Source organism: Nostoc cf. commune SO-36, assembly GCF_023734775.1.
GTDB lineage: Bacteria > Cyanobacteriota > Cyanobacteriia > Cyanobacteriales > Nostocaceae > Nostoc > Nostoc commune_A.
Genome location: NZ_AP025732.1, coordinates 1,557,131 through 1,672,473, shown reverse-complemented (window position 1 = coordinate 1,672,473; position 115,343 = coordinate 1,557,131). Strand labels below are relative to the sequence as shown.

Sequence of the window (115,343 nt, the reverse complement as noted above, 5' to 3'; positions counted from 1 at the left end):
GTTAGGCGGCATAAGCTTCCGAATTAGTGATTTTAACTGGGGCGGTGGCACTGATCCATTTTCGGAAGTTAAGCCAGTAGTGGGGGGCGTGCAACAGGATTATTAATTAGCTAATGGAATCACTCTCGCGCCAGGGAAAGTTTACCGCCTTAACTTCCGAATAAGTTGATGCACCACTAGGTATTCTCAGCTTGGCATAGTCGCCGCTGAGTTGAACACATGAGGGTGGTTGGTGTAGGGTTGTACAGCACCTTTGAACTGCGGCTTGGTACTCTCGCCATTGCTTGCGGATTGCAATACTTGTTGCATCATTACCTAAATCAGAAAATTTTAGTCCCGCTCGAATCAGCCAAGATTCTACATCAGTTGTTTCACCAAGTATTTGTGAAATGTGATTAATCTTTTCCATAAGTAATCTCTTAATACGTGTATTCACAATTGCTCATTTCACTTTAAGAGAAACTTTGAATACTAACCAATATAATTTTTTCTCAAAATCATAAATAAAAATGATTAAAAAAAGAGTTCATCTCTGAGCATGAATACTCAGAGATGACGAATGAATTACTATTACAGCTGGCAAACATCATTGCTTTAGCTTCCGATTAGAGAACTCCACAAAAAAAATGATCCAATAGCTATGTGGGTTTAGCAAAAATTTCTACAAACCATTTTCTGAGATTGGGGAGGCGGTGAATCTGTGTTTCAATTTCTGCCATAGCGGAGGTAGTAAGTTTAACTCCTGTAGAATAAACTGTTTCTACCAATGTGACCACCGGATTTTTACCCTTAAATGTGAGAGTTTGGGCGAAATTCAGTACAGTCTCAACAGTGTCAAGTAAACTACCATTCCAATGCTGTTCTAACCAGCCAAAACAACGTTCTATCGGGTTATATTTGCTATGATAAGGCGGATAATAAGCAAGTTGTAACGTCAGTTGAGATGATGTACCAAAATCTACAATCCGCTTCATAAATTGAGTGCGGCGAGAATTATTTTCAGGTCCATTATCCTGATTAATCACCAGTTTTTGAATATGAGCAAATCTGTGTTTGACAGTTTGCCACCAGCTTTCAAGCAAATCAACAATACAATCAGCGGTTAATTTGGAAGAAACAAAGAATAAAAATAACTCGTTGTATTCAGGTATAAAAATGCCGTAGGGAATCAGAGTTATCTCCGTCGGGAAGTCGTGGTCTACTGAGATGGTTGGCATTCGATTTTTACCCCCACGGTCAAATTCTCCAATCTTAACTGCTACCTTAGCATCAATGGAAATTCGCAGAGTATGAGGGTCATTGTCAGCTTCACTATTAATTTGTTCAACTTGTTCAAAAATCGCTTCTGTTTCGGGAATTTTCTTGATAGGCTTGGTTTTCAGAACTCTTTTTAAGGTATAGCCTAAATCATTCAATTTTCGTCGAATTGTTTCTGATGAAGGTAGTTCTTCCTCTGTGTAACCAAATTGTTCAATTAGTTGACGACGGACTTCGCTTGCCGTCATGCGTGTATACAAACGTATACTTTTAAAACTGGGGTCAGTTTGACTTTGTGGGTCTACTAACGATTTTATATCCCTCAACAAGTTTGATAATTTTGCTTCAGCCCGCTTGCGTCCACTACGCCTGAAACCATCAATAAAAGGCTGACCACTCTCTAACTCCTGCATCCCTTTACGGATAGTGCGCCTATTCCATCCCAACTCCCTTTCCGCCACAGTTTGTCCACCTATTCCCAAACCTTTGACTACTTCTGCCATGAATTGTCTTCGGTCACTTCCCTTGAGTTTTTTCGCTGTTTTGATGTACAGAGATTTTAGGTGCGCGGTGAGTTGAATGATAGATTTTGGATACATGAGCTAGACTGCACACTGAATTTATCTTTCTCTTATCATAGGATCAATTATTCTGTGGAGTTCTCTTAAGCCGTTTTCTAGCTTGTAATCACTAGAAGCGATAGCCTACTCCTGCTTGGAAGCTTACAGCGTCAGCATCACTATTTCTGTAGGCATCGATGCCCCATTTGGTATCGCCGTAGGCAATGACATTGTTGCTAACTTCTGATTCAATGCCAAGGGTGAGTACAGGTGCATTCTGATTGCCTAATGGAGTTTTTTGACCTTCGTCAGTTACAAAGGAATAACCACCACCGAAGTAAACATTAGTATTTCTGGCGATGGGTGCATCGTAAGTAACTATAGGCATAATTGCAGCAGCATCACCACCATAAAGCACAGAACCCCGCAGTGAAAGAGGTGTTGTCGGAACGGCGTAACGTCCTTGGATATTACCACCAAGTTGTGCTTCATCGTTTCCTTGTCCGCCACTGGTTGCACCAACCGCAATACCAGCACCGATGTAGTTACCGTTAGTACCTGCTGTTTGAGCAGATGCAATGCCGGCTGAGAAGACAATGGAAGCAACAGCAAGTGCAGAGGCAGCTAATTTTGTAAGTTTCATAGGATTCGTTCTCACTAGAGTTAAGTAAAATCAATGTTCTCTAGTACTAGAATCTCTTTTTTTACAAAATGTAACCTCGCACACTTGGCTCACCCAAGTGGCTGAATTATTTCTCACCCACCTGGGTGTACAATTTATTTCTTCAAAAAGCGCTGACGTAAACGAGAGACAAAAATATTCACCTCTGGTATTTTCAGCCATGAAGCGATCGCAGCAAACACCGCAATTCCCACGAAGCCGGATATACACAATTGTAACAGCAGAACCAGTAAACCCGTTTTACCTAAGAATTGTTGAGAAGCAACCAAAGTTCCATAGCTGGCAACCCCAGCTACCACACTACCAGCAGTCAAACCCAAAATCGGCAAACTCCACTCACGCCAAGGTAAACCATTGAGTTTGCGATCGAGTAACCATAACAGCATTAACATTGAGCTACAATTTACACCCACTGTTGCCAACACCAAACCGGGAGCGCCAAAAGGTTTCACGAAAAACCAATCTAATACGATGTTGAGCAAGATGTTAAAAATACTGATGCGAAAAGGTGTCTGTCCATCCCCTAAAGCATAGAAAACCCGCACCAAAACATCACGCCCCAAATAAACAAACATCCCAATTCCATAAGCTACTAACAATGATGAAACTAGCTGTGTGGCTTGTGGTTTGAAAGCACCGCGCTCATATACCACCTGCACAATTGGTACAGATAGTGCTACCATCAGCGCCCCTAACGGTAGCATCGTGGAGGCAGTGAGTAAAAGCCCTTGGCGAATGCGTAATTTTAAATCTGGCCAATTTTCGGGGCCGGCAAGTTTGGCAAATATCGGTAAAAGGGGCAGTAAAATAATATTAGAAATAATCCCCAAGGGAGTTTGGACTAATAAATTTGCATAGTTAAAACCTGCCGCAGCACCAGCGATTGGACTAGCAAAATAAAGGTCAGTGGCAACATTAATTGGCATCATTCCAGAGGAAATTGTTGCCGGAGTCATGATTTTAATTACTTCTTGAACGGCTGGGGATTTAAAATCAAACCGCAGACGTAATGTGCCCAATCCTAACCGCCACTGAACAATTAGCTGCACTAGCCATTGAAGAATTGCTCCTGCCAAGGTTCCCCAGGCTAATACCATACCACCGATTAAAGCGTATTCTGGCTTGATAATGTCCTTCCCCAGTTGCATAGCCAAGATCCCAAGACCGGCGACAACGGTAATGCTGGATAATAAAGGACTAATGGAGAGTAACCAATATTGATTGGCTGCATTAAGAGTACCGAAGCCAATGCCAATTAAACCGGCAAATAAAGCCATCGGTGCCATAATGCGGAGTTGTTGAATGGCGATCGCTCTGGTTGTCTCTTCCAAACCATGACCGACTAAATCAACGATCGCATCCGCAAAGAAAACCTGAGCAAATGTCACCACTAATAGCAATCCAGCTACCAGCGTTGTCACGGTTTCCACTAAGGGAGCCGCTTCTTCTCGCCGCCGCTTGGCTAAAACGCTAATGATCGCACTGTGTAATGGCCCATTTACGCCACCGAGTAAGATCAATAAAAAGCCAGGGATAACATAGGCATAACTATAGGCAGTGGCAGCAGCACCAACACCAAATGCGGCAGCGATCGCTTGCTGCCGCACTAAACCGAAGACTTTACTAATTAATGTGGCTGCGGCAACAATGCCAGCAATTCTAGCGAAAGAACGAGAAGGTTTTTGGTCTTGTTGTGTCACGAATAATATCCAACAACTCTTGCAGAGTGCATACTTTAAAACATTTAACCCGAAATTCCGCAGTCTGTCAGCTAAATCTGGAGAAGGAACAGAGTTTTTAATTAAAATTCCTACCAGTGCTTAAATACCACTCAGCAACACTAAGCACTTCTTAACGCCACAATGGGATCGAGTTTAGCAGCGCGACGTGCAGGAACAACACCAAAAAATAACCCAATACCGCCAGAGACACCAACTGCCATCGTAATTGCTACAGGAGAAAGGCTTGCTTCTAAAGGAGTCAATGCTCCCACTAACAGAATGCCACTGATACCAACCGCAGTCCCAACTAAACCACCGGCTGCGGAAACTATTACTGCCTCAATGATGAACTGTAGCAAAATATCTTGCTCAGTTGCCCCGATCGCTTTCCTTAATCCGATTTCTTGGGTGCGTTCGGTGACGGAGACAAGCATAATATTCATGATGCCTATGCCGCCGACAAACAGCGATATGGCTGCGATCGCTGCTAACATAATTGTCAATGCACCTGTAATTTGACCGACAGTTTGCAAGGCATCTTTCTGAGTGCGAATGGTAAAGTCGTCTTCACCGTTAATTTTGTGTCGTAAACGCAGCAAATTCGTAATTTGAAACTCTGCTGCATCCACACTATCTGAATCACGAGCCGCAGCAACCATATAATCTAAGGCGATGCCATAAGGAGAATTTTTTCCTACAAGTCGGTTTGCTGAAGTCGTAATCGGTATTAAAGCAGCATCATCATAATCTGCTCCCACGCTGGAACCTTTAGCGGTTAACGTGCCAATCACTTGAAAGCTGGTATTTCCAACTCGTAATTGCTGCCCTAGAGGGTTACTGTTACCAAATAGTTTTTCTGCCAAGTCGCCACCTAATACAACGACTTGGTTATTTCGCTTGATGTCTACCTCGCTAAAAAACCTGCCTTTAGCAGTTTCAAAATCCCGCACCGAGAGGAAGCTAGGAGTTGTACCAATAATGTTGACATCAGTGTTTCTGTTGCGGTATGTAACCACCTGTCTTCTATTTAACTCTGGTGCAACCCCTATTACACTTGGTACTTGAGAAGCGATCGCTTCGGCATCTTGCAACACCAAAGTTTTTGGTACTTCAAAGGAGATGCGCTGAGTTTCTTGATTACCTGGCAGTACAAATAGCACATTTGGCCCTAATGACTCCAGTTGTTTATTGACGTATTTTTGCCCCCCTTCACCAATACCAATCATAGCAATCACTGAGGCGTTGCCAATAACTATACCCAACATAGTGAGGGCGCTACGCAACTTATTTGATAGCAGGGTTTTGCCCGCCATTTGAACACTTTCTAAAAAATTCATGTCTTAATAATTACGAATTACGAATTATTTTATTCCTTAGACTTTTCAATTTTGTAGTCTTTGGGTGGGTTAATAAATATGCGATCGCCTTCTTTAACTCCCCCTAAAATCTGAGTTTGGTTTTGGATTTGTGCCCCAATTGTAATTTCACGGAACTGGGGTTTATTCTTGGCATCTGGGACGAGTACACCAGTTTTACCTTTTTCGGTGACAATTGACACCGTTGGTAATACTAAAGCATTGTTAACGCGATCGCCCAAAAAGGTCAGATCCACATTTAAGCCAGAACGTAGTTTATCTATGCCAGTATCGAGAGCAACCCGCACCTGGAAGGATGTCACACCTTGTTCTATCACTGCTTCGGGAGCAATCAGGCGTACACGACCTTTAAAAACTTGATCTGGATAGGCATCAGCGACAATTTCCACCTCCTGTCCCGGTTTAATTCTGCCAATATCGGCTTCGGGGACTTGGGCTAATATTTCTAAACCGCGTGCTACGGCAACAATAGAACTAGAAGTTGCCGATGCACTAGTAGAAGCAGAAGTTGTCGGTGTAACAAACGCGCCAGGATCGGCATACTTTTGCGTCACAATTCCCGAAAGAGGAGCGCGAATAATAGTCTCATCTAACTGCACTTGCACACCCTTCAATTGGGCTTCGGCCGCCGCAACTGCTGCTTGACGCTGCACAATTTGCTCAGAACGGGTGCCATCTTCTAACAGTACTAACGCTGCTCGTGCTTCATTTACAGCCGCTTGGCGTTGGTCGATTTCCTCAGTCCGAGTGCCACTTTGGACTAACGAGAATCGTTTTTTAGCTTCTTCTAAATTCGCTCTAGCACTTTTGTCTTCGCTGAGAGCTTGATCAAATAATTGTTTTTTCTCTGCTCCCTGTTGATATAGGTATTGGTAGCGTTTTACCTGTTCGGTGGTGTAATTCACCCTTGCTTGAGCCGCATCCACTTGAGATTGAGATTGAGCAATCTCTTGGGGACGATTACCAGCTTTGGCTGCGGCTAACTGGGCTTGAGCTTGCGCTAACCGCGCTCTCGCTTGAGCAATTTCTTGAGGACGACTACCAGCAACGGCTTCGGCAAGTTGTGCTTGACTTTGGGCTAAGTTAGCACGGTACTGGCTCCTTTGGGCTTCAATGCTAGCACTATCCATGCGGGCGAGAATTTGCCCTTGTTGAATGCGATCGCCTTGTTCCACATATAATTGCGATAGCACTCCAGGGTTTTTCGGACTAATATTTACGCTCTGAACTGGCACGACTTTACCACTAGCTGTAATCCGCAAAGTAACGTTTTGCGCTGTCACTGGTACAGTTAATTGGGCAATATCTTCTTTATTTGCCCCTTGATTTACCAAGGTGTAAGTTGTTACTGTACCCACAACCAAAGCACCACTTGCCATTACCCCCATCAGCCAGCGTAATGGATACTTAATTTTTTTGCCAATAATAGGAATTTCTATGTACGTAGCCATATCTAAAAACCTATGAATCTTGCTTTATGGGTGTAGTCTGAGTTATATAACGATGTCCCTCAAATTGCTCATAGTAAAAGTATTCCACTCCACCAAAGCAGCATTTTTGCTCCTCTCTTGGCTTACACCGAAGGTTGAGGAGGGCGGTATCCTGGGGAATTATACTTACTTGAGCGGACATAAATATTAAATACCTAGTGGACAAATACGGAGTTTTAAAATTTTTGGATTAATTTTTATTAGTAAAATAACAACTAGAGGCATAATTAGCTTCATCGTTGCTTAATCTTACTTTATAATACGTAACCTCTGAGTGTATGTCCTCACCTGAATGGGTGACTTTAGCCATTAATAGGGTTGTGCAGACTGGGGGCTAGGTACTGGCGAGCAGAGAAGATTTGAATTTTGAGTGATTACTGATAATAAAATTTATCAAACAGAATTAAAATTGGTATTAATAAATACTTCTAATAGTAGATGACTTAGTAATAGGGAAAGGGATAATGCTGAGAGACGTATTATTTTCATACCAATTACTGACTAGGAAATTATTTTATGAAAACCAGAAAACTAGGGAAACTTGGGTTAGAGGTTTCAAATATCGGACTTGGTTGCATGGGAATGTCTGAGTTTTATAGTGGGCGTGATGAAACTGAAGCGATCGCCACAATTCATCGAGCATTAGAACTTGGGGTGAATTTTCTGGATACTGCTGATATGTATGGCCCCTTTACTAATGAGCAACTAGTAGGCAGAGCAATTAAAGATCGCCGAGATCAAGTAGTTTTAGCAACCAAATTTGGCAATGTCCGCACTGAAGATGGTGGTTTTAAAGGAGTTAGCGGCAAACCAGAATATGTCCAGACAGCTTGTGATGCCTCACTAAAACGTCTGGGAGTTGAGGTGATTGATCTTTATTATCAACATCGTGTAGATCCAACCGTACCCATTGAAGATACTGTCGGGGCGATGGCAGAGTTAGTGCAGCAAGGAAAAGTGCGTTATTTAGGACTTTCTGAAGCTGCTCCGGCGACGATTAGACGGGCTGTAAAAGTTCACCCCATTAGTGCCCTGCAAACAGAATACTCGCTTTGGAGTCGAGAACCAGAGGATGAAATTTTACCAACTGTACGGGAATTAGGAATTGGGTTTGTTCCTTATAGCCCATTAGGAAGAGGATTTTTATCAGGTGCGATCGCTACCCCTGACGATCTTGCACCTGATGACTATCGCCGAAATTCTCCTCGCTTTCAAGGTGAGAATTTTTATAAAAACCTACAATTAGTAGAACAAGTCAAAGCGATCGCTAGCGAAAAAGGAGTAACTGCTAGTCAACTTGCACTAGCATGGCTTTTGGCTCAAGGAGAAGATATTGTGCCAATTCCTGGTACAAAACGCCGTACTTACTTGGAGGAGAATATTGCAGCTACCGAAATTACCCTGACTGAAAAAGATTTGAATCAACTAGAAGCAGTTGCACCCAAAAATGTGGCAGCTGGCGATCGCTACCCTGACATGAGTACTGTTAATCGTTGATGCTGTCGCATATTACATCTTAACCCCAACGTATTGGGTTATGAGTTTGATGATATAAAACAACCGTTAGCATCTCAACACAACGATAATGATTGATTTTGAACCCTGGGATAGATTGTTGCGTCAGTATGTTGATGGAGACGGTCGTGTAAACTATTTTGCTTGGAAAACGGAGCAACCTCAAGCGATCGCCAATTGGTTATCGAGTCAAAAAAATCTGGATTTTAAGTCTAATTCCAACAATTTTGAGCAATTGGCATTGTGGATTAACCTTTACAATGCTTTCACCATTTCGACAATTTTGGAGAGATACCCGCTTGAGTCAATTCGTCCGTTAATCTTAGGTATTCCCAACTGGCTGGCTTTTTTGTGGTTCTTCCAACGCCGTGCCTACTATATATTTGACAAACGCTACAGTTTAGCCGAAATAGAAAACCAGATTCTGCGGGAAAATTTACAGGAGCCACGAATTCATTTTGCAATTGTCTGCGCTTCGGTTGGTTGCCCGTTACTGCGTGCTGGAGCTTATTTTCCTGAACAAGTTACCCAGCAGTTAGATGAAGATACCCGGCGCTTTATTAACAATCCTGAAAAAGTCCGTTATGACTCAGATAAAAAAACGCTCTACTGTAGCAAAATTTTTAAATGGTATCGTCAAGACTTTCTCAAAATTAAATCTTCCATTCCAGAATATATCCGTTCCTACCTAGAAATAGACTTGCCAATAAATGCATCAACGCCAATTTCCTATTTGTACTATGACTGGAACCTGAATCAGCGAATATCTTGATAAAATTGTTTGAGATAATTTGCATCAACACCAATTCCCCACAAAAACCCAATGTAAAGGTAAATTGCATTTGCTTTAAAGCTACCCCATTTTGCTACGCGACGATCTGAAGAGTGAACAATACGATTCACCTGATGAATACGTCCTTTTTTAACCAATTTTAAACATAAATCTCCGTCCTCCATAATCGGCAATGCCTCATCAAATCCACTGCAATCCCAAAAGTCAGTGCGACGACAAAACATTACCTGATCTCCAAACAACAAACGCAATCCTCGAAAAAACAGGTGAGGTTTAAATAGTAGTGGTGCGTAATAAGTTTTTAGATAATTGTGTAGAGAGATACCCCAGCGAGTTGTTTGAGATCCACTCATCAGAGAAATGAACCCTCCACAAGCAATGGTTGGCTCTCCCAGAGTTTTGTTAATGATGGTAATTAGGTCATCTGGCACCCAAGTGTCTGCATGCAAAAAGCAAAGAATATCTCCAGTTGCAGCCGATGCACCATAATTCATTTGAATAGAACGCCCACGCCGCTCACATGAGACAACTTGTACATATAGAGACTGATTGAATGATCCAAAACCTTGCTTTGCAACAGCTAGTGTCTGATCTTCGCTGCCACTATCTACTACTATCACCTCAAAAGGAGGCGGATTAAGTAAAGTCAATTGGCGCAATGTGCGCCCCAAGCTGGCTGCTTCATTTAAAGTCGGAATGACGATCGAAACTTGAGACATGGAGCTTAAGTAGTTTTATCGTTGCTTTTATTTTACTTGCTCAACGTTGATGGGCTTTAATCCAAAGAAAAATTGGGCAATGTTTAGCTTGAAACAGCAAGAAGCCTCACACTTCTGCTTCGCGGTAAGTGTTGAGATGAATTGCGCGTGAGTTGACGACAGTTCTGTGACCAAATTCTTCCGCAGGAAGAACAGGGAGCAGAACATGGAGGAAACGAACAAATCTTCTCTACGAGACGCTGCGCGATGTGTTACAGCACTTCCCGGTGTTATGAGGTACAATAGCAACAATTAGTAAACCAGTTTTTTAAATGTTGAGGATTCATTAAGTCGAGTGCAACTGAGATTACTGTATCAACCATTTCTGTTGTAGTTGGAGCAAAACTGCGTAAAAAAGATTTGAGTTGTGACCACCATAACTCGATTGGATTAAAATCAGGAGAGTATGAGGATAAACAAATAACTTTCGCACCTACAGCTTCAATCATTGGTACAATTGATGCTAGTTTATGGGCAGGTAAGTTATCCATGACGACTACTGCTCCTGTCCATAAATTAGGCGCTAAAAACTTCTCAATGAATACATCAAATGCTTGGCTATCCATTGAGTTATTCATCGTCATTAACGCCACTACTTTTTTAATACTAATTGCTCCAATTACTGTGACTTTTGCACCTCTATAAAATGGTTTTTGGTCGTAAGCTCTTGTTCCTTGTTGCGAACGCGCATGAGTTCTTGCCAGACCTAATAAAACTCCTGTCTCATCTAGGAATACTAAGTTATCTGGATCTATATCTCTGACCTGTTCCCAATATTCTACTCTTAGTTTTTGAACTCTTTCTGTTGCTGCTTGACTACTCCGCAATGTTTTTTTTTACGATTTAATCCTAATTTTTGTAAGGCACGACACATTGCACTTCGACCTACCCAATTACCAGTTTTGTCTGCAAATAATTCACACAACTCTATCAATGTTGCATCTGGATGTGCTTCAACTAATTCTCTTAACTCTATGTCAGCATTTGTCAGATGACTAAATTGTGGTTTTCCTCGCGGCTTTGGTTGTAAATTTCCTTCAAGTTTTTGTTGTTTTACAAGCTTTTGCACTAAACTCTTTGAGACAGAAAATATGTTAGCTACTTTCCTGATTGAGATATTTTTTTGAATATGTGCTGCAACTATTTTTTCTCGAAGCTCGATAGAGTATGACTTCATTTAAAAGTATTTATATTTTAACCTAGTGTACCTTATAACAGGCGGAAGCGCTGTATACTCTTTTATAGCAAACGTAGTTTACTCTAAAATGTTAAAGGTCGTCAAAGTCAGGTTATATCCAGATGTCCAACAACAGCAGTCTCTAGCTCAGGCTTTTGGCTCTTGCCGTTGGTTGTGGAATTATTGCTTGAATTTGATGAACCAAACATATAAAGAGACTGGCAAGGGTTTATCTGGATACGCAGTAACAAAAAGATAATTCCTCAGCTAAAGAAAGAGTATGAGTGGCTATCGCTGACTTATTCGCAATGTTTGCAGCAAGTTTGCTTGAATCTCGGTGTGGCTTTCAACAACTTCTTTGAAAAAAGAGCTAAGTACCCTAGATTCAAATCAAAGCACGGCAAGCAGTCAATACAGTATCCTCAGGAATGTTAAAATTGCTGACAATTACTTAAGTCTCCCCAAGATAGGTGACGTATCAGCAATAATTCATAGACCTGTTGAGGGGAAAGTTAAGACTGTAACCATATCCAAAAACTGCTCTAATCAATACTTTGCGGCAATTCTGTTTGATGATGGCAAAGATTTGCCTAGTTCAACTACAGAAGGCAAGGCTGTAGGTATTGATTTGGGGTTAACTCACTTTGCTATTACTAGTAGTCTGTCAAGAACTAATTGACGGATAAAGTCGCTTCAATTTGATTCGGGCATCTTCAGTAGTAAATTGCCAATCAACTTTACAGCAGAGTTCATTTCTACGTTTTTCCCAGGCAGCAATTTCCTGTTTTAAAACATCTTTGTCAGCAATACGCCGGGTCTTGTGCATTGTCGGTTTAAAACGCTCAACTCAATTTCCGCCATATTTAACCAACTTCCATGTTTAGGCGTATGGTGGAACTGAATTTTGTCAAGAATACGTCTGGCTTCATTTGGTAGAAATGCCTTGTAAAGAGAGGCTCTAACGTGAGTGTTTAAGTTATCTTGAGCAAGTTGAATTTTTTGAGCGTGGGGATAGCATTCGTCAACCAAATATTTGATCTGTTGAGCGTAGTCAATTTGGGTACGTTGGTCTGTCACTTCTACGTGCCTCCACCCAACCAAAGGCTCAAACATCATAAATAGATTGCAAACCCCTTCCCTTTGATATTCATAGTCATAGCGTTCAACTTGTCCCGGTTCTGCTAGCAGAGGTTTTCTAACTTCTGAAATTAATTGCTTTGAGCTTTCATCAAAGCACACCAATGGATAATCAGGGTTATATGGTCGTGTATATAATTCCAGGATGTCTTCCATTTGGCAAACGAACTCAGCATTAGCTACTGGTGGAATAACCCAAGATTCCTTCAACCAAGGCTCAATCTCGTTTTTTTTAGAACTTGTCGGACACTTTCATGGGAAATACTCTCTACATATCCCAATGCCACTATCTGGTCTGCTAATAACCGTAATGTCCAACGACTACATCCGTAGGGTGGACTACTGCAAACTGTCGCTACCAAATAAGCTTCTGCTTCACCATCTAACTTTGGCCATTTCAACGAATGTCGCACACGAGGTACAAGAGCATTCTCTAAACTTTCTTCCACAAATCTTTGTCGCACACGCTCAATAGTTCTGGTGCTGATATTGAAAACATCACTGATAGACTGATCTTTCCATCCGCCATCAGGATGATTCACATCTGCCTTCAGCAGTATATGAGCGTGATTGATTTTGGCAGCAGCGGCTTTACCTGTTCTGGTTAATTGTTCTAGACTTTGGCGCTCTTCATTAGTCAGAGATACAATGTATCTTTTTGCAGGCATAGACCTTATAAAATATTAAAAATACATCTTCTAGTATCCGTCAAAATGTCTTTGACAGACTACTAGTGATGGCTCAAAGTTTGATAATCCTAGAATACTCAACAAGCATGAAAAGAATCTAAAGCTCAAACAGCAACAGCTATCTAGAAAACAGAAACGATCTAACAACCGTATTAAATCTAGAAATATTGTTGCTAGAGTCCACAGAAAAATAACTAACTGCCGTGAGGATTTTCTACACAAGCTATCGCGTAGGATAGTCAACGAAAACCAAGTGATTGTGGTTGAAAATCTCAATATTAAAGGCATGATGCAAAACCACTGTCTAGCTAAATCTATTCATCAGGTTGGATGGGGGATGTTTTGCACGATGCTGAAATACAAGGCAGAAGGGGAAGGAAAAATATATCAAGAAGTTGATAGATTCTTTCCTAGTTCAAAAACCTGTCATGTGTGCTTGAATCAAGTTGGTAGTTTACCTCTAGATATAAGATTTTGGACTTGTGAAAAGTGCCAAACTAAGCATGATAGGGATGTGAACGCAAGTATTAACCTCAGAGACGAGGGACTACGGATTTTGACCTCTGGGACGGGGGATAAAAGCCTGTTGTCCAGATGTAAGTCGAAGTAAGGGAGGACGCAAGAAATCCACTACTACGCTTTCTGTTGGACAGGAAGCCTACACTGCATGCGTTGGCGGAAGCCTCTCGTAGAGAAGCATCAGTGTAGGTAGTTCACGCGCTTGATCAATATTTCATACACAGCACTTCACTGAAAGTTCTTAAGTTGAAAGGAAAGATTGAAGTTCCCAATCGCCTTTGGTTATCACCAAAAAACTTGGGTCTGACGCGAAGAGTGTGTCGCAGACAAGCCCCGTGCTTCACGCAATGCTTTAAAGTAACTCGTCAAGGAGTAATGAGTAATGAGTGGATGAAAAATGGGTATTTACTTATTACTTATTACTTATACTCATTACTCCTTCTTAAGAGCGCCTTTAGGTCGGTGAGTATGTCACTCCTGAGCATGGTAAGTATGTTTTAGCAGTTTTCCCCATATTGCATTATAAGGATGTACAACCTGTGCCCGATGGTCGTTTTTAAAGATGGGTCTGCCTTCATTTGCCCACTGAAAAATCCCACCTCTTAAGTTATGAATGCACTTCATCCCAGCTTTGTCAAGCTGCTGGGCTAATTTTGCGCTCCGGTAGCCAACGGCACAGTAGACAACAATTTTTCTATCTTTTGAAATTGCTGAAAGTGATGCTAGGTCAGGTGTTAGAGGATCTATATGTACTGCTGTTTCGATATGGCTGACTGCATACTCTGTCTGACTTCGTGCATCTAGCAGTAATGGCCGGGGCTTTTCAGAATCTAACAGTAAGTTAGCTAATTCCTGGCTGGTAATTTCCTCAACAGTAGGAAACAGAAATCTGAGCAGAAGTTTAAGAAGGTTAAAAGTGAGTGATTGCACTTGTGAAGATACTCTCTTGTTGGCAATTTGTCTGATGTTGGAAGAATATCCTAAGAACGTTACTTATTTTTCCTGAAACGTCCAGACTCCTTCATCCCAATCTGATTCTGTTGGGGGTGATTGTAACCAATGCTGACAACGTAACAGATGTAACATAGCAGCTTTATCATGGCTATCTGCTGCCAAAACTTTGGCAAACTCGGCTCTAGCAAGAGAAAACTGCCGCTTGAGGTAATACTCGCGCCCTTTATGATAATGCTCAATTACTTGCAATTTTTCGCTTTCAATCGCATTGGAACGCAAACCCAGTAATTCATATATAGCTACTGGTTCGTTCCTACCCTTGACACGAATGTAATCTAGTTCCCTAGCCCAAATATTATCTTGGCATGGTTTAAAAGTATTATGGCTAATAATAATATCGCAACCATACTGTTTACTGACACCTTCTAATCGAGAGCCAAGATTAACGCCATCGCCAATGGCGGTAAATTCCATGCGCTTACTAGAGCCAATATTCCCACTAATCACGGTATCTGAGTTGATGCCAATGCCAATTTTAATTTTGGGCTTATCATCTGTATAGCGACGTTGATTAAAGTCGTGCAGACGATCGCGCATTTCTAAGGATGTCTGCACTGCCATCCAAGCGTGTTCTTGCAATGGTAGAGGAGAACCAAAGACAGCCATGATGGCATCGCCGATGTATTTGTCAAGAGTGCCTTTATGTTTAAAGACAGCCTCCACCATTGATTCAAAATATTCATTGAGCATACTCACCACTTCTTCTGCTTCCAAGTTTTCTGTCAAAGTGGTGTAGCCGCGAATATCGGAAAATAATATCGAAACTTCTTTGCGATCGCCTCCTAGTTTAGCATCATCTAATTTCAGCAATTCTTCGGCTAATTCCTGGGTCATGTAGCGGTACATCGTACTCTTGAGCCGCTTTTCATCACTGATGTCTTCCATGACTACCAGCGCCCCCCGGACTTGCTCGTTGTCGCTAGCATCAGCAATTGTGTTAATCGATAAATTAATGCTGTGCTGTTCTGTACCAGTAGTTACGAGTGTGCGATCAGGGTAATATTGCTGGCGGCCTTTTAAGTCAACTGCATGTAAAGCATCCTGATACCACTTGCTAAAGTCACCTTCTTTGATGCCAATGACATCATTAACTAATTTACCTTCTAAACGGTCATCTACTCCCAATCCTAGCAAACGTTGGGCGCTTTCATTAGCGGCAATAATTAATCCAGTTTTATCAGTGGAAACCACTCCATTGGAAAGACTACGCAGAATATCTCGTTGCATTTGTTCTTGTTGCTTGACTGTGGCAAACAACTGGGCATTATGTAATGCTACTCCCGCTTGAATATTAAAAGCTTCCATAAATTCTTCATCGTTGCGGTCAAAGCTAGCTTGGAAGCAGTCGGGAGCTTTCGGCCAAGCAGCTGGGTTATAAGCCGGAAAATCACCAGTTTTCTTTTTATTTACGAGTTGGGTAACGCCAATCAGTTGTTGATCGGCGTTAAAAACTGGCATACAAAGTAAGCTACAGGTGCGATAGCCATTTTGCTGGTCGAGTTGTTTGGCGGTATCTGAGTCAGGATCGTCGTACAAATCAAAGGCAATATTCAGTTTTTTGCCAGAAGCCGCTACTATCCCAGCAAAACCTTTACCTACAGGGACTCGCAACTCTTTGGTTGAACCATCATCCTGAGTAATTTTCGTCCACAATTCATGGCGATCGCGGTCTATTAACCATAGTGTACTGCGATCGGCATTCATCAATTCTTTGGCTTCATCCATGACCCGTTTCAGGGTGTCTTCTAAGTCGAGACTGCTTTGAGAGAGGGACTTGATCGCCTTCATCAACGCCGCCACTGCTCTTTGTTTTTGGGTGGCTACATAAAAAGAGCGCGAGGACTCTAAAATCAAGCGAATCGAAGGGGCAAATTCTTGAAATAATTGTTCGTCAGCCCAGATAAAACCTTTAGTATCAATGCGTTCTGCAAGTGGAGCATTGTGATTATTCCCAGATTTTAATTTATTCAGTAATTGTACTACTGCAACTAATTGCCCATGTTCATTTAACAACGGCAAAGCCAGCATGGTGTAGGTGCGGTAGCCAGTTCTTTTTTCTTGTTCTTGGGCAAAATGCGATCGCGGATCGTTATAAAAATCAAAGGGAATATTGATAACTTCCTTGAAGGTAGCGACTTCCCCAGCAATTCCTTTATCGGCCGGGATACGAATTTCTAAAGAGCGACCACCCTCACCCTCAGCCAGAATCGACCAGAGTTCTTGTTTTTCTTCATCCAATAAAAATATCGTTGTCCGGTCTGCCCCCAGTAATTCTCCGGTTTTTAAGGTAATCGAATGCAACATTTCTTGCAGAAGAGTTTCAAACCCCTGAGAATCCAGCATTGACAGGGTTTGATGGACAATCTGTAATTTTTGCTCGACATCCTGAACGACTTGTTTAAAAGTATCCTGAGTCAGGGGAGCAAGAAACGTAGAAAAATTTCCTTGTCTTGTGGCAAGGGCACCCACAGGAGCAGAATTTGCTGGTAATTCGCGGTTTTCTTGGTTTTGAACGCCAATAATCAAATCGGCGGTCTCCCCACAACTTGCTTGATACGCTGACATAAGTGGTATTTTATATAGCAGGATGAGATTTTAGATTTAACAATTAAATTTATGTAAGTGGTGTTAAAAGCAACATATAGATTTGACATTATCCATAGTTTAATCGCTTGTTTAGCCAGCGTCATCCTACAAATCAGGGCGGAAGTTGATTCCCAGCAAGCATGTTTTAACCAGAACCCCTTCGCACTGGCGGATACAGATGATTAATAGAGGGTCAGACCCCTCATTTAAACGATAAAACAATGTTTTCCACAGCTGGCAGGCTACTATAATCACCCCCCTTGTAAAGCTACGGTGTACACACAAGTCTGAAGTTGTTCAAGAATCTGGGTTTTACACCACCTCAATACCAATTCACAATTCGCAATTCGCAATGGGCTAACGCCCCGCTCCGCTAACGTAATGGGCTACGCTAACGTAATTAAAAAACTTAAATACAGTAATTCTTTCAAGGTTTACATTTGTATCAGATTTTTCGTGAAATGGTATAACCACTGCTTGAATTCAATAAACGACCACCCGAATTCAATAAACGACCACCCGAATTCAATAAACGACCACCCGAATTCAATAAACGACCACCCGAATTCAATAAACGACTACCCGAATTCAATAAACGACTACCCGAATTCAATAAACGACCACCCGAATTCAATAAACGACCACCCGAATTCAATAAACGACCACCCGAATTCAATATATTTATTGCATAAATTCTGTCATTGCGAGCGTTTTTTTACTTGGAGTACGCTTACTAAAAACTTTTCATTAATGATGCGATCGCTTTCACCAATTCTTCTGGATCTACGGGTTTGGAAATATGCTGTTGAAATCCGGCAGCGATCGCTTGTTGATGATCTATTTCAGCAGCATAAGCAGTTAAAGCGATCGCGGGAATTGTCCCACCTTGCTCTGGTTTGAGACTCCTAATCTGTCGCATCAGCATATAGCCATCCATTTCTGGCATCCCAATATCGCTGATAATCAGATTTGGCTGGGATTGACTCAGTGCAGTTAATGCTTCACTAGCTGAGGCGACAATGGTAACAGTTGCACCATACTGCTCTAGCATAAAGGGCAAAAACTCTCGCATATCTGCATCATCATCTACCACGAGAATCTCTAAGCCAGCTAGGGGCGAGGACTGAGCCGCCACGAGTAAGGAGTTATCTTTTGTATCCTTGATTCCTTTGCTTTCATTCTGTAAGCAGGGAAATCTAACGGTGAAAGTTGCTCCCTTACCTTCGCCCAAACTTTCTGCTTGAACAGTCCCCCCGTGAAGTTCTACGAGATGGCGGACGATCGCTAATCCTAAACCTAAACCGCCAAATTTTCGAGTTGTAGCACCATCTGCTTGACGGAAATAATCAAAGACATAAGGTAAAAACTCAGGTGCAATCCCTTTTCCTGTGTCAGTGATGCAGATTAGGATCTGTGAACCAACTTGCTCTAATTTAATTTTTACCTCTCCCCCGCTAGGAGTAAACTTAATAGCATTGGAAAGAATATTCCAAAAGACTTGTTGCAAGCGATTGGCATCGCCTAAAACTTGACCGACACCAGATTCAGACAATTTTTGAATCTGGATAGATTTAGCCTCCGCCGATAAACGCACTGTTTCAATGGCAGCTTCGATGACTGATAGCAAATAAATCCGGCCGAAGTTGAGACTAAGTTTACCCTGAAGGATGCGGGAGACATCCAGCAAATCTTCAATCAATTGAGTTTGTAACTTGGCATTGCGCTCAATGGTTTCTAGGGCGCGATCGCTTGTTGCTTGGTCAAGTTTGCGACTCCGCATCAGTTTTGCCCAACCCAGAATCGGATTGAGCGGTGTTCGCAATTCATGAGACAGCACAGCTAAAAATTCATCTTTAACGCGGTTTGCAGCTTCCGCAGCGCTTCGTGCGGTTCGTTCGGCTTCATAAAGATGGGCGCGAGCGATCGCTTGGGCGCATTGTTGAGCAACAGCCAAGATAAATGCTTGATCTTCAGCACTAAGTAGTTGAGGCTGGGCAAATCCTAAAGATATACCGCCAACTGCCCAACCTTCTACCATTAATGGAATAGAAATCCAGGCTTCAAAGTCATATTGGGCGTACATTTGGCCCAAATGGGGGTAACGAGCTATCCGATTTTCTGTTGATTCAGCCCAAACAGGTTGCCCAGTCCGCACAGCTTCTGCTAAAGGATAGGGTGAATCGATGGCAAAATGCCGCCAAGCCTCCACCAAATCTTGCTTATAACCAACCGCCCGCACAATTTCCAGTTCAGTTTTAGTTTCATTCAGCAAGGCGACGAGGGCAGAACTGGCTCCCAAGGCAGCCATGCTCTGCTCTACAATGACTTCAGATACTTGGGCTGGTGTTAGGGATTCTGAAAGGGCAGCTGTGATCGACTGGAGACGGGCAATGCGCTCTAATGCTCTTTCTGCTGTTTTTTGTGCTTGCTGCGCTTCTTGGTAAAGGCGGGCATTATCGATCGCGATCGCAGCTCGATGGGCAACATCTTCTGCTAATGACAAGTCAGCCGTGCTGTAACGACGCTCTGATTCAGCAGTAATAAACGAAATAGTACCTAAAATCCGTTCCCGTGCGATCAAGGGCAATATTATACAGGACTTTAAACCTAGTTCCCGCAGAATCCTGAGATATTCTGCATCGGGGATTGCTGCTGCTAGGGCTGCATCTGAAATTTCAGCTACCATTTCTGCAAGCCCTGTACGCAGAACTTTAGCCACACCTTCAGGTGCATCCAAATTTCTTGGATAACGCTGATGAAGTTCCCAGCCGAGTTTCACTTTCTCTGGATCTTGGTGAGCAACTGCTACGCGATGAATTGATTGGTTATTTTGCAGCAAGTCAACGGCACACCAATCGGCAAAGTAAGGCACAACTAAATTCGCCACACTTGCTAATGTGCTTTCGTAATCGAGGGAAGAAGCGAGAGTTGCACTGACTTGAGCCAAAAATGTTGCCCGTTGTTGATCGGCTTCTGCTTCCAAACGGGCGGTTTGCTCTTCAATCAGTTGGATACGTTCGGCATCAGATTGTTTACGATCTGTAATATCAAGCACAACACCAGTCATGTGTGTGGCAATACCCGCTTCGTTGAAAAAGGCTTTTCCCCGACAGGCTGCGTAGCGGATACTGCCATCATCTTGAATAATTCGATATTCTAAATCATGTTCCACGCCTTCGTTAATTGCTCGACTCAACGATTGAGCCAGCAATTCTCGATCATCTGAATGCAGGCGAGCCAAAATTGCTTCGGAAGTGCCAGCAAAGGTTTCGGATGTTAACCCAAATAGTTGATAAATCTGCTCATCCCAATCAAAGCGATCGTTGATAATATCCCAACTCCAAACACCGATTTTGGCAGATTTTAACGCCAGGTTTAGTTGCTCTTGGCTGTTTTCTAAACTTTGGTAAAGACGAGCATTCTCTAGAGAAATGGCAATTTGAACTGTCAATATTTCTAGGACGGAAAGTTTTTCTTGTGTAAAGGCACTAGAGATGAGATTGTTTTCTAAATATAAAATACCAAGTAATTGCGACTGATGGATGATCGGCAAACAAAGTACAGATTTAGGTTGCTTTTGAATTACATACTCGTCTTTGGAAAACAGATTTTGCTCAGTAGCATTCTGCAAAATCACCGTTTCTTGAGTTCGCTGAACATAATTCAGTATTGATTGCGGAATAAGCTGTGAAATTTCATACTTTAATACAGGAAGAGAAACATTAAGCTTTTCTACTTGGGGATTAACCTTAGCTTCTACTTCAATTACTAAATTTTGCTCATGTTCCAGCAACAAATAACCGATTTCTGCTCCCGCTTGCTCAATCACGATTTGCATTAATGTTTTCAGCAACCGCGAAAAAACAATTTCACTAGATATGCTTTGAGATGCTTTAACTACTGACAAAAAGTCTAATTGTTCCCCTGTGGTGAAAAACGTTCCATTAGAGACAAGCTGTTGTTGTGGTAATAGCTGAGGATAGGATTCTTCAAGGTGCTTGACTTTAGCAGATGCTTGCCAGCGTACATAAGCGTTTTTCGCTTCTTGCAAGTAGGTTTTGGCAATTAATTCAAACTCTCGCTCCAAGTAAAACTTAGCCCCTATTTCATAAGCTAAAGCTTCATATTGCACAAATCCCTGCTCACGAGATGAAGCAATTGATTGCTCATACAGACGCATTGCTTCTAAATCCTGACCTTCAATTCGAGCTATTTCAGCAGCTACTAATTGAGACTTGTGTAAAAAGTTTGCCGGGCAGTGATTAGCCCAGTATTCCAATTGCTGCTGATGGGCTTTTAGGGTTCCTAAAAAACGTTTTTGCTCTTGAGCAGATCCTGTTGAATAAAGAGCCGTGAGAGTCAGTGAATAATATAAAATATAATCTGTTTCAATTGGTAATGCCAGCGTTGTAACTGGCAAATTAGATAATATTAAGGCAGAATTAAGCGCATCTGTATACCGCGTATAAGTAAAAAAGATAATTAATTTAATAATGTGATAAAAAATAATTCCACTGACAAAACCTGCATTTGTAATTACAGATAAAGCGCATAATTCATCAAAATTATCATCACTTAAAGTCAGATTTTGGTGAGTTAGTCCGCGCAGATTCATCAGTAGCATTTGCTGTAATCTAATTGTCTGATAAACAGCCTCATATTTCGACTGGCGGGCAAATGCGGTGTATTTTTCTAGAGATTTATATGTATCTGTCAGTGGATATCCTAACTGGATAATTTGCCACGAGGCTTGATAGCCGTTATAGTTTGCCATTGTTACATCACCGGCTTCCACACAGCCGATAAATCCCCGCTCTAAAAAGGGAATATCCGTAGCAATATGGTTACGCCAAACGTTGATATGGCTTCCATGAATGTGTAAAACAACTCCTCTAAGTTTGGAATCGTTTAACTTTTCATTCAATTGAATTGTCATCTCAGAAAATGCGTAACCTGTAGGTATATCATGGAAGATAGAAACTAACAGCATAGCGTACATACTGTAAGCAAAACATGAATCTTCCGTATTACCAAACTTGAGCGAGTAGTTAACAGCTTTAAGTACGACTAACGGAAAAAGATCCGGTCTACCGAGATAAGTTTGGTGGGCCTAAAGTCGTCAACAGACTAATCAATATCTTAATATTTGGATCTTCGATCACCGGAGCATTAATTAAATCAGAGACTTGTCTATCACATAAATTTATTAATACCTGGGTTTTCTCAATTGCGATCAGCGCTTCACTGCTTCGCTTCGCGATCGCACCTTGCACTTCATCATTTATATCAGGGAATATCACCCCAAAAAGTTTTAAAGCTTCTAATCCCAATTTCAGCGCATCTTCATATCTACCTACAACTTGGTAGAGTCTGATTTGTAGTGTATAAATATTAGATTTATCTATATTAGATTTTGCTTTCAGCATTAGTAGCTCAAACAATTCTTCCGCTTGCTCTAAATTACCTGTTAAAAATTCACACTCAGCCAATTCTCTAAATAAACTAAATGTCTGCTCATATTGTTCAATCCAGGTATTTTCAGCCAAAAGATTCATGGCAACTCTAAAAAATCTTTTAGCAGGAGTGTAGGCTGTGGAAGATTTTGCTTTTTTAGCAGCAATTAAATTCAATTGCGCCAATTCATCTTTTTCTGTTTGTTCAATAATTAGATCCACTGCGAGATTGAGTTGATTCACTAAATTAAAAACTTGCTCGGTCACTTCTTCAGGACTTGCATTTCTCAGCAAAAGTTGCCCAATCTTCAGGTGAACAGCCGATTTTGATTCATCGGCAATTAGGGCATAAGCAGCTTGTTGAACTCGGTCATGGTAGAAACGATAGTTTTTATCCACACTTTCATCTGACTCAATGGGGATAATTAATCCTCTTAAAATTGCTTCAAGAAGTGCATTTGCCGTTTCTTCAAAAGATTGTTCGCCAACAAGTGCCAAAACTTCTAAATTAAAGCGATTACCGATGCAGGAGGCTAATTTAAGCACCTGTTGAGTTGCTATTGGTAATTTTTGCATCCGCCCAATCATCAGACTGACAATATTATCTGTAATACCTTGAGCTTCAATCTCAGCTAGATCCCATTGCCACCCCCCTTTTCTCAGGGGATCAAAATTCAGCAGATTCTCTTGATGTAATGTTTTGAAAAATTCATTGACAAAGAAAGGATTACCGTCAGTTTTTTGAAAAATCAATTGAGCCAGTGGTTTTACTTGTTCTACTGAACTATGTAAGGTATCAGCAATCAACTGATTTACATAGGCGAGATTCAACGGGGCAAGGATAATTTCAGTCGTTATTGCTCCATATTGGCGAACCTTCTCTATCATCAAATTGAAGGGATGCACAATATCTACTTCGTTATCTCGATATGCCAAAATGAAGCAGAGATACTGGATGTTAGAGCTAGTAATAATAGTTTGAATTAAATTCAAAGTAGCGGTGTCTGCCCACTGCATATCATCTAAAAAAACAGTGAGTGGATGCTCTTTTTGAGCAAAGACGCTGATAAAATTTTCAAACACCAAATTGAATCGGTTTTGAGATTCAGCAGGCCCTAACTCTGGTATAGGATGCTGTTCTCCAACGATTAATTCAACTTCGGGAATTACATCAACGATTAGTCTACCATTGTTGCCTAATGCTGCTTGTATTCGCTTTTTCCAAGTAGTAAGTTTATCTTCGGGCTGCGTTAAAATTTGTCGAGTCAGTGTTTGAAAAGCTTGAACAATGGTGGAATAAGGAATATCTCGTTTGTACTGATCAAATTTACCAAAGATAAAAAAGCCGCGTTCTCTAACAATGGGCTTGTGAATCTCCTTCACAAGAGTTGATTTACCAACGCCAGCATAGCCAGAAACTAACACGAGTTCTGGTTTGCCTTGATTAACAACTCGCTCAAATGCTTGTAGAAGCTTGGCAATTTCTGGTTCTCGCCCATACAACTTTTGAGGAATTTGAAAACGCTCTGAGATATCTTGCTGACCCAAAATAAAGGATTGGATTTGTCCGGTTGTTTCCAATTGCTTTAAGCATCTTTCCAAATCAAATTGCAAACCTAAAGCGCTCTGATACCTCTGTTCTGCAACCTTCGACAACAATTTGATGATAATCTCACAGAGGATTTGGGGAATATCAGAGTTCAGCTTTGCCGGGGATGGCGGAGATTTGGCGATATGGCAATGTACCCACTCTAAAGGATCTTTGCCTTGAAATGGTAGCTGGCCTGTGAGCATCTCATAAAAGGTAACTCCTAGAGAATACAAATCGCTACGATGGTCAATTCCTCGATTCATCCGCCCGGTTTGCTCAGGTGACAAATAAGGTAAACTGCCTTCAATACGACTGGAACTGCTAACTATTTGCTGCTGGTAGGGAATGAAGGCAGCAATTCCAAAATCGGCAATTTTGACCTGATTAGTTTCGAGATTAACTAAGATATTTTGCGGCTTAATATCCTTGTGGACAATTTGATGAGTGTGGATTTGCGCGAGTCTGCTGGTGATTTCAATGGCAATCTTCAGAAACGGAACAGGCTGTTGAAATTGGTCTAAGAATTGGTCGAGCGATCGCGCCTGAAAATCCTCCATAATTAAATAAGGGATTCCCTTATGCATCTCTAAGGCGTAAACTTTGACTGCGGCGGTGGTATTTAACCTTTGAGCGATCGCATACTCATGTTTAAGTTGTTCAATATTATTGGGTGTACACTGTTCTTTCCGTAGCCCTTTAATAATTACCGGACACTCATCTTTAACCTTGATTCCACGGTATATGACTGCTTTTACCCCTGCTTTTAACAAAGTGACAATTTTAAATCCGGGTAATGCAATCATCATGCCAAATACTCCAGCCGTGCTTCTTCAAGGATAATCCGAGCTTAATTGTATTTTAGATACATTTCCTTGGACAGATGAAATTTAGATAATATCAGGTTCAGATAATTAGTTCTCCTGACTCAAAAACAAAAAATAAGCTAAAATTCAACCAGAGTAAGCATTTCCCGCTCAGAGACTTCCCATGTTTGATAACCTGCAAACCCAAATTTACCAACTAGAACAATTTGCCAATAGCCTTGTTTCTAACCAACTGACACATCTTAGCGTGGTGAGTATTGGCATCATCTTTGCAGCTGGCTTGCTCACTAGTCTCACACCCTGTATGCTTTCCATGCTGCCAATTACCATTGGTTACATCGGTGGTTATGAAGCCAAAAGCCGCCTCCAAGCAGCTGCCCAATCAACTTGGTTTGCTTTAGGTTTAGCAACTACATTAGCAGGATTGGGAATCCTAGCAGGTTTCGTCGGAAAAGTCTATGGTCAAGTGGGAATTGGTTTGCCGATTATCGTCAGCATTATCGCCATTCTCATGGGGCTGAACTTATTAGAAGCACTGCCTTTACAATTTCCATCCTTGAATGAAACGAATTGGATTTCGCCAGATTTGCCAACAGGATTGCGTTCTTATTTACTGGGACTGACTTTCGGCTTAGTGGCATCCCCTTGTAGCACCCCTGTTTTAGCAAGCTTGTTAAGTTGGATTGCTAGTACACAAGACTTAATTTTAGGCGCTGTTTTGCTACTTTCTTACACAGCCGGTTATGTAGCACCGTTGATTTTGGCGGGTACTTTTACAGCTTCAATTAAAAAATTACTGGAATTGCGTCGCTGGTCTGGTTGGATTAACCCAGTTAGCGGGGCACTATTGGTAGGATTCGGTGTATTTTCCTTAATTTCTCGGATTCCCCTTGGCAGTTTTTAATATCAATACTTTTGTTAGATTTTACACCTAATGACTTTAGAAGATTCAGCGTCCAAAGAAATAAAATGGTGGGCAATACCTGGGCAGTTCTTACGCCAAGAGCTTTTGCCCGTACTGACTAACTTACGACTAGCGATCGCACTACTGCTATTAATTGCAATTTTTAGCTCTACTGGTACTGTAATTGAACAAGGTCAGTCACCCGGATTTTACCAAGCCAACTACCCAGAACATCCAGCTTTATTTGGTTTCCTAACTTGGAAGGTAATTCAAGTAGTTGGGTTAGACCATGTATATCGTACCTGGTGGTTTTTGGCATTACTCATCTTATTTGGTACTAGCTTAACTGCTTGTTCATTTACCCGACAGTTACCAGCCTTAAAAGCCGCCCAGCGCTGGAAATATTACGAAGAACCACGGCAATTTAAAAAATTAGCTTTAAGTGCAGAACTAGATACTGGTTCTCTAGATTCCTTGCACCAGATATTACAAAAACACCGCTATAAAATTTTTCAAGATCAAGAAAAAGAAAATCTCCTTTATGCCCGCAAGGGAATAGTCGGACGCATCGGCCCAATTATCGTTCATATTGGCATCGTCGCTATTTTGCTAGGGGGAATTTGGGGGGCAATGACTGGTTTTCTAGCTCAAGAAATGGTTGCCAGTGGCGATACATTTAAAGTGACAAATATTGTCGATGCTGGGCCATTAGCCGCCCAAATCCCGAAAGATTGGTCTGTGCGCGTCAATCGTTTTTGGATTGACTACACACCATCTGGCGGCATCGATCAATTTTATTCTGATATGTCTGTCTTGAATAATCAGGGAGAGGAAGTTGACCACAAAAAGATTTTTGTCAATGAGCCTCTGCGCTATCATGGCATAACTTTCTATCAAACTGATTGGGGAATTGCAGGTGTTCGCGTCCAATATAACAACAGCCCCATTTTTCAGCTACCGATGGCGCAATTGAATACCAACGGTAACGGGCGCATTTGGGGAACGTGGGTTCCTACGAAACCTGATTTGAGCGAGGGTGTTTCTCTGTTAGCTAAAGATTTGCAAGGGATGGTATTAATTTATGATGCCACTGGCAAACTTGTTGATACTGTCCGTACTGGGATGTTCACTGAAGTGAATGGCGTGAAGCTGAAAATCCTGGATGTAATTGGTAGTACTGGCTTACAAATTAAAGCCGATCCAGGTATACCAATTGTTTATTCAGGGTTTGGATTACTAATGTTGGGCGTGGTGATGAGTTATTTTTCCCACTCGCAAATATGGGCATTGCAAAAAGGCGATCGCTTGTATGTGGGTGGCAAAACTAATCGCGCCCAAGTTGCTTTTGAACAAGAGGTTTTAGAGATTTTAGATCGGCTGAGTTCACAGCCAAAAGGTGAGGAGAAAGAGGCGGCGATTGAAGTTTAAACGCAGAGGGGAGGCAGCGCGTTGCGGGGGTTCCCACGCCACTTGCTTTATGCCGGGGAACCCGTCCACCGCAGTGGCTCCCCGTTGTAGCGACTGCCGTTGCACAAAGGAAATCGCAGAGGAACGCAGAGGATTACTTTGCGTCCCTTTGGGCTTCAAAGTTATTTACCAATTAATTACGCCCACACACCTACAAATTGCGAAATTACCAGAGGTATTAATTAAACATTGGAACAAAAGATTTCTATGTCTGCTCAACTTAAATTTAAGGTACGTTCGTGACGCACTTCAACCACGGTATGTACATTACCGCGAGGCGTAAAATCTGCTTTCACCGTGACTTCTAACGGATCACAAGCAGCCACAAAATCATCCAAAATTTGATTGGCAGATTCTTCGTGAGAAATATAGCGATCGCGGTAACTGTTAATGTAAAGCTTAAGCGCCTTCAATTCCACTACCCGCTCATCAGGAATATATGTAACGTAAATTGTCGCAAAGTCAGGATACCCAGAAAACGGACATTTACAAGTAAATTCCGGCAACGTAATATTAATGTCATATCGCCTCCCCACACGCGGATTCGGAAAGGTAATTAGTTTGCCTTCCGCAATGTCGCGTTCGCCATACTTCATTTCTTGGCTTGCCTGAGATACACTATCATTTGTCATTTGTCATTTGTTATTAGTTATTTTACTGATCTTTACATCCTTTTAGTAATTTTATAACTCCTAACTCCTAACTCCCTCTCAATAATCTTCCTTTTCCCAGTCTGGACAATTCTCATCCTCACAACCGTGGGGATGCATGGCACAAACTAACAAATTACCACTATAAACTTGACCGTGGTAGTGAGTGCAACCGATACAAGCAGGATTTTTTTCGGCTGTGGGTTCAACTGAATAAGGAAAACCCGAATCTACATCTGCCACAATGTCTTCCAGTTCCCAGTAAACTTCTAACATTGGTTCAGCAAAATCCTGTAATACTGATCGACTTCAGTAACAATGTTATTGTGTACTTGCTCGGTGATTTCTTCCGTTAAGCTCAAAAAAGGTATCTACCACTTCACTCATTCCCAGGAAGAAACGCTCTACTTCATCAGCCAGTGTTTCGACAATTTCTGCTAAATCTTTTTGCCACTGTTCCCATAAACTTGACACCTTTGCAGGCTATAAACAGGACGCTTTGTGTTATCTGGCTTGAAGCACTAAAGTACACACTAGACAATGTATTTTATCAAGTTTCTACCCTAAGTGTCATGTCAAAATGCCACTTATTAATGATATTTCGATCAAAGAATACTTTTTATTGATCGCGTTGCAACCGTTTTAACTCGTCTTGCAGGTTTAGCACTTCTTGGCGTAATTTATCTACATTCTCATCATTTGATGTCTCTTTCACCGTTGGTTCTTCATCTTCCTCTAAAATTTCAATGCGGCGAGGTTCAGAAGGGGGCGTTTTTTCAGAGGTTTCAGCAGATGGTTGGGCTTGTTGGGCTTGCTTCATCATATCTTCAACGAAGCGGCGGGCTTCTTCTGTGTTCATTTCGCCCTTGGCCACCATTTCATCTGCCAGTTTTTGGACTTGCGATCGCACTTCGGCTAATTTTCCCCCTGCTTTCTCACCTGCGTAAGAAGCTAATCCAACACCGAGGTAAAAAGCTTTTTGAACAATATCTCCAAAACCAGCCATTCTCCCTGACCGCTCCTACAAATAGGGCGACCCGGAGACTACGCCTACCACAAGCCTCCCGTGTTGCTGCTACCTTCCGGTTCTGACAAGATTTGGGTGTTGCGATCGCATAGATCCAGGTCTTCTAAAAGCATAGCATTAAAATTCAGTAAGTGTGTATTATTCCATAACAATTCGCCATTCATAAAGCTGATAGTTGACGCAGCCGTTTTGCACCAAGGGGTCATCAGCTATAATCGCTTCTGCTTCTTCCTTTGAGGCAGCCTCAAATAGCAACATTCCGCCTCTTTGCTGCGCCCAATAGCCTGTTCGTGCTTTGTGTCCTTTAGCAATCAAGTCCTGAATGTAGGCTTTGTGGGCAGGTACATATTGGTCAAAGGTAGATTTATCAACTTTGCCTTCTTCAATCTTTACAAACCACGGCATAAGCTTTTTAACTCCAGTTACAAAAGACATCCTGCTTTAAGTTATGACTGTAAATATTATTGTCCGATTACTTAAGCGGTAGGTCTTTCCACTCTGTTTGATGCTATATCCTGCTTTACCTTCAAACGGACACCTCCAGGTGGGGCAAATACTATACCCCGCCGCACTGGTTTAAGTGGCACTTTATCGAGTAATTCTAACGAATATTGTGAGAGGATAGTTGCCAGCACGAGCTTCATTTCAAACAGTGCAAATGCCATACCTAAACAGCGACGATTACCGCCACCAAACGGTAAAAATTCATAAGGAGAAAACTGACGTTCTAGAAAACGTTCTGGCTGAAAACGCTGGGGTTCCGGGTAAATATCTGGACGATGATGAGTTAAATAAATGCAAGGTGATATCATCATTCCTTTTGGTAAATCGTAACCCATAAATTTCATGGGAGCTTTGAGAATGCGGGGAAAAGAGAAGAAAGTCACTGGAGTAATTCGCAATGTTTCTGAACAGACAGCATTTAAATAAGGTAATTGCGTAATTGTTGCTGGATCTGTATGAGCTATATCAAGAGAATTTAATTCCAGTAGTAGTTTTTCGCGGACTTCTGGAACGTAGTGAATCCAATATAATGCCCAAGCTAAAGAAATAGCTGTGGTTTCATGTCCAGCAAATAGCATGGTCATAAGCTCGTCGCGTAACTCGACATCGCTCATGGGTTGACCTTGTTCATCACGCGCAGACATTAACAAGCTGAGAATATCTTCACCGTATTCGGTTTGATGACGGCGTTCACGGATTTCTTGATAAATCAGTTCATCAAGCTGCTGTCTGCGTCTGATAAACTTGCCCCAAGGACTCCATGCACCTAAATCTCTTTGCAACGACTTGAAAAACAAAAAAATTACACTTAAAGGTGTATTAAAGGTATCCAACATTTCAGTTAAGACTTGCTTGATTTGTTGGTAACGTTCTCCTGACTTTAATCCGAAAACAGCCCGTAAAATTACCTGTAGAGAAATATCCTGCATACTCGCACGGGCGATAAACGGTTTGCCAATACTCCACTGGCTAGTGACCTGAAGTGTAATTTCCCGGATTAACTCACCATAAGCTCGCATCCTTTCGCCATGAAAGGTAGGCATTAATAGTTTACGCTGTTGCAAATGGCGATCGCCATCTAGCAGAATAACTGAATTAGCCCCTACTAAGGGTTGAACTATTTGATTTCCTGAGCCGGAGTCAAACAACTGAGAATCCGCCGTGAAAAGTGCTTGAATTGCTTGAGGATTACTAATAAGTATTTGTGTAGGAAAGCTAGCAAACCTAGAGGTAAATATATCACCATAGCGTTGTTGTGTTTCCTCCAGCATCTCGATTGGTTGTAAAATCACCTTTATGGTTTGCAACCAGTCATTTCTGCGGTTGCCATCTGGTAGTTTATTAACATTTTGGTCAGATAGATTTTCTTTTAAGCTAATCATTAGTTATTATCCGTGAGTTTGTTGGGTTCGTTGCCGTTCCTCTATGCTTCCAGAGTGCGATGATTTTTCCTAAATTTGATAATTCGATCAATGACGGCTTTCGGTCTGAAATGACAGAGGGGAATGTAAATATCCACTTTCATTAACTTATTCACACCGCACACAGCCAAAGGAGAATCAACACTAAACATTCCTCCAGTAATTGTGCAAGCGTCCATTGCAATTAGATAATTGAGTTCGGGCATTTGCTCGTTGATTCTAACCAAAGGCGTATATTTCATCTTAATTGTACTGCGGTAATAAATAACTGGGGGTTGACACCTTTTTTTTGAAGTTAGAGAAATGGGAAAATAACGTAGTAATAATGGTTTGGGACAAATTGGATTTTTGAATGCTGGCAGAGGTTGGATTGTTTAGGCGATTCACTGCCGTATTAAGGAAGGGGGCAATCGCATTCTCCGCCATTTTCAATTGCTCGGTATCGTCTTAAACTTCTGTGCCGACCCCAAAGAATAATCTTCTAATTTGAAATCAGCAAAAGGCTTCTTTTCTAATCTATCCCGTAGTGCCTCGTCGAGAATCACGCCTGATGATTCTCTTTTGACCCCAATTATTATAATGCTTCTCTGATATATAGTGATATCCTGAGTTTCTTTACACTCACTTCGCTGAAATTGACCCAAATTTAATAGGCGATAACCTTTAACGCTTGGTGTATTAATAAATAACTTTTTCACTAAAACTTGTATTTGCTTAGAACGTTCTAAAGCCATACGTTCTTGAACTGGTCTATCACCTTTACACGAAGCTATGCCTACAGAAATAATCTCACTAGGAGCTTCCATTATCTTCTCTATGCTTCCTTGCTCTAAGTTCAAATTTAAAAGGTCAAGACTAATAATTTCATCATTATATTTAATTTGAAAATTACTACCTAAAAGCCATTTATATTCTGGTGATAAAACCGCTATATTAAACTCAGCTACCCTTCCCTGACTATCTCTACCTACTTTATAATCAAAATAATCGACGTTACCTTTTTTTTCGGGATATTGTCTATAATTTGATATTTCTGAAAAATCAGATTTTTGCGTTGCTAAAGTAACTATACTAAGTAATCCTAAAGCTATTAACATAACTGCAAAAAATGCTAATAGGGGCACTTTTTCTGGTTGCTTATGTGTAGGTATTGAAGGAGATAAGAGGACTAAATCATCCGGGGATTCGACTTCGGATGATTTGGCAGCCCTGAACTCTTTTTCAGTGGGAGTATTAAATCCTTCCTCTCTCTGGTCGCAGGAGGCAGAAGGCAGTATTTCTCCTGTCTGCGTCGATAGATTGTTATTAATAGGTGCAGATAAATATTCAATTTGAGAATTTTTGAGTGTATTAGTATCTTTAAGATTGATTTCTGTAAATTGATTTTCGATTTCTTCTAGGGAATGCAAAATATCTTGAGTATTGGCAGGGCGTTTTTCTATATCTGATGCTGTTAGCCAATCAATTAAATTCAACAGTAAGGGTGAAATATGAATGGCATGATTTTGCCAGTGCAACAAATTGTGCTGGACATCATACATTTCCAAAGGATGGTAGCCCTGTCAGCAAAAATACAAAGGTGCGTCCCAAAGCAAAGAAATCTGATTGGAGTGCTGCTTGACCATTCATTTGTTTCTGGGGCGCTGTAAACCAGATGACATAAGTGCTGTCATCTGGTCGCCGTTGCTGAGTTGGTCTTGATAGGTTTGAGTAATTTCACTGGCAGTGCCAAAATCAAATAGTACTAGATTTCCCCAACCCTTCTCAAAGGGGTATCTAATCATGATGTTAGATGGCTTGATATCTCGAGTAGATACTTTTTACCATGCACTACATCTAAAATTTCTATCAACTGTCTTAACCACGTCTATGGCTTGTTCTTGAGATATGGGGCAATTCTGCTGCTTTAGCCACTGTTCTAAGTTGTAGCCAGCAATTTTTTCCATTGCAATGCAATGCAACACTAAACCATTTCGGGTTTGATAGTGGAAGTAACTATCTTCTTTGGGAATACCGGGATGGTTGAGTTGTTCCAACACGGTTACTTCTTGCCTGAAATAGTTTTACTGCTTTGGCATCGCCTGATAGATCCTGTTTAAGTATCTTGATAATTTTGGGGGTATCTTGTTCATAAGCCTCATAAACTTTACTAAACCCTGTTTTGTCACTCAACAGGCACGTCACCCGATAACGCCCTAGCAATTCCAGATGGGAACCACAACTTTGACAAAAGCGGTTTTGATGATTATTCGGGTGATTTGGTTTAGAGCAAACGGGATTGATACAAAGGCTCATGAGTGTGGAATCTGAGGGAGTGGGGAGTGGGGAGATGAGGGAGATGGGGGAAATAGTGGGAATAACTAATGCTCAATACTTCTTTATGAGATGCTGCGCCAACAGGAAAGCTCAGTACAAGTGCCCCATACCCAATCCCCCTAAACATCGCTCCTATTAATTCTTCATGTTGCTGTATGATAATCCCGTCCAATAATCATGAGATTTTCTATCTGTGTTCTGCCAAGAAAGCTGCCACTGTTGGGTTAAATGCCTCTGGTTGTGTCAAAAATGGCCAATGATTACCGGGAACTTGGCAGATGCGTAAGTTTTTAAGATAGGTTTTGTAGGGTTGGATTTGCCAATTTTGGCGGTTGAGTCCTTGTTTTGGCTGGACGAATAGGGCAGGGGTGTCAATGGGAATTGTAAAACCGGGTACTTCCATGACTGCCTCAAAAATCCCGTCGCGGGCGGCTATGGTAAATTTGCTGCCCCAACTCCCATCGGGTTTTTGTTCTATCCCTGCTTGAAAAACTTGCTGCTGCAAGGAACTCCATCCTTCATATTGCTTTAATTGCCGTGCTTGTTGTTCGGCTTCTTCATGGCTGGTAAAGGGGCCCATGCTTTTAAGAAAAGGCAAGAAGCGATACAATGCCGGAAAAGTTACTCTGAGAAGACTGGGCATTTTCCAAATGAAAATCGGATCGACCAGAATTATACTCCGCAAACGCTTTGGATTTTGTCTTGCCCAGATGGCGGCTAATTTTCCTGTCCACGAGTGACTTACAATGTGAGCAAAAGTCCATCCAAGATGATCCATGAGTGTTTCAAGGTCTGCGATCGCACTCTCAAAGCTATAATCTATCTCTGGTTTACTACTTTGGCCATGTCCGCGCATATCTGGTGCAACTATGTGGTAGTCTGCCGCCAAGTAATCTCCTAAACTAGACCACACCAGAGCATGGTCGCCTAAGCCATGTAACAGCAGTAAAGGTTCTTGACCTTGATTCCACTCTAAATAAGAAAGTTGGATATCAGACTTTGATAAAGTTTGACGTACAGGCATCATTGCACATCCAGATGTAGATAGTTTTGCGTTTATATGGTACTGCGGAAGGTGGGGAGTAGGGGGGGCAGGGGGCAGGGGAGGCAGGGGGAGCAGAGGAGAATAACCATGCCCAATCTCTAATCTCTAATCCAATTGTTACCGTTTACCACTTTGTGACTCTGAGGATTGTACCAATTGACACGAAATAATGAGGCTAATGAATGCCAAGATCAAGAAAAGGATGCCCCAAGGATATTAAAAGTACTATGCCAGAATTACACCAATCGATTGCCCAGCACTATCACGAACGGACTAAATACAACCCTGAGACTCTAGCCTCTAAAAGTCAGCAGTTAGACTGGGCTAAACAGCCAGTGCCCTTTAAAGAATACAAAATTGGCTCTACTTTTGATCTCAAACCCTATATCCAAGAAAAACCAGAGGCTTATGCTAATAACCCGGATGCTCAATGGTGGCAAAGACTTTCACGGCTGTTGTTTCGCAGCTATGGAATTGACGGCAAAAATGCCTTCTATGGGTAGTGCAGTGTATTTACGTGCTGCTCCCAGTGCAGGTGGTTTGTACCCTGCTGAGGTTTATGTGGTTTCCCGTGGTACGTCGTTATTACCGCCGGGTCTGTATAACTACCAGTGTCGAACTCATTCTCTCATGCATTATTGGGAAAATGATGTTTGGCAAAGCCTCCAAGCTGCTTGTTTCTGGCATCCTTCTTTAGAAAATACCCAATTGGCAATTATTGTTACTGCGGTATTCTATCGTTCTGCGTGGCGTTATGAAGATCGGGCTTACCGTCGAATTTTTCTGGATACGGGACACCTGTTGGGTAATATCGAGTTAGCTGGTGCGATTACTGACTATCGCCCCCACTTAATCGGCGGTTTTGTGGATGAATCAGTTAACGACCTGCTTTATGTCGATCCGCAACAAGAAGGTGCGATCGCTGTCTTACCTCTGGCAGACTTGTTAGATGTCAATCAAAATTTGCCATTGGGATGTACTGCTTTACCTTCGGCTACCGAAACCAATTATCCTCAAATCCCCGATGGTGAACTGCTGACATATTTCCATCAACACACCCAAATTCAATTGGGTATAACTGGCAATCTCAATCTACCAGTTATTAAACAAGAAAAATCTTTGGAGGATAAATACAATTTTCCTTTCTGTTTAAAAATTCCTACCACTACTGCACCTATAGAGTGGGGACAAAAGCTGTCAGAACTAGAAATCACTATGTACAAGCGGCGCTCTACCCGCGCCTATAATGGTGATGATTTAAGCTTCGATGAATTGAAAAGTTTACTCGATTTCACTTACCAACCGCAAAATTACATCGACCAAAGTTTAGATATTTCTCCAGACTATTTTGATTTGAATTTAATAGAAACATTCATTGCTGTTTGCGGAGTTAAAGGATTAGAGGCGGGTTGTTATTATTACGCACCTAAAGCTCAAGAATTACGCCAAATTCGGTTTAAAAACTTTCGCCGAGAGTTACATTTTCTCTGTTTGGGACAAGAATTAGGGCGGGATGCAGCAGCAGTGTTGTTTCATACAGCCGATTTGAAAGCTGCGATCGCACAATATGGCGATCGCGTTTACCGTTATTTACACATGGATGCAGGCCATTTGGGACAACGCCTGAATTTAGCCGCAATGCATCTCAATGTAGGCGTTAGCGGAATCGGTGGATTTTTTGATGACCAAGTAAATGAAGTTTTGGGTATCCCTACTGATGAGGCTGTTTTATATATTACTACATTGGGACGCCCAAGATAAAATATAGCACTGACAACTGCACATCATACAAAATCCACAAATATTTTTTAACTTCTTATCTACGAGACGTTACGCGTAGCTTGCTTCTGCATAGGAATATAAACTCTTTACGGTTTTTTAACCTCAAATATTGCCAGCAAATTCACTTTGTCAATTTTTTTACCTAAACAATTGTACAATACTACCACTATTACTTAAATTTTACCGTGACAAAAAAATCTCAATCTTTTTTTGGGGTTAGATGTGGTTTTATCTAATAATACAAATTGGAATATTAGTGTAGTAATATTTCCCCTGTAAACTCCAGTTAGGATTTGTTGATCTCCTCTTTTCCCCATATTCTTGCTTGTTTTATAACTTATGGGTAAGTGAACTCCCTTGCTAAATTTATATTATCGATGAGGTTGCAAAAAGTGCCCATAGTTTGCTAATAATACTGATGGTGAATATTATTTTTTTAACCCACCCTTTAAACAGCGCCAAGTACCTATTCAAATGGAGTAAATTATTCCTACAAAAAATAAATATCTGAAAAATCTCGTAGAGTAAAAGATTAGTTCATTTCAGCATAGACTTTAACTAATTCTTGGTAAAACTGCACAAAATCAGCTTTTGCAAGACAAGTTGCTTGAGCGAGTCTTTTTGTGCAATTTCACAGTTAATGAGTATTAAATAATTTAATATCGTATTACAAGTATGAATGAAAAGACAATTTTATTTAATTTCGCAGATTTTATATTAAAGTTAGTTATTTTCAAATGTAATTTGCTTAAATTTGGTATTTAACAAAGTTTTTGTCATACAACTACTAATGCTATTTCCTGAAAATGAAAGCCAACGTCTAGAAGTGCTTAATCAATATCAAATTTTTAGATACGCTACCAGAAGAAGTTTTTGATGAACTAGCTCAACTAACTGCTAATTTTTGTGAAGCACCATCGCTCTGATTAGCTTAGTCGATGCAAAAAGAGAATGGTTCAAGTCAAAAATTGGAGTAACTATATCGGAAGTTCCTCGATGCAGTTTTTTTGCTACTTATACTATCTTGCAAAGTCAAATATTAATTATCTCTGATACTTTGCAAGATGAACGATTTGCGACAAATCCCTTTGTAACATCAAATCAATATTTCCGTTTCTATGCTGGAGTTCCCCTAATTACTTCAAGCGGCTTTGCATTAGGCAGTCTTTCTATAATTGATTTTACACCGCGAAACTTAAGTATTAAAGAGCAAGTAGCATTACAACAGTTGGCTAAACAAGTAATTAGGCATCTAGAGTTACATCGGGCAAAAATTATTGATGATAGCCAAAAAAGTTTTAATCTACTTTTCTCTAAAAATCCAAACCCAATGTGGGTATATAACCAAAATAATCTGCAATTTTTAGATGTAAATGAAGCTGCTGTTATCCACTACGGCTACTCACGAGAAGAGTTCTTGCAAATGCAAATAACTGACATTCGCCCTTCAGAAGATGTCCCTATCTTCATGGACTATTTAGGGCAAAATTCCTCTAATGTACACTTGGCTGGACAATGGCAACATCGGCGAAAAGACGGACAGATTATTGATGTTGAAATTTTCACAAATCCAATAGAATATGGCAGTTATAATGCTCAGTTGGTTAATATAAGAGATATTACAGAACACAAACAAATAGAAATAAATCTTCAGGAAAGTGAAGCCAGATTTCGAGTTATTTCTGAAACCATTCCTGTTCCATTTATTATTTCGCGTGTGTCTGATGGGTTGATTTTATACGCTAACTCAGAGTTGCTTCAAACATTTCAGTTTTCTCTAAGAGGATTTAGTTAATCACAAAAACTTATTAGATTTGTATCATAACCTAGCAGATTTAGAAGTATTATTAAAAATTCTCGACAGCCAGGGATTTATTCATAACTATGAACTTCAATTAAAAAGAGCAGATGGAACTTATTTTTGGGCGATCGCTTCACTGCAATATTTAAGTTTCAACAATGAATCAGCAATTTTAACAGTTTTTTATGATATTAATGATCGAAAAAATGCGGAAACACAACTCCAAGAGCAAAATGACTTTTTGCAGAGAATTTTTGAGAGTATCCCGTTGATGATTGCCCTCATTGATGCCAATGGCAAACTTCAGTGGGTGAACCAAGAATGGGAAAATATTCTAGGTTGGAAATTTCAAGATTTTCAAACTCGTGATGTCTTGGAAGCGTTATACCCTGATTCTGAATATCGACAGTATGTAATTAATTTTATGCAGTCTGCACAACGCATTTGGGGTGACTTTAAAACTCAGGTGCGCGATGGTGGTTTACTGGATACATCTTGGACTAATGTTTACCTTTCAAATAGTCAAATTATCGGTATTGGACAAGATATCACAGAACGTAAGCGAAGTGAACAAGCTCTAAAAGCTCAAGCCGAGCGAGAGCAATTGATGCGAACCGTTGCTCAACGGATTCGTCAATCTTTGAATCTCCACGAAATTCTGAATGCAACAGTTGAAGAAGTGCGAGATTTACTTGGAGTTAATCGAGTAGTAGTTTATCAGTTGGACTCAGAGATGAGCGGCACAATTGTGGCTGAATCGGTAGAACGTGGATGGACAGTTTCTTTGAACGTCCAGATTCATCATACATATTTTCAAGCAGGCGCAGGAGTGGAATATTATCAAGGACGCAAACGAGCGATCGCTAATATTTATGAAGCCGGGCTAACTGATTGTCATATTCGCTTGTTAGAACAGTTTGAGGTTAAAGCAAATTTAGTAGTGCCCATTTTACTAGAAGTAAACTCTCAAAACCCTGGTTCTCACCTTTGGGGTTTACTGATTGCTCACCAATGCTCTGATTTTCGTGAGTGGGAAGAAAATCAGTTAGATTTGCTCGATCATCTGACAGTCCAATTAGCGATCGCAATTCAACAATCTAGTATCTTAGAGCAAGCTCAAGCTGAACTTGTTCAAAGACAAAAAGCTCAAGTAAAACTAAAAGCTGCCTTAGCTGAAAAAGAAGTTCTCTTAAAAGAAGTTCATCATCGAGTCAAAAATAATTTACAAATTGTCTCCAGTTTATTGCAACTTCAGTCTCAAACACTCAAAGATCCAGAAGCAATCAAAGTCCTTCGAGAAAGCCAAAACCGAATTGAGTCAATATCTCTAATTCATAAAAATTTGTATACTTCCGCCGATATTGGACAAATCAATGTTGCCGAATATATTCAAAATCTGGCTGCAAGCTTGCTAATTTCTTATCAACTATGGCCAGAAAAAATCAGTTTAGAAACTGATATAAGTCCATTAAGTTTGAATGTTGACCAAGCTATTGCGTGTGGATTAGTTATTAACGAATTAATCTCTAATGCTCTCAAACACGCTTTCCCCAACCAACAAGAAGGTACAATCACTATTATTTTACATAATATTGGTAATAAGATCGAACTGATTATCCAAGACAATGGGATTGGTTTACCAGATAATTTGGATTGGAGAAACACCGAATCTTTGGGTCTGTCCTTAGTACATGACTTGGTTACAGAACAACTAGAAGGCAATATTATTCTAGAACGCAATCATGGAACAATATTTAAAATCGAATTCACACAGTTAACTTTGCATTAGTAAATATCAAATGGGTCAAGTTAGAATTTTAGTCGTTGAAGATGAAGTGATTGTGGCTAGAACTATTGCTAGCCAACTAAGTCAACTAGGATATATTGTTACGGGTACAGCTTCATCTGGAAAAGCTGCCATTGCTAAGGCATTGGAAACTCAACCAGAATTAATATTAATGGATATTATTCTTAAAGGTGAAATGGATGGTATTACTACTGCCAGTAAGATTCGTGAGCAGTTAGATGTACCTGTAATTTATTTAACCGCTTATGGTGATGAGCATACTTTAGAAAGAGCAAAAATTACCCAACCTTTCGGATATGTTGTTAAACCATTTACTACAAAAGATTTAAAAATAGCGATCGAAATTGCGATTTTAAAACACCAGCTAGAAAGTGAACTACGGGAAAACCGAGATCAGTTAGCAACCCTTTTAAACTCAATGAGTGATGCTGTAATTGCTACTAATGAGCAGGGAACAGTGACATTCATGAATCCTGCTGCTGAGGCACTGACTGGCTGGCAACAAAAAGATGCTTTAGGACATGAAGCGACGAAGATTTTTCATATTGTCAATGAAGTTACAGAGGCTACATTAGAAAATCCTGTGACAAAAGTGCTGCGAGAGCAACAGGTTGTTTATTTAGCAGAATTCACATCTTTAATTACAAAAAACGGCAAAAGAATTCCAATTGGCGATAGTGCTTCACCATTGAAGCGAAGACCTGACCAAATAAATGGTGTAGTAATTGTTTTCTGGGATCTTAGCGAACGACAGCAAACAAAATTGCTAGAGCAAGCATTGGAGAAGGAGCAAGAAGTTAATCGTCTCAAGTCCCTATTTATCTCTACCGTATCTCATGAGTTCCGTAATCCTCTGACTGTTGTTCAAACAGCAGTAGAACTCATAGAAATGCAAGGAGCAAATTTAACAGATGCAAAAAGAGCTATCTATTTGAAGCGAATTCAAGGTGCTGTACAATCTATGGAAAAACTCATGGAAGAAGTGCTGTTTATGGGACGAGCAGAGGCGGAAAAGCTTATATACAACCCTGCTCACCTTAACTTAAAGCAATTCTGTCTAGAGTTAATCGAAGATTTTTCGATTCCTGAAAGTAGTTTGTGTGAGATTATTTTTGCCTGTCATAACGAGAATACATTCGCTGTGATGGATGAAGAACTCTTACGTTATATGCTTGGAAATTTACTCTCAAACGCTGTTAAATATTCTCCACGAGGTGGTAATATTCAGTTTAATTTAATATGCGACCAAATTGAGAAAGTAGCAATTTTTAATATTCAAGATCAAGGTATTGGTATTCCCGAAGCAGATCAAGCTAGACTTTTTGAATCATTCTACAGAGCCTCAAATGCCCAATCAATCCAGGGTACTGGATTGGGGTTAGTAATAGTTAAAAAGTGCGTTGATGCTCATAGAGGTAAAATAAGTGTCACAAGTGAAGTTGGAGTCGGCACTACATTTACAGTAATTTTACCCTTAAATTCAGAATTAGCCTTAATTGAAGCTAATGAATAGCTATAAAAATTTTTTACTTATATAACAGATGTACGAAATATTTATCGAGTTTTAAATAATGCCCCGTATTTTTGACAACATAGATTGCAACTGCTACCGATTTTACGAGAAACCCTCAAAATTTCTTATCGGGCAGATTTTTGTGTTGGCTATTTCAACCTCAGAGGTTGGCGAAGAATTGATGATTTAGTCGAACAGTATGTTGGTAGTGAAAATGCTTGTTGTCGTTTGCTAATTGGGATGCAAAGCTTACCCAGTGATGAAGTTCATGCGGCATTTAGCCTTGTTAGTGGTGATGGACGAATTGATAACAGTAGCATTGTGCGGTTTAAAAAACGCATGGCGGCGGAATTTCGCCAGCAGTTGACTATCGGTGCGCCGACTAATCAGGATGAAGCAGGGTTACGGCGGTTAAGTCATCAGCTAAAAACTCAGAAGGTAATTATTAAACTGTTTTTGCGCCATTCTCTCCACGCCAAGTTATATCTTGTACATCGTCATGACCCGAACACTCCCACAGTAGGATTCTTGGGTAGTAGTAATTTAACCCTTCCCGGACTGGCGAAACAAGGGGAGTTGAATGTTGATATTTTAGACCACGATGCTTGCAATAAACTGCAAAAGTGGTTTAGCGATCGCTGGCAAGATTACGGTTGTGTAGATATTTCCCAAGAATTAGCAGAAATTATTGACCAGAGTTGGGCTAGGCAAGAGCTAGTTTCACCCTACTACATCTACCTGAAGATAGCTTACCACTTATCCCATGAAGCGATCGCAGGACTTTCAGAATTCCGTATCCCCCACGAATTTAACAACTTATTCGATTTCCAAAAAGCCGCCGTACAGCTAGCAGCCCGTCATGTAACTAGGCGTGGTGGCGTATTAGTGGGTGATGTGGTCGGTTTGGGCAAAACTTTAGTTGGAACTGCCCTTGCCAAGATTTTACAAGAAGATTGTTATTTAGAAACACTAATTATTTGCCCAAAAAACTTAGTGTCAATGTGGCAAGAATATGCAAATAACTATCGGTTACTCGCCGAAGTTATGCCAATTAGCCAAGTACAAAATAAGTTACCAAAACTGCGGCGCTACCGAGTTGTGTTAATTGATGAAAGTCACAATTTACGGAACCGCGAAGGTAAAACGTTATCGAGCAATTACAGAATATATTGCAACTAACGAAAGTAAATGTATTTTATTATCAGCTACTCTTACAATAAAGTTATCTTGACCTTTCCGCCCAACTGCGGCTATTTGTGCCAGAAGACCAAGATTTAGGATTAAGACCAGAAGCTTTAATTAATGAACTTGGTGGCAGTTCAATAGGAGAATTAGAGTTTATTAGAAAGCATCAATGTTCAGTCCGTTCTTTGGCTGCTTTTGAGAAAAGCGAACACCCTGACGACTGGCGAGAATTGATGAAGCGTTACATGGTGCGACGCACTCGCTCTTTTATTAAAGATAATTATGCCCACACAGATGAAACAGGGCGAAAATATTTAGAATTTTCTGATGGGAGACGTTCTTATTTCCCCCAGCGTCTACCTTGTAGTCTCAAGTTTCCTCTAGAAAGTTCTAGCAGTGACTTTTATGCGCGTCTTTACTCTGAATTAGTTGTAGAAGTAATTAATCAACTGAATTTACCTCGTTATGGGCTAGGAAATTACGTTATTGCTAAACACAAAGAGCCACCTACAGACACCGAGCAACGCTTTATTAATAGCTTATTTCGTGGCGGTAGGAGGTTAATGGGTTTTTCTCGCACTAATTTGTTTAAACGTTTAGAAAGTAGCGGTGTTGCTTTTATTCAATCAATTGAACGTCACATTTTACGAAACTTTATTTATTTATATGCCTTAGAGCAGGGGTTTGATATTCCCATTGGAACTCAGGAAGCTGAGTTATTAGATACAAGTAATAATGATGAAGATGCTGATTCTGTAGCAGCAGCTTTGTTTGATACAGAAACCGAAGATGATGATTCTGACCTAACACTAGAGAATGGGGAGAATTCAAAGCCTCTCTTCTTGCAGGAGAGAGATTTTCCAAATGAAGATGAGAAGGCATCGAAAACAGAAAAAGTTTTTCGTCAAAGAGCAGAATCAATTTACCAAGAATATAGAACTCGATATCAACGAAGATTTAAGTGGTTGCGTTCTACACTTTTTGATATTAAAAAACTGAAACGTGATTTGCTAGAAGATGCTAAAGCACTGATTAATATACTGCAACAGTGTGGCGGATGGAATCCTCAAAAAGATGAAAAACTAGCTGCTTTAATCAAATTGCTAACAAAAACTCACCCTCAAGATAAAGTACTCATTTTCACACAATTTGCCGATACAGTCCGCTACCTTGAAGATAATTTGCAGTCTAGTCTTATAACTAATGTCGCAGGGGTAACGGGACAATCTAAAGACCCGACAATAATGACAGGAAGATTTAGCCCTGTGAGTAATGGAAAACGTGAGCAAATTTCATCATCAGATGAGTTGCGGGTTTTAATAGCCACCGATGTTTTAAGTGAAGGTCATAATTTGCAGGACTGTGCAATTATCGTCAATTGGGATTTACCTTGGGCAATTATTCGTTTAATTCAACGCGCGGGAAGAGTAGACCGCATTGGCCAAAATGCTGATAAAATTCTTTGTTATTCTTTTTTACCAGCCGAGGGAGTAGAACGGATTATTAATTTGCGGGGACGACTCCGCAAACGACTGCAAGAAAATGCTGAAGTGGTGGGAACTGATGAAGCTTTTTTTGAAGATGATGATGCACGAGTAATTCTCGACCTCTACAACGAGAAATCTGGAGTTTTAGATGGTGAAGAAGATACAGAAGTTGATTTGACATCAGAAGCATTTCAAATTTGGAAAAAAGCCACCGATGGTAATCCGGGTTTGAAAAAAACCATTGAAGAAATGCAAAATGTGGTTTATTCTACCCGCGCCCATACTCCGCAACCTGTACAACCAGAGGGAGTATTGCTTTATATGAAAACCACCGAGGGAAATGATTCTTTAATTTATGTTGACCGCGATGGAAATAGCGTTACTCAATCACAATTAGCAGTTCTGCGAGTAGCGGCGTGTGAAGAATCTACTCCAGCGATACCGAGAGATAAACAGCATCACGAGTTAGTAAACAAAGGTGCTGAATTAATTGCTGAAGAAGAGAAAAATGCAGGTGGTCAATTAGGGCGGCCATCTGGTGCAAGATTTCGCAGTTATGAACGCCTGAAAAGCTATGTTCACGAAATGAAGGGAACATTATTTGTTAGCGAAGAACTTTTAAAAGCAATTGATGAGATTTACCGTTATCCTTTGCGACAGTCAGCCATTGATACTCTCAACCGTCAATTGAGAAGTGGTATTAATAATCAGCAGTTGGCTGAGTTAGTTGTGGCGTTACGCATGGATGACCGTTTGTGCATTGTGACAGAAGAACTGGAGAAGCGAGAACCTCAGATTATTTGTTCTTTGGGATTATTTTCTAATTCGTAATTCGTAATTCGTAATTAAGGCAGAAGACGCGATGAATCGCCGTCTCTACAATAATCAGTCCTTTGTAGAGACGGCGATTTATTGCGTCTTATTTATCGCGTTTTTATTATCCGCAACACACCCTACAAAGCTTTAAAGATATAATTAAATTATTTTAGGAGTAATTTTTATGGTTATACTATCATCTAATCTTTCTTTAACAGAGTTTCTGCAATTACCAGAAACTAAACCAGCTAGTGAATATATTGATGCAAAAATCTACCAAAAACCAATGCCGCAGGGAAAACATAGCAGAATCCAAACTCGTTTATCAACCGAGATTAATCAGGTAAGCGAACCTGAGCAAAAGGCTTTAGCATTAACTGAATTACGCTGCACATTTGGAGGACGTTCTTTAGTTCCAGATATTGCTGTATTTGAGTGGTCACGGCTTATTGTTGATGAAGATAGGGAAATTGCCAATAAATTTGAAACTTATCCAGATTGGATAATTGAAAATTCTCTCACCTGACCAATTTCCTAACCGTGTAATTGATAAATTATTTTCTGTATTAATCATGGGACAAATTAGGTTGGTTTATTGACTCTAATGATAAATCGGTAATGGTATTTCAACCTAATAAATTGCCAGAAGTAAAAATATAATAATGATAAATTGACTGTTCTTGATGTATTAACAGATTGGCAAATTACGCCAGCAGATATATTTAGTTGGTTAAAAGTTAAATAGTAATCAATATCTAAATGATAGGGTGCATTAGCCATTTGGCTAACGCACCATACTGGATTTTAAAAATTAAACTGTTTAATTTGCTTCCAACCAATTAAGTAAATCCTCAATGGCTGTAAAACCCAATAAAGCCTCGCTAAGTGCTATCTAATTGCTCTAAAGAAAGAGTTTTGAATGCGCCCCCGAACCTCTTGTGGTAACTCTCCCACCCGTTTTTGTAGTTGCCGTAACACGAGGCTTTGTCCTTGTTCTTGTTTTCCCCGCTCGTAACCGATGCGCTCGCCTGTGGTAATGTAGCTCATAGTCCGCTCCTGCTCTAATTGCTTAAACTCTTACCAAAATTCTGCTTCCAAGGCTTTTGGTAAGGAGCATCCCAATTTTGCAAATTTACCAATTAGAACTAGTCATTGCGAATGGAGCGAAGCGGAATGAAGCAATCGCAAAGTCTAGCGGCTGCGATTGCAACTCTTAGAGACGCTCCGCGAACGCTTCATTTCATTACGCTCGCAATGACAAAATATGTTTTTACACATTTGGGATGCTCCCTTTAGTAAAATCACAACCCAATCAATAAATCGATAAAGGTTACGAATATCTTTACTGTTCGGTTAAAGCAATAGATGCGATTTATCGCGTCTTTGGGAACTTGTAGAAAACACCTAAATTAGCTAGTAGGTTGGGTTGAGGCTTTGCGAAACCCAACAAAGCTTTGATAATGTTGGGTTTCGTTCCTCAACCCAACCTACAATTTGTGGAAAACACCTAAACTAGAAAGCAAACTGAGGTTTGAATAAGTAAAAGCTGCTTTTGCTTGCGGAAAATACCAAAATGAGTAAGCAAACTGGAGTTTGAGTAAGTAAAAGTTTCTTTTGCTTGCGGAAAACACCAAAATGAGTAAGCAAACTGGAGTTTGAGTAAGTAAAAGTTTCTTTTGCTTGCGGAAAACACCAAAATGAGTAAGCAAACTGGAGTTTGAATAAGTAAAAGCTGCTTTTGTTTGCGGAAAACACCAAAATGAATAAGTAAAAGCTGCTTTTGAGTAAATCAAAGCTTGTTTTTATTAAGCATTTCAGTATTTTGAGAAAGTAAACAGACCTTTTTATAAAGCAATTAGCCATTTTGATAAAGTAATCAGCAAATATACTTGACAATTAAAAATCACGCTTATATAAAACGAAGTCGGCATTTATATAACTCAGGTAATATCCCTGAACCTACTTTGATATAAAGGATTTATAAAGTATAAAAAGCATGGTAAAAATTTAACTCGTATAAAAAGAGTTTATTAAAGTCCGCCAGCGCAGACTTAATTTTTATAGCCACAGATTTATTTTCTGACTGGCAAAGTTACCATGCTCTTTTTTTCTTTTTAAAGCATGGTAAATTATGTCTCTTAATTTTCAACGAACACGCGATTTACTCTCCAACTTTCAATTTAGTGATTTATTTATAGAAGAATTAGGTTGGTCTAAACCTTCCAGACAAAAACCTGTAAGTTTAAAAATTGATAACAAGACGTATCAATACCAAAAGATTGCTGAACTTTCGGGTGTTGCAATTTTTGAAGTCACCGCAGCAGACGGGAACATACCAGAAGCTAAAGTTAGAGTTGCTATTCACCAAGAAGTTACTAAACTTCTAGCTGAAAATCTCTTAATTTTTATTACCGAAGAACGCACACGTAGTCTTTGGTATTGGGTGAAACGAGAAGGAAGTAAAACTTCTCCTCGTGACCATTTATATGTGAAGGGTCAACCAGGAGATTTATTTTTAAGCAAACTTGGTTCTTTAGTTATTGATATTACTGAATTAGAACACGGTGAACCGACTGTTGTCGAAATTGCTTATAAATTACAACGCGGTTTTGATGTTGAGCCAGTAACTAAGAAGTTTTACAAGGAATTTCAGGAACAACACCAGAAGTTTTTGCTGTTTGTTAAAGGAATTGATAATGAGACAGATAGACGTTGGTATACATCGGTAATTCTCAACCGTCTGATGTTTGTTTATTTTTTACAGCGTAAGGGTTTTATTGATAATAAAGATTTAAATTATTTGCAAAATAAGCTAGAACAAAGCAAACAAAAAGCTGAAAATCATTTTTATGATGAATTTCTAAAGGCTTTGTTTTTTGAAAGCTTTGCTAAACCTGAGTTTGAACGCGATTTATCTGTACAAGAATTGGTAGGAAAGGTTAAATATCTGAATGGGGGATTATTTCTCAAGCATCATATTGAAGATAAATATCAAATTTCTATAGTTGATGAGGCGTTTGAGCAAGTTCTAGATTTATTTGGGCGTTATTCTTGGAATCTGGATGATACGCCGGAAGGGAAAGACGACGAGATAAATCCTGATGTTTTAGGATATATTTTTGAAAAATATATTAATCAAAAGGCTTTTGGAGCCTATTATACTAGACCGCAAATTACAGAATATCTCTGTGATAGAACTATCCACAAGTTAATTGTAGACCGCGTAAATGATGCGCTATCCGATCAGTATAAGTCATTTGAGGATATCAATGAACTTCTGATTAAACTGGATGCAAATGTTTGTCGTCTATTAATGGATGATATTCTTCCTAATTTATCAATTCTTGACCCAGCTTGTGGTTCTGGTGCTTTTCTTGTGGCGGCAATGAAAACGCTAATCCAAGTTTATAGTGCGGTGTTTGGAACAATTAAGTTGATGGGTGATGACACTCTCAAAAATAAGCTTGAAGATATAGAAAATTCCCATCCATCAATACCTTATTTTATCAAAAAGCGGATTGTTTCAGATAACCTCTATGGTATAGATATTATGGAGGAAGCAACGGAAATTGCTAAACTGCGTCTTTTCTTAGCGTTGGTTTCTTCTGCTAATGATGTGGAAGAGTTAGAGCCTTTGCCTAATATTGATTTTAATATTATGGCGGGTAATTCGCTGATTGGTTTAATTAAAGTAGATGATACTGCTTTTGATGCGGTAGGAAATTCACTACAAGGAAATCTATTACAGTCTTTAGCCGCAGATAATTATAAGAAAATTTTAGAAGACAAGAATAAATCTGTTAAATCGTATAAAGAACACGCTTTTATTCCTGGAAAAGAACAACTTCCTGGTGAAATAGAGGGAACTGAACAAAAATCTCGGTTGCAGATGTTACGCACTGACATTGACAAACTCAACAAAACATCGCAAGAAAAGTTAAATCTTTTGCTGTTGGATGAGTTTAGTAAACGTTTGGGTATCAAGTATGAGGAAGTTCAGTTAACTGGAAAGTCACAGAAGCGGGTTTTGAAGGTTGAGGATATTGCAGCTTTAAAGCCGTTTCACTGGGGTTATCATTTTGATAAGGTTTTAGAACGCGGCGGTTTTGATGCGATTATTACTAATCCACCGTGGGAAACTTTTAAACCAGATGCTAAAGAGTTCTTCGTTCAATATAATGATTTGGTGACGAAGAAGAAAATGGATATACATACTTTTGAAGAAGCCAAGGACAACCTATTGCAAGATAAAGAAATTGCAAATTCATGGTTGGGATATAAAAGTAAGTTTCCTCACGTAAATCTATATTATCGTTCATCTAAGCAATATCAAAACCAAATTTCTGTTGTTAATGGTAAAAAGTCGAAAACAACAGATATTAATTTATACAAACTCTTTCTAGAGCAATGTTTTAACTTATTACGTCCTGGTGCTGAATGCGGTATTGTTATTCCTAGTAGTTTTTATAGTGACTTAGGAGCTAAACAATTACGTGAAATGTTGTTTAGTCAAAGTAAAGTCACTGGGCTATTTTGCTTTGAAAATCGAAAAAGCGTTTTTGATGGTGTTCACCGTAGTTTTAAATTTGTTGTTCTTACTTTTGAAAAAGGTGGTAAAACTGAAAATTTTCCTGCTGCCTTTATGCGCCATGATGTTCAGGAATTACAAAGATTTCCAAGTAACGACAGTATATCAATAAGTCTTGATCTTATACGTCGTTTATCACCTGATTCACTTTCTGTAGTGGAGTTTAAAAATGAAATAGACTTCCATATATCTGAAAAAATGACCAAGTTTCCATTACTGGGTGAGCAAATTAAGGATAAGTGGAATCTTTCTTTAAGACGTGAATTTCACATGACTGATGATAAAGAATTATTCAAATCAAAACTTAAAGATCGATTCCCCTTGTATGAAGGAAAAATGATTCATCAATTCACTCATACCTTTGCTCAACCAAAGTATTGGATAGATGAATGCGAAGGTAGAAAAGCATTATTAAAACGAAATGAAGTAGATAATGGTCAAAAGTTTGACTATCAAAACTACCGTCTGGGCTATAGAGATATAGCGTCAAGTACCAATCAACGGACAATGATTGCGACAATTCTTCCACCTAATGTTTTTGCTGGTAATACGGTAGTTTTATCAGACTTATGTTTAAAGCATGATGAATTACTATTTATTTGTTCTTTACTTAATAGTTTTATCTGTGACTTTGCAATTCGTCAAAAAGTTACATCTCATTGTAATATGTTCTACATCTACCAATTACCCGTCCCACGTTTAACAAAAAACGATCGCAACTTTAACGATATTGTACAACGCGCCGCCAAACTCATCTGCACCACACCAGAATTTGACGAACTCGCGCAAGAAGTCGGTTTAGGTTCCCATCAACAAGGCGTTACCGACGAAACAGAACGCGCTAAACTACGCGCCGAACTCGATGGAATGATAGCACACCTTTACGGTTTAACTGAAGATGAATTTAGCTACATCCTCACAACATTTCCGATTGTGAATGCAACAGTTAAAGAAGCAGCATTGTCAGCTTACCGTACCTTTACCCCAATGTTTGCAAATTCAAAAATAGAACTTACGCAAAAGTAGACGCTGTAGAAGCGATTCATGATATGACCAATTCTTCCTTGATGGTACAAGCCCCTAAATTCATTTATGGATAGATAAGTTTTAAACAATGCAGGGTTCAAGCCCCCGGATTTATCCGTGGGCATTAATTGCGAATTGCGAATTGCGAATTGCGAATTGTGCTGACTGTCTAAATTCCCGTCAACTTTGGTTAACAGCAGGTTGGCATCCACCTATTGGCGATCTATGTCAATAATAAAAGAAGCAGCATTGTTAGTTTACCGCAACTACGATTATGTTTCGTTAGAATCGAATTGCTGCTATAGATACAAGAATGTATTTAAATAAGGTGTAATAAATTAATATATAAATGCGTATACACAAGGTTTTACCCACCTCCGTGGGTTTCAAACCCTCAATTTTTTCTAGATAAGGAGAAAGAATTATGAAATTTGCTTACACGGTTATTTGGGTAGACGATGTAGTTAAAACAGTTGAGTTTTACGAAAAAGCCTTTGGTCTAGTTCGCCGTACTCTCGTGGATAAGGGGCAATCTCTCTGGGCGGAAATCGAAACCGGCAGTACTACACTAGCTTTCTCTTCTAGTAGCGAAGCACAGAAATTATTTCCTGGTGGCTGCCATCCTAACGATGCAACACAACCACCGGTATTAATCCAAATATCATTTATTACTCCTGATGTTGGCAGCGCATACATGAGAGCGATCGGCGCTGGTGCAAAAACATTAGATGCGCCTAAATCTCAACCTGGGGGACAAATGATTGCTCGTGTCCGCGATCCTAATGGTGTGCTGGTGTCGTTAGTAAGTGCCTAAGTAACAAATTGCCTTTTAGCAGATGTCTTGAGCTAGATGGCTGCTTCTAGATTTGGCTTATACTGACCATAGGAAAACAGCACTGCCCAGATATTAAAATGCTACTTATTCCTACTGTTACCTCGATTCCCCTTGTAACTGATGCAAATGGCGTTGTTAGAGTTAGCAAAACCCGCATCACTTTAGATACAGTTGTTACAGCTTTCCTTGAAGGAGCTACAGCAGAAGAGATCAGAGAACAGTACCCATCGCTTCATCTTTGGGATATTTATTTTGTGATTGGTTATTACTTAGAACACCAAGCTGAGGTTGATGCCTACCTTCGAGAGCGTCAAAGGCTTGCTGCGGAGGTTCAACAGGAAGCTGAAAAGTGTTTTAATCCTATTGGAGTGCGCGATTCGCCTTTTAGCAAGACGCAACCCACAAGGGTAAATTACGATGCTACGTTTCTTGGCTGATGAGAACTTTAATAATCAGATTATCCGTGGTGTTCTGCGTCGTAACAGTAATGTTGATATTGTCCGTGTTCAGGATGTTGGATTGACTGAAGCAGACGATCCAACTGTATTAGAATGGGCAGCGCAAAACAGGCGTGTGGTGCTAACTCATGATGTCGCAACGATGACAACTTTTGCTTATGAACGATTACAAGCAGGCTTGGCAATGCCTGGTTTATTTGAGATCAGTCGTCGTGTTTCAGTTGGTTTAGCGATCGAGGAAATTTTGTTGCTAGATGAATGTAGCTTAGAAGGAGAATGGGAAGGACAAGTCCGGTTCTTACCTTTGCGTTAGCGATTGGAGACGAACCGTCGTTGGTAAGCATTCGTTTTTTGTAGTCCCCAATCTAAAATCTGAAATTTTATGGATTCCAATGCTTTGCTGTGTGCAGCGATCGCAAATTACATTACCACCTCTCCTCAACAACGAATTACTTTTGCCCAATTCATGGATTTGGCATTATACCACCCTGAGTACGGCTACTATTCGAGCGATGCAGTCAAAATAGGCTTTAAAGATAGTGATTTTTTTACCTCTCCTAACCTCTGTCCTGACTTTGGCGAGTTACTAGCAGAACAATTTTTCCAAATGTGGGAGATTTTAGGAAAACCTGTACCCTTTTCTTTGGTAGAAATGGGAGCAGGTCAAGGATTGCTTGCATTGCATATCCTTAAATATCATCAACAACACTACCCAGATTTTTTTGCGGCGCTAGAGTACATCATTGTTGAAAAGTCCCCAGCTTTAAGACAAGAACAGCAGCAACGCTTGCAAGATTTCGCGGTGCGTTGGTGTAATTTAGAGGAGATACCACCAAATGCGATCGCAGGCTGCTTTTTCTCTAACGAGTTAGTAGATGCCTTCCCCGTGCATCAATTCATCCTAGAAACGGGCGAACTCCGAGAAATTTATGTAACCACAGATAAGAATCAAAAAGAAACCAATGCCCCATGCCCCATGCCCCATGCCCCATGCCCATCATTTGTAGAAGTCACAGGAGAACCTTCAACGCCCCAACTGGCTGAATATTTAGACTTAGTGGAAATGAACTTTACCCAAAGTGCTTATCCAGATGGCTACCGTAGTGAAATTAATTTAGCTGCTGGTGACTGGTTGAGTATAGTAGCCGACCGCTTGCAGCGCGGCTATGTGTTAACAATTGATTATGGACACCCCGCCAGTCGTTACTATAATCCCAGGCGATCGCAAGGAACGCTACAGTGCTATTATCATCATCGTTTCCATGACAACCCTTATATTAATGTCGGGCGACAAGATATCACTGCCCATGTTGACTTTACAGCTTTGGAACGCTGGGGCGAACGGTACAATTTAAAGAATGTTGGTTTTATCCAGCAGGGATTATTTTTGATGGCGTTGGGATTAGGCGATCGTATTGCAGCCCTTTCTTATCAAAAGCAACCCCTCTCGCAGTTATTACAGCGCCGGGACGCACTACACCAACTTATAGATCCCACAGGACTCGGCGGCTTTGGAGTTTTAATTCAGAGCAAAGGTCTGGACAAGACAGAAACTTCTCAACCACTAAAAGGATTGACTCTGCCAGAGTAAAGGTAAATTTGAAAAGTTAAAACTCTATTTAAGAATGCACTATCAGTCTTATTTAGACTAGCATAACAGTGATTACTGTAAAGTTAAACACAATACCAAAGTAATAATTATGTCCACTCATGACCTGTTAATGCTAGTAACCTTACTTACTCCAGGGATTTTACTTTCAGTGATAATTATGGCGACTTTTGCGGCTGGTGGCTAATCACCAGAGACTTTAGTCACTAGTACCGCCAGTTAAAGGGTCAAAAGTCATGCATGATTTAATTTTGGGCTTTCTGGCTGTAATGAAATGGTAGGTTTATTTCCGCCAACCTGTACTAGTCAGTAAACAGTTATCAGTATTTAGAGATAACTGTTCACTGATAACTGATATTAAAATCGAACGATGGAAACGCGCTGTCTACAAAAGGCTACGCTTACGCTGTACCAAAGGAACGTGAAAAATGAAGGTGGCATTTCTGGGAACCGGACTGATGGGACTACCAATGGCTCAAAGGTTATTAGCCGCAGATATACAGCTAGTTGCCTATAATCGTACCCCAGAAAAATTAGCACCACTACAAGCAGCTGGGGCTGAAATTGCTACACATCCCCGCCACGCTATTCGTGCTGCTGAGTGCATAATTCTTATGCTGACTAATGCCCCGGCCATTTATAATGTCTTACTTTCAGATACTGCTTGGCAAACTTTGGAAGGGCGCACAATCATCCAAATGGGCACAATTACTCCCACAGAAAGCCAAGAAATTAGAGATGCAGTTGTTGCAGGTGGTGGTGAGTATTTAGAAGCACCTGTATTAGGGAGTATCCCGGAAGCAAAAGCTGGCGAGTTGAATGTTATGGTAGGGGCCGAACCAGAACAATATCAACGCCACTTAAAGTTACTCCAAAATTTTGGGACAGAACCTTTACTTATCGGCCCAGTGGGATCTGCGGCGGCGCTTAAATTGGCACTCAATCAACTAATAGCTTCTCTAACAACTAGCTTTGCTTTGAGTCTGGCTTTTGTTCAGCGTCAAGGTGTCGATGTGGATGTATTTATGCAAATATTGCGCGACAGTCCACTCTACGCACCTACTTTTGACAAAAAGCTACAACGGATGTTAGATGGCAATTATGCTGATCCAAATTTCCCTACAAAACACTTACTTAAAGATACAGAATTGTTTATCTCGGAAGCGAAATCTCGAAGTTTGGATCTCAGCAGTATTAAAGGTGTGCGGCAAATCTTGCAAACAGCCGTGAAAATGTCTTTTGCTGATGATGATTACTCATCACTATTTTCTGTAATTAAAGAATGGGGAGAAGGGATGGGCGAATAAAGTATTATAGCGTTTCTCGCTTACATGAGATGTACCCGTCTGACAATTCAGCGGCATCTGGAAAATCTCACTTCTATTTCTCTCTCTTAAAAGGAGAGAGACTTTGAATTTCCCCCTTCCCGCATCGGGAAGGGGGTTAGGTTTTTTGTGGACTTTTCCACATGTGGATTGATTTCCACTACTTCAACAGCATAAAAGCATCATACTAGGGGTATAGTCTTGCCCATTCAATTTATCTGGAAGTTGAATTTTCACTACTGCACGGTGAATTTTACTTATTTGTCGAATGCTGACTGATTGATATTTTCCTCAAGATCCAGTATGCGGGTCTCCAAATACTTTTTCCCCAACTACTTGAGGGTTTATTCTGATTGGATTTTCCAGCGCCTTTCACTCCCCAGAACCCCCTATGTTATTACTTTACTTGGACTACTTATGTGTACACCACCGTAAGTGGGAGAGGAATGGAAACGGGGTAAAAAGCCATGCCACAAAACGGCAAATCAAGACTTATATATTTTTCTTTTTTCCTATGAAACCATCCTGCCTGTGGACTACCGTAGGCGTAACCCGGCGTAAGCATCACGTATTTTTTTCTGCTGCAACTTCTACACTTCTGGTCTAATTTGTCAACACATAATTACTGATAAAATCTATATTTTATTGAATATATAAAATAGCTTGCTAATATGAGGTTCTTTATTATTGTGAACAAAAAAACTTTTTGCAAAATTACATTTTTAGTCTAATTTCTCAATACTTAACTTAGTTTCTGATGAAACCAATAGTTTATTGAATACAAAAAATAGCTTGTTAATATGAGGTTTTTTGATTGTTGTAAACAAAAAAATATTAAATATAAAAAAATGACTTGCTAATATAAGGTTATTTGATTATTATGAGCAACAAAAACTTTTTGTAAAGTCACATTTTTAGTGTAATTTGTCAATACTTAACTTAGTTTTTGATGAAATCTATAGTTTATTTAATACCTCAAATAGCTTGTTAATATAAGGTTTTTTGATTTTTTTGTTTACAAAAATAAAGTTTTTGTAAAGTCACTATTTATTAATTTCTAATAGTGATATGGTTTGTATGCCACTAAAAAACAAGTTGTAGTGGCTGACACAAAAACAAAAAATTTAACCTTTTCTTAGGAAAGTAAACACATGATTATCAACGATCTTTCTCTTGTGGAAACCGTTCTTGAAAATGAAACCGTCCTTGGTGGAACAGTAGTTGCAATCGCTGGAGCTGGTGCAAATTCTCGTGGTAGAAACTTCGCTGGCGTATTCACTGATACTTTTACCTCTACTTTCTCCGGCCGCTTCTTCAAGTCAGCTAGTGCTAGGTCTGTCTCTGAGTCTGGTGCAGACTAAATATGCCTTAGTTCTTATTTCTAATAATGCACTGTAGTGCATTTTAGATAGGAAATTTGCTGAAAGTCCTAAAAAACTTTCAGCAATACATCTGTTTGCCAAGGAGAGCTTTATTTATGGAACGATTAAGAATTTCCGATCTCAGTTTTTGTGAAAATGAAGTTTCCGATCTTGGTCAAATACAAGGGGGAAAACTTGCAACTGCTTTCAGAGTTAGTTTTGGTGTTGCTACGAGTAACGAATTCAAAGCAAGCTTCAAGAATGGTGTAGCTAGTGTTAGTGGCAGCACTAATGGCGGTTTTGGTGCCGCTATTGCTGGCGCTGTTTCTGATGGTGATGCTTTTGCTAGTACCTTTACAACAGTTGTAGCTTCCTAAAACTTGTATAATCACTCGGCGTAGGTTTTTCTAATGGTGGATCAACGCGTGTGATTACAAACAGTGCCAGTAACCTTAGTGGTGTACTAGAAAATTTCACCGTATAGTTTGGAACAATAAGCCAAGGTGATACTTCATCCTTTTTGATTTTTTAGACAACTTAATGCTTTAGGCATTACCTAAAGCTGCATATTTAGGGCTGGAGTTAAAGTTTGACTCTAGCCCTTCATTTTTTAACGTCGTGCTTGTAATGTCGCTAATAGTGCGATGCAAGTGTATATTCATTTCAGTCAAGGCTTTAAAATTTGATTTAGATGTGTTTGCCTTAGAGCTTGTTTGAAAAGTAGTTAGCTGTGATGGCTCAGACTGTCTCTAAATACACAGAAAGTCTTCCTGCTCCAGTAGAACCAGCAAAGCAGCAGAAGTCAAGCTAGCTAAAATAAATTGCGATCGCTATGCTAAATTTTTGAATGATGGAGCAGTTACCCAACAGCAATTTGACCAAACACAAACTACCTTCGACACTGCGATCGCAACTTTACAGGCACGAGAAGCAGCAGTAAATGCGGCTTCTGAGCAGTTAAGGGCTACCCAAGTGCAATCAACCGGTTTCAACCCCGGTATTAGGAACGCCCAGTTAGAAGCGTTAAGAAGAATTTATGCAACGCCGCAAATTTCGCAATCAATTAAGTTAGCTCGTTTTAAGAATCCCCTCGCCTGAAAGCGAAGAGATTCTCAAGGGGTCTAAGCAGGATATATATATGGTGCGTGAAAACAAAAAAATTATTTTCAACGATCGCTAAAACTTAAGCTGAACTTCCCCTACTGCAAATGTACTAAACAGCCCTTAAATCCTTATTAACAAACAACGCAGCTGAAGAAGCTCTTTTACGCTTGCGTATCAAGGTAGCGCCAAGCATAGTGCAACTCAACAGCGAACCTAGAACTGTTGAGGGTTCTGGGACAGTATAGACGCTCACCTGATTCTTTTTAGATTCTACTAAGGTTAAATGAGTTAACTTATCGAAAGTACGGGAATATTTACCCTTAAAGTTAGCCGAAGCATATTCCTGTGTTCCGCCAAAAAAATTATCAGTAGTAGTCTGACTTAAATCAAAAGTTATGTTCTTACTCGCTTCAAATGCAAAAGTATCATTGTCACCTAGAGTTGATAAATTTCCATAAATATTGAAAGAGTCCAAAAGCTCATTACTAGCGCTGTCGTATAACTCATATGAAAACAATCCATAAGCATTTGCACTTTCAGTGAATTGATCATTAATGGATGTTTCAAAAATGGATGTTTCAAGCTTAAAGAAGCCACTGAAATCAAAAGAAAACTCTTTGTCTTTGTCTACTGTAAAATCATAACCGATAATCCCAGCCAAGCTTTTCGCCGACCCTGCATAGCCATCACCCCGACCTTGAGCTTGGCTGAAGGACAAATTGGAGGCAGAGTTGTTTGCATCGATATTAAAGTTAGCCTCAGCGTTAGCATCAGCAGTTACTTGACCACCTGTGCTAATTGCTTCAGTCAAAGTATCAGTCAGAACCTCAACATCTGAAGGGCTGCTACTAAAGTTGTTGATGTTGAATCTTGACTCAGAATAGGCAAAGGTAGCAGCTTGGCTCGGTAAGGTTGCAAATATCGAACTAGCGATCGCTGGAGTAGCTAGTGCCAAAAAACGTGTTGCAAATTTTGTGTATTTTTTCATACAATTTCTCAATTTTTATTTTAGGATGCTAACATTGCAAATTTTTCATGCTTACTTACTGCCTTACTAATAAGCAAGAGCAAAGCTTAGGCAAGCAGGATAGACAGCTTGGGAAAATATCAAGCCATGTTTGTCTTATTTAGAAGAAATCTTCTACTTGAGTTGGAATTATTATTTACTGTTTCTGCACTCTAACATAAGTAATAACCGCATCAGTAATTTAGTCATGAAACCTGGAGTGCAGAAAATTGAGTACATACTTATACTACTCGTGCATCAATTGATTTGTGTAAAGTTTGAGTAAAATGAAATGTTCTTTAATTGATATTTAAGTAAGGATTCAGATAGAAAGGAATTGATATAAGTTTGCAGTATGCCACTCCTCCCACTTCCCCTACTAGCCTCAATTCATCCCACTGTTCTACAACGGCATATTTATTTCCATAGGTTTTAAGAAGCGGATTCACCTTTCGGTAGATTTAGACAGAATCATCAAAACTGTATATTTGAATGAGGTAACACAGAATTTGCCACAAAACGTCATGCTAAATCAGTAATTTCAAGATCAACAGATGAAATATTGATTGAATTCTAGTCAATTTATTCCTTCAGTTCCTCAAAAGCCATGACATCCCCTGAGCCTCAAACTGATTTTGGAGAAGAAACTCCACAAACCTCATTTGAGCCACCTTCTGGAAAACGGCGGTGGCTTTGGTTAGTTTTACCAGCAGTTCTATTGTTAGGGGGCGGAGCAACTCTAGTTTGGCGTTTGCTCACTCCACAAAATTCAGCACCTTCAACTGTTAACGCTCAACCTCAAGGGGTAAGGGTTAAAATATCGACAGTCCAAAGCGGCATAATTGAGGAAAGTTCAGATTTTATTGCTAGCCTAAAATCCCAGCGCTCAGTCACGCTCCAGCCAAGGATTCAAGGCCAAGTTACCCAGATACTTGTCAAATCTGGAGATCCAGTTGCACAAGGAGGGGCAATTCTTCAAGTAGATCCTACACCACAAGCAGGGGTCAGTGGAACCAATGCTGTACCTCAAGCATTTTTAATGCAACTGGCAAATGCCCGCGCTACACTCAAATCTCTGGAAGCAGAACGAGTATCTTACGTTGCAAATGTGCAATTGTACCAGCAGAACTACGAAAAGTTTGTCACTCTAGCTGAACAAGGAGCCGTGTCTCGACAGACGAGCAATCAGATTGCTGATAGGCTCGCCACTGCTAAGACTAGTCTTAATGCAATAGATTCCAGAATTCAAACACAACGAACCACCATCTTGCAGGCTGAAAAATCCTTGCAGCAGGCTAATGTAAATACTCAAACACAACAGCCCCAATCTGACAAAATTACTGCTCCCTTTAGTGGCACAGTTAGCAACATTGGGGTGAAAGTCGGTGATTTAGTTAATACTTCCACACAATTAGTTAATATCACTCAAAATCGACCTTTAGAAGTAAACATCTCTGTGCCACTACAGCAAGGGCCGCAATTGCGTAAGGGAATGCCAGTGGAGGTTATGAACACACAAGGTCAAAAACTGGGTAGAAGCAGAGTATTTTTCATTGCACCTAATGCCAGTAATGAAACGCAAACCATATTAATCAAAGCACTTTTTGACAATCCTAACGGACAGTTGCGTGCAGATCAATTGGTAAGGGCTAGAGTCTTCTGGAATCAGCGCCCTGGAGTTTTAATCCCGACAACAGCAATGACTCGTGTAGGTGGAGACACTTTTGTTTATGTAGTTGAAACAGAAACATCTCCTCAAGGTGTATCCCAACAAGTCGCTCGACAAAGGCGCGTGAAGCTAGGCGAAATTAAAGGTAATAATTACCAAGTTATCGAAGGTTTACAGCCAGAAGATAAAGTTATTATTTCAGGTTTGCTCAATCTTAGAGATGGCGTTGCGATCGTTCCAGAAACTTAGGGAGCAGGGTAATGATCAATGGCTAATGACTGCGATCGCTAAATTCAATGTTATTTCTCCTGGCCCTACCGATACAGAACTATTCCGAGAAGGCAAAACACAAGAACAGATAGACCGTTTAGCGCAAATGGCTGCGTTTGGCAAACTGGGAGATGTGCAAGAAATCGCCGATGTCGTAGCATTTCTTGCTAGCGATGAAGCCAGGTGGATCACTGGGCAAAATATCCGTGTAAACGGTGGAATCGCGTGAGGCGATTAAAGCCCTCGTCATAAACGCGATATTCTCCGTTTCAAAACCTCAGCTAGTAACCTGGGCATTGCTCAACACATTTCGGGAAGCTGCACACCGTTTTGACTACTCTTTTTTAGCACATAAACGCGAAGCATCTTTAGAGATGCTTCGCGTTTTTGGCCCGCCCCACAAGAATCATCCGTTAATTCAGCAACGCCATAATTAACTGCGGTTATCTATCTGAGCGCGTTGCAAACTTCCAGAGAAGTCAACATAGACACTTTTCCACTCTGTGAAAACGTCCATTGCAGTAGTTCCAGCTTCGCGGTGTCCGTTACCGGTTTGTTTCACACCACCAAAGGGCAAGTGTACCTCTGCACCAATAGTGGGGCCGTTAATATAGGTGATACCTGCTTCGATGTCGCGCATGGCAGTAAAAGCCCGGTTGATATCGCGGGTGTAAACTGAAGAAGAAAGACCATAATTGCTATCGTTGAGAATTGCGATCGCATCCTCAAAGGAGCTAACCTCAATTAATGCCACCACTGGCCCAAATATCTCTTCACGGGCAACGCGCATATCGGGAGTTACATCATCCAAAATAGTTGGTTGAAAGAAATAACCGTTTTTCAGTGAGCCTTCACTAGCAATTTCTCCACCAATTAAAACCTTTGCTCCTTCCTCACGAGCGATATCCAAATACTTGCTTACCTGTTGGAGTTGCTTTTCATTGACAATCGGGCCAATATCTGTGTCAGAGTCAGTGCCAGCACCCAAGCGTAACTTACTGGTACGCTCATAAAGCATCGCAGTAAACTTTTCTTTGATATCACGATGCAAAATCAGCCGACTGGTAGCCGTACACCGTTGCCCAGTTGTCCCAAATGCTCCCCACACAGCACCATCGAGAGCAAGTTCTAAATCGGCATCTTCCATTACCACTTGAGCATTTTTACCACCCATTTCCAAACAGACACGCTTGTGAGTGCGTCCACAAGTAGCGCCGACAAAAGCACCCGTTTCTGAAGAACCAGTAAAGGATACTAAATCTACATTGGGATGCTCAACTAAAGCTTTTCCCGCCTCCTCTCCCACACCATGCACCAAGTTAATTACTCCTGGTGGTAAACCTGCTTGTTGAAAAATTTCAATCAATTTAGTGGCACAGGCGGAAGTATCTTCAGCAGGTTTGAGAATAACTGTATTACCACACACCAAGGCTGGCATAGCTTTCCAGCAAGGAATTGCCACAGGAAAATTCCAGGGAGTAATTAAAGCACAGACTCCGATGGGCATCCGCACAGTCATGGCGAATTTGTTGGACATTTCCGAGGGTGTCGTTTGCCCAAATAATCGCCGCCCTTCGCCAGCACTGTAAAAGGCGCAGTCAATACCTTCTTGGACATCTCCCCTAGCTTCCGTCAAGGGTTTACCCATTTCTCGACTGATTAATTGGGCAAGTTCTTCTTTATGCTGGAGTAATATTTCCCCGACGCGAAAGATGTATTCTGCCCTGGCTGGGGCTGGGACTTTGCGCCAACTGTGGTAGGCTTTACGGGCGGCGGCTACTGCTGTATCTACATCATTAACTTGCGAACGGGGAAATGTGGCAACCACTTCGGTTTTGTCAGCAGGGTTGCGGCGTTCGAGAGTTGCTTCACCTATAGCACTCAACCATTGCCCATTGATGTAATTGCGGCAAGATAGCGGAGTTGTCATCTTGAAAATCTCCGGCTGATTATCCACTGAAACTTGTGTATTAAGTTTGCTTGCTTTCTAGGTTATCCTCAAGTTTACAAAATTGGGGTAAGAAGCAAATATCGATATAAAAATTAAGGCACTAATGCCAATACCCCCACAGGAGAACCAGAACCACCACGTAATCTTAAAGGTGCGATCGCAAGAGTAGTACCTTTAGATGGTAGTTGATCCAAATTTGTCAAATTTTCCAACACAATGCGCGGTTGTTCTAAAACTAGGCGGTTAATCGCAAAACTGTTATCCTGTCCAGGGTCTACACCATGAGTATCAATTCCTACCCCAGCGATTTGCCGTTCATCCAGTAAAAATTGAGCCGCATCGCTGCCAAAGCCTGGAAAGTGGGCAATTCCTTGAGAATCGTGATTGAGGAATGCACTTTTATCCAACCACTTTTTTTGCCAACCAGTATTCAGTATAACTACGCAACCAGGAGAAATTTCACCGTATTCTTCTTCCCAAGCCAAAACATCAGCAATAGTCAGGGCATAATCAGGATTAACCGCCGTGGCTTGGCAGATATTTATGACTACCGCAGGTACAACCAAGGACTGGGCTGGGTATTGGTCAATTCCCACGGCAGAACTATGAAAACTGTTAGGGGCGTTGATATGGGTAGCGCTATGTTCCCCCAAGGAGAAACGCCGCAGGTAATAGCCATCATTATTTAATTCAGCCACAGTTTCAAATTCGACTGTAGGATCTCCAGACCATTGGGGAATATCTACGTCAATGACATGACTTAGGTGGATAACGCGTGTGTAGGTGATACTATTTTGACTTTGGGGTTGTATCATCCCAGCCTTCTATATTTATTTGTACTCAGGGATTTTTTTAAAGTGCGTAGGTGCAAGCTGTCGTAGACATCGCCTGGGTTGGACTACGCCTACGCCAAGATAGTACTATCATTACAACGTTTTTTCAATCTAATTTCCTATACTAAAAGAGATAATCCCCCCAATTGCTGTAAATTTTAGGTTATTGAGGGGGTTAAAATGTTGCAGCAAAAAGCAAATTAATCTTAGTTAACAACCAATAGATTAATTTTTGATTAAGCTAAAGTTAAAATTATGTCTCCAGTTAAATATGCGTTATCCAGAATCGTTGCAGAGACGTAGAACTGCTACGTCTCTCCATTCATTTTTACCGAACAGAATTCAGGAGTCAGGAGTCAGAATGGGCTAAACGCCCCGCTACCGCTAACAGAATGAATTCTGTACGACTGGCGGATAGCACAGCGTATACCCTTCGGGATGCTTCGCTTAGAGCGAGTACTCGATAGCGTAGCGTTAGCGAGTATTCGAGCGTCGCGTCTGAATAATCGGGTTTAAGACCCTCACCAAATTGAAAATTTGGTGGTCTTCAATTCCTGCGCCGGTCTGAATCCCCGACTGATAGCGTTCGCTTTTAGCGTCTCTAAGAGTTGCGTTAGCGAGTCCGCGTTAGCGAGTATTCGAGCGTCGCGTCTTGATTCTGACTCCTGAATTCTGACTTCTGAATTCTTCTTCAACAGATGTCTAATATCTACATTGAGGGTTATTGCTTTAGTGGAATCATGACAACAAACTCGGCACCTTCTCCTGGCGCTGAAATACACTGGATTTGCCCACCGTGTTTTTGAACAACAATTTGGTAGCTAATTGATAACCCCATGCCCGTGCCTTTACCCACAGGTTTTGTCGTAAAGAATGGGTCAAATAGTCGTTTGTGTACTTCCTCAGTCATGCCTGGGCCATTGTCGGCAATGCTAATGATTACAAGGTCTTTTTGGATGAGGGTGCGAATGCGAATCTGGGGAGAAGTCATTTGTCCTTGGTCATTTGTCCTTTGTTCAGTGTTGTTTACTAATGACAAGTGACTAATGACATAGGCGCCTCGCCTTCCCGCAGAATATGACTCTTCTAAAAAATCGATCGCATTTGTCAACAGATTCATAAACACCTGATTCATCTGTCCAGCGTGACACATTACTGGTGGTAGGTTGCCGTAGTCTCGAATTATTTGAATTTCAGGATGTCCGGGTTTGGCTTTGAGGCGATTTTGTAACAGCAGTAAGCTGCTATCGATACCTTCATGAATATCTACTGCCTTTGCACCGTCTTCATCAAGGCGAGAAAAATTGCGTAAAGATAGGACAATCTGCCGAATGCGTTCGGCTCCCATGTTCATAGAATCTAGGATTTTGGGTAAATCTTGTTTGAGAAAGTCTAAATCAATGTCGTCGATATGTTGATCAATCTCTGGTGTTAGTGGGTAGTTATTTTGTTGATAAAGTTCTACTAGGTGCAGCAAATCCTTGGTATATTCACGGGCGTGGGTAATATTGCCATAAATAAAATTGACAGGATTATTGATTTCGTGGGCAATACCTGCAACCAATTGTCCTAAACTAGACATTTTTTCAGTTTGAATCAGTTGCGCTTGAGTGAGTTGAAGTTCTCGCAGCGCCGCTTCTAGTTGCTGGGCTTTATCTTGGGCGGTTTGAGCAGCAATGCGACTTTGGGTGTAAAGTTTAGCTTGGTCAATAGCGATCGCTATTTGAACTGTAACTGCTTGCAGTAATTCTACTTCGTTGTTCAGCCAAGACCGAATGCCACTAGAATAAGCACAACTAAATGTGCCAATTTCGCCCGATTGTGTGTGTACGGGCAGCGACATAAAAGCAGTAAAACCAAAACCCTGCAAAAACTGCTGTGCTACAGAATCTTCCACAGTCCCAGCATCATCAATGCGAATGATTTCTGCGTTCAAGGTTTTAGCTGCAATTAGTTCGATTTCTGCATTAGTTGCTTCTTGTTGGTTAAGAAAACAGGGGAAAAAGGAACTTTTCGTCTCATATACTTTTTCCCAGTAGGGTATATCAACGTCTTGCCGATACCAAAAGAAGGCGCAGCGATCGATCTGAAATAATTTGTGAATCTCCTGCACTGCGGTTTCCACAATGTAATTGAGATCCAAAGAAGCTCGAATCTGATTAGAAAGACGATTGAGTAATGCTTCTCGCTGGGCGCTTTCTCTGAGTGCAATTTCTCCTAGCTTGCGTTTGATGCCAATGGCAATTTCTTGAGCAGCAAATTCCAGTGCTGTGAAAGTTGATTCTGTAATAGTTTGGCGGGCAAACATGGCTATCACCCCTACAGTTTCATCTTCGACAATCAAGGGATAGCCAGCGAAGGCGACCATACCTTGTTCTTTTGCCCACTCTTTGTTACCGACGAGGGCATCTGTCTGCACAGAGTTAGTTAAGTGGGGTTTGCCTTCTTCAGCAATCAAACCAATTTTGAATTGACCAACTGGCACACGTTTATGGGAACCATTGATATGAGTGTACATCCCAGAACTGACTTGCAACTCAAGTACATTGTCTTGTTCGTTCAGTATCCAGATGCGAGCAAAAGCTGCATCAAGATGTTCAACTAAAGCGTCAGTGCAACGGCGCATCATGTTCTGTAAGCTGTCAGTCTGGGTAAGGGCCGCGTCTACATCAGCACGAAAATTTGCTAAACGCGCTCGTTCTGCTAAAGCTACTTCTGCTTCTTTGCGATCAGTCGTGTCATAGCAAATACCAACGAAGTACAAAACATTGCCATTAGTGTCTCTAATAGCAGATGAGTTGCTTGTATGCCATCGCCAAGTACCATTTTTGTGTTTGACTCGATATTCAATTGCTTTTTGTTTCTCGCCTGTTGTCAAAATTCTTTGAAAATAATTGGCACAAATATGCACATCTTCAGGATGTATAAAGGGAATAAAAGATTGCCCTTCAACCTCTGTAACCTCATGCCCAAAAATTTCAGTCCAGTTAGGAGAAACGTAAGAAAATATTCCTTCAAGCGTCAGCGCAAAAATAATGTTATTGGCGTTTTCCACAATGCTGCGGAACTTGGCATCGCTTTCTACTAAGGCTGCTTGGATGTCTTCACTGGCGTCACGGACAAGAACTATGATTTGCTGTTCTGGTAATGGTAATAACCTAGCTGCAAAATTATTGTTTTCTTCTGGTAGCGATAAGGTATATTCAAAACTGACTTCATATTGAGTTTCAAGTACTTGAGTTATTGCTTGGTAGAAGCGATCGCCTAAAGCAGCCGGTAGACATTCTCGCAAACTCTTGCCCTGACAATCTCCTGGTAGAATAGAAAGACTCTCTATCAATCCTTGCTTGTAATCCAGAATCGTTCCCTCAGCATCAATACGAAAGTACAAATCAGGAAGCACTTTTAAAATCGCTGCAAATTCTGATGTTTTTTGGCGTAACTGCGCTTCAGCTGCTTGGCGTTTTCCAGTTTCAGCTTGCAGTTGCTTTAGTACTTTTTGCCTTCCTGTAATTTTACGTAGGTGGTGAGAGGAATTTGGCGATGTAGAGTAGCTTTCTGTTAGCACAGGTTGGCTTACCGCTATCGGCACTTTTGTTAGATCCAGACAATAACCGATGTAACCAACAAAACTACCATCTGCGGCAAATCGTGGCGCTGCTGTATCTAAAATCCAGTGATATTCGCCATCAGCCCGACGCAGGCGATATTGCCTCTGGAAGGAATCATGCCCAGCAAATGCTTTCTGGTATATATCTTGACATCGCTGTCTATCTTCTGGATGGACGCTACAAGTCCAGATATTGCCTATCTCGTCTTCTCGCGCAGATGCAGACGCGCCTTTTGTTACATATGTTCCAGTAAATTCCAGCCAATGGGAATTGAAATAACAGTAAAGTGCATTGCATCCAGACATCCAAATCATCACAGAAGTAGTATTTGCCGACTGGAAAAATCCTTTTCCACCCTGTTGTATTTCTTCCTCTTTAACTATGATTTGGTTGATGTAGCTCTGCACCTTTTTAGAAAACACTTTTGCCTGCCTGCTCTGCCTAAATAATTAAGGTAATAGTCGGAAAATAGAATTTGTTAATAAATGGATATCATCTTCATTGTGATATAGTATTTATCTTAATACTTTATTTATTTTTATATTTGCAATAATTCCTCTTTTTCTGTAAATAAATTGTAAAAATGCTGAAGTTATCATTAAGATAAACTCCAGCATTTCCTGATAAAATTTAAGCTATTTATGTGTCGAAGAAGTTTTTTAACTTTATCAGGACTTACGCAAAATTATAAAAAAACGAACCGCAATCGCGCAGCGTCTCGTTAGAGAAGGACACAAAGGACATAAAGTAATAAGAGTTTGAGAGAGTTTTTGCGTAAGTCCTATTTATTTCTTATTCAAATTATCGATAAATTACCGCTTCTGGGTTGAGTGAAATAGAGACCTAACAAGAACAGCCCCAAACCTTGTTGTGTTGGGAAGTAAGATTCAAAGCCTCTCCCTTTCAGTAAAGAGGTTGTATGCAAACGAAAACCGCTAATTAATCTTAGCTATGTAATTGCATTGCTCACAAACCCGATTTACAGCAAATTGCAATCAAACGTGCCACAGATAAAAGTACTGAAAGCAATACTGGGCTTTGTTTTAGGATTTATTTTGTGGTGGGTTTGATCGAAAACTGCTGTAGCTTCACGGAAACCATATAATTCTTTGTTAACCACTTGCATCTTTATAATAACTTCACAATAATCTCTAATTTCATATCAAATAAATATTGATTTTTCATCAAGAAGAATTCAGGATGAATTAGAATGCTGGCGACTAGTATTTTGTCAAGATAATTTTAAGAGTTTGTAGTAAGGACTTTAGTACTTAAAAAATAAAGACTAAAGTCTTTACTACGAACTTTGATTGTTCAAAACGCATCATACCAAAATTACAAATTAAATGAGAGAAATGCTAAATGTGATATCAACACGTTGTAACAATGGCTGGTAATCGCATTTTATATGTTATAAAGCTCACAGAAATTAATGTTAGGCGGAAACTACTTTATGGAACCAGATAAACTGGGCCGTTTTAAGGAGTACGGCGAATTCATCCTCCGAAAGATAGATTCTGTGCCCCAGCACCCTTCAAAACAAGAAGATTGGGTTCCAGCTAGTCTAGATGACTGTCTTCTTCGTCTGCGGTCAGCCGCCCAGAAAACTGTAGACCTGGCAACTTCGCCTGTGAAAATTGGCGTGATGGGGGAATTCAGTAGTGGGAAAACTTTACTTTTAGGCAGTCTAATTGGATATGCAGATGCTTTGCCAGTCAGCGAAAACCCCACTACGGGTAATGTTACCGCCATACACATCATACCGCAAGATGACTTTGCCACTACACAATTAAGCAATTTTACGGTAGAGTATCTTTCTCATGAAGGTGTACATGAGTGTCTACGCTTCATGTTAGGGGAAGCCAATAAACGGACAACAGCAGCAGGGCTTCCTCCGATACCAGTATCGAAACTCAACTCTGGCACAGATATTATTGGCTGGTGTGAAGAAGCATGGAATAGTAGTAACAATTTAGAGCTACGTTATTTACTCCGGGAGTTGGTATTGTTCCTGCGGGCTTATCAAGCTTATGGGGAAGTTATGTGTGGCGGGCACTACCAGATTGATGGTATCACTGCCCGTGAAGGGCTACAGCTAGTCGAGCAGCCAATGGCAATCCAAACTCTGAAATTTGAGGATTTACCTCCAGCGCACATCCGATTACCAAGTCCACCCCAGAGGCTACCAACAAAGTTATTGCAAAACAGTTTCCCACTTATCCGCCGTGTAGATATCGATGTGAAAATCTCACGGGAAATTTGGGATTTTGCAGGTGCAGCAAAATTTATTCTCATCGACTTTCCGGGGTTGGGGGCTTCTAATTCTGGGGCTAGGGATACCTTTTTGTCATTGCGAGAATTGGCAGAAGTACAGACAATTTTGGTATTGCTAAATGGTAAATCTCCTGGGAGCGATCGCGCCAACAAAATCTTTACCATGATGCAGCAACAGCGACCGGGACAAGACCTAAAAGATTTAATTCTCGTAGCTGTAGGTCGTTTCGATCAACTACCTCTAGATAGCGAAGGCGGCGAAAGAGAACTTGATCAACTGATTGAAGATAGCCATTTACAACAGGAAACCGTTTTCCAAAAGCTCAAAGTTTTGCAAACTACCATTGACGGTGCAGAAGCGTTTACAACCCAAAAAGACCGTATCGTTTTACTGTCGCCACTGTTGGGACTAGCTGAATTAGCAAAACGTTCTAGTAAAGTGAAAGCTGGCTCAACAGAGTTTTTAGCTAACTTAGACTATCCTGATTATTTAGATCGGTCTAAACGCCTACAAGAAAAATGGCAGCAATTAAGTGAACGGCTGCTAGAATCTGATCCCCGCAGTTCTTTAGGCAAACAGTTAGGTTACTTTGGTCAAGATGGGGGACTTAGTAAGCTGCGGGAATTGATTCAAACCCACGTAGCTACTCATGGTTTGAAGCAGCTGTATGAAGATACTCGGAGATCGGCTGATGTGGTAAGTCAGCAACAAGATCACTTGAAAGACATCATAGATGAAATTCACGAGCAAGGGATTCCCACAGGGGATAGCCCCGCTTTTCTTGAGTTGCGCTTTGTGGTCGAAAGCTTAGATAAAATCTACAGAAATTTTCAAAAAGATATAGGCAAAGAACCACTCAAAGATCGGCGCGGTGTTGTCGTTAGTGATGTAGTTAAAGACGAACTCACCTTTAGAATCCTCAATTGGAACCAGTGGACTTTACTCTTCAACAAAGCCAATAATGGAGCGATCGCTCTGGCAGAATCTAAAGGTGCAGCCGGGAAATTATTTGATCGGGGAAACCGCGTAAATACTTCTCTTCCAACTAAAAGCGATGATTTTTATCCAGTATTTGAGAAAACCGTTAAAGAAGTAGAAGATTTTGCCCGCGATCGCATTCATCAAGCAGTAATGGATTTGTTGAACCAATTATCAAATCATGTAGCCCCAGAACGCGAACAATTGCAGGCATTTTTCCACCCAGAAATGGAACAAGAAATCGAAGAAAAATTCGGTTTTGAAGATGCCGATCTCTTTTACAAACTATTGCTAGGATGCGATCCTAACGAATGGAAAGAAGCAATCATCGCGGAAATTAGTAGTAAAGACAAAACTGTTGCACCTGAAATTATTTTTCCTTTAGCACGTCAGGACGATAAACACAACGTTGGTCAAATTTTTGATTGGGCGCCAGAGAAAAGCCAAGGTTTACCGAGATCGAGTAATCACCAACTTTTAGTACTGCGACTGCGAGATGAAATTACTGCTAGTGCCAGCCTCCATCTTGTGCAGTATGTTAGCGAAGTTAATCAGCAAATAAATTCCGAACTAGAAGGCATTTTGGATCAAATTATTCCTAGTTTACAAAACCTTTCAAAAAAAGAAACTTTGCTGAGATATCTGGCGGCTGGAGAATTGCCATCTGAGATCGCAATTCCTACTTGGTTGCAGATTATTTCAGAACTTGCTGCTGTTTCTTACTTAGATGATTTGAGATAAGCTAACTGAGAAAATCACTGATTGCGATCGCTACAGTTATGAGGATGTATTTGTGAGACGAGATGCGATTTTTTATGCAATTTTCAAGCGTGTTCCAGGATTGTTTTTCGAGTTAGTAGAACAACCACCAGCCGAAGCTGCTAGCTATCGTTTTGAATCAGTTGAAGTTAAAGAACCAACATTTCGGATTGATGGGGTATTTTTACCTCCAACTGATGCAACATCTCAAATGATATTTTTTGCTGAGGTACAATTCCAAAAGGATGAGTTACTGTACCATCGGTTTTTCTCCGAATCCATGCTGTATATGTATCGTAACCCATCGCTTTACGATGACTGGTACGGAGTAATTATTTTACAGTCTCGCAGCTTGGAACCGGAAAACACTACTATCCATAGATCACTACTGAACAGTTCCCAAGTACAACGGATTTATTTAGATGAGTTAGGTAGTCCTGATGAGCAAAGAATAGGTATCAGTTTGATGCAGTTGACTATTGCCTCAGAGACTCAAATGGTGCAAGAAGCGAAACGTTTAATTGAGCGGGTGCAACAAGAACAGATAACTGTCTTAGCGAAGGAGGAGATAATAGATGTAATCACAACGATTGCAGTTTATAAATTTGCCAAGTTAAGTCGTGAAGAGGTAGAGGCAATGTTAGGAGTTAAGTTAGAAGAAACTAGAGTTTATCAAGAAGCTAAACAAGAGGGGATGGAACAAGGATTAGAACTAGGAATACAACAAGGGCGAGAACAAGGATTAGAACTAGGACTACAACAAGGACGAGAACTAGCAAAACTTGAACTTGTACCTCAGTTCTTAGCTCGTGGTATGTCGATAGAAGAGGTTGCCCAATTACTTAATTTAACCATCGAACAAGTAAGGTTTGCAGCTGAGTAATCACAACAATTACTGGTTATAAATTTGCAAACTTAAATAGTGAAGAGGTAGAGGTGATGTTTGAAATTAAGTTACAAGAAACTAGGCTTTATCGAGAAGCTAAAGAAGAAGGACTAAAACAAGCACTAGAAGAAGGACGAGAACAAGCAAAACTTGAGCTTATACCTCGGTTCTTAGCTTATGGTATTTCAATAGAAGAGGTTGCCCAGTTACTTGATTTAACTATCGAACAAGTCGAACAAGTAAGACTTGCAAATGAGCAAGAATCTTCAACATCAACTCAGTAACTGCTGCAATTTTCATAGCAATGCCTAGTTTGGGCTACGCCTACATCCTTCCATATAAAAGCGTAGGCGTAGATATCGTGCCAAATAAAAAAGCCAGTGCTAAAGAGAATCAGTGGTACAAAACCAAAGATTCTCTAAATTTGTAATTTTATGATACAACATTACAGTTTTTAGCCAGCTATAAAACAAACAACAGTAAAGTGATACTATAATGAACCCTTTTCAACTCAACAAATATAGCGAGCAAGAACCAAGCGAAAAACAACAAAAAAGATTTCCTGGGTGGTTTGCTTTAGATTTTGGTACATCGAATTCGACAGTTACACTCTTCGATCCAATAGAAGTACCGATCGCAGAAATTTTACCCAAAGAACAAGAAATGCGACTGCGCGATCGCTTATCAGAATGGCTAAGTTCTCCCGCCTCAGTAGCTTTACCAGATGTCAGCACTGATGATTGGGAAAAGTTTATTGTAGAAATTAGCAAAAACCTGGAGATAGAACCCAGCCGATTGAGTGAAGTCTTTGAAAGTGACAATAAAGAGCGATTTTTGGAAGCAATTCGCCAAATTGAGCTTTCTTTAGGAAACAGCGAGAGATTTCGGCGTGCTGTCAGCAAAAAACTTTACCAAATCTATCATGAGGTGTTCCGCGTCCCTACCCTAGAGTCGCAAAATCTGATTCCAGTTGTGCTGGATATCGATCGCCGCGATACGGAAATTCCTAGCGAGTCGGAAATTTCGCACTTAGGCGACTTAAAATTGCGGATGGGAAGGGAAGCTAGAGATAACCGAAAAAAAGCGATCGCTCAAGGTACAAGCAGTTCTTTAAAAGAAATTATCAGCAGATTTCACCATTCACCCAAACGCTATTTTGGTCAGGAGCGATCGTTTTCAGTTATTTTGGATGGTGAAGAAGAAACAATTACCGCCAACCAACTAATTCAATCTGCTTGGGCGCATTTAATCGAGTTAACTGAAGATTATCGCCAACGCGCACGACGCAGGTTTTCTGAGGGAGAATTTTTAACAGCAGTTGTCACTTACCCAACAGTCGCACCACCAGTTGTTCGCAAGGAAGTTAGAGAACTGGTTGAGCAGTTGGGCATCGATGATGTGCAAACTGCTTATGATGAAGCCGTTTCTGTGGCAATATTCTTTTTATGGCGAGAATTTGGTGGTAATCTCAACATTGGTATTGAATCATTTAAAACCCGTTGTCGCCAAGTAGGAAACAAATGGTCACAAAATGTTCTTGTTTTGGATATTGGCGGCGGAACTACAGACTTAGCTTTAATTGAACTGACTTTAGAAGATAAAACTCCTACTTTTGCTGATTATGAAGACCGAGGTTTAGGAGGACGTTACTATAAACTCACTCCTAAACTATTAGGTTCATCTGGTCATTTACAGTTAGGTGGTGAGTTACTTACGCTGCGAATTTTTAGATTATTAAAAGTTGCGATCGCAGACTTTCTATTGACAGCAGTAACAACAGGTAATCTAGAAAATGAAAAGTTAGAAGATTTAATTAACTCCGAGTTAAACGAGCGCTTCTTAGAACAAGGTAAATTCAAAACTGGCAGTCTTTTAAAATGTATAGATAGAGAGAATCCAGAAGGTGATATTGCTTACAAAGATGCCTTAGATACTGCCGAGAAAGTGTTGCCTACCCGGTGGCAACAAGCACCTCAACGCCTACAATCTTTTTATATTCTCTGGGATCATGCAGAAGCAGCTAAACTTAAACTTGGGCAAAAACCACTAGCCGAAAACTCTCTATTAACCTTCACACTTTCTGAGCAACAAATTTCCGAACTGCTCACCCAAAGCGCCGTAAAATTCCAAGTCAAAGATCCCAATAGTATCAGTGTCACCCTAGACAACCAGCAATTTGAACGAGCCGCCGCTTCGGGAATTAAAGAAGCGATCGGCATTGCCAAAGGATTAATGGAAAGTCGTTTGCGTCCCGATGATCTCGCCAAAGATTCTTGGAATTCCCCAAAAGTTGATTGGTTAATTTTGTCTGGTAAAACTTGTAATTTAGACATAGTACAGCGCCAAATCTACCAAGAATTTAGTAAGTCTCCATATTTTGTCTGGAATCCAGAACGGATTACTTTTGTGCTGGAATTTACTAAGTTAGCAACCTCAGCAGGTGCTTGTTATGCCGAAAAGTTACGAAGATTGAGATTCGATCCAGAAGAGTCTAAAACCTTGTTGCGTAAGGGAGCCAACCAGTTAGAAATCGATGTTAAAAATCTGTTTTATTATTTGCCCTGCAACTTCAAACGCAAAACCCAAAGCAACGATTTACTCACCATATTCAAGGCTGGACAAGAACTCTATCAACTAGCACCTTGGGAAAGTGTTGCCAAGGTACGTACTACATGGCAAGGCATCCAATTAACTAATATTATTTACCGTCAAGACTACGAGGATGGAGATTTACGACTATGGGGTAGCTTCGACGGCAAAAACCTCATGAATAAACTGGGAATGCAAGAAGCTGAGTTTCTGAAAAAAATAAAAGTTCAGTTTGAGATTGACCAAACTCTTGAATTTAGTGTGTTGCTGTGTCAAGGAAATCCCCATTATTTAATTGATATTCCTGGTATTGATTTAGAATCAGTGGTTTCCGAAAAATCATCACTATTTGCTGATGGTAAATTGGACTGGAATATTGCTGTGGAAGGCTTCAACAAAGATTTAAATGATGGTGATATTGCCATCAATGTTCTTGAGTCTGCAACTGTAGATCAACCAGATGCTTATCATCTTGTATTTGAAGTAGGAAATGATGGTAGTAATTTGTTTCAAAAATTTCACTATCTACGCGATGGCGCGACGCAACCAGGAATGGGGTTAATTAGTAATCCCTTACCTCCCTTCCCGCAAACTGGCCAACACACTTTCTATATTTACCAAACAGATGCGGAAACCAACAGTAAAAAATGGATAAGAATTGGCGCACTCAGCAAACCAGATGTGACAACAGATTACCCTTGTCAATATCGTGTAACTCTAGACGATCAAGGCATTCTGCGGATGCACGCTGGTGAAGTGCCTTACTGGACATCACAAAATCAAGAATGTTTGAAGGAAGAAGGATGTGTTTATCGTGCTGAATTAGAATTGCAGCCTAATGAAGTTGATAAAGAACGCGATCCATTTTGCGGTATACATTAACTCTTGCATTAAACCTCTGCGTTGAAAAAATTAAGATTTTTAAACGCATAGGCGCTTCGCCTTCCTGTAGGGTAGGGACGCGGAGTAAACGCAAAGGTACGCAGAGGCTTGCCAAGTTTAATTCGCTACGAATCACATACAAGTAATATTTGGAGGTGAGATTCATGCAGCACTTGCGTCAATTATTAGAGATAGAAAATTCAGAGTTAGCTCAATTACTGCGGTTTGGTTTGTATGGGCTAAAGACTACTCTAAATCAGGCTCGCGTAGAATTACCACTAGATCCAGGAGCTAAGGTATGCGATGAGGTGCTGCAAGAACTTCATTACCTGTTGCAACCTGCACCGCCACAGCAAAATACTGGTTGGGAAGATGCGCCAAATGAGTTAAAACTCTGTCACCTCCAAGAAGCTTTTAATTCTGACTCAGAACTTAGTTATTATCTGGGTAATTCTCAACTCCAAAGCCAAACAGATTCTGATTTGTGGAATGAAATTCAAGGCAAACTGCTGCGAGTACCAGAAGATTTAGCGGCATCTTGGCAACAGCGCACTTTGGATCTGGCTGAACAAGTTGGTGCGATCGCAGATAATTCTAATCTCTATCAACTTCCCTTTATCCGCGATGAAATTATCTACCCCGGACTGAGTGGCACTGTTCAAACTCAGGGATTGAGCTTATCTCAACAAGCACTTTTAAATTCTCAAATTCCCCAAGGTAATATATCTGATTTATTAGCGGGATTCCTACATTTATATATAAAATTTATTGAAATCGATCCAGATTTACATCATGCTTTAAAAAGCGTTTTTAGCTTTGATGTCATTTCTTTACACTCCAAACCAGAACAGCGACATCAATATATTGAAGCTTTGAGCGATCGCTTCCAACGCACCCTTAAAGCGGAGGAAAATACCGACTCTCTATTAAATCTGCGTGCCTGGATTGACATGGACGAAGCGATACATTCCCTAATATTCGTACCACCAGCTGAACGCTATTCTTGGTGGGGAAAGTTGCAACACGAATCACGACGTATTCTGAAGAAAGTCACCGATCAAGCCATTAATGCAGGTAACGAAGTGCGAATTCGCCAATTATCGGGACTTTACGCAGATATATGTGCTTTATCTAAGGATGACCTACAACTAGACTGTGGTGGTATTCCTGGCGAAGTCTTAACTTGTCTTCGAGTATATGCACGAATTAATCAGGAAGAATCCCCAGGGCGTGTAATATTTCGCTCATCACGGTAAGAGAATTCTCTGGTAAAGCAAAGGCAGACGATTTTATGAATCGCTGCCTAGCTTAATTATCTAATGAAGGTAAAAACGTTTAAATCTATAAAATGCCCCAGAAGTGTAAAATCCCTTGACCAGAAAACACTTCAAGCGCAACAGCAGATATAAAACCAATCATTGCAAAACGACCGTTCCAGTTTTCGCTCTGAGGAGTGAAGCCCCAGCGCAAAGCATTAGGATCTTCTGAAACCGAAGGCGTAGTCTTCTTAACGTCTACCATAAATAATACTCCGAGCTTTTTTGTGTTGTAACAGTTATCACTGCCTGTAAAGTAATGTAACAGGTTTTTATGAAAATGCAACATAAACTTAGGAGAAAATTCAGTAGGAGATATTACGGATACGTAGTTTTATCTTAATAAGTTTGCAATACCAACAACGGCAAACTAGCAACAGCGAATTAACTATGACTCACTACCGGGAAAAAATACAGGTAAGATAAATGCTGTCAAGATTCCACACAACACAATCACCTCAATAATTCTGAGGGAAAAATTGTTTTGCATAAAATTATTTTTTAGCGCACCGAAGTTAGCGGAATTACTCAACCAACTACGAAAACGACTAGACCATTTAACAGGACTATCTTCTGGGCGAAACTTCCATGAAAAAATGGAGAGTAACAACGGCGCACCACCCACCTTGGTAGACATCAAAACATGAATTGCCACACAGCAAACCATGACAACCCAGGCGCAAAGGTGGAGAGAGTACCAAATATGATGTAGCTGCATTGTGGGGAGCCACTCTTCCTTCATCATCCTGCCAGAATTAACAGCCAAAACAGCGGCGATGAGCATGAGAGTATTTGCCAGACGTTGCAAGCTAACCCACCAAATCGGCCTGCCAACCTGGGTTAGTTGCCGCAAAGAATCAGATTGAAGCAAGCGCTTTTGTCCAGCATGAAAGCTATAGAGAGCAAAAGCTGGTAAAAGAAGTAAGAAAAATAAAGCAAAAGTGCCGTGAATCCCCTGAATATCCGCGATTTGAGGAAATGGTATTTTACCAAATCGGCGATCGTATGTGTTGTAAACTAGAAATCCGGTAATAATTGCCGCTATAACTAAAATTCCACTTAAGCCGTGAAGAATTCGCAACAATAAAGGTTGATAGGGTGCAGAACGGGGCATAACAATAGTCCTTAATAGTCGAAGATGGCGAATTGAAGATGCTTTTAATACTGTAAAGCGACTCTTAGGCTTAAGTTGTTTATGGACTAGTGATGTAATTTTGGGAAGTTTTTGCAGTGGGGTAGCCGCACCTCACCAGGAACAAAAAACCCCGCCGCCACTGGGGACACTACGGGTACAGCAAAAAGAGGACACTTAAGAAAGTTAAGAAAGTTAAGAGATATTTAATAAAAATTTTATATTTTAATAAAAAATAATTCTCACTTGATTAGCGTTTCTAGGCTCGAAAATCGTCTAACTCTGTTAAATTAACAAAGCTATCTCAAGCTATTACTCCTGAAAAGGTTACAAAGCAGACTGGATAAAACTTATAGCCCCTAGCCCTTGCCTAATTGGGGTAGTTTTTTGGGCTTCAAACGCATTAATTGATGAGCTAATAGTTGCTCTATCCAACAATTGTCGATAGCTGTTTTGCAAAATACGACTGGTAGAGTCCGTAACGGGGTAAGACGCGATCGCCCTCAAAGCGAATTAATCCCAAACCTTCAAGCTTGTAAGTGTCAATAGGATTAAGAGAAATACCTTGCTTTGCTGCCAGAATTTCAGCATAAGTCTTTGCCAGTCTAGGATTTTCTTGCAGTTTAATCAACTGTCGCCATAAATGCTCGCGGTAGATGCCACCATTGGCGATCGCTTCCTCTATTATTTCTTGCAGATTCATTTCTTGAGACTTAAGATAGTACAAACTAATCTGAATTAGTGCTGGATGTCCTCCCACTAATGACATCAGTTTGGCAAAATCTTTAGCTTTAAACGAGTCTAAACCATATCGCCTAGCTAAATCTTCTACTTGTGGTTGAGTAAAATCATTCAGACGAATAGGTAGGCCAATATTAAAAGGAGAAAGGTTAATATCCATAGAGATATAGTCTTCGGTTGAGTAAACCATTACTAACCTCAGCTTTTGCCAGTTGGGATTGTGTCGTGCTTCCTCACACCATGACCGCAACAAAGCAAAAAACTCGTGACAAATGTGAGGATATTCAAAAAAACGGTCAATTTCATTCAAGACTAAAACCACTGGGCCTTGACATTGCTCGAGCAAATAGTTTTCTAAATAGAAGCCGCTACTCAAGTTGTAGCCAATTTCTTCATTCCACTTTTCCTTAAGATTGGGGTCAATACCTAATTGAGTTGCAATTTTCCAGCAAAGACGACGCAACAGTTTATTTAAATCAGTTAAACACTCGCTATCGAATTGGTTGCAATTCAGATTCACAGTCTGATACCCAAGTTTCTGTGCAAAGGCACAAAGCCGCAACACAAGAGAACTTTTACCCATCTGTTTGGGGGATCTAATCCGAATCACACAGCCACTAATAGTTACTTCTCGATAAACCTTTCTCTCTAGTGGAGGACGTTCAATATAAAAGTGAGAATCTAAAGGTACGGGGCCATCCGGGTATGACCAAAGATTTTCTATCTGTTCAGTTTGTGTGTGATGTTCTTCGACAAATGAGGTTAATTTAGAACGTTGAGATAAATTTTCTTCTATATTTGCAATAGACAATAACTCAGATGTTTCAGTCTCATTTGCTTTGTTGACTATGGTGTAGTCTTCGCTATGTAATTCTAGATTAAAAGCGCTAAAGCAGAGTTTTATAGTTTTTTGATCTACACTTTCACTTAAAGACCATAATTTACTCAAAGTTCTACTAGAAACATGAATGCGCGAACTTATTTCTTCTAAACTCAAGTGTTCGCCTTTATTTTCTACTATCTCCACAGAAAGAATTGCTGATTGCAACCGTTTAATTCCTGTGGATGTTAGTACAACTCCTCGTGTGCGTTTAGTTTTATACATTGCTGTTCCAAGTATTTATTATTAATGAGTGTCACAAGCAACAATTTTTTCTATTTACATACTGAAACTGGAATTTAACATAGCAATTTTTGATGCACTTTCATTTCATTTTTTCTTAAAATCTATAGAAATTCTAATAAACTAAGTTATATTATATTAGCCTGATAGTAAACACTGAGATCAATTATCTATTTCTCCTACTTTTCCCACTTTTCACACTTTTTTATTTGGTGTTTTGATAGTTAGCTTGTAAAAACTCTCTGAAGAAATGAAGTTCTTGCACTTATCATTTACCTGAATTTGTACAAATGTGATTTAATAAATAATGTAATATTTTTTAACTTATATAATTTGTGACTTTCTCTTCTTGGTGCGTTGCAAAAATATTATCGCTTTAGTAGAACTCTATGTACTGAGTATTAATAGTTGTGGAACTACTTTTAATCAAGACTTGGTTGAAATTATGCACAACCAAAGCCCAAAAATATATAAATATATTCATGCATTGTGTTAGTGATAGTTTATACTTATTATCTGGCATACAATGCAAAACTTATTTAACAGATGTATTTTAATTACTAGCTTCTACTAAGAAAAGGGAAGATATTCTAACTTTCTTGATACCCATTGAGGAGTGAAAACACTCCTGTAAATCAGATTTTTAACTCTCAGATAACCGTTATTATTTTCCACTAAACCAGATAGCAAGAGTTCTGTCTGGTCTTCACTATTATCGGCTGATATCAAGTTCTGTATCGGGTTTCTATTCCTTACTTCCTCTACTTGTAACACCTGTTGATAAATATTTAATAATTTCCCTGCTTTGTGTTCGTCAAAAAGTAAGCGATCTCTTATGGTACGGAGATGTTCAGGTTGATCTTGGAATTCCCAATGTTGAATAATGCGCGATCGCACCAATTGTTCTACCCAATATCCTTCAGCACCTTTTGGTATAATAATCGTTTCCTTATAACTTTCTAAAGCAACTTGCACAACTAACTGACAAAGCTTTTGCGTGAGAAACGGTTGTCCTCTTGTCCAATGAATAATGTACGCCAATATTGCCTGTGGCTGGCTGACTACTTCTTCTAAACCGTAAGCCAAAGGCATGGCTTCATGTAATTGAAAATCACATAACTTAATTGCTTGACCAATATTAAAGGGCGTTAGATGTCGATCAGCAATTAGGTTAGATGGACTAGCTACACCAAACAAAGCAAAACCCAAGCGTTGAAAGCTTGGGTTGTGTGATTGCTGCTCATAACAGTAACGAATCCAGATAAAAAAATCGTTGACCGGGAAGTTCAAACTTAACAGGCTATTAATATTGTCAATAAAGATAAAAATGCGATTATTTTGAATTACTCTCAGCAACACTTGTTCAACAAATTTATATAGCTGTTGTACAGGATCAAGCTCTGATTGTTGCTCCCACCAACTTTCAAAGTTGACCTGCTTTGTCAGATTTAACTTGTGAAACAGGCTGAAAATAATACTTTTATACCATTGTATAGGTGTAATTTGATTAGTACCTAATAAAGCTAAACTCAAATAAACACATATATGGTTTTCTTTTTCCAAGCGATGAATAGTCCTATGTAGTAAAGATGATTTACCTGTTTGATGGCAGTTGAAGATGTAACAAAAATCTCCTGTTTTTAATCCAGTATAAAGTTGTTCGTCTGCTTGACGGACAATATATGTAGAGTCATCATACTTCAGGCTACCACCGACCTGATATCTCATAGTCAAGTCAATTCCCATCAATAGGGATACTTGTACTTTTGTAACCAATACTATATTTAAATGTAACAATATTCTGATATAATTTAACTATTAACTTCATTATTTTTACTGTTATTTAAGTTTTAAATTTCTTATCTTTCCTTGCATTATCTGATGGCGATCGCCCTGCTTCATCAATCTCAATGAATAGCTTCTTCCTAACTCTTATGCTACATGCCTAGCTTTCTATTCCACTTACTTCCTTTTCATTGCGCTGTTGAATTAAAATTTGATAAATCTAGGTTGATATTTTTAGCTATAGTGTAACCGCCCAGCGTAGCTGAACGCACTTGTCTTGGTTAGTAAATAATCTGAGTTTGGGATAAGTAGATGGACAGAAATAAAGTAAAGACAGAGCAGACGAGACACCTACGCTACAAGAGGCTAATTGTTTTTGTAAGATGGGAATTATACCTGCCATAGCCAATAAAAGAATATTTTATTTGCAGACATATCTTCTCTTAGCTAAAAAGAAAAATCAAGGAAAGTTAAGACATTTAAGTAAATTCTTGAGATAGTTAAGACAGGAATACTGCTCGGTTAAGGAAAAAAGTAGGCTCAAACCCTTGAAATATCCTGGTCTATATGCCCAAAGAGCTTAAGTGAGCAATATTAGTTAATACCAATTCTTTATGAAGCTGCATAGAATTCGATCCCCCCTAGCCTAGGCTGTTGACTTTGTGCATTTTTCGGGAATTTTCGGGAAAATTATTCGTGTTATTTTTGCTTGACTTAAAGTGCCTGCTTCAGGCACTTTAAGTCAAACACAAGCGACACATTTTTTGCATGAAGTCTTATGGGCTAAAGGATACAGAGTCAACACCCTACCCCTAGCCCCCCTTAAAAAGAGCCACGGTGTACACACAAGTACTATCTGAAAGGGTTTCAGGCGTTATAGTCCCCTTAAATTGTCATTACGAGCGCAGTGATAACGGAGCGTTCGCGTCAGCGTCTCGTAGAGAAGTAATCACATAATCCCGTGAGTTTTTGCGATTGCTTGTCTACGACACGCACTCGCGTTCGCCATGACAGACTTTCAGAGCGATCGCACAATCCTATTGCTAGAGGACGAAACCAAGTGTCAGGTGGGATTTCACGACTTGTGTGTACACCGTAGCCTTTTTAAGGGGGATTTAGGGGGGGATGAAGATATGTGCAGCTTCACATTAAATTGGTATTAGCCAGTTAATAACAAAGTAAGTTGTGTTTTGAACTAAATAATTATTAACATAATAACGCAACCATTCTAAATCAAGAAAATGCAATTATTAACTGGTAATAAAAAGCCTGAACTTACTCAAATTTATAACTGGTTTTAAAATTTGCTTTTTGACGTTTTGCTTTAATAACTATTACACTTTTTAATCCATTAAGTGATTTTAAAATTGAATCTATCGACCATAGGCTCATCGCTATTACCAGACAAATCAAGCTGTTGTTGCTGGTGAGTCCAGTCGGCGGTGTCAGTTGCTGTCCGCCGCTATATCCTTGCAGATAAAAGATTTATCGGCTGTGAATGGCAAAGCGATATCTTCAAAAATACGGGTAATTCATTCCAATAACTTTTATAAGGACTTGTACCAATTCTTAATTACGAATTAGTACAAGTCCTATTGTTTATGAATTTGCAAGTTGTTGATAGCGTTCCTGAACTTCCTGAATTGAAAACAAAGTTTCAAACTTCAACCCAGCTGATTGGTACAACTCACCTCCCCCTTGCTGCCGATCTATCAGTGAAATTATTTGATTTACGGTATAACCTGCATCTTTAAGACGCTCAACCGCTTTCAGAGCAGATTGCCCAGTTGTAACCACATCTTCCAAAACTACTACTTTTGCACCCTCTGGCAAACTGGGGCCTTCTATATAAGCTCTCGTCCCATAACCCTTAGCTTCCTTGCGAATAATCAGCGCTGGTATCGGTCGGTTTTCATAAACAGAAACTATACTCACTGCTGTTACAATTGGGTCGGCCCCCATTGTTAAACCACCGACAGCCTGTGTATCTACAGGTAATAAAGGAAACAGCAACCTTCCAACCGCCAAAGCACCTTGAGGATGGAGTGTTACCTGTGTCTTATTGACGTAATAAGAACTACGCAGCCCAGAAGAGAGGAGAAAATCACCCTCTTGATAAGCAAGTTGGCAAAATAAATCTAGTAGCTTGTGGCGCAAAATAGTCAAATCAGCAGTAGTTGCCCAAATATCTGAGTGGGTAAGAGTTTCAGTAGGATACGTCATTACAAAACATTAAAAGTTGTGCTACACCAAAGGTTGAACTCATCAGAGTTCTGAACTTAAGCATAAATTAAGATTGCCCAAAAACTGAGGAGTCAGAAACGTGCGTATAAAATTCAAACCCTTTGGTGGTTTATTAGTGGTGCTTGCTGCTGGTATTGCTTTTCCCTCTATTGCATCTGCCCAAACCGCAACACCCAAAACTGAAACTACGAGTGATGTATTTGAACGAGCTTATTTTCGTCACGATCGCAATTTCTACGAAAATGGTAGCCTCAAACGTCAGCTAGACTCATTTTTAGGATCTGGTTCTGGTTTCGGCGGTTCCTTCCCAGAAAATGAAATTGCCCGCGATGCTGAGTTAGTTAACACTTTATATCATGATGTCCTGACTCAACAAGTTGGCAACGATCCTTATATTCGCACTCCTGATTTACCAAATCCTTATGACACATCCCTGATGATGTCTCCTCGCTTGAATAGCAACAAACTCAAAGTGGGGACTGAATTCAGGTTTGAAACTTTGCCATCTCGGTAAGATTGGGGAGAAAAGACGCGATTAATCGTGTCTGTAATGGAAAGCAGGGGATAATAATTACTAACCAACATTTCAGCAACCTCAGCACAATTGCTCATGCCCTCTATTACTGCTTTTTGATGATTCAGTGCGCCCTGCTGGAATCGAACCAGCCTGAAGACGAATTATGAGTTCGTTGCCTCCCCAATCGGCCAAAGGCGCTTGTTTTATTGAGTTTCGGGTTGATATGAGTAAATTATTTTAACTTTTAGGTCAACCTTATTTGCTAATTTTAGACTGAGGAAAGTACTTTATGCACTGACTTTAGCCAATTCTATACTTATATCACAAATTTACTGCTTGTGAATACCGGATAATAGCTCACCAGATTTTTATACTACATAATTTGATCATGGATATAGTGCAAACTAATATTGATTAAGTTCCTTTAAGGATTGAGGTCAAAAGCTTCACTATTCTTAAATAGACCAGGATTCTATTTGTGATAGCTTGTCAGCGATGAAAATAAATTCTACTGTACTTCTTACTTTGGTTTTGTTAATTCTGATGATGGGAGCAGGTTCTGTGAGCGCATTTTTGGGCTTTGAACTGGGGAGTTCAGCACTTAAAGGCGTTACCACACCAGATGGGCGTCCTACAACCAAATTTGCCAGCAATAAGTCAAATAGCTCCCAACAGGCAGGGCTGGTGCTATTAAAAGAGGAAGAGATTCTGAAAATTGTCAAGGCGCGAGTTGAGGGTAAAACCAAGGCTGCTAAATCAGAAAAGCTAGAGGAAGACGATGAAGAAACCAATAGCAGCAAGCAGAAGCCAGAGGAAAAACCCCCAGAAGTGGTTGAAGAAAAACTCCAACCAGGTTTTCCGGTTACTGCCCAGAGTGAGGGTGTAACGATGTCTGTGCAATCTGTCCGCTACTCTGGTGGTGATTTGCTACTGAAAGTGAAAATGCAGAATAAAGGTAAGGATTCTGTGCGCTTCCTCTATAGTTTTTTAGATGTTACCGATGACAAAGGACGAACTCTTAGTGCTAGTACCGAGGGTTTACCAACAGAATTGCCCGTAAATGGGCCAGCATTTTCAGGTACAGTAAGCATTCCCACAGCTTTACTTGATGATGTCAAGAAAATATCACTTGCTCTTACTGATTATCCCGCTCAAAAATTGAAGCTAGAAGCATCGGATATTCCTGTGGAAAGGTAGATTGGGCATGGGGCATGGGGCATGGGGCATGGGGCATGGTTATTCTTCTTGTCTCATCATTTCCCTATTCCCTATTCCCCTAAATGGAGGACGTGAGTTTTACACAAGCTTTGGCAGTGAGTGGTTTTCCTAATTTAATTTGGACAGATGTGGCGCTGCGGTTGTTGTCAGTGCTACTACTGATTGCCATAAATGCCTTTTTTGTGACTGCGGAATTTTCGATGGTGAGCGTGCGCCGATCGCGTATTCACCAGCTAGTTAAGGCTGGGGATATTCCAGCGATCGCAGTCGAAATGCTACAACGCAGTATTGACCGACTCTTATCTACCACCCAGTTAGGTATTACCCTCTCTAGTTTAGCGCTGGGATGGATTGGCGAAAGTACGATTGTTGTGCTGATTAATGCCTGGTTGAGATCCTGGCCTTTACCAGTTAGCATGACTACCTTCCTGGCACATTCCCTATCAATTCCCATTGCCTTTTTCTTAATTGCCTATTTGCAAATTGTGATCGGAGAACTATGTCCTAAATCCTTGGCTATGTTGTACTCAGAGCAGCTAGCGAGGTTTTTAGGGCCTTCAGTAAAAGCGATCGTCCGTTTTTTTGGCCCCTTCATCTGGATTCTCAATCAATCAACTCGTTTTCTATTGCGGATTTTTGGCATCCAATACACAGGTCAAGGCTGGCGACCGCCTGTAACTCCCGAAGAATTGCAACTGATTATCTCTACAGAATGGGGGTCTACTGGTTTAAAGCGTGCAGAGCGAGAATTGCTCAATAATGTCTTTGAGTTTGGGGATGTTATGGCGCAAGATGTGATGATCCCCCGCACCAGTGTTATCACGCTGCCAAAAGATGCTACCTTCCAGATATTACTCAGGGAAATGGCTTCTACTGGTTACTCTCGCTATCCTGTGATTGGCGAATCTTTGGACGATGTTCGCGGCATTGTTTATTTTAAAGATTTGGCACAACCTTTGGCTGTAGGAAAGCTCAGTTTAGAGACACCGATTCAACCTTGGATGCGTCCCGCCCGGTTTGTTCCAAAACACACGCCCTTGAGTGAACTTTTGCCCATGATGCAGCAAGAGAAACCCGCTATGGTCATGGTAGTGAATGAATTTGGCGGTACTGTGGGACTATTGACAATTAAAGATGTCATTGCCGAAATTATTGGTGACGCTGGTGAATCTGAAAACAGCGAAGACTTGCTGATTCAGATGTTAGATGAGCAAAAATTTCTGGTGCAGGCACAGATAAACCTCGAAGACCTCAACGAAATTTTACATCTCAACTTGCCCTTAACAAGAGAATATCAAACACTAGGCGGGTTTTTGCTGTATCAATTACAGAAAATTCCTGTCAAAGGTGAAACCTTCTGTTATCAAAATCTCGAATTCACAGTGGTATCAATTGTTGGCCCACGCCTGCATCAGATTCAACTACAACGGTTAGAAGAGTTAGGAGTTGATACTTAAAAGTTAGGAGTTATGAATTTTAACTCCTCATTCAAGAAGCATAGGCCACTGGATCAACCAGTCCCAATTCGGCAAAAGCTGCTAGCCGCAAGCGACAAGAATCACATACACCACAGGCGATATCATCACCAGCATAGCAAGACCAAGTTAGCTCCCAAGGAACTCCCAATTGGTTGCCCAGTTGGATGATTTCGGTTTTTTTCAGATTGATTAGGGGTGCAACAATATTAATTGGTTGCCCCTCACGCCCTTGTTTGGTTCCCAGGCGATAAACTTCTTGCATTGCTTGGATATAGTCGGGGCGACAATCAGGATATCCTGAGTAATCTAAAGCATTGACACCAATATAGACACGCTCTGCTGCGATCGCTTCTGCATAACCCAGAGCAAAACTTAAAAAGATGGTATTACGAGCCGGAACATAAGTGACAGGAATATTTTGAGACATTTCATCCAGCGATCGCTCCTGGGGTAAATCAATGGCATCATCGGTAAGTGCAGAACCGCCCCATTGTCGTAAGTCAAAATTAACCACCTGATGTTTTGCGATCGCTGCTTTTTGAGCAACAGTCAAGGCTGACTCTAACTCTCGTCGGTGTCGCTGCTGGTAATCAAAGGAAATCGCATGACATTCACAGCCATCAGCCTTAGCTTGATACAGAATTGTGGAAGAGTCCAATCCCCCAGATAACAGAATTACAGCTTTCATCTCGGTTGCAAATTTTGGATTTCAAATCGCTAAATCAGACCTTAACAAGATGCCAGAAAGCAATGCCAAGGATAATTTATACTTAGGTCTTACTAAATTTTTTAAACTTAATCAAAAGACATATATTTTTTGGAGAAAGTACAAAATCCAAAACAAACCTGAAATATCTATACAAAAGATATTTGGATTACGGGAACCGATCACAAACTTTGAAATTCTTCATAAACATAGGCTCTATGTTACCATCTGGATGGTTTTAGACGGATCGTAACCGGCTTTCAAGTATAAACGCCAACGTCCGTAGCGTCTCTAAATTTGGTGGTTGAGGAGAGAATAATAGTGCAAGATAGCATGTCAGTGGCAGAATCGAATCTATATACACAGCGCAACCAACCACGACCAATCCGCATAGGCGTGATTGGAGTGGGTAACATGGGACAACACCACGCTCGCGTGCTGAGTTCAATGAAAGATGTTGAACTAGTCGGAGTGGCAGATATTAACGTTGAGCGAGGGTTAGAAACTGCCAGCAAGTACAAGGTGCGTTTTTTTGAAGATTACTGTGACCTGCTACCCCTTGTGGAAGCAGTTTGTGTAGCTGTTCCCACCCGTCTGCACTATGCCGTGGGTATCAACTGTCTGTTAGCGGGAATTCATGTTTTGATTGAAAAACCGATCGCAGCTAGTATTTCTGAGGCAGAGTCTTTAGTAAATGCCGCCGCTGAGTCTCAATGTATCCTGCAAGTAGGTCATATTGAGCGTTTTAACCCAGCTTTTAAAGAACTGAGCCAAGTTCTAAAAACAGAGGAATTGCTGGCGTTAGAAGCCCATAGAATGAGTCCTTACTCAGATCGGGCAAATGATGTTTCGGTTGTGCTGGATTTAATGATCCATGACATCGACCTACTTCTAGAATTAGCTGCTTCTCCAGTTACAAAATTGACTGCTAGCGGTTCTCGTGCCCTAGACTCTGGTTATTTAGATTACGTAACTGCCACCTTGGGGTTTGCCAATGGTATTGTTGCGACTCTGACTGCCAGTAAAGTCACCCACCGCAAAATTCGCCGGATTGTCGCCCATTGCAAAAATTCATTTACTGAGGCAGATTTCCTCAAGAATGAAATTTTGATTCACCGACAAACCACTGCCAATTCTCTCACCGACCACCGACAAGTACTTTACAGGCAAGATGGTGTAATTGAAAAAGTCTACACCAGCAATATTCAACCCCTGAGTGCAGAATTAGAACATTTTGTCAACTGCGTACATGGTGGCAATCAACCCTCAGTGGGTGGTGAACAAGCTCTCAAAGCCCTGAGACTGGCAAGTTTAATTGAGCAAATGGCTCTGGAAGATCGAGTTTGGAATCCCTTAGACTGGCAATCGGAACCAAGGGTACAATCATTGACCCCGACAGCCTAGAAGAGGAAATGAGGGGCGATACGGTTCGCATAAGCAGGCGAAGTAGGGGACGAGGAAGCATTACTTAGCATTACTTAATTTATTACTAAATAGCTCTTTCTCCCCCTGCTTCCTCACAGCATCAACCTCACAAAAAAACCTTAAAGTATGATTTGAAATTTGCCATCAAATTTTTAGATCCTCTTTAGTCCTTTTAAAAAACCGACTAAGGGGGATCTAAAAAATTGGCAAACAAAAGGTTTGACCGACGAAGTAGAACAGCAGTATTAATTGGTCGCCTTGTACCAGGAATCCGCACTTTGATTTCTGTTCCCGCCGGGATCAGCAATATGCCCTTGCTACCATTCTTGTTTTATACAACAGTAGGTAGCGCTGCTTGGGTGGGCTTGCTAACATACTCAGGATACGCATTAGGTAGTCAGTATGAACTTGTGGACAAGTACCTTGCTCCTGTATCCAAAATCGTACTTGGGGGTTTGGTTCTAGTATTTGTTTTCTGGATATTCAAGCGCCAGTTAAGACGTACTAGAAGATGAAACACGGACGCTTTTGGTTTGAAAGCAGTGAAAGCAGGGGTTACATCTGGCCAAAATTCGCCTACACTATGCCAAATAATACTAGATGTGCGTTGGCATGAGCTTATCGGAGGTATCGCCCGAATTAATTTTTGGCGTATTTCTAGCTACACTTGACGCAACCTAGAATTTCTGGTTGCTCGCATTTTTGTAAGATGAGCATGACAACTTTTTACAGTTAAGTTTGAACTAGGAGCTTTCATGACAGACCAACCTTCCGCCGCTACCCCTATCAATGCTGCTGCTATACCCATGAATAGAGTGTCAGCATCGACTCCCATGAATGCTGTTAATAATAATCCTCCCAAAACAGGCAGTGTTCCGGGGAAAACCATTCTCAGCGTTGATTTAGGCAGAACTTCCACAAAAACTTGTGTGAGTCGTGAACCCGGCAATGTGGTGTTCGTACCTGCCAACGTCAAGCAGATGTCAATAGAACAAGTACGCGGTGGTGTTTTTGAAGCCAGGGCTACTGACCCCTTAATGGATTTGTGGCTGGAGTATCAAGGAAATGGATATGCTGTTGGTCAATTGGCAGCAGATTTTGGGGCGAATCTAGGAGTAGGCCAATCTAAGGTAGAGTCTGCACTAGTAAAAGTGTTAGCAAGTGCTGGATACTTTAAACTTAGAGATGATATCTCAGTCGTACTGGGTCTGCCTTTCCTTTCCTTAGAGCAATTTGAAAAGGAAAAAGCACAGTTGATTAGCCAAGTCGGTGGCCCTCATGTGTTGAACTTCCGAGGCGAATCTGTATCACTGAATGTTAGTAAGGTGTGGGTAATGCCAGAAGGCTACGGCAGCCTGCTATGGTCTGAAGCTCAACCCAAGAAAAGTCCTGGCAGTCCGGATTTTACAAAAATATCGGTGGCGATCGTCGATATTGGACATCAAACCGTTGATCTTTTAATGGTAGATAACTTCCGTTTTGCCAGAGGTGCTTCTAGGAGCGAAGATTTTGGGATGAATAAGTTTTATGAACTTGTGTCTGCCGAAATCGAGGGAGCAGATAGTCAATCTCTAGCGCTGATTTCTGCTGTTAACAAACCCAGAGGTGAACGCTATTACCGTCCTAAAGGCGCTAGCAAGCCCACCAACCTAGATGATTTTCTTCCTAACCTTACAGAGATGTTTTCGCGCGAAATCTGTAGCCGTGTGCTAGCTTGGTTGCCAGAACGTGTCACCGATGTGATTCTCACTGGCGGGGGTGGTGAGTTCTTCTGGGACGACGTTCAACGTTTGCTCAAAGAAGCAAAGATTAATGCTCATTTAGCAGCACCTTCACGACAGGCGAATGCTTTGGGGCAGTATATTTATGGAGAGGCACAATTATCCTCCAATCGCGCTGCTAGGGCATAAAGCTGATGTTCCAATGGTCAAAAAAGGTAGTTAAATCCGTCACGTTCAACCCAGAGCTTGCTGATGAAAGCTTGTTAGCGCAAGTAGAAAGTTATTTGGACAAACAACCAGACAAGACTTTCAGCGACCTCTGTAAAGAAGCCTTATGGCAATCTTTATGTGTACCGGAACCTGTACAACCTGCTCCACAAACAGCAGCAACAACACCGATTGAACAGCAAATCGGTGAACTGCAACGTCAAGTGGCTGGACTTGAGGAACGTTTTTTGGCCAAGGGATCTAATCGTTTGGAGGCGATGGAACATCATCTACTGCAACTTTCTCAACAAGTTGCACAACTGGCGCTCATAGTCAATGATCGATCTTTCATTCCGTCTCCAACTCAATTAGAAGTAGTAAATAATACTTCTTATACTGTTGCTAGCCCTCCTCAAGAGGTTGACCCCGTAATCAGTCGCCTTAGTCAGTTTCTCGATGATTTTTAAGGAACAATCAGGTTCGTGAGCAGTTTTTTGCTCCTCTCAACAATCCTTAATAGTGAATACTATTAAGGATTATTAATATTTATATATAAAAAGAAATTACTGTAGGTAGATGGGGCGATCGCTCTCAATAATTAATTCCAATTTAACCAGCTATATTTAATCTCAAAAAGTCTTCGTTAATTGAAATTGTTGGGTTAAGCAATAGCGAAACCCAACCGATAATTTTTCCTCATCTCTGGTTGGAACCTCTATCTTTTTTTACCAGGAGGTGAATTACGCTGTGTGAGGTTATCAATTTGCAGTTGTTGCCGTCCGTTGGTGATAATTCGCAACATCTCTTTGAGATCCTGCTCGATATTTCCCAAAACGCCATCGGCATAAGCATCAGCACCATCTTCAATTTCTTGAGCGTGAGCGATCGCAGTTTGCCTCATAAGCTCTAACTCTTGCTGACAAGCATACCGCTTGCGGTCAATCTCGGCGAGGGTTTCTTGCATTATTACCTCACACTCTTGTTGCACTTGTCGCCGCAGTTGTTCAGCTTCTTGTTCTGCGTGTTGAATAATATCGCTTTCAGCTAAAATTTGCGCTCTTTTTGCTTGCGCGGCCTCAACAACCTGCTGTCCATACTCTTCCGCTTCTAGTAGAATTTCATCCTTTTGTTCCAGAATCACTGCTGCTTCTTGAAAAAGTGATGGTAAAGCTAGCCGGATGTAATCAAGCTGATCCAGCAGCTTTTCTTCATCTATGAGCGTGCGTCCCGTGAGAGGAATCCTGAGACTAGAGAGAACCATTTCCTCTAGGCGGTTGAGTTCCTGCTGAATATCTATGCTTCCCTCTCCACTGAGATATTCTTGAGGGGGGGGATTGCTTCCGTTGAGATTGGGTTCAACATTGGAAATTTCTGATTGTAGCATTGGTATATATCTAGGGCAATGTGTGGGGGAACGAGATGATCGATAGAGCCACCAAACCTTGCAATCTCTTTTACCACACTACTACTTAAAAAACTATACTCATTTGAGGTTGCAAGAAAAACTGTTTCTATTTGGGTAGAAAGAGTTTTATTGGTGTGAGCCATTTGCAGTTCCACTTCAAAATCTGACACAGCCCGTAAGCCCCGGATCAAAACTTGTGCTTGTCGCATTTGAGCATAGTTGACAGTAAGACCATCAAAGCTGTCAACTCCTACATTAGGTAGATGTTGGGTAGAGAGAGTGATTTGATTTAACCGTTGCTCCACACTAAAAAGTGGCATTTTATTAGGGTTCCGCAGTACCGCGACAATCACCTGCTCAAACAGCCGACTACTGCGCCCGATAAGGTCAAGGTGTCCTAAGGTAATGGGGTCGAAGCTACCAGGATAAATAGCAATCACAATTTTAAATATATCAAAGTAGTTTAGGTGATTATATCGAAACTGTTTTGTGTAACTTACTCAAATTTACCATCTTGCGCTCTCGGTAAGAATGCTAAACCCAATTGTTTTAGTGGCACTAGTTATGCTCAACTAGGCTTTAGGAACTAGACTCCTAAATATGAATACTGGATTTTTACCTACGTCCGCACAATTCGTTGTGGAGGATTGAAGTGTAGTTATAGTATTCAAGGCACAAAAAACTCCGTACTTAGCAAAGTGCGCGGGTAGTTAACGAACTTTTCTAGGTAATTTTTCATGGCACTGGATTTTTCCACCTTGCCCTTGGCGTTTCAATTTACTTCTCCAGGATCTGTTCTGGTGAAAATAGGGCCACTAACTATCCGTTGGTATGGCTTGTTGATTGCCACAGCAGTGTTAATTGGCGTGATCCTTTCTCAGGAATTGGCAAAGCGCCGCAATGTTAATCCTGAGTTGCTAGGGGACTTGTTCTTTTGGTTGTTGATTGGGGCAATTCCTGGCGCACGACTATATTACGTTTTCTTTGAGTGGTCAAAATATGCCCCAACTCCAGGAAAAATATTTGCTATCTGGGAAGGAGGTATTGCCATTCATGGAGCAATTCTTGGTGGCGTTTTGGCTGCGTTAATCTTTGCCAAAATCAAGCAGGTTTCTTTTTGGCAACTGGCAGATTTAGTAGCACCTTCGCTGATTTTAGGGCAGGCGATCGGACGTTGGGGTAATTTCTTTAATTCTGAAGCTTTTGGCGATCCGACTAATTTACCCTGGAAGCTGTATATTCCACCAGACCATCGTCCTCTAGCGTATGTTAGTTTCGATTATTTTCATCCCACCTTCCTCTACGAATCTCTATGGAATTTGATGGTGTTTACACTACTAATAACGTTGTTTTTTCGGTCTTTAGCCGGTAAGCCACGTTTGAAGGTAGGCACACTGTTTCTAGTTTACTGGCCAGCCTACAGCTTAGGACGCTTGTGGATTGAAGGTTTTCGTACTGATAGCTTGATGCTGGGGCCGTTACGGATAGCACAAGTAGTTAGTAGTCTAGGAATTTTATTAGGACTAGTTGGATTAGCTTGGCTTTACTTACTCAAACGCCCTTTACCCGATGTAGTTCCTACTCCTAACGAAAATGGGGAGAGTGGGAGATGAAGGAGTAGGGGGAGCAGGGGAGAAAGAATAACTAATGCCCAATGACTAAAAAATAAAAAATGCCCCAGAATATTCTCTAGGGCTTAACCAGGGTGCATCTACCATTACTCTCTACTAGGGAACGAGGGTAAATCCGGAAAGATACTGAGAAAATATCAAAAAAATTTTTTGAGGGATTGCCGTGTTTTCTTTTAAAAGTGAATATACAGAATATGGGAGCGAAAAAAAAACACTATTTCCTCTAGAAGCATCTGTGTATATTGTGGGAGCAGGGCCTGGAGATCCTGATTTGTTAACGGTGAAAGCCCAGAAACTACTGGCTGCTGCTGATGTGATTTTATTTGCTGATTCTTTAATACCGGAACAAATTTTAGAACTTTGCCGAAAAGATGCCGAGATAATTAAAACTGCGAATCAGACTTTAGAAGAGATTTTGCCAATTATGATCGATAGGGTGCGATCGCAGCGCAAATCTCTAGTCCGGCTCCATTCTGGCGATCCTAGTCTCTACAGCGCCATCCACGAGCAAATGCACCTCCTCGCAGAGGCAAATGTTCCTTTTGAAGTCATACCAGGTATCAGCGCCTTTCAAGCTGCTGCTGCCAAACTCAAGGTAGAACTGACTGTACCCGGTTTAGTCCAAACCATCATTTTGACCCGGATCAGTGGACGTACAGAAGTCCCCACCACTGAAGAATTAGCCTCTCTTGCAGCACATCAGGCTAGCCTCTGTCTATATCTCAGTGCGCGTCATGTCGAAAATGCCCAAGCTAAACTACTCGAACATTACCCAGCCGAAACCCCCATTGCAATTTGCTTTCGCATCGGCTGGCCCGATGAAAAAATCAGGGTTGTTCCCCTGAATCAAATGGCGGAATGTACTCATAAAGAAAAACTCATTCGCACTACACTTTATATAATCAGTCCGGCACTCTCAACAACAAAAGGGCGATCGCGTTTATATCATCCCGAATACGATCGCCTGTTTCGCTCATCTCATAACTTAGAGAACTCCACAGAATAATTGATCCTATGATAAGAGAAAGATAAATTCAGTGTGCAGTCTAGCTCATGTATCCAAAATCTATCATTCAACTCACCGCGCACCTAAAATCTCTGTACATCAAAACAGCGAAAAAACTCAAGGGAAGTGACCGAAGACAATTCATGGCAGAAGTAGTCAAAGGTTTGGGAATAGGTGGACAAACTGTGGCGGAAAGGGAGTTGGGATGGAATAGGCGCACTATCCGTAAAGGGATGCAGGAGTTAGAGAGTGGTCAGCCTTTTATTGATGGTTTCAGGCGTAGTGGACGCAAGCGGGCTGAAGCAAAATTATCAAACTTGTTGAGGGATATAAAATCGTTAGTAGACCCACAAAGTCAAACTGACCCCAGTTTTAAAAGTATACGTTTGTATACACGCATGACGGCAAGCGAAGTCCGTCGTCAACTAATTGAACAATTTGGTTACACAGAGGAAGAACTACCTTCATCAGAAACAATTCGACGAAAATTGAATGATTTAGGCTATACCTTAAAAAGAGTTCTGAAAACCAAGCCTATCAAGAAAATTCCCGAAACAGAAGCGATTTTTGAACAAGTTGAACAAATTAATAGTGAAGCTGACAATGACCCTCATACTCTGCGAATTTCCATTGATGCTAAGGTAGCAGTTAAGATTGGAGAATTTGACCGTGGGGGTAAAAATCGAATGCCAACCATCTCAGTAGACCACGACTTCCCGACGGAGATAACTCTGATTCCCTACGGCATTTTTATACCTGAATACAACGAGTTATTTTTATTCTTTGTTTCTTCCAAATTAACCGCTGATTGTATTGTTGATTTGCTTGAAAGCTGGTGGCAAACTGTCAAACACAGATTTGCTCATATTCAAAAACTGGTGATTAATCAGGATAATGGACCTGAAAATAATTCTCGCCGCACTCAATTTATGAAGCGGATTGTAGATTTTGGTACATCATCTCAACTGACGTTACAACTTGCTTATTATCCGCCTTATCATAGCAAATATAACCCGATAGAACGTTGTTTTGGCTGGTTAGAACAGCATTGGAATGGTAGTTTACTTGACACTGTTGAGACTGTACTGAATTTCGCCCAAACTCTCACATTTAAGGGTAAAAATCCGGTGGTCACATTGGTAGAAACAGTTTATTCTACAGGAGTTAAACTTACTACCTCCGCTATGGCAGAAATTGAAACACAGATTCACCGCCTCCCCAATCTCAGAAAATGGTTTGTAGAAATTTTTGCTAAACCCACATAGCTATTGGATCATTTTTTTTGTGGAGTTCTCTAAATGGTGAAGCATGGGGCACTTCTACTGAGTAGCTTAAACGCTCAAACCCCTTATACTGTGGGCAATACCTTAAAAAACCTTCCGAAAAAAACCTTGAAGGAATTTTTAGGAATTATTATTTTTGCCAAACCTCAGTAGAAACTGATTTTGAAATTCTACTAATCCGCCTCGACTTCCCCAATGTTCATTGAATGTAGGGGTTTCCAACTTCATCACTTTACCCCCATCAAGATGGACATGATAACCAAACACCATGTCTTGTTCTGGAGGTACACTCCAATAATCTGCTATCCAAACTACTTGAACGAGACGGGAGATACCAAATTCTCCAGGCTCTTTATATAAAGTATTGTTCAAAAGTTTGACAATATGCGTCACTTTGGTACGCTGTCTTAAAAGAATGAGTTCGCTTTCCTCTGGTTTACGGGCGTTCTCTGCTTGTTCTGTTTTCCAATTTAATCGAAAAGTATTTAAAACCGGGCCAACATTTTGGTAAGCCCAATATTTATCATCACCCTGATGATTTACATTTTTAGTCCACTTTAGTTGTGTCAAATCCATAAATTTAATCTCTATTGGAACAACAAACTTTATATATCAATATCAGTTATGGATTTTGCATAACCCCAGAATAACTGCTACTCTCAATTTTTACAGTTTTAACATCACAAGTTGAAAAAGTGCTATTTGCCATATTGGTAGAAATTTGCTTAAACCCTTGTTCTGTTAATATCTTGCTACTATCGGATATAATAATGTTCATAGTCTTATTGCTACTATCAAAGGTTGCTTCAGCCGCTCCTGCCATACTCTTATTAAAATTTCTCGCACATAATCTTCCGTTTACCTTTCCAGATATTGAAGAAGATTCAGATCCACTTCCAGAAGATGAAGAAACAGATGAAACTGATGGATATGAAATATTGTTTTGTTTAACCATTAAGCCTAAAATTAAAAATCCTAAGATAAGAAATATGATATTTAAAAACATTCTCAAACCTTTGTGGCATGATCGGATAAATATAGAAGATACATAAGTTTCTTCATAGGATTTTCCAATAAATCCTGATATATACCACTTACAAAAATTCCCTAAAGCTGATAAAATTACCACCTTTGGGTCATATTGCTTTTTGCAAGAGGTAGATTGATAATATTCTGAAAGCTTATCTGTTGATTGTTGTTTGATAGGAGAATTTGGTAGTTTAATTTCCGATGAATTTGATGAAGACGTTAATTCCTCTGCTAATGTAAATTCTTGGCTCCATGCCGGGAACTCTTCACCTGTCTGTCGTCCGTACACCTGAACTATTTTAACGGACGAAATATCCAAACTCGTTATTCCTCTACGAATAAACTCAACTAAAATCTGTTGCTCTGAGACTGGAGTTGATTCCAACATTACCTTTAAGCAACTATTTTTAAAAGCATGAAAATGTGTAAATTTTAACGATTTTTATATAATTCACCATCCTTCTATAAGAGTCACAGCACCATATTTCCGAAGAATATCGCTTGAAACAAGATGCAGAAGGAGCATTAGAGCGACAGCTAGCATAAAACCTAGTGTGCTACTAGGTTTAGTAGTTGCCTTTGTAAGAATGGTTATATGGCTTTGTAGCAGAAAAATCAAATTTATATAGGGGTTGCAGACGCTAAAGGGGCAATGTGGGGCTGGAACGGCACAACCTTTGGGTAATTTACCGTCTTCTTTAGTCAAGACTAAGTTAATCTGGCAGGTGTAGGATAGAGATCCTACATCAACTCTTGATTTTTTATGTCTGCTACGCCTCTTGTATCTCAGGTTGACTCATACAACCCAGAAAAATCAGAATTAATCCCTCCCTTACTAGGCGCCACCGTTGCCGAGTTAACTACTTGGGTGCAGCAGCAGGGACAACCTGCTTACAGAGGCAAGCAGCTGCATGAATGGATCTATGATAAGGGAGTGCGATCGCTAGCTGATATTTCTGTCTTCTCGAAGCAATGGCGGCAAGAAGTAGCAGAAGTTCCCATTGGACGCTCAATTTTACACTACCGCTCTGTGGCTCCCGATGGCACAGTCAAATATCTTTTGCAATTAGCAGACGGGCAAATTATTGAAACTGTTGGTATCCCCACCTTCGCAGAAGGGGGAGAAGGCCCAAAAGCCCGTTTGACAGTTTGCGTTTCTACTCAGGTGGGTTGCCCAATGGCGTGTGATTTCTGCGCTACTGGTAAGGGAGGCTACAAACGCAACCTAGCACGGCATGAAATTATCGATCAGGTGTTGACTGTCCAAGAAGATTTTCAGCAACGGGTTAGTAATGTTGTGTTCATGGGGCTAGGTGAACCATTGTTGAATACTGAGAATGTTCTCGCAGCTTTGAAATCCCTGAATCAAGATGTCGGTATAGGACAGCGATCGCTTACAGTTTCTACAGTTGGGATTCGCGATCGTATTCGTCAGTTCGCGCAAAACAATTTGCAAATCACTCTGGCTGTAAGCCTCCACGCACCCAATCAAGCACTACGGGAAAAACTCATTCCCAGCGCCCGCGCCTATCCTCTAGAAGATTTGCTGGCTGAATGTCGAGAATATGTAGAAATTACTGGCCGCCGCGTTACTTTTGAGTATGTTCTTCTAGCTGGTGTCAACGATTTACCAGAACACGCATTAGAACTTTCAAAATGCTTACGAGGATTCCAAAGTCATGTGAATTTGATTCCTTACAACCCCATTCAAGAAGTAGACTACAAGCGCCCCAACCGCGATCGCATTCAAGCATTTGTCAACGTCCTTAAGCAACAAAATACTGCTGTGAGTGTGCGTTATTCCCGTGGTTTAGAAGCTGATGCTGCTTGTGGGCAATTGAGAGCAAGTAAGAATTAAATTACTTTTCTCTCACAGATAACTGAAGATTGATCAAAAAACTTCAGTAGTTGTCAAAAGCATTGCTGAATCATTTGCTTATCTGACTATCGCAAGAGGTGCGATCGCGTTTATCTCAGTAGGATTACCCAATATAGAAAATGTTATATTAAGGTTAAGCGATCGCTCTACCAAACCTATAACAAATAACTGTATGTTGAATCGCTCATTGACGCTTAAAGTATCGCTACTGGTAGTTGTTCTTGCAAAAATTTTGCCGATCAATTCTCCTGCTTATGGACAAATAATTCCGACGAATCCTCAGCAACCTGAGTACTTTCAAGAAAGAATGAGACAACAACAAGAGGAGCGAAATCAGCAAACACAACAGCAATTTAAGGAAACATGGCTACGGCTAAACCTCCAACAACCACAACTACAACAACAGAAAATACAACAGCAAGAATTTACACAACAACGGCAAGAACTGATACGCCAGCAACAATTTAGACTACAACAGCAAGAAACAAGGCTACAACAGCAAGAATTCACACGACAGCAACAACTGAGAATACAAGATCAACAACTCAGACAAGATCAACAAATTAGACAACAGCAAGAATTCAGATTACGAGAACAGATACGACAGCAACAACTCAGACAACAGAACAAACTGTAAAGTGTTCAAAATTTTTGTTGAAGAAGAATCCAGAACATACAGTTCAGTTAAGCAATTTTTTCCTTCTCTTTCTTCTCTCTGCGTCGCGCCAGTTGCTACCCTGCGGGAACGCTAAGAGCGAACAAGTCGGGAAACCCGCCCAACGCACTGGCTTCTCTGCGCCTTAGCGGTAGCCTGCGGCAAGCCGTACCCTTCGGGAAGCTACGCGTAGCGTGTCCTAGAGAAGCGTCTACGTTAAAAAATTGACTTGGATAACAGAGTTTTAGCCTTAACTGAACCGTATTGTAATATAAACCGCTAAATCTTGTTTTCAGAAACGCGCAAAGAACGATTTAGCGTGTTTTTTAAAACCAATTTTTCAGACAGCCTCCACCAGAGAGTGAGCTATACGCCAGTATGACTCAAATTCATAATGAATTTTGGCTCCTGACTCTTGAATTATATTTTTATAAATAACTTTATTATTAAAAATTAGAGAAAACATTCTCCAATTTTTAATTTTCATTATCTAACGGTGTGCAAGAATGCCAGGGGCATAAGCCTCAATGACTTTGCCAGTACGAGTACAACTAATCATCAAGTAATCGCAACTTGGACATTGTGTTCGAGTTAATTGACTATCAGAAATATAATAGCGCTCCGCATGGCTGCCACAATTTGGGCAGTAAATCTTTTGTACTGTCTGCATTTGAAAACCCCTGGTTGTAATGATTTTTTATTTGGTAAAGCCACAAGTTAAACCAGGAAAAATTCTGGTTCGACCTAACTTAACAAATTGCTGTAATATTGGCTGATTATTTTAAACAAAATTTCAGGTTTGAAAGCTTTTCGATATCTCTATGTATTATCCTGCTTTTTAAGTGATTTTACCCTCCTACTTTAGATACATAAATTGTTTTTATATTAAATGCTGCTTAGATATTTACTGATCCCCATGACTAATCCATTGAGATAGGCTTCTTTATAGTCATTTCAGACGAATACAAAAAAGACCGTTCTTGTATTCAAAAATTAAAATCAATAAATTACTGTATATTTAGTAACAAAATATCTATCTTAAGATTTAGTTAATATTTACTAACAAGATTTATTAAGAATCAAAACTAGTAAACTTTATGAAGAGTGGCTTCCTTTGCTCAAAACTCCGGAAGCTGCTCAAAGTTGTCTCCAATGCTAGTAATCAAACACGAATATCTCACAAAGGTATAAGAATCAATCAGGATAGATAAGCAGGGGAGGAGGAAGAGGGTAGGCTGTTTCTCCCCCTGCTCTCTTCTCCACTTGCCCAAGAACTGCCTGAAGCAAGAAATTCTTTAACCGAACGGTATTGGCAGCTGTCACTTCAAGCAGGATGAAAATAATCGTAAATTTCTTGAGCCAAACGCGGCCCAATTCCTGCGACTTCAGCGAGTTGTGTGGTTGTCGCTTGTCGAATATAATCAACTGAGCGAAAATGTCCTAGTAGTTGCTTTTGTCGATGATGTCCTAAGCCAGGAATTTCATCTAAACGCGATCGCTTCAATTTATCACTACGTTGCTGACGATGGAAACTCACTGCAAACCGATGCGCTTCATCCCGCAGCCGCCGCAATAACTGCACCCCTGGTTGTTCTGCATCAGTTGTCAAGGGTTTAGATTCTCCCGGCAAAAAAATCTCTTCTCGCTGCTTTGCTAAACTCACAACTCGCAATTCTTCTAATAAATTCATCTCTTGCAAAACGGCGATAACCGATGATAATTGACCTTTACCACCATCAATCATGATTAAATCAGGCCAATCTGGATTACCCAAACGTGTTAGTTGCTGATCTTCTCCATATTTGCGAAACCGTCGCTGGATGACTTCAGCAAGACTGGCAAAATCATCTGAATGTCCTGCTGTCACTGTGGGATTTTTAATTTTGTAGTGGCGATAGTGCTGTTTGGCGGGTAATCCGTCGATAAACACGACTTGCGAAGCTACAGCATTTGACCCTTGAATATGGGAAATATCATAACCTTCGATGCGGTGGGGTACATCTGGTAAATCGAGGATGGTGGCTAAATCTTGCATTGCTTGGTGATTGCGATCGCCAAGTTTCTGCATTCTTTGCAATTCATACTGAGCATTTCGCTCTACCATCTCAATTAATTCTGCCTTAGTTTGGCGCAGAGGAGTCAAAATTGTGACTTTTTTGCCTTTACGTTGAGTTAAGACATCTGCCAATATCTCCGCATCTGGTAAATCATGCTGTACCAAAATTTCTAGAGGTATTTCTACCGAGTCAGCAGTTTGGTAATGTTCCTCTAAAGCTCGTTGTAAAATAGCTCCTGGTTCCGCGTGAGCATCTGCCACAAAAGCTAAACGTCCAACCAATTGCCCAGCGCGAATCTGAAATAGTTGAATGCAGGCGTGCTGTTCATCGGCTGCCAGTGCGATCGCATCCCGCGAGACTGTATCATCTGGTAAAGACACTTTTTGGTCGGCTGTCAGTGACTTTAACCCAGAAATTTGATCGCGAATTCGCGCCGCCGACTCAAAATTCAAGTTCTCAGCAGCTGCATTCATCTGTTGAGTCAAAATATCAATCAGTTCCTGAGTTCGCCCTTGAAATACCATCGCTATTTTTTGGACAATTTTGCGATATTCTTCTGGTGAAGTCAGCTTTTGACACACACCCGGACAACGCCCTAAATCAAAATTCAAGCAAGGCCGGTCTTTGAAAAGTGGTTGAGGTCGTTGTCGCTGGGGAAAGATACGCTTGCAGATGCGAACGATTTCTCGCAACAAACCAGCATCAGTATAAGGGCCATAAAATTTATCCTTTTCTTTACCGAATTGGCGTTTACGGGTAATAAAAATTCGCGGATAATCTTCTGACCAAGTGATGCAGAGATAGGGATATTTTTTATCATCTTTGAGCAACACGTTGAAGTATGGCTGGTGCTGCTTAATCAAATTGGCTTCTAGCGCTAAAGCTTCGGCTTCAGTATCAGTGACAATGAATTCAATTTCTGTCACCAACTTGACCATCGTGGCGATGCGTTCAGTCTTGTTGTAGCCATCCCGGAAATAGGAACGGACACGCGATCGCAACTTACGTGATTTACCTATATATATAATGCGATCGCTCTTGTCCCGCATGAAATAAACCCCCGGTTCCGGCGGAATTTCGGCTAGACGGTTTTCTAGTCGTTCTGGATCTTTAACCAGTGGTAATACTTGAGTAGATATTGTCACAACCAAAATTAGGTAATCTTTCTCTATTTTAAGAAAAATTATTTTTTCGTGCCGATTTAACAGACTATTATCAAGTAAATATAAAGTAGCCGTCATAAACGGCATACACCAGAACCAATGGAAAAGGAACTGGCGACTGGGCGAGAATAGTAGCTCCTAACGCAGCACCTCAGTCAGTTAGGCTTTTAGTCTGCACAAATAGAATCCCGTAGACACCTTTGAAACTTCCCGAAGAGTGGGTCAGTTTTCAAGCTAGACGTTTGCCAGAAAATTTTATGCCAGTATCATAACTTTCGAGCCTACGAGAGTTTTATAGCTGCAACTTTAGTCATTCACTGCCTACTACTCTCAGGATAAAAACCTTGCTTTTTAAATCTAAAATTAATATTTTTCAATTAATTAATGCTTTGTTCTCTGAAACTTTATATTTCCGCTAATAATATTGTTTTGTATTAACCTATCTTTATTTTCAAGAATAAAGAAACTATTCGAATATTGCTTATGTAAATTTCATGTAAAAGCTTTATTAATAAACAACAATTTTGTTTGTTTGTTGAACTTATGATATTAAGCAGATTAACGGATTTAATAAGTTAAATTTCCGATTATGATTGGAAATATAGTTATTTTAATGATTTTAAACAAGAGTTAAAGTATGAATTTACAAGACTTTGAAACCCAATATCGTGAAGCTATGGATGAAACTCTCAATGAGTTGCAAACAGCAGTTTTGTTGTTGGCACAAGTTCAACAGCAAATTTCCAAAGTTGGCAGTTCTGTACAAAATATTAGCGAGTATGTGGAAGAGTTCATTGTTGACCAAAAAGCAGAATAAATGCGCTTATAGAAAAAACTTTATCTATTAAGTCAGTCAGTGTGAATATTTAGCATCAGGTTCAGGCACGATAGCGCAGCATAAAGCCTTCTCTTTCAGAGACGCTAACGCGAACGGCATGGCTTCGCTTAGAGCGAGTCCGCGAGCGAGCCTCGGCAGGAGGCAGAAGGGAAAAGGGTTTTATACCAATTCTTTATGAAGCTGCATAGAATTCTATCCCCCCTAGCCCCCTTAAAAATGGGGGAATTCAAAGTCCCCCAATTTATCGGGGGATTTAGGGGGATCAAGATATTAGGACTTACGCACTGTACAAATTAATCATGATGTGGCTTAACGAAAATAGGTTGTTTCAGGATTTGATTAATTATCCTTTGATCGTAAATAGACCATGCTGTAGGGGTTTAGCAATGCTTTACCCTTACGAAAGATGTGGCTTTTCACGTTATACATATTTACTATTTCTTGTCAATGCGTAAATCCTAGATATATGCAACTTCACATTAAATTGGTATTAGTTCACTTAACCTTTATTAATATACGTTTGGTTTTTTCCAGATGTTCTACTTACCACAAGTAAACTGTTCTTCAATTGTAAGGATCAGATCCTTGAGTTTTAAAGGTTTGACAAAATAGCGGCGTGCGCCCAAACTAAGAGCGAGTTCTTGATCTGCTTTAAAAGCAAAGGCTGAAACCACAATGATTGGTATTTTTGACAAATCAGGTTTTTCCTGGACTTGTTTTAAGAGTGAATAACCGTCAATATCTGGCAATTTCAAGTCTAATAACATTAAATCTGGCTCAAATTTCTCTATAGTTGAGAAAAAAGTAGAGCCTTCTGATAAGCTTTGCACATCATACCCAGAGTAACTCAAATAGTCACTCAGTAGCATCCGATTGAGGTAATGATCTTCAACTAGCAAAATTCGTTTAGCTTTGTGTGACCGCAATGGCTGATCTATATTGAGTAATTGGGCTGTCATTGCTACCTATTTCTTATCTGATTTTTTTTAAGTAAAAGCCAAAAATTATTAAAATTAACTAAAACAGTAGTGCATTTAGGTGAAACGAATAGCAATTTAACTTATGTAATTTAGCTAAAGAGATGAATCAATGAAATTTTGCTACATTACAATACTTAAATAATAGCCTTGCTAAATAGAATTTAATCAAAAATTTAACTTTTTTTACGAATTTTTTATCAAAGCAGAATTCAGGAGTCAGGAGCCAGAATGGGCTAAACGCCCCGCTATCGCTAACAGAATTGAATTCTGTGCGAGTGGCGAATGAATAAAGGGCGTTTTTGCACCCCCGCTAAATTAAAAATTTAGTGGTCTACAATTAGTGGCGGGTCTGAATCCCCCACTTTCTTGTTCTGACTCCTGAATTCTGACTTCTGGATTCTTCTTCAAGCTATTCAAATTACAATCCAGGGCATCAGAGCAAAATTAACACTCAAGGATGCTTACTTATAAATAATGCTAGAATCTTCCCAAAAAATAAATCAGAAAGCCTTAGTTAAATAAAATGTTATAAGTTACAGTGAAATAAAATAACCTTTCGAGTTTGCAGTTAGTTTTGTAAAGGTAACGAGCGCGGAGGGATTTGAACCCCCGACCCACAGAACCGGAATCTGTTTGCTCTATCCACTGAGCTACGCGCCCTTAAGTCTTTTAAACTATAGCACGTCTGTGATAGAATTTGCGGCTTAGAGAAACTCAGTTTTTGGGTTAAAGATAATTAGCTGGGTCTACTGGTGTGCCATTTTGACGCACTTCAAAGTGGAGGTGGGGGCCAGTAGATAAACCTGTAGAACCAACAGCAGCGATCGCTTGTCCGCGTTCAACAGCTTGTCCATCAGCAACATATAACTCGCTGCTATGTCCGTACAGTGTGGTAATGCCATTGCCGTGGTCGATAATTACTGCTCTGCCATAACCACCATACCACCCAGCAAAAATTACTTTTCCCGAATCGGCTGCCCGAATTGTACTACCATAGCTAGCGGCAAAATCTAACCCGGCGTGAAAGCGACGATAGCCGAGAACGGGGTGCATCCGCCAGCCGAAGGGACTACTAGTATAAGCATCGCTAGGATATGCCATTACACCAGTTCCCCGAACGATGACACTTGTGCGGCTGTTGGTTTTTGTTTGCGCTTCTTCTGTGGCTCTAGCTTCTGCTACCTTTTGTTGAATCAAGACTTCTAGATTTTTGGATTCCCTTTCTAGCTGGTTTTGCGCCGCTTCCAAGGCTAGGCGATCGCTATTTAGGCGTTGAATCAATTCTGATTGCGATTGCGCTTGAGTTTGATAATCGGCTTTTTGTGCCAGCAGTTGCTCACGAATTAAGGCAATTTCGTTCTTTTGCTGTTCTACTTCCGTTTTTTGTTGATTAATCAGGTTTGCTTGGGCGTTGAGTTTTACCAAAATTTGTTCGTCTGCCTGATACACCAACTTCAACTGATGACGACGGCTGAGAAAGTCGCTAATATTTTGACTTTGGAGCAAAACTGCCCATCCAACAGAAGCAGGCGATCGCTGGAGATATCGCAATCGTGCTACTGTTGCTACTTGACGCTGCTGATATGAGCGTTCCGCCACGGCTAAAACAGTTTCTAACTGCTGGAGGCGTTTGGCGGCGAGTTGTAATCGTGATTCGCTCTGTTGAATATAGCTATCTGTAGTTTGCAGATTTTGCTTTAAACCAGTCAGGTGTTTTTGGGCCTCTTGTTGAAGATTTGTTAAGCGATCGCGATCGTTTACGACACTCTGATGCTGCTGGTTCATTTGTTGCTGCTGTTGTCGCAAAGTATCAATAGACCCTATGGACGTTGCGTGTACTGGAATTAATGCGAAACAAGTCCACAAAATGCAGCCAAATATAATAAATAAACAGCAATAAATCTGTATTTTTCCTATAAATCGCGCTCTCATGGTGCGAACCTAAGCAAAACAATGCTTTCAAACACTATGAGGATTATTCCCAAAATCTGATTCACCCACTCCAACGCATTATTAAATTGGTCTGCCAAGTTGTAACACAAGGATTCCAGCTATGTCAGCATTGAGCAGGTATATTAGCGGGTGAGATGTCGTAATTTTTAAGTTTAATTGCTCTTGTTTACATAGGGTCGTTTTAAAGACAAGCCGAACTAGCAAAAGTCCGGCTGAGTTTTATCAATCGTCTATACGCAAGAGCTTGCGGTAAAACGGTTGTGAGAAATCTGTCACGCGATAACGTTTATAGTTGTCCATAAGTTCAATTAAAAAGTTAATAAACTCGAAACTTGCCATCATCAGCTCGTAACTCAGGTCAGCGTTACCATCAAACTGGATTCGGCAACGGGTTAAATCTGAGGGTAAAGTAGCAACATTCCAGGAGGCGACAAAGGGGACATGTTCACTGGCTTCTATCTTCCGGTGTCCCTCTAAGACCCCTTTTTGATAGAGGCTAATGGCATAAGGCAAGAAATTCCGCTTAGTGCCTTGAACGTAAGGTAAGTAAACACTGGCTTGTTGTTGAGTAGCAGGCTGGAGTTGCTCAATAGACATTTTTAAATATTCCTCAAGTTAGTTGGCAACTGGGGATATTAGTGGCTCTTAGTAGTATTCCCAAAAGATTTGTCTAAAGCACATAGTAGGGAGTAGGTTACAGGGTACAGGGTAGAGATTATTCCTTATCACCTGTCACCTCCTCCCTAATACCCAATAAATGAAGTTACTGCTAAGAAATATTAAAATTTCGGTTACAATGATTCTGCATTAACTTTTATTGAAGCTGGGACAGTAACATTAAAAATCCCGACTGTAAAGTGGTGGATGCCGTTATTGTAGTTTCTCTCAACAACGAGCTGCTGCTACCTTGCTATTACTTTGCCCAAACCGGAGTTCTCGTTAGAGAAAGTCTGGCTCTACAAGCTTCCTGCCCAAGTGGTTATCAAAGGAATCAAGCCTCTGTCTAGGAGTAGCAAACGTGGTGAATGCGAGGTAATTACGCAGAGTGGCGGTAACAACAAAGGTAGTCCCAGCAGCTTTTGGCTTAGGGATAGCGGGTATTACAGTTTGCCCATTCCGATTAATATCGGGAAAAGTAGCTTAGGGATATTTGTCCGTAAAATTACTAACTGTAGACAAATACTGGTTTTTGAATCAAGCAACCTAACCTATGCCAGCGAATTCCTGGCCCGAAGAAGATTCTTATCAAGAGCTTGATCCGCTAAACTCCTTGTTGTCTGACCTATCAGGAGATGAGGAGTCAGTGTTAGAAACAGATCCTGTGTCTATAACACCCCGGTTTCAAGGTCGTAGACGCAAAGCAGCTCTAGTCTTGACTATCGTCTGGAGTGGAACGATCGCTCTACATTTAGTTTCTTGGGCTTCCATATTTATTCTAGGATTGACCACCATTCTAGGATTTCATGCTTTGGTGGTAGTGTTTACTAAATCCCGTCGCTATCCAAAAGAAATACAAGGAGATTTGCCTTTTGTATCTGTGCTAGTGGCTGCGAAAAATGAGGAAGCAGTAATTGCTAAATTAGTCAAAAATCTTTGTAATCTGGAATATCCAGGTGAGCAGTACGAAGTATGGATTATTGACGATCACAGCAGTGATAGCACGCCACATTTATTAGCAGAACTAGAAGGCAAACACAAGCAACTGAAAGTATTAAGGCGTTCCGCAGAAGCTAGTGGTGGCAAATCGGGGCGTTGAATCAGGTATTGCCGCTCACAAAGGGCGACATTATAGCAGTATTTGATGCTGATGCCCAAGTGACACCAGACTTACTACAACAGGTAGTGCCTTTATTTCAAAGAGAAAACGTGGGGGCGGTGCAGGTGCGAAAAGCGATCGCCAACGCTAAAGCAAACTTTTGGACTAAGGGTCAAATGTCCGAAATGGCTCTTGATACTTGGTTTCAGCAACAGCGAACTGCCCTTGGTGGCATTGGCGAACTGCGGGGCAATGGTCAATTTGTCCGGCGTTCTGCCTTGGAAAGCTGCGGTGGCTGGAATGAAGAAACCATTACCGATGATTTGGATTTGACAATCCGCTTACATTTGGATAACTGGGATATTGAGTGTGTTTTCCATCCAGCCGTGCAAGAAGAAGGGGTGACAAATGCGATCGCACTCTGGCATCAGCGCAACCGTTGGGCAGAAGGCGGTTATCAACGCTATTTAGATTATTGGGATTTAATTCTCAAAAACCGCATGGGAACCCGCAAAAGCTGGGATTTGCTGATTTTTATGCTGATTATGTATATTTTACCCACAGCAGCAGTCCCAGATTTATTAATGGCGATCGCTCGTCATCGTCCACCAATCTTAAGTCCCATCACAGGATTATCCATTTCTATGTCGATGCTAGGGATGTTTACAGGTCTAAGGCGTATACGTCAAGATCAGAAATTCCAACCTTCTACATATCTTACGATGCTGGTGCAAACCCTGCGCGGCAGTTTATATATGTTGCACTGGTTAGTCGTCATGAGCAGTACTACTGCCCGGATGTCGGTAAGACCAAAGCGCCTGAAATGGGTGAAAACTTTGCATACTGGGAATGGGGAATAGGGAATGGGGCATGGGGCATGGGGAATAGGGGGATGATGAAGTAAAGCGACAGGAGAGAACTTTCTTAGGGTCTTTCCCCAATGCCCAATGCCCAATGCCCAATGCCCCATTTTTTATTCATCATCCACGTCTGATTCTTCTACCCACTCAGGTGTAGTTATGGAATCGGAGAATTCTGGGAAATCATCTGCAAAACGGATAATTTGTCCGTTGAAAAATTCTGCTAGACGTTGAGCTGCGATCGCTACTTCGTCAGGTTCCCAATCAGGCGTGGGTGTTTGTTTTGGAGTTGGAGGCAAAGCTTGCGCCCCATTTCCATTGACACCATTTTTATTTAGACCATTTCCATTTAGACCATTTCCATTTACGCCGTTTCCATTCAGACTATTTCCATTTGCTCCATTTCCGTTCTTTGCTGCTGTCGGTGCTGATGGTGGAGTGGTTGGTTGTGGTAATGGCGCTGGAGGCGGAATTTGCTGATTGTAAGTAGGAGTAGCTGGTTGCTGAACGCGACTAGAGTCTTTTGGGGGAGGATTTTTTTTGGCTGAGGTAGAGTTTGAAGAAGTTCCTTTTTCTATATTTATCTGGATTTCACGCTGGAAAGTTTGCTGAAAAGCTGCCGTAATCATCGGTAGATAAGATTTCCCCTTGTCATACCATGCCTGTTTAATAGCAATTCGAGCCACAACACCGTCGAACTCTATAAGATGGCTCATTTGACGCAGCATTTCTTGCCTTGATTTTGGCTGGAGGTTAGCAAGCACTTGTTGCCAAACCTGAGTTAAGTCATATTCTGCTTCCTCAATAACTTCTAAACTTATCGGTTCAACATTCGCAGGTGACACAGAAACAGATGCAGGTTCTGGCGTTGGTGGTGAAACTGAGTTAGCAGCAGAATTGTGATTTGTTTGCTGTTCAACTGGGGGAGATGAAGTGATGGGCTGATTTTGGACAGCCGCTTGATGATTGGGAGATGCAGAACTATGATGATTTGTTTGCGGTTCAGCTTGAGGTACAGAAGATACTAGGTGATTTTGGGCAACTGCTGGAGGATAGCTTGGAGATACAGTAGGTGTGTTAACTCGTGGTGCGACACTTGGGGCTTGTGGCTGAATATTTGTCGCACTGGGTAACAATCCTAGTAATGTTACTTCCAACCACAAACGCGGCTGAGTGGTATTTTTAATTTGCACTTCTGATGTGCGTAGGTGTTGCTGTCCTGCTAAAATCGCGCTCATATCCAAGTATTGAGCAAACTCAACCAATGCTGTCCAGGTTTGCTGAGTACAAGCAACCAGATCGTGGCGGTTGGGTGCAGTTTTAGCTACAAGTAAATCGCGGTAAAAGGCGGCGAGATTTTGCAGAATAGTTAGCGGTTCTCGACCACGATCTAAAATGTAGTGAGTACTGTCTAAAACTGCTTCTGGTTTATCTTGAGCGATCGCATTTAACAGCCCCAGCAAGTCCTGTTCGCTCACTGTGCCAACCAAATCCCAAACTCTCTCTGGTGTTACTTCACCCGCTAACAAACCCAATTGATCAAGTAAACTTTCGGCATCCCGCAACCCTCCCTGAGAAAGTTGGGCTATCAGGGTGACGGCATCCGGTGAAATATGAATGTTTTCAAAAGATGCGATCGCACTTAAATGCTTTACCATCGCCTCTAAATTAATGCGTCTAAAATCAAACCTTTGACAGCGCGAAATAATTGTTGGTAACACCCGTTGGGGGTCTGTTGTCGCCAATACAAAAACTACGTGTCTCGGTGGTTCTTCTAGTGTCTTAAGTAGTGCATTGAATGCCTGGGTACTGAGCATGTGGCAATTATGCACTAAAAGCCCATTTGCCACAAAGTTATGATTATCTGCTACTTCAATGTCATAAACTCGCTCAACCCCAGCGAGGTGAACAGATTCGACTGTCTCCAAACTTGTAATCCATCGTGGGGATGGAATATTGTTTAAGGTCTGCCAGCCATTTTCTACTGGTGCTTGCGCCCATCTGGATGTAGTGGTATGTTTTGCCTGTAATACTTCTGGTATAAAACTTTGTTGCGGCTGAATATCCCATTGCTGTAAGCCAACTGGCGATGAGTTGATTTTCTGCGCCAGAGAATCCTTCTGTATGCAATTGAATTTGTGGACTTCCTTGTGGACTGAGACTGAGTGAGCCATCATCCATGTACCACCAAGCAAGCCCTTCTGGGGTAATTCGATTAAGCCAGTCCATAGAGACGAGTTTTTTATCCCCATTTGGTTTAACGATTTCCAAGACATCTTTGAGTTGGGGATCACAAGCGGTGTTACAGGTAACTGATATGCTTCCGTATCCTTTGTTAGCTGTAATTCGCAGTTTTGGACGCAATTTTTCAAGGCGATAAGCTTTGTATTCCAACCATCCTTGCTGCTTTTCTGAGTGTGTCCAACACAATCTGGGGAATCTACTGTATTTATTGGGATAACTGATAGAGCAATCCCCAAGTAAGGTTCCGTAGATAAGCCCAAGTGCATTTGGCTGGATAACTGCCGCATTGGCAAGGAACTTTTCTGTTCTAAGTTCCCAAATTCCGTGTCCTTTTTTATATGGATGTTTTTCCCAGCGAGACTGGATGCTGATGATTCCTCGGCCTTTTTTTTGTAAAAAGGTTGGAATATCGAGCTTTTCTCCACACCCACAAGCACAGAAAGGTCGGAGTAATTCAGCTTGTTTAAGGATAGATTCCAGGTCGTATGATTTTTGCCCTGATGTATTGCCTTTAAACTGGTGTCCGCTAGCAAATCTCCGGGTGCGTCCATCGATACCAAATTTGTAAATGAGGATGCTGCATCCACATTCACAGGGGATAGTATCTTCACTCCTTCTTTTACGTCCTTTGCTGGTAGCCATCCCTGATTTGTCCTAATTAAATGATTACCCGTACATCTAATTTCTCGGTTAGTTGTCTTGATAACCAGGGTTTGCCGTTCTCCTTGGTCTAACCATCTGACAACTTTCTTGAATTCCCACTTAAGAGATGAGTCGTTGTAACTTAGAACTTTCTTGTCTTTAATTGTGGGATCATCAATTCTTTGAAGTCCCTCATCAGTCAAAACCAGAGAATCTCCAGTCAGGCATTCATCGATTACATAAACCTTGTAACGACACTGTACAGGAGCAAACTGGGCTTTTTCAATCAACTCGCGGATATTATCGACACCAGTATTACTAGCGGCATCGATTTCAATGACATCTAGCGCGTAGCCTTTAGTTATTCCCTGACAAACCTCACACACGCCGCAGGGTTCAGCAGTAGGCTTGTCACCTTTGAGACAATTGAGGGATTTGGCCAGAATCCGGGCACTAGAAGTTTTCCCCGTACCTCTGGGCCCAGTAAATAAATAGGCAGGGGCAATTTTCGATGTGCCGATCGCGTTCGTGAGGGTGGTCGCGATCGCCTCTTGACCCACCAGTTCAGCAAAACTCTTGGGGCGATATTTGTGGTGCAGGGGTTCGTAAGACATGGAAAAATAGACTTCAATGCCTTTCAACGTTAATAAGTAGCACTGAGTCGAGTTTAGAATTCAACTATTTTAAACTCTCGTACCTGCTTTGTTTATCGATAGTGCTATAGCCCTCGCACTCAACTAATGCCGTAAATTTTGGCACTCAGGAAAGCAAGTAACCACAGCTGATCCTCTACTATGATTTCAACATCAATGTATGGGAATTATAGCATATCATTTAGTACATTTGTTCTATTAAAAGAGTCAGAAGTGAAAGAGAAAAACTCTTGACAAATGACCAATAACTAATGACTAATGACTATACGTTTTATTGACTGAACTAACGCCATAGTCCAGTGCGATCGCTACAATTTTAGGATAAGCAAAACTCGATGGTGCAGCAGATGCTCAAGCGGCTATTTCAATGGCTCAAAAAGCTTTTTCAGAGCTTGTTTGGCGGAAAACAGACTGCCTCAAAATCTCGGGGCAATGTGCAACCAGAACCAGCACCACCCCTAAGTGATACGGATCTGGAATTTCTCTTCAACGAACTGTTGCAGGGAGTACATCAAGCACGAGGCGAAGCATGGGCCCGGAAGTGGCTGCATAATATTGAACATCGCATCTCAACTGAACGCTGGGTTGATTGGTTAGGACGCTTTGGCGACAAATTGCTGGCATCACCTACACCTAATAATGAAATGGCTGCGCGGTTAGTCCAACTGGGTGAGTTGGGCATCGGTGAAATTGGAGATGTTGCCTATAGTATCGGGATGCAGTTGTTGACACGCAATCAAGGCGAACCAATTTGGGAATATGAAGGGCCAGATGCTATTAGTACAACTTTGCCCTCTGAGATGGACTTAGTATCAGAGTCAGCAGATGCGCCACAGAATCCCCCGGAGGGAGAATACCAAACTGTCACCCTAGAGGAGTTGTTTGTGATGTTACAGGAGGATGAAAACTTACGCCAGCAGATTGCTCAACAGCTTGCCGTTGAAACAGATGACCCACAAGTGCTTGTCCAAGCATTGATTAGTCAATTATATCCTGCTGGTCAATCGACTACAGAGCAAACAGAAAATTAACTGCTGCGTAGAGCCAACAAATTTGAGATTTGTGTCACCCGCAAAAGGTGTTAGCGTAGCAGGGCATTAATCTGTTATAAAGCAGAGAAATCTGAAATCTAAGATTGGCAGCGTCAAAATTCCAGAATTAAATCTGGGAATTGTAACGTTGTAATGCTATGCTCTTGAAGATTTGTATATTTTTTGCTAACCTGCTACGGAAGCGCTGTCCGAATCTAATGGGTTTTTACGTAATTGATGATTTTTTTAACACAACGATGGCTACAATCTAGAAAAACAAAATCCAAGAGTGTGGCAGATGCTCAGGCGGATATCGCAGTCGCTTAAAAGGTTTTTAAAGCGCCTCATTGCAAGTAAGCAGACTAGTTCTCTCAAGGGTGCGAGAGGACACAATCTGGTGGAAATACTACCAGAACTAACCAATGCTGATCTGGAACAATTGTTTATCCAATTGTTAGAAGGCGTGCATCAAGCACGAGGACGACAGTGGGCATTGAGGTATCTGCAACGGATTGAAAATCGGGTTCCGGCTGAACGCTGGATAGACTGGTTGGTGATGTTTGGCGAAAGCTTGCTAGCTTCACCTACGCCAAATCCTCTTTTGGCAACACAGATGGTGCAATTGGGGGAACTTGGTGTTGGCAGAATTGGAGATGTTGCATACAACATTGGCATCCGGCTAATGCAAAATTTACCTACAGAGATAGAGTATCAGGACAATCAAGCAGAAGATGTCGTAGAAATTACTCCTGGGCAAGAACTGCTCCGCGATTTGGGCGAGCAGTTATGGGAGTATGATGAGCCAGATGTCGTAGAAATGACTCCTGGGCAAGACCTGCTCCGCAATTTAGGCGAGCAGTTATGGGAGTATGATGAGCCAGATGTCGCAGAAATCATCACCGATGAAGAAATCCCAAGTTCCCCTGGGCAAGAACTGATTCGCAATTTAGGTGAACAGTTATGGGAGTACGATGTGCCAGATGTTGAACCAATTACGTCAGCACCCGAAAATGCCTTTTTTGAGGAAAGATTGCCCGAAAACTTCGAGGAAGTAGTATTGGGGTATGAAAGGGAAGAAGCCCAAACTACAATACCCGCAAATGTCCCTCTCCCCGCAGCAGAAGATTCAATCACTTCTTTAGCCCAACTGCGGTTCGGCGATGAAGAAGTTGTTCAAATTACAACACCAGTAAATATCCTTTCCACCACACAAAGGACTGAATTAGTAACATCTCCCTCGGTGGAAACCTGGGATAACACGTTAACGAATTTAGAGCCAAACGTGGCTAATACCTTAGACGAGTTATGGGTGAGGTTGGATCAAAGTACCAACTTAGTCCAGCAACTTGCTTCTAACTTGGCAGTTCAAAGTAGTAATTCCCCCGGTATTATTGAGCGACATAATGATAATCCGATTACCCATGCTCAAGGGTGGTTTTACCAAGGTCTAAGCCAAGCGAAAACAGGTGATTTGTTAGGGGCGATCGCATCTTATGACCAAGCGATCGCACTGCAACCAGAATTCTCCGAATATTGGTTTAACCGAGGCTTGACGCTGTTCCATTTAGAACGCTTTGAAGAAGCGATCGCATCTTATGAAAGAGCCACACAACTGAAACCCGACTTCTACAAAGCTTGGTACACCCGGGGTGGAACTCTCGGAGAATTAGGATACTTTGAAGAAGCGATCGCTTCTTTTGATAAAGCGATAGAAATCAAGCCAGACTATCAAGAAGCTTGGTCTAGCAAGGGTTTGGCGCTGCTGAAATTAGGTTGGCTACCA

General features: G+C 40.8%; 82 protein-coding genes, 2 tRNA genes, 1 other RNA gene and 10 pseudogenes (2 of these 95 running past the window's edge). 48 read left to right on the top strand and 47 right to left on the bottom strand.

Features of this window, described 5'->3' with window-relative positions; translation table 11 throughout:
- A protein-coding gene (locus ANSO36C_RS07305; RefSeq protein ID WP_251958993.1) for a DUF3769 domain-containing protein crosses the window boundary here: on the top strand, positions 1-106 show its 3' portion. Its footprint begins 2,768 nt before the window's first position; the window shows 106 of its 2,874 coding nt (coding positions 2,769-2,874); its start codon lies off the left edge, out of view; its stop codon occupies positions 104-106.
- Here ANSO36C_RS07305 and ANSO36C_RS07300 read toward each other — a convergent pair whose 3' ends face one another.
- The 6 genes from ANSO36C_RS07300 to ANSO36C_RS07275 all read right to left on the bottom strand — a co-directional run bounded on the left by ANSO36C_RS07300 (position 107) and on the right by ANSO36C_RS07275 (position 7,047).
- Positions 107-409 carry a hypothetical protein gene (locus ANSO36C_RS07300; protein WP_251958992.1) on the bottom strand — a complete coding sequence of 101 codons (303 nt, stop codon included), beginning with the start codon at positions 407-409 and terminating at the stop codon, positions 107-109.
- A gap of 229 nt (positions 410-638) precedes the next feature.
- A complete protein-coding gene (locus ANSO36C_RS07295; protein ID WP_251960248.1) occupies positions 639-1,838 on the bottom strand; it encodes an ISAzo13 family transposase in 1,200 nt (399 codons plus the stop codon).
- Between the two features lie 109 nt (positions 1,839-1,947).
- Positions 1,948-2,460 (bottom strand): porin family protein, encoded by a 513-nt coding sequence (locus ANSO36C_RS07290; RefSeq protein WP_251958991.1) that lies wholly within the window; start codon positions 2,458-2,460, stop codon positions 1,948-1,950.
- A gap of 134 nt (positions 2,461-2,594) precedes the next feature.
- Positions 2,595-4,199 carry a murein biosynthesis integral membrane protein MurJ gene (gene murJ, locus ANSO36C_RS07285; RefSeq protein WP_251958990.1) on the bottom strand — a complete coding sequence of 535 codons (1,605 nt, stop codon included), beginning with the start codon at positions 4,197-4,199 and terminating at the stop codon, positions 2,595-2,597.
- A 140-nt stretch (positions 4,200-4,339) separates the two neighbouring features.
- Positions 4,340-5,557, bottom strand: a complete 1,218-nt coding sequence (locus ANSO36C_RS07280) for an ABC transporter permease (protein ID WP_251958989.1) — start codon at positions 5,555-5,557, stop codon at positions 4,340-4,342.
- Positions 5,558-5,586: 29 nt separating this feature from the next.
- On the bottom strand, positions 5,587-7,047 hold the full coding sequence (locus ANSO36C_RS07275; RefSeq protein ID WP_251958988.1) for an efflux RND transporter periplasmic adaptor subunit: 1,461 nt from the start codon (positions 7,045-7,047) through the stop codon (positions 5,587-5,589).
- Positions 7,048-7,602: 555 nt separating this feature from the next.
- On the opposite strand from ANSO36C_RS07275, the gene ANSO36C_RS07270 reads away from it, so the two are divergent.
- Both ANSO36C_RS07270 and ANSO36C_RS07265 read left to right on the top strand, forming a co-directional pair.
- Positions 7,603-8,583 carry an aldo/keto reductase gene (locus ANSO36C_RS07270; protein ID WP_251958987.1) on the top strand — a complete coding sequence of 327 codons (981 nt, stop codon included), beginning with the start codon at positions 7,603-7,605 and terminating at the stop codon, positions 8,581-8,583.
- 88 nt (positions 8,584-8,671) lie between these two features.
- Positions 8,672-9,373 (top strand): DUF547 domain-containing protein, encoded by a 702-nt coding sequence (locus tag ANSO36C_RS07265; protein ID WP_251958986.1) that lies wholly within the window; start codon positions 8,672-8,674, stop codon positions 9,371-9,373.
- Here ANSO36C_RS07265 and ANSO36C_RS07260 read toward each other — a convergent pair.
- The 3 genes from ANSO36C_RS07260 to ANSO36C_RS07250 form a co-directional block, all read right to left on the bottom strand.
- Positions 9,358-10,113 carry a TIGR04283 family arsenosugar biosynthesis glycosyltransferase gene (locus tag ANSO36C_RS07260; protein ID WP_251958985.1) on the bottom strand — a complete coding sequence of 252 codons (756 nt, stop codon included), beginning with the start codon at positions 10,111-10,113 and terminating at the stop codon, positions 9,358-9,360. The genes ANSO36C_RS07265 and ANSO36C_RS07260 overlap by 16 nt on opposite strands.
- A 269-nt stretch (positions 10,114-10,382) precedes the next feature.
- Positions 10,383-10,979: an IS630 family transposase gene (locus ANSO36C_RS07255; RefSeq protein WP_251955950.1), complete on the bottom strand. Its 597-nt coding sequence runs from the start codon at positions 10,977-10,979 to the stop codon at positions 10,383-10,385.
- Complete coding sequence (locus ANSO36C_RS07250) at positions 10,937-11,329, bottom strand: helix-turn-helix domain-containing protein (protein ID WP_251955951.1); 393 nt, start codon at positions 11,327-11,329, stop codon at positions 10,937-10,939. Before ANSO36C_RS07250 ends, ANSO36C_RS07255 begins: the two co-directional genes overlap by 43 nt.
- A gap of 88 nt (positions 11,330-11,417) precedes the next feature.
- On the opposite strand from ANSO36C_RS07250, the gene ANSO36C_RS07245 reads away from it, so the two are divergent.
- Together ANSO36C_RS07245 and ANSO36C_RS07240 are read left to right on the top strand one after the other, a co-directional pair.
- On the top strand, positions 11,418-11,588 hold the full coding sequence (locus ANSO36C_RS07245; protein ID WP_251958984.1) for a helix-turn-helix domain-containing protein: 171 nt from the start codon (positions 11,418-11,420) through the stop codon (positions 11,586-11,588).
- Positions 11,589-11,687: 99 nt separating this feature from the next.
- A complete protein-coding gene (locus ANSO36C_RS07240; protein ID WP_251958983.1) occupies positions 11,688-12,008 on the top strand; it encodes a hypothetical protein in 321 nt (106 codons plus the stop codon).
- Here ANSO36C_RS07240 and ANSO36C_RS07235 read toward each other — a convergent pair.
- Positions 11,994-13,134: pseudogene (locus ANSO36C_RS07235) on the bottom strand (IS630 family transposase). The gene ANSO36C_RS07240 and the pseudogene ANSO36C_RS07235 overlap by 15 nt on opposite strands.
- Positions 13,135-13,228: 94 nt before the next feature.
- Here ANSO36C_RS07235 and ANSO36C_RS07230 point away from each other — a divergent pair.
- A complete protein-coding gene (locus ANSO36C_RS07230; RefSeq protein WP_251960270.1) occupies positions 13,229-13,765 on the top strand; it encodes an RNA-guided endonuclease InsQ/TnpB family protein in 537 nt (178 codons plus the stop codon).
- A 380-nt stretch (positions 13,766-14,145) separates the two neighbouring features.
- Here the strand turns inward: ANSO36C_RS07230 and ANSO36C_RS07225 are convergent, their stop codons facing one another.
- The 4 genes from ANSO36C_RS07225 to ANSO36C_RS07210 all read right to left on the bottom strand — a co-directional run bounded on the left by ANSO36C_RS07225 (position 14,146) and on the right by ANSO36C_RS07210 (position 25,124).
- Entirely contained in the window at positions 14,146-14,604 is a 459-nt protein-coding gene (locus ANSO36C_RS07225) for a rhodanese-like domain-containing protein (RefSeq protein WP_251958982.1), read from the bottom strand.
- A gap of 63 nt (positions 14,605-14,667) precedes the next feature.
- Positions 14,668-17,253, bottom strand: coding sequence for a GAF domain-containing protein (locus ANSO36C_RS07220; protein WP_251958981.1), 2,586 nt, complete (start codon positions 17,251-17,253; stop codon positions 14,668-14,670).
- Between the two features lie 754 nt (positions 17,254-18,007).
- Positions 18,008-22,264: a GAF domain-containing protein gene (locus ANSO36C_RS07215; RefSeq protein ID WP_251958980.1), complete on the bottom strand. Its 4,257-nt coding sequence runs from the start codon at positions 22,262-22,264 to the stop codon at positions 18,008-18,010.
- A gap of 97 nt (positions 22,265-22,361) precedes the next feature.
- A complete protein-coding gene (locus ANSO36C_RS07210) occupies positions 22,362-25,124 on the bottom strand; it encodes an AAA family ATPase (RefSeq protein WP_251958979.1) in 2,763 nt (920 codons plus the stop codon).
- A 181-nt stretch (positions 25,125-25,305) separates the two neighbouring features.
- Between ANSO36C_RS07210 and ANSO36C_RS07205 the strand changes: the two genes are divergently transcribed.
- Both ANSO36C_RS07205 and ANSO36C_RS07200 read left to right on the top strand, forming a co-directional pair.
- Positions 25,306-26,046: a cytochrome c biogenesis protein CcdA gene (locus ANSO36C_RS07205; RefSeq protein ID WP_251958978.1), complete on the top strand. Its 741-nt coding sequence runs from the start codon at positions 25,306-25,308 to the stop codon at positions 26,044-26,046.
- Between the two features lie 30 nt (positions 26,047-26,076).
- A complete protein-coding gene (locus ANSO36C_RS07200) occupies positions 26,077-27,474 on the top strand; it encodes a cytochrome c biogenesis protein (protein ID WP_251958977.1) in 1,398 nt (465 codons plus the stop codon).
- A gap of 254 nt (positions 27,475-27,728) precedes the next feature.
- On the opposite strand, the gene queF is transcribed toward ANSO36C_RS07200, so the two are convergent.
- The 9 genes and pseudogenes from queF to ANSO36C_RS07155 all read right to left on the bottom strand — a co-directional run bounded on the left by queF (position 27,729) and on the right by ANSO36C_RS07155 (position 34,458).
- Positions 27,729-28,145 (bottom strand): preQ(1) synthase, encoded by a 417-nt coding sequence (queF, locus tag ANSO36C_RS07195; RefSeq protein WP_251958976.1) that lies wholly within the window; start codon positions 28,143-28,145, stop codon positions 27,729-27,731.
- A gap of 78 nt (positions 28,146-28,223) precedes the next feature.
- Positions 28,224-28,637 (bottom strand): annotated as a pseudogene (locus tag ANSO36C_RS07190) (hypothetical protein).
- A 145-nt stretch (positions 28,638-28,782) separates the two neighbouring features.
- Entirely contained in the window at positions 28,783-29,169 is a 387-nt protein-coding gene (locus ANSO36C_RS07185) for a phasin family protein (RefSeq protein WP_251958975.1), read from the bottom strand.
- Positions 29,170-29,194: 25 nt separating this feature from the next.
- An RNA gene (gene ffs / locus ANSO36C_RS07180) (signal recognition particle sRNA small type) lies at positions 29,195-29,291 on the bottom strand.
- 37 nt (positions 29,292-29,328) lie between these two features.
- Complete coding sequence (locus tag ANSO36C_RS07175) at positions 29,329-29,595, bottom strand: YciI family protein (protein WP_251958974.1); 267 nt, start codon at positions 29,593-29,595, stop codon at positions 29,329-29,331.
- 71 nt (positions 29,596-29,666) lie between these two features.
- Entirely contained in the window at positions 29,667-31,076 is a 1,410-nt protein-coding gene (locus ANSO36C_RS07170) for a cytochrome P450 (RefSeq protein ID WP_251958973.1), read from the bottom strand.
- A 41-nt stretch (positions 31,077-31,117) separates the two neighbouring features.
- The gene (locus ANSO36C_RS07165; protein ID WP_410174678.1) at positions 31,118-31,357 is read right to left on the bottom strand and encodes an NADH-quinone oxidoreductase subunit B family protein; all 240 of its coding nucleotides are present in this window, start codon (positions 31,355-31,357) and stop codon (positions 31,118-31,120) included.
- Between the two features lie 186 nt (positions 31,358-31,543).
- Positions 31,544-33,410 (bottom strand): annotated as a pseudogene (locus tag ANSO36C_RS07160) (protein kinase domain-containing protein).
- A 208-nt stretch (positions 33,411-33,618) separates the two neighbouring features.
- Positions 33,619-34,458 (bottom strand): alpha/beta fold hydrolase, encoded by an 840-nt coding sequence (locus ANSO36C_RS07155; protein ID WP_251958972.1) that lies wholly within the window; start codon positions 34,456-34,458, stop codon positions 33,619-33,621.
- A 245-nt stretch (positions 34,459-34,703) separates the two neighbouring features.
- Between ANSO36C_RS07155 and ANSO36C_RS07150 the strand changes: the two are divergent.
- The 5 genes and pseudogenes from ANSO36C_RS07150 (at position 34,704) to ANSO36C_RS34770 (ending at position 45,612) form a co-directional block, all read left to right on the top strand.
- Positions 34,704-36,237, top strand: a pseudogene (locus tag ANSO36C_RS07150) (SagB/ThcOx family dehydrogenase).
- An 811-nt stretch (positions 36,238-37,048) separates the two neighbouring features.
- A pseudogene (locus ANSO36C_RS07145) lies at positions 37,049-39,848 on the top strand (PAS domain S-box protein).
- Positions 39,849-39,858: 10 nt separating this feature from the next.
- Positions 39,859-41,379, top strand: coding sequence for a hybrid sensor histidine kinase/response regulator (locus tag ANSO36C_RS07140; RefSeq protein WP_251958971.1), 1,521 nt, complete (start codon positions 39,859-39,861; stop codon positions 41,377-41,379).
- Positions 41,380-41,437: 58 nt separating this feature from the next.
- A pseudogene (locus ANSO36C_RS07130) lies at positions 41,438-44,882 on the top strand (helicase-related protein).
- Between the two features lie 169 nt (positions 44,883-45,051).
- Positions 45,052-45,612, top strand: a pseudogene (locus tag ANSO36C_RS34770) (Uma2 family endonuclease).
- A 75-nt stretch (positions 45,613-45,687) separates the two neighbouring features.
- Here the strand turns inward: ANSO36C_RS34770 and ANSO36C_RS07120 are convergent.
- Positions 45,688-45,977: pseudogene (locus tag ANSO36C_RS07120) on the bottom strand (DUF4351 domain-containing protein); the annotation flags it as partial.
- Positions 45,978-46,998: 1,021 nt separating this feature from the next.
- Here ANSO36C_RS07120 and ANSO36C_RS07115 point away from each other — a divergent pair.
- The 10 genes from ANSO36C_RS07115 (at position 46,999) to ANSO36C_RS07070 (ending at position 57,167) form a co-directional block, all read left to right on the top strand.
- A complete protein-coding gene (locus ANSO36C_RS07115; RefSeq protein ID WP_251958967.1) occupies positions 46,999-50,481 on the top strand; it encodes an Eco57I restriction-modification methylase domain-containing protein in 3,483 nt (1,160 codons plus the stop codon).
- An 88-nt stretch (positions 50,482-50,569) separates the two neighbouring features.
- Positions 50,570-50,716 carry a hypothetical protein gene (locus ANSO36C_RS07110; RefSeq protein ID WP_251958966.1) on the top strand — a complete coding sequence of 49 codons (147 nt, stop codon included), beginning with the start codon at positions 50,570-50,572 and terminating at the stop codon, positions 50,714-50,716.
- Positions 50,717-50,905: 189 nt separating this feature from the next.
- Positions 50,906-51,295 (top strand): VOC family protein, encoded by a 390-nt coding sequence (locus ANSO36C_RS07105; protein ID WP_251958965.1) that lies wholly within the window; start codon positions 50,906-50,908, stop codon positions 51,293-51,295.
- Positions 51,296-51,393: 98 nt separating this feature from the next.
- Positions 51,394-51,753, top strand: a complete 360-nt coding sequence (locus tag ANSO36C_RS07100; RefSeq protein ID WP_251958964.1) for a DUF433 domain-containing protein — start codon at positions 51,394-51,396, stop codon at positions 51,751-51,753.
- On the top strand, positions 51,734-52,087 hold the full coding sequence (locus ANSO36C_RS07095) for a DUF5615 family PIN-like protein (RefSeq protein ID WP_251958963.1): 354 nt from the start codon (positions 51,734-51,736) through the stop codon (positions 52,085-52,087). Before ANSO36C_RS07100 ends, ANSO36C_RS07095 begins: the two co-directional genes overlap by 20 nt.
- Positions 52,088-52,156: 69 nt before the next feature.
- Positions 52,157-53,365, top strand: coding sequence for a class I SAM-dependent methyltransferase (locus ANSO36C_RS07090; protein ID WP_251958962.1), 1,209 nt, complete (start codon positions 52,157-52,159; stop codon positions 53,363-53,365).
- 446 nt (positions 53,366-53,811) lie between these two features.
- Entirely contained in the window at positions 53,812-54,690 is an 879-nt protein-coding gene (locus ANSO36C_RS07085) for an NAD(P)-dependent oxidoreductase (RefSeq protein WP_251958961.1), read from the top strand.
- Positions 54,691-55,859: 1,169 nt separating this feature from the next.
- Positions 55,860-56,069, top strand: a complete 210-nt coding sequence (locus tag ANSO36C_RS07080; protein WP_251958960.1) for a hypothetical protein — start codon at positions 55,860-55,862, stop codon at positions 56,067-56,069.
- Between the two features lie 116 nt (positions 56,070-56,185).
- A complete protein-coding gene (locus ANSO36C_RS07075) occupies positions 56,186-56,446 on the top strand; it encodes a hypothetical protein (protein WP_251958959.1) in 261 nt (86 codons plus the stop codon).
- A gap of 466 nt (positions 56,447-56,912) precedes the next feature.
- Positions 56,913-57,167 carry a hypothetical protein gene (locus ANSO36C_RS07070; RefSeq protein ID WP_251958958.1) on the top strand — a complete coding sequence of 85 codons (255 nt, stop codon included), beginning with the start codon at positions 56,913-56,915 and terminating at the stop codon, positions 57,165-57,167.
- Positions 57,168-57,282: 115 nt separating this feature from the next.
- On the opposite strand, the gene ANSO36C_RS07065 is transcribed toward ANSO36C_RS07070, so the two are convergent.
- Entirely contained in the window at positions 57,283-58,161 is an 879-nt protein-coding gene (locus ANSO36C_RS07065; RefSeq protein WP_251958957.1) for a PEP-CTERM sorting domain-containing protein, read from the bottom strand.
- Between the two features lie 625 nt (positions 58,162-58,786).
- Here ANSO36C_RS07065 and ANSO36C_RS07060 point away from each other — a divergent pair.
- The gene (locus ANSO36C_RS07060; protein WP_251958956.1) at positions 58,787-60,097 is read left to right on the top strand and encodes an efflux RND transporter periplasmic adaptor subunit; all 1,311 of its coding nucleotides are present in this window, start codon (positions 58,787-58,789) and stop codon (positions 60,095-60,097) included.
- Positions 60,075-60,347, top strand: coding sequence for an SDR family oxidoreductase (locus tag ANSO36C_RS07055; protein WP_251958955.1), 273 nt, complete (start codon positions 60,075-60,077; stop codon positions 60,345-60,347). Before ANSO36C_RS07060 ends, ANSO36C_RS07055 begins: the two co-directional genes overlap by 23 nt.
- Positions 60,348-60,551: 204 nt before the next feature.
- On the opposite strand, the gene ANSO36C_RS07050 is transcribed toward ANSO36C_RS07055, so the two are convergent.
- The 3 genes from ANSO36C_RS07050 to ANSO36C_RS07040 all read right to left on the bottom strand — a co-directional run bounded on the left by ANSO36C_RS07050 (position 60,552) and on the right by ANSO36C_RS07040 (position 66,935).
- Positions 60,552-62,048, bottom strand: a complete 1,497-nt coding sequence (locus ANSO36C_RS07050; protein WP_251958954.1) for an aldehyde dehydrogenase family protein — start codon at positions 62,046-62,048, stop codon at positions 60,552-60,554.
- A 113-nt stretch (positions 62,049-62,161) separates the two neighbouring features.
- Positions 62,162-62,884 (bottom strand): cyclase family protein, encoded by a 723-nt coding sequence (locus ANSO36C_RS07045; protein WP_251958953.1) that lies wholly within the window; start codon positions 62,882-62,884, stop codon positions 62,162-62,164.
- Between the two features lie 739 nt (positions 62,885-63,623).
- Complete coding sequence (locus ANSO36C_RS07040; RefSeq protein ID WP_251958952.1) at positions 63,624-66,935, bottom strand: PAS domain-containing protein; 3,312 nt, start codon at positions 66,933-66,935, stop codon at positions 63,624-63,626.
- A 1,031-nt stretch (positions 66,936-67,966) separates the two neighbouring features.
- Here ANSO36C_RS07040 and ANSO36C_RS07035 point away from each other — a divergent pair.
- The 6 genes from ANSO36C_RS07035 to ANSO36C_RS07015 all read left to right on the top strand — a co-directional run bounded on the left by ANSO36C_RS07035 (position 67,967) and on the right by ANSO36C_RS07015 (position 76,138).
- Positions 67,967-70,507, top strand: coding sequence for a dynamin family protein (locus tag ANSO36C_RS07035; RefSeq protein ID WP_251958951.1), 2,541 nt, complete (start codon positions 67,967-67,969; stop codon positions 70,505-70,507).
- Between the two features lie 52 nt (positions 70,508-70,559).
- Positions 70,560-71,408, top strand: a complete 849-nt coding sequence (locus ANSO36C_RS07030; protein WP_251958950.1) for an Rpn family recombination-promoting nuclease/putative transposase — start codon at positions 70,560-70,562, stop codon at positions 71,406-71,408.
- 56 nt (positions 71,409-71,464) lie between these two features.
- Positions 71,465-71,695: an aspartate aminotransferase gene (locus tag ANSO36C_RS07025; protein ID WP_251958949.1), complete on the top strand. Its 231-nt coding sequence runs from the start codon at positions 71,465-71,467 to the stop codon at positions 71,693-71,695.
- Between the two features lie 20 nt (positions 71,696-71,715).
- Complete coding sequence (locus ANSO36C_RS33835; protein WP_267145359.1) at positions 71,716-71,841, top strand: hypothetical protein; 126 nt, start codon at positions 71,716-71,718, stop codon at positions 71,839-71,841.
- A 65-nt stretch (positions 71,842-71,906) separates the two neighbouring features.
- Positions 71,907-74,882, top strand: coding sequence for an acetate and sugar kinases/Hsc70/actin family protein (locus ANSO36C_RS07020; protein WP_251958948.1), 2,976 nt, complete (start codon positions 71,907-71,909; stop codon positions 74,880-74,882).
- A 164-nt stretch (positions 74,883-75,046) separates the two neighbouring features.
- Positions 75,047-76,138, top strand: coding sequence for a hypothetical protein (locus tag ANSO36C_RS07015; protein WP_251958947.1), 1,092 nt, complete (start codon positions 75,047-75,049; stop codon positions 76,136-76,138).
- Positions 76,139-76,223: 85 nt separating this feature from the next.
- On the opposite strand, the gene ANSO36C_RS07010 is transcribed toward ANSO36C_RS07015, so the two are convergent.
- From ANSO36C_RS07010 to ANSO36C_RS06995, 4 genes are all read right to left on the bottom strand, one after another.
- Positions 76,224-76,403 carry a high light inducible protein gene (locus ANSO36C_RS07010; protein WP_251958946.1) on the bottom strand — a complete coding sequence of 60 codons (180 nt, stop codon included), beginning with the start codon at positions 76,401-76,403 and terminating at the stop codon, positions 76,224-76,226.
- 183 nt (positions 76,404-76,586) lie between these two features.
- On the bottom strand, positions 76,587-77,312 hold the full coding sequence (locus ANSO36C_RS07005) for a cytochrome b/b6 domain-containing protein (protein ID WP_251958945.1): 726 nt from the start codon (positions 77,310-77,312) through the stop codon (positions 76,587-76,589).
- 445 nt (positions 77,313-77,757) lie between these two features.
- Positions 77,758-79,176 carry an AAA-like domain-containing protein gene (locus ANSO36C_RS07000; RefSeq protein ID WP_251958944.1) on the bottom strand — a complete coding sequence of 473 codons (1,419 nt, stop codon included), beginning with the start codon at positions 79,174-79,176 and terminating at the stop codon, positions 77,758-77,760.
- Positions 79,177-79,764: 588 nt separating this feature from the next.
- Positions 79,765-80,970, bottom strand: a complete 1,206-nt coding sequence (locus tag ANSO36C_RS06995; protein ID WP_251958943.1) for an AAA-like domain-containing protein — start codon at positions 80,968-80,970, stop codon at positions 79,765-79,767.
- Between the two features lie 970 nt (positions 80,971-81,940).
- On the opposite strand from ANSO36C_RS06995, the gene ANSO36C_RS06990 reads away from it, so the two are divergent.
- Positions 81,941-82,078: a hypothetical protein gene (locus ANSO36C_RS06990; RefSeq protein ID WP_251958942.1), complete on the top strand. Its 138-nt coding sequence runs from the start codon at positions 81,941-81,943 to the stop codon at positions 82,076-82,078.
- 500 nt (positions 82,079-82,578) lie between these two features.
- Here ANSO36C_RS06990 and pyrE read toward each other — a convergent pair whose 3' ends face one another.
- Positions 82,579-83,202: an orotate phosphoribosyltransferase gene (gene pyrE, locus ANSO36C_RS06985; RefSeq protein WP_251958941.1), complete on the bottom strand. Its 624-nt coding sequence runs from the start codon at positions 83,200-83,202 to the stop codon at positions 82,579-82,581.
- A 100-nt stretch (positions 83,203-83,302) separates the two neighbouring features.
- Here pyrE and ANSO36C_RS06980 point away from each other — a divergent pair, with 100 nt between their 5' ends.
- A complete protein-coding gene (locus tag ANSO36C_RS06980; RefSeq protein WP_251958940.1) occupies positions 83,303-83,737 on the top strand; it encodes a hypothetical protein in 435 nt (144 codons plus the stop codon).
- A 128-nt stretch (positions 83,738-83,865) separates the two neighbouring features.
- Here ANSO36C_RS06980 and ANSO36C_RS06975 read toward each other — a convergent pair.
- Positions 83,866-83,938: transfer RNA gene (locus ANSO36C_RS06975), tRNA-Ile, on the bottom strand.
- A gap of 297 nt (positions 83,939-84,235) precedes the next feature.
- Between ANSO36C_RS06975 and ANSO36C_RS06970 the strand changes: the two genes are divergently transcribed.
- Together ANSO36C_RS06970 and ANSO36C_RS06965 are read left to right on the top strand one after the other, a co-directional pair.
- Positions 84,236-84,937: a hypothetical protein gene (locus tag ANSO36C_RS06970; protein ID WP_251958939.1), complete on the top strand. Its 702-nt coding sequence runs from the start codon at positions 84,236-84,238 to the stop codon at positions 84,935-84,937.
- An 83-nt stretch (positions 84,938-85,020) separates the two neighbouring features.
- A complete protein-coding gene (locus tag ANSO36C_RS06965; protein WP_251958938.1) occupies positions 85,021-86,415 on the top strand; it encodes a hemolysin family protein in 1,395 nt (464 codons plus the stop codon).
- Between the two features lie 31 nt (positions 86,416-86,446).
- On the opposite strand, the gene queC is transcribed toward ANSO36C_RS06965, so the two are convergent.
- Complete coding sequence (gene queC / locus ANSO36C_RS06960) at positions 86,447-87,124, bottom strand: 7-cyano-7-deazaguanine synthase QueC (protein ID WP_251958937.1); 678 nt, start codon at positions 87,122-87,124, stop codon at positions 86,447-86,449.
- Positions 87,125-87,463: 339 nt separating this feature from the next.
- Between queC and ANSO36C_RS06955 the strand changes: the two genes are divergently transcribed.
- From ANSO36C_RS06955 to ANSO36C_RS06940, 4 genes and pseudogenes are all read left to right on the top strand, one after another.
- A complete protein-coding gene (locus tag ANSO36C_RS06955; protein ID WP_251958936.1) occupies positions 87,464-88,546 on the top strand; it encodes a Gfo/Idh/MocA family protein in 1,083 nt (360 codons plus the stop codon).
- Between the two features lie 257 nt (positions 88,547-88,803).
- Positions 88,804-89,082: pseudogene (locus ANSO36C_RS06950) on the top strand (DedA family protein); the annotation flags it as partial.
- A gap of 240 nt (positions 89,083-89,322) precedes the next feature.
- On the top strand, positions 89,323-90,477 hold the full coding sequence (locus tag ANSO36C_RS06945) for a ParM/StbA family protein (RefSeq protein ID WP_251958935.1): 1,155 nt from the start codon (positions 89,323-89,325) through the stop codon (positions 90,475-90,477).
- A 5-nt stretch (positions 90,478-90,482) separates the two neighbouring features.
- A complete protein-coding gene (locus ANSO36C_RS06940; RefSeq protein WP_251958934.1) occupies positions 90,483-90,962 on the top strand; it encodes a plasmid segregation centromere-binding protein ParR in 480 nt (159 codons plus the stop codon).
- A 248-nt stretch (positions 90,963-91,210) separates the two neighbouring features.
- Here the strand turns inward: ANSO36C_RS06940 and ANSO36C_RS06935 are convergent, their stop codons facing one another.
- Complete coding sequence (locus ANSO36C_RS06935; protein WP_251958933.1) at positions 91,211-91,879, bottom strand: DivIVA domain-containing protein; 669 nt, start codon at positions 91,877-91,879, stop codon at positions 91,211-91,213.
- Positions 91,789-92,340 carry a pantetheine-phosphate adenylyltransferase gene (coaD, locus tag ANSO36C_RS06930; protein ID WP_251958932.1) on the bottom strand — a complete coding sequence of 184 codons (552 nt, stop codon included), beginning with the start codon at positions 92,338-92,340 and terminating at the stop codon, positions 91,789-91,791. The genes ANSO36C_RS06935 and coaD overlap by 91 nt, the downstream gene beginning before the upstream one ends.
- Positions 92,341-92,637: 297 nt before the next feature.
- Here coaD and lgt point away from each other — a divergent pair, with 297 nt between their 5' ends.
- The 3 genes from lgt to ANSO36C_RS06915 all read left to right on the top strand — a co-directional run bounded on the left by lgt (position 92,638) and on the right by ANSO36C_RS06915 (position 95,802).
- A complete protein-coding gene (gene lgt / locus ANSO36C_RS06925) occupies positions 92,638-93,513 on the top strand; it encodes a prolipoprotein diacylglyceryl transferase (RefSeq protein WP_251958931.1) in 876 nt (291 codons plus the stop codon).
- A gap of 181 nt (positions 93,514-93,694) precedes the next feature.
- Complete coding sequence (gene cobM / locus ANSO36C_RS06920; RefSeq protein WP_410174677.1) at positions 93,695-94,537, top strand: precorrin-4 C(11)-methyltransferase; 843 nt, start codon at positions 93,695-93,697, stop codon at positions 94,535-94,537.
- Positions 94,538-94,602: 65 nt separating this feature from the next.
- Positions 94,603-95,802 (top strand): ISAzo13 family transposase, encoded by a 1,200-nt coding sequence (locus ANSO36C_RS06915; protein ID WP_251960248.1) that lies wholly within the window; start codon positions 94,603-94,605, stop codon positions 95,800-95,802.
- Positions 95,803-95,940: 138 nt separating this feature from the next.
- On the opposite strand, the gene ANSO36C_RS06910 is transcribed toward ANSO36C_RS06915, so the two are convergent.
- The gene (locus ANSO36C_RS06910; protein WP_251958930.1) at positions 95,941-96,396 is read right to left on the bottom strand and encodes a hypothetical protein; all 456 of its coding nucleotides are present in this window, start codon (positions 96,394-96,396) and stop codon (positions 95,941-95,943) included.
- A gap of 46 nt (positions 96,397-96,442) precedes the next feature.
- Complete coding sequence (locus ANSO36C_RS06905) at positions 96,443-97,237, bottom strand: hypothetical protein (protein ID WP_251958929.1); 795 nt, start codon at positions 97,235-97,237, stop codon at positions 96,443-96,445.
- A 375-nt stretch (positions 97,238-97,612) separates the two neighbouring features.
- Between ANSO36C_RS06905 and rlmN the strand changes: the two genes are divergently transcribed.
- Positions 97,613-98,707, top strand: coding sequence for a 23S rRNA (adenine(2503)-C(2))-methyltransferase RlmN (gene rlmN, locus ANSO36C_RS06900; protein ID WP_251958928.1), 1,095 nt, complete (start codon positions 97,613-97,615; stop codon positions 98,705-98,707).
- Between the two features lie 78 nt (positions 98,708-98,785).
- Here rlmN and ANSO36C_RS06895 read toward each other — a convergent pair whose 3' ends face one another.
- On the bottom strand, positions 98,786-98,971 hold the full coding sequence (locus tag ANSO36C_RS06895) for a hypothetical protein (protein ID WP_251958927.1): 186 nt from the start codon (positions 98,969-98,971) through the stop codon (positions 98,786-98,788).
- Between ANSO36C_RS06895 and ANSO36C_RS06890 the strand changes: the two genes are divergently transcribed.
- The gene (locus ANSO36C_RS06890; RefSeq protein ID WP_251958926.1) at positions 98,961-99,365 is read left to right on the top strand and encodes a hypothetical protein; all 405 of its coding nucleotides are present in this window, start codon (positions 98,961-98,963) and stop codon (positions 99,363-99,365) included. The genes ANSO36C_RS06895 and ANSO36C_RS06890 overlap by 11 nt on opposite strands.
- A 508-nt stretch (positions 99,366-99,873) precedes the next feature.
- Here ANSO36C_RS06890 and ANSO36C_RS06885 read toward each other — a convergent pair.
- The gene (locus ANSO36C_RS06885; RefSeq protein WP_251958925.1) at positions 99,874-100,053 is read right to left on the bottom strand and encodes a replication restart DNA helicase PriA; all 180 of its coding nucleotides are present in this window, start codon (positions 100,051-100,053) and stop codon (positions 99,874-99,876) included.
- Positions 100,054-100,707: 654 nt separating this feature from the next.
- On the bottom strand, positions 100,708-102,585 hold the full coding sequence (gene uvrC / locus ANSO36C_RS06880) for an excinuclease ABC subunit UvrC (protein ID WP_251960268.1): 1,878 nt from the start codon (positions 102,583-102,585) through the stop codon (positions 100,708-100,710).
- A 655-nt stretch (positions 102,586-103,240) separates the two neighbouring features.
- Between uvrC and ANSO36C_RS06875 the strand changes: the two genes are divergently transcribed.
- Entirely contained in the window at positions 103,241-103,420 is a 180-nt protein-coding gene (locus ANSO36C_RS06875) for a hypothetical protein (protein WP_251958924.1), read from the top strand.
- 560 nt (positions 103,421-103,980) lie between these two features.
- On the opposite strand, the gene ANSO36C_RS06870 is transcribed toward ANSO36C_RS06875, so the two are convergent.
- From ANSO36C_RS06870 to ebsA, 4 genes are all read right to left on the bottom strand, one after another.
- On the bottom strand, positions 103,981-104,400 hold the full coding sequence (locus tag ANSO36C_RS06870; RefSeq protein ID WP_251958923.1) for a response regulator: 420 nt from the start codon (positions 104,398-104,400) through the stop codon (positions 103,981-103,983).
- Positions 104,401-105,007: 607 nt separating this feature from the next.
- Positions 105,008-105,081 (bottom strand) — tRNA-Arg (locus ANSO36C_RS06865).
- A gap of 66 nt (positions 105,082-105,147) precedes the next feature.
- On the bottom strand, positions 105,148-106,353 hold the full coding sequence (locus ANSO36C_RS06860; RefSeq protein WP_251958922.1) for a murein hydrolase activator EnvC family protein: 1,206 nt from the start codon (positions 106,351-106,353) through the stop codon (positions 105,148-105,150).
- Between the two features lie 243 nt (positions 106,354-106,596).
- Positions 106,597-106,971 carry a type IV pilus biogenesis protein EbsA gene (gene ebsA, locus ANSO36C_RS06855; RefSeq protein ID WP_190940023.1) on the bottom strand — a complete coding sequence of 125 codons (375 nt, stop codon included), beginning with the start codon at positions 106,969-106,971 and terminating at the stop codon, positions 106,597-106,599.
- A 613-nt stretch (positions 106,972-107,584) separates the two neighbouring features.
- Between ebsA and ANSO36C_RS06850 the strand changes: the two are divergent.
- A pseudogene (locus tag ANSO36C_RS06850) lies at positions 107,585-108,990 on the top strand (glycosyltransferase).
- A gap of 113 nt (positions 108,991-109,103) precedes the next feature.
- Here ANSO36C_RS06850 and dnaX read toward each other — a convergent pair.
- The gene (gene dnaX, locus ANSO36C_RS06845) at positions 109,104-112,490 is read right to left on the bottom strand and encodes a DNA polymerase III subunit gamma/tau (protein ID WP_251958921.1); all 3,387 of its coding nucleotides are present in this window, start codon (positions 112,488-112,490) and stop codon (positions 109,104-109,106) included.
- A 386-nt stretch (positions 112,491-112,876) separates the two neighbouring features.
- On the opposite strand from dnaX, the gene ANSO36C_RS06840 reads away from it, so the two are divergent.
- Together ANSO36C_RS06840 and ANSO36C_RS06835 are read left to right on the top strand one after the other, a co-directional pair.
- Positions 112,877-113,560 (top strand): hypothetical protein, encoded by a 684-nt coding sequence (locus ANSO36C_RS06840; RefSeq protein WP_251960267.1) that lies wholly within the window; start codon positions 112,877-112,879, stop codon positions 113,558-113,560.
- 298 nt (positions 113,561-113,858) lie between these two features.
- A protein-coding gene (locus ANSO36C_RS06835) for a CHAT domain-containing protein (RefSeq protein WP_251958920.1) crosses the window boundary here: on the top strand, positions 113,859-115,343 show its 5' end (the start). It continues 2,367 nt past the right edge of the window; 1,485 of the gene's 3,852 nt are visible here — the first part of the coding sequence; the start codon lies at positions 113,859-113,861; the stop codon falls past the right edge of the window.

Bases quoted from the DNA above. Each gene is read 5' to 3' on its own strand.
- ANSO36C_RS07300 (WP_251958992.1), bottom strand. From the start codon at position 409: ATGGAAAAGATTAATCACATTTCACAAATACTTGGTGAAACAACTGAT.
- ANSO36C_RS07290 (WP_251958991.1), bottom strand. From the start codon at position 2,460: ATGAAACTTACAAAATTAGCTGCCTCTGCACTTGCTGTTGCTTCCATT.
- ANSO36C_RS07280 (WP_251958989.1), bottom strand. From the start codon at position 5,557: ATGAATTTTTTAGAAAGTGTTCAAATGGCGGGCAAAACCCTGCTATCA.
- ANSO36C_RS07275 (WP_251958988.1), bottom strand. From the start codon at position 7,047: ATGGCTACGTACATAGAAATTCCTATTATTGGCAAAAAAATTAAGTAT.
- ANSO36C_RS07270 (WP_251958987.1), top strand. From the start codon at position 7,603: ATGAAAACCAGAAAACTAGGGAAACTTGGGTTAGAGGTTTCAAATATC.
- ANSO36C_RS07265 (WP_251958986.1), top strand. From the start codon at position 8,672: ATGATTGATTTTGAACCCTGGGATAGATTGTTGCGTCAGTATGTTGAT.
- ANSO36C_RS07260 (WP_251958985.1), bottom strand. From the start codon at position 10,113: ATGTCTCAAGTTTCGATCGTCATTCCGACTTTAAATGAAGCAGCCAGC.
- ANSO36C_RS07250 (WP_251955951.1), bottom strand. From the start codon at position 11,329: ATGAAGTCATACTCTATCGAGCTTCGAGAAAAAATAGTTGCAGCACAT.
- ANSO36C_RS07245 (WP_251958984.1), top strand. From the start codon at position 11,418: ATGTTAAAGGTCGTCAAAGTCAGGTTATATCCAGATGTCCAACAACAG.
- ANSO36C_RS07220 (WP_251958981.1), bottom strand. From the start codon at position 17,253: ATGTCAGCGTATCAAGCAAGTTGTGGGGAGACCGCCGATTTGATTATT.
- ANSO36C_RS07215 (WP_251958980.1), bottom strand. From the start codon at position 22,264: ATGCTGTTAGTTTCTATCTTCCATGATATACCTACAGGTTACGCATTT.
- ANSO36C_RS07210 (WP_251958979.1), bottom strand. From the start codon at position 25,124: ATGATGATTGCATTACCCGGATTTAAAATTGTCACTTTGTTAAAAGCA.
- ANSO36C_RS07205 (WP_251958978.1), top strand. From the start codon at position 25,306: ATGTTTGATAACCTGCAAACCCAAATTTACCAACTAGAACAATTTGCC.
- ANSO36C_RS07200 (WP_251958977.1), top strand. From the start codon at position 26,077: ATGACTTTAGAAGATTCAGCGTCCAAAGAAATAAAATGGTGGGCAATA.
- queF (WP_251958976.1), bottom strand. From the start codon at position 28,145: ATGACAAATGATAGTGTATCTCAGGCAAGCCAAGAAATGAAGTATGGC.
- ANSO36C_RS07185 (WP_251958975.1), bottom strand. From the start codon at position 29,169: ATGGCTGGTTTTGGAGATATTGTTCAAAAAGCTTTTTACCTCGGTGTT.
- ANSO36C_RS07175 (WP_251958974.1), bottom strand. From the start codon at position 29,595: ATGCCGTGGTTTGTAAAGATTGAAGAAGGCAAAGTTGATAAATCTACC.
- ANSO36C_RS07170 (WP_251958973.1), bottom strand. From the start codon at position 31,076: ATGATTAGCTTAAAAGAAAATCTATCTGACCAAAATGTTAATAAACTA.
- ANSO36C_RS07165 (WP_410174678.1), bottom strand. From the start codon at position 31,357: ATGAAATATACGCCTTTGGTTAGAATCAACGAGCAAATGCCCGAACTC.
- ANSO36C_RS07155 (WP_251958972.1), bottom strand. From the start codon at position 34,458: ATGATGCCTGTACGTCAAACTTTATCAAAGTCTGATATCCAACTTTCT.
- ANSO36C_RS07140 (WP_251958971.1), top strand. From the start codon at position 39,859: ATGGGTCAAGTTAGAATTTTAGTCGTTGAAGATGAAGTGATTGTGGCT.
- ANSO36C_RS07115 (WP_251958967.1), top strand. From the start codon at position 46,999: ATGTCTCTTAATTTTCAACGAACACGCGATTTACTCTCCAACTTTCAA.
- ANSO36C_RS07110 (WP_251958966.1), top strand. From the start codon at position 50,570: ATGCAGGGTTCAAGCCCCCGGATTTATCCGTGGGCATTAATTGCGAAT.
- ANSO36C_RS07105 (WP_251958965.1), top strand. From the start codon at position 50,906: ATGAAATTTGCTTACACGGTTATTTGGGTAGACGATGTAGTTAAAACA.
- ANSO36C_RS07100 (WP_251958964.1), top strand. From the start codon at position 51,394: ATGCTACTTATTCCTACTGTTACCTCGATTCCCCTTGTAACTGATGCA.
- ANSO36C_RS07095 (WP_251958963.1), top strand. From the start codon at position 51,734: ATGCTACGTTTCTTGGCTGATGAGAACTTTAATAATCAGATTATCCGT.
- ANSO36C_RS07090 (WP_251958962.1), top strand. From the start codon at position 52,157: ATGGATTCCAATGCTTTGCTGTGTGCAGCGATCGCAAATTACATTACC.
- ANSO36C_RS07085 (WP_251958961.1), top strand. From the start codon at position 53,812: ATGAAGGTGGCATTTCTGGGAACCGGACTGATGGGACTACCAATGGCT.
- ANSO36C_RS07080 (WP_251958960.1), top strand. From the start codon at position 55,860: ATGATTATCAACGATCTTTCTCTTGTGGAAACCGTTCTTGAAAATGAA.
- ANSO36C_RS07075 (WP_251958959.1), top strand. From the start codon at position 56,186: ATGGAACGATTAAGAATTTCCGATCTCAGTTTTTGTGAAAATGAAGTT.
- ANSO36C_RS07065 (WP_251958957.1), bottom strand. From the start codon at position 58,161: ATGAAAAAATACACAAAATTTGCAACACGTTTTTTGGCACTAGCTACT.
- ANSO36C_RS07060 (WP_251958956.1), top strand. From the start codon at position 58,787: ATGACATCCCCTGAGCCTCAAACTGATTTTGGAGAAGAAACTCCACAA.
- ANSO36C_RS07050 (WP_251958954.1), bottom strand. From the start codon at position 62,048: ATGACAACTCCGCTATCTTGCCGCAATTACATCAATGGGCAATGGTTG.
- ANSO36C_RS07045 (WP_251958953.1), bottom strand. From the start codon at position 62,884: ATGATACAACCCCAAAGTCAAAATAGTATCACCTACACACGCGTTATC.
- ANSO36C_RS07035 (WP_251958951.1), top strand. From the start codon at position 67,967: ATGGAACCAGATAAACTGGGCCGTTTTAAGGAGTACGGCGAATTCATC.
- ANSO36C_RS07025 (WP_251958949.1), top strand. From the start codon at position 71,465: ATGTTTGAAATTAAGTTACAAGAAACTAGGCTTTATCGAGAAGCTAAA.
- ANSO36C_RS33835 (WP_267145359.1), top strand. From the start codon at position 71,716: ATGCCTAGTTTGGGCTACGCCTACATCCTTCCATATAAAAGCGTAGGC.
- ANSO36C_RS07020 (WP_251958948.1), top strand. From the start codon at position 71,907: ATGAACCCTTTTCAACTCAACAAATATAGCGAGCAAGAACCAAGCGAA.
- ANSO36C_RS07015 (WP_251958947.1), top strand. From the start codon at position 75,047: ATGCAGCACTTGCGTCAATTATTAGAGATAGAAAATTCAGAGTTAGCT.
- ANSO36C_RS07010 (WP_251958946.1), bottom strand. From the start codon at position 76,403: ATGGTAGACGTTAAGAAGACTACGCCTTCGGTTTCAGAAGATCCTAAT.
- ANSO36C_RS07005 (WP_251958945.1), bottom strand. From the start codon at position 77,312: ATGCCCCGTTCTGCACCCTATCAACCTTTATTGTTGCGAATTCTTCAC.
- ANSO36C_RS07000 (WP_251958944.1), bottom strand. From the start codon at position 79,176: ATGTATAAAACTAAACGCACACGAGGAGTTGTACTAACATCCACAGGA.
- pyrE (WP_251958941.1), bottom strand. From the start codon at position 83,202: ATGACGTATCCTACTGAAACTCTTACCCACTCAGATATTTGGGCAACT.
- ANSO36C_RS06970 (WP_251958939.1), top strand. From the start codon at position 84,236: ATGAAAATAAATTCTACTGTACTTCTTACTTTGGTTTTGTTAATTCTG.
- ANSO36C_RS06965 (WP_251958938.1), top strand. From the start codon at position 85,021: ATGGAGGACGTGAGTTTTACACAAGCTTTGGCAGTGAGTGGTTTTCCT.
- queC (WP_251958937.1), bottom strand. From the start codon at position 87,124: ATGAAAGCTGTAATTCTGTTATCTGGGGGATTGGACTCTTCCACAATT.
- ANSO36C_RS06945 (WP_251958935.1), top strand. From the start codon at position 89,323: ATGACAGACCAACCTTCCGCCGCTACCCCTATCAATGCTGCTGCTATA.
- ANSO36C_RS06940 (WP_251958934.1), top strand. From the start codon at position 90,483: ATGTTCCAATGGTCAAAAAAGGTAGTTAAATCCGTCACGTTCAACCCA.
- ANSO36C_RS06935 (WP_251958933.1), bottom strand. From the start codon at position 91,879: ATGCTACAATCAGAAATTTCCAATGTTGAACCCAATCTCAACGGAAGC.
- lgt (WP_251958931.1), top strand. From the start codon at position 92,638: ATGGCACTGGATTTTTCCACCTTGCCCTTGGCGTTTCAATTTACTTCT.
- ANSO36C_RS06910 (WP_251958930.1), bottom strand. From the start codon at position 96,396: ATGGATTTGACACAACTAAAGTGGACTAAAAATGTAAATCATCAGGGT.
- ANSO36C_RS06905 (WP_251958929.1), bottom strand. From the start codon at position 97,237: ATGTTGGAATCAACTCCAGTCTCAGAGCAACAGATTTTAGTTGAGTTT.
- rlmN (WP_251958928.1), top strand. From the start codon at position 97,613: ATGTCTGCTACGCCTCTTGTATCTCAGGTTGACTCATACAACCCAGAA.
- ANSO36C_RS06885 (WP_251958925.1), bottom strand. From the start codon at position 100,053: ATGCAGACAGTACAAAAGATTTACTGCCCAAATTGTGGCAGCCATGCG.
- ANSO36C_RS06875 (WP_251958924.1), top strand. From the start codon at position 103,241: ATGAATTTACAAGACTTTGAAACCCAATATCGTGAAGCTATGGATGAA.
- ANSO36C_RS06870 (WP_251958923.1), bottom strand. From the start codon at position 104,400: ATGACAGCCCAATTACTCAATATAGATCAGCCATTGCGGTCACACAAA.
- ANSO36C_RS06860 (WP_251958922.1), bottom strand. From the start codon at position 106,353: ATGAGAGCGCGATTTATAGGAAAAATACAGATTTATTGCTGTTTATTT.
- ebsA (WP_190940023.1), bottom strand. From the start codon at position 106,971: ATGTCTATTGAGCAACTCCAGCCTGCTACTCAACAACAAGCCAGTGTT.
- dnaX (WP_251958921.1), bottom strand. From the start codon at position 112,490: ATGTCTTACGAACCCCTGCACCACAAATATCGCCCCAAGAGTTTTGCT.
- ANSO36C_RS06840 (WP_251960267.1), top strand. From the start codon at position 112,877: ATGCTCAAGCGGCTATTTCAATGGCTCAAAAAGCTTTTTCAGAGCTTG.